Below are 89660 nucleotides of genomic sequence, written 5' to 3'. Positions count from 1 at the left end.
TCGACCGAGAACATCGTGCGCTTCGGCATCGCGCATGTGCCGCAGGGCCGCGGCACCTTCACCAACATGACGGTGGAGGAAAATCTTCAACTCGGAGCCATCACCCGCAAGGACAATGCNGGCATNGTCNCCGACATCGAGCGCATGTATGCGCATTTNCCGGTNCTNAAGCAGCGGCACACCCAGCAGGCCGGCACGCTCTCGGGNGGCGAGCAGCAGATGCTCGCGGTTGCCCGNGCNCTGATGCTGCGGCCGCGNCTGATGCTGCTGGACGAGCCGTCCTTCGGNCTNGCNCCGCTGGTCGTNCGCGACCTNTTCNNNATCCTCGGCAAGATCAACCGCGAAGACAAGGTCACGATCCTGGTGGTCGAGCAGAACGCCCAGCTCGCGCTCGAGCTCGCCGACCAGGCCTATGTGATCGAGACCGGCCGCATCGTGATGTCGGGTAACGCCAAGGACATCGCGAACAACGAGGACATCCGCAAATCCTATCTGGGTTACTGAGGGAGCCGGGACGATGGAGCTTTTCACCAACCAGGTCCTGGCCGGCATCGCCACGGGCGCGATCTATGCCTGCATGGCGCTCGCCGTGGTCATGATCTACCAGGCGATCGACCATCTCAACTTCGCGCAAGGCGAGATGGCGATGTTCTCGACCTTCATCTCCTGGCAGCTGATGCAATGGGGCGTGTCCTATTGGGCTGCCTTCGTGCTCACGCTGGCCTTTTCCTTCGTCGCCGGCATCGCGATCGAGCGCATCCTGTTCAAGCCGCTTGCCAAGGCGCCGGTGCTGACCAACGTCGCCGGCTTCATCGCCCTGTTCGCGATCATCAACTCCTCGGCCGGCCTGATCTGGGACTTCACCATCAAGCAGTACCCGACGCCGTTCGGCTCCTCGCCGTTCCTGGGCAGCCAGCTGATCTCGACCCACCAGGCCGGCATGATCGGCGTCACCGTGCTGCTGCTGCTCGGCCTCTACTTCTTCTTCCAATACACCCGCATCGGCCTTGCGATGCGGGCCGCGGCCTCGGTGCCTGAATCGGCCCGCCTCGTCGGCATCAACACCAGCTGGATGATCGCGCTCGGCTGGGGCATGGCGACCGCGATCGGCTCGATCGCCGGCATGCTGATCGCACCGGTCGTGTTCCTCGAGCCCAACATGATGGGCGGCGTGCTGATCTACGGGTTCGCCGCCGCCGTGCTCGGCGGGCTGACGAGCCCGTTCGGCGCCGTGGTCGGCGGCTTCCTGGTCGGCATCTTCGAGAACCTCGCCGGCACCTACATCCCCGGCGTCGGCAACGAGCTCAAACTCCCGATCGCGCTCGCGCTGATCATTTCCGTCCTGGTCGTCAAACCCGCTGGCCTGTTCGGCCGGCACATCGTCAAGCGAGTTTGATCATGAGCGCAGCAGAAGAAGTCGTTGCCGAAGGCCACGAGGCGGTCGAGGCCGTTCCGAAGCGGGCCATGACGCTGAGCACGACCACCTCGCTGGTGGTGCTCGCAGTGCTCCTGATCGTTCCGCTGTTCGCCAAGAACTTCATCATCTTCCAGTTGACGATGCTGCTGATCTACGGGCTCGCAGTGCTGGCGCTGAACATTCTCACCGGCGGGAGCGGCCAGTTCTCGCTCGGCCAGAGCGCGTTCTACGGCATCGGCGCCTACGTCACTGCTGTCATGATGGAGCAGTTCAACGTTCCTTACTTCCTCTGCCTGCCGGTTGCGGGCGTGCTGTGCTTCGGCGCGGGCTTCCTGTTCGGCCAGCCGGCGCTGCGGCTGTCCGGCGTGTACCTCGCGCTTGCGACCTTCGCGCTCGCCACCGCGATGCCGCAGCTGCTCAAGCTGAACTTCCTCGAGAAGTGGACCGGCGGCGTGCAGGGCCTGATCGTCACCAAGCCTGACGCGCCGTTCGGCCTGCCGATGTCCCAGGACATGTGGCTGTACTACTTCACGCTCGTCGTCGTGCTCGCGATCTACATCTTCTCGGTGAACCTGCTGCGCTCCCGCTCGGGCCGCGCCTTCATGGCGATCCGCGACAACGAGATCGCGGCGTCCGCCATGGGCGTCAACGTCGCGCTGTACAAGACGCTGGCTTTCGGCGTCTCCGCCGCCATCACCGGCGTCGCCGGGGGCTTAAGCGCCATCGCGGTGCAGTTCGTCGCGCCCGACAGCTTCACCATCACGCTCGCGATCCAGCTGTTCCTCGGCATGGTCGTCGGCGGGGTCGGCTGGCTGCCCGGCTCGATCGTCGGCGCGGCCTTCATCATCTTCGTGCCGAACATCGCGGAAGGCATCTCCAAGGGCCTCTCCGGCGCCGTGTTCGGCGTGCTCCTGTTCCTCGTCATCTACCTTGTGCCGCATGGCGCAAGGCAGGTCGCGATCCTAAGCCAAGGCCGGATCGCCAAACTAAAATAGAAGTGAAACTCAACAAGGAGAGACCATATGATTGCAAGGATTATAGGGACGACCGCTCTGGCGACAGCAGCAATCGCGCTCGCCTCGGGCACGGCGCTCGCCCAGAAAAAATATGATACCGGAGCCACCGACACCGAGATCAAAGTCGGTAATCTCATGCCGTACAGTGGTCCGGGATCTGCCTACGGCGTCATCGGCCAGGTGGAGGCCGCATATTTCAAGATGATCAACGACAAGGGCGGCATCAACGGACGCAAAGTCAACTTTATCAGCTATGACGATGCGTACTCGCCTCCCAAGGCCGTCGAGCAGACGCGCAAGCTGGTGGAGAGCGATGAAGTTCTGCTCATGTTCGATCCGCTTGGCACAGCCAACAACACGGCTATCCAGAAATACCTCAACTCCAAGAAGGTCCCGCAGCTGTTCGTGGCGGCGGGGGCGACCAAGTTCAACGACCCGAAGAACTTCCCTTGGACCACAGGCTGGCAACCCTCCTACCAGAGCGAGGCTCGCGCCTACGCGAAGTACATCCTCAAGGAAAAGCCAAACGCCAAAGTCGCCGTTTTCTATCAAAACGATGATCTCGGAAAGGATTACCTGAAGGGTCTCAAGGACAAGCTCGGTGCTCAGATCGTCGCTGAGGAAAGCTACGAGACGTCAGAGCCGACGATCGACAGTCACATCGTCAAGCTCAAGGCGACGGGTGCCGACACCCTGGTCGATATCAGCTCTCCTAAATTTGCGGCCCAAGCGATCAAGAAGATCGCTGAAGTCGACTGGAAGCCCCTGCATATCCTTAGCAACGTCTCGGCGTCGGTCGGCAGCGTGATCAAACCTGCCGGCTTCGAGAACGCGCAAGGCATCATCTCCGCCACCTACTTGAAGGATCCAGCGGATCCGCAGTGGGACAATGATCCCGGAATGAAGGAGTTTCAGGGCTTTCTGAGCAAGTATTATCCCGAAGGCAACAAGCGCGATATCTTGCTCATCACCGGCTACGCTCTTGCGGAGACGCTGGCCCAGACCTTGAAGCAATGTGCTGATGACCTCACGCGCGAGAACGTCATGAAGCAAGCTGCGAACCTGAAGGACTGGCGGACCGAGGCGCTCTTGCCGGGAATCTACGTGAACACCTCGCCGACCGACTTTGCTCCGATCAGCCAACTTCGGCTGATGCGCTTTAGCGGCGAAAAGTGGGAGCTCTTCGGAGACGTGATCAACGGGGACACGGAATAGATACCTCAAGCAGAGAACCGCCGCGCATGCCTTCGACAGACCATATGAATTTGAGGCTTTGTCGACAGTCCTGCGCGGCGCGTTCGATCGACTACGTTCGGATGAATAATGCGGAACCCAGCTAGAAGCGAAAGCGATTGTTGCTTTCGTAGCAACGACGAGTAAGGCGCATGATCAACTATCGACCCTCCTGGCTCGATTCCGACCTCGAGATGTATCGCGAAACGGTCACCCGCTTCGTCGACAGGGAAATGGCGCCGTTAGACGAAGAGGCCCGCGAGCGAGGAAATGTCGGCCACGAACTCTGGCTTAAGGCCGGCGCGCTCGGGCTTCTCTGTTCGGACATCCCAACCGAGTATGGCGGCGGCGGAGGCGATTTCCGACACGAAGCGATCTTTTACGACGCCATGGCGCGCCGCGGCCTGACGGGAATGAACCCGTCGGTTCACACGATTGTAGCCCACTATCTGCTGAATCACGGGACCGAGGAGCAAAAGCGCGAATATCTGCCGCGCCTAGCGAGCGGAGAGCTCGTCGGAGCCATTGCGATGACTGAGCCGGGGGCCGGCTCAGATCTCCAATCTATTCGGACACGGGCCGAAAAGCGCGGTGAAAGCTATGTGATCAACGGCTCAAAGACCTTCATTTCCAACGGTCTCCTTGCCGGCTTGGTGCTCGTCGTCGCGAAGACCAATCCGGCCGAGCGAGCGAGCGGAATGTCCATCATTCTGGTCGAGACGGCAAAAGCTCCCGGCTTTAGGGTCGGCCGCTTGCTCGATAAGCTCGGACTGAAGGCCCAGGACACTTCCGAACTGTTCTTCGACGAGGTCGTCGTGCCAGCCACAAATCTGCTCGGTGGAGTGGAAGGTCGCGGCTTCTATCAGTTGATGTCCGACCTGCCCTATGAGCGCACGATTATCGGCGTCATGGCAGTGGCGGCAATGGAGGGCGCTCTCGATGCCACGCTTGCCTTTGTCCGCGAGCGCAAGGCGTTCGGAAAGTCGATCGCCGAATTCCAAAACACAAAATACAGATTGGCCGAGTTGGCGACGATCACGAAGGTTACGCGCAGCTTTGTTGATGAGTGCGTCGAGGCGTTGGTTTCCGGCACGCTCGATGCTGCAACGGCCTCGATGGCCAAACTCTGGGCATCGGAGCAACAGGGTAAGGTCATCGACGAGTGTTTGCAGCTGCACGGCGGATACGGCTTCATGAACGAGTACCTTATTGCACGGATGTATGCCGACGCACGCGTGCAGCGCATCTACGGTGGAACCAGTGAAATGATGAAGGAAGTGATCTCTCGAGCCCTCTAGATTTGGAGATCTCTGAACTTAATCGCGCAAACACGACGGCCAATCCAGGTCGGCGCCCCGCTCAAGAGGATGTCATGAAAGCAGTCCTGGTCGAAAATTACGATCGCATCGAAAATATCGTCATCAAGGAAGTGGCCAAGCCTGAATTGGCACCGGGAATGGTCCGCGTTCGAATTCAAGCAGCCGCCGTCGGTTTCGTTGACGGCTTGAAAGTACAGGGCTTGTATCAGACCAAGGACCCCTTGCCGTTTACGCCGGGGTCGGAGTTTGCGGGCGTCGTCGAAGAGGCGGCGGAAGATGTTAAGGGCTTCGCGCCCGGCAAGCCGGTCATCGGGATGGTCAGAAATGGTGGCCTTGCCGAGTATATTTGCGTGCCAGCCGAGGACCTTTTCTTCACGCCGAAGGGCATAGAGCCGGAGGTCGGCGCCTCGTTCTTCGCCAATTACCTGACTGCGCTGTACGCGCTCAGCGCTCGGGGAAAGCTACAAAGAGGCGAGACTCTTCTGGTTTTGGGAGCCGCTGGTGGGGTTGGAATAGCTGCTGTCCAGGTTGGAAAGTTGCTGGGAGCCCGCGTCATTGCGGCGGCTTCGACTGAGGAGAAACGACAATTTGCGATCAGTCATGGCGCAGATGTGGGCTTAGACTACACGCGTGAAGGGTGGCGCGACGAACTTAAAGAACTCACCGGCGGTCACGGGGCGGACGTGATCTATGATCCCATCGGCGGAGATCTGAGCTTGCAGGCCTTCCGTTCGATCGCCTGGAACGGACGACACCTGGTGATCGGCTTTGCGTCCGGGACGATTCCGGCACTGCGGTTCAATCTACCGCTTCTGAAGGGGGGCGCGCTGCTGGGTGTTGACCTCGCGCAAATTGGTCGTCGTGAGCCGGATGTGCGAGATCTAGTCATCGCCCAATTGTTCACTTGGTTGAGCGAAAAGACACTTGCTCCTGTGGTGGGAAGGGTCTTTGCGTTCGAGGAATTCCACGAAGCGTTCAAAGCGATGACGACACGCTCAGCTTTAGGAAAGATGGTCGTCCGGATCGGATGACAGCGGTCTTCGGAGAAAATCTTTATGAAAGTTTCGGACGCATTGAATTCGCGGACCTCCGTGCGGGCATTCCTGGACTTCCCGGTCCCCGGTGAGATTGTCCAAGATATTTTGGTTGCGGCGAGTCGCTCACCTTCCGGGGGCAATCTACAGCCGTGGCACGTTTGGGCGCTAGGCGGCCAGGAACTCGCGCGGTTCAAGGCGCTGATGGCCGAGCGGATAAAGATCAATCCGGCAGGTGAGCAGCCGGAATACAATATCTATCCGCCGGAATTGAAGGAGCCATATAGAAGCCGGCGATTCAAGAACGGCGAGGATCTCTATCGCACGATCGGGATTCCGCGCGAAGACAAAGCTGCGCGTCTCAATCAGCTTGCAAAGAACTTCAGCTTCTTCGGTGCGCCCGTTGGTCTGTTTTTCGCCATCGATCGCCAGATGGAGCCTGGGCAATGGGCCGATCTCGGCATGTACATGCAATCCGTCATGTTGGTCGCATTGGAGAAGGGGTTGAGCACCTGCCCGCAAGAAGCCTGGGCGCTATGGCACAAGACCGTTGCGGAATTCATCGACCTGCCTCCCCATCTGATGCTCTTTTGCGGTATGGCTCTCGGTTACAAGGATCCAGCACATCCTATCAACAGTCTGCGCGCGGATCGTGCCGACTTGTCGGAATTCGCGACTACTAGGGGGTTTTGATCGCGAGTGCGCCGAGACACTCTGCGTTCACAGCCAATTTGCCGAACCTCGATTGTCTGCAAACCGATCGTCCTGGACATCAGCTGTCCATCTCCCGCTTGCCATCCAGCACACTCCACTTCGAAAGGCGAGGCCGTAATGACGTACCAACATGTCAACGTAGCTCGTGAGGGCCGGTGCACAATCGTCACGATCGATAGGCCCGAGGCGCATAACGCCTTGAACGCCGTTTGCCACGCCGAACTTGAAGACGTCTTCGACAAATTTGCCGCCGACGACGAGCAGTGGGTCGCAATCATCACGGGAGCCGGGCCGAAGGCCTTCTGCGCAGGGCATGATCTCAAACAGCAAGCCGCTGGCGGGGGACTTGCCACCCCACCCAAGGGTTTCGGTGGTCTGACGAAGCGCTTTGACCTGGCCAAGCCGGTGATCGCAGCGGTCAACGGAATCGCGATGGGGGGCGGATTTGAGATCGCGCTTGCCTGCGACATCGTGGTCGCCTCAGAGAACGCCGTGTTCGCCCTGCCGGAGCCGCGAGTCGGCCTGGCCGCGCTGGCCGGGGGAATTCAGCGGCTACCTCGTGAGATCGGCCTGACGCGAGCGATGGGCATGATGCTGACAGGGCGCCGGGTTAAGGCTGAGGAAGCGTTCTCGCTGGGTCTCGTCAATGAAGTGGTGAGCGGCGATGTTCTGGAGGCGGCAAGACGCTGGGCCAGCGAGATCCTGGCCTGTAGCCCAATGTCGGTGCGGGCCACCAAGGAAGCGGTTCTCCGAGGGCTGTCACGCTCCATTTCCGAGGGAATTTCGGAGGAATGGGAATACCCGGCCATGAAGGCGATGCTTGCGTCCGCCGATGCGGTAGAAGGTCCGCAGGCCTTCGCAGAGAAACGAAAGCCGAATTGGAAGGGGCGTTAGCATACCTCGCGAGAAGCCTAATTGCTTACGAAGATCTACGACGGTGGCAATCTGGCATCGCTCTCAGGGTTGGCGGATTGAAGAGCGGCACGACTGCCTACGAGAGCACTCAGTTCGCTCGGTAGTGCTTCGGGTGGACTTGAGAGGCACTGCGGCACGCGCCTGATACTAAGTCGGGGGGCAGGTAAGACTCGACGGCTTTCGATAGACGATTGTCAAGCTCTTTTGGAACAGTGAAAAAGTTCGGCAGCTTTCCGCCCCTTTTCACTACATTGTCTCCCAAACTTGCCGGGGCTTGTGCCCCGGTCCTTTTTTGGGGATTCAGAACGGCTGGCCATGCGATTGGGGCCTGTGGGGGGCATCCATCCCCGAACGCCTCGCCGTTCATTGAAATTTCGCTCGTTCCAGTCACTCATTTAGAGGCAAGATTGCAACCCAGACCCAAAAATTGAGCAAAATGACCAATGCATATGCAACATCATTCAATTCGAATAGTGGGGTCAACTAGATAGAGCTTGTCGAGATGTTCAATATCAATCGCCACGTCGACCATGGGGCGCAGCTTGACCACGCAGATGCCGAGATACTGGGCATCGAGGCTGCGCGCGAAGTGGAACGGTTTCTGAAGTATCGCGATGGCCACGCACCGACGCCACTCGTCGCTTTACCGGCACTTGCACATGAACTCGGCGTAGCAGCGATCCACATCAAGGATGAGGGGCACCGTCTCGGGCTTGGCAGCTTCAAAGCGCTAGGCGGTTCTTACGCAGTGATCAGGCTCGTCCTCGAAGAGGCGTCGCGGCAACTCGGTCGGCAGGTTGACGTCGGTGAACTGCAGACATCCGAAGTCAAGGCCGTGGCGAGCCGTATGACCGTCTCCTGTGCGACCGACGGGAACCACGGGCGATCGGTCGCACAGGGCGCTCAGCTAGTCGGCGCCAAGTGTGCGATATTTGTCCATGCCGGCGTCAGCGCCGAACGTATCGCGGCGATCGCGCGCTTTGGTGCGGAGATCATCCGGGTTAACGGAAACTACGACGAATCCGTCGCCTGTGCTTCCCGCGTCGCGAAAGAGAAGGGTTGGATAACGGTATCCGACACCTCTTGGCCTGGCTATGAGCGAATCCCCGGGTTCGTTATGCAGGGCTACACCGCACTTTTGAGCGAAGCCTTGCGGGAGCTGCCGGAGCTTCCTACACATGTTTTCGTTCAGGCTGGCGTGGGTGGTATCGCCGCAGCGATCGCTGGTCATCTCTCCATCCTTCTCGGAGACAAGCGGCCCTTCTTCGTCGTCGTCGATCCCTCACGAGCCGCGTGTCTGTTTGAGAGTGCCCGGGTCGGTCGCGCCATAAAGGTACCTGACAGTGAGTCGACCGTCATGGCAATGCTCGAATGCTACGAACCTTCGCTTGTTGCATGGCGAATTCTCTCGCGAACGGCCGACGCTTTCATGACGGTTGACGACGATGAGGCGATCGCCGTGATGAAGCGCCTTGCCTCTCCGCTTTCCGGCGACCCAGCCATCGTCTCCGGTGAGAGCGGCGGCGCCGGATTGGCCGGGTTGATTCAGGTCGCCTCCAGCAAGGAGCTGCGCGAACAGGCCGATCTTGGGTCAGACGCACGGGTCTTCCTCATCAACACGGAAGGTGCCACCGATCCGAAGCTTTATCATGCGCTCGTCGGCGTTTCCCCTGCAGAGGTCGCGGCGCGAAATTGCTGAGGAGGCGCGATGATGGTTGAGCTATCGGCGTTGCAGCGTGAGATGACAGCGTGGAGGCACGATCTTCACCAGCATCCGGAATTTGGTTTCGAAGAGCGACGCACGGCTGCATTCGTGGCCGCCAAGCTGCGTGAATTCGGGTTGGACGAGGTCGTCGAAGGCGTCGGTGGCACCGGCGTGGTCGGGACGCTGAAGCGGGGCACCGGTAACCGCTCCATCGCGCTGCGTGCCGATATGGACGCGTTGCGTATCCCGGAGCAAGGCGCTGCAACCTACAAGTCGACCAATCCTGGTGTCATGCATGCTTGTGGCCATGATGGCCATACCTCGATGCTTCTCGGCGCAGCCAAGCTTTTGGCCGAAGAAGGGGGATTTGACGGAACCGTGCGCTTTGTGTTTCAGCCTGCGGAGGAGTGGGGTCAAGGCGCGCTTGCCATGCTCCGTGACGGCCTGATGGAGCGCTTTCCATTCGAGGAAATTTACGGCCTCCACAACATGCCCGGCAATCCCGTTGGCGAATTCCGCACGCGCAGCGGCGCGATAATGTCGGCGGAAGACATATTCGCGATCACGCTGCGAGGCATCGGCGGTCATGCCTCTCGGCCGCACACAGGCAACGAGACCCTCGTCGCGGCTTGTGCGCTGGTGACAAATCTCCAGACCATTGTGTCCCGGCGGATTGATCCGACGGACGTGGCAGTGGTGTCGGTGACGGAGCTGATCAGCGATGGCACACGCAACGCTCTGCCGGGTCTTGCTCGCATTCTCGGAGATGCGCGCAGCTTCAGGCCCGAGGTTAGCGCCAGCATCGAGAAGCAGATGCGGATCATCGCTGAAGGTACGGCGCTCGCGCACAATGTCTCCGTGGAGGTCGACTACAGGCGAGAATTTGTGCCGCTGACCAATGATGAGCATTTGCCCATGAGTGTTTGATTGCTGCGGCCTCAGTGTTCGGTGAAGACGCGACCATTGCCGCCGACGCGCCAATCACGGCCTCTGAGGATTTCGCGCAATTCCTCAAGCATGTGCCGGGCTGCTTCGCTTTCGTAGGCAACGGTGAAGCCAGCGCACCATTGCACAACCCGACCTATGATTTCAACGATGGCGCCCTTTTGGGCGGAACAGGCTTTCATGCCGCGATCGTGCGGCGCCGATTGCCCTCCAGCTAGGGCGTGTACTCATAGAGACGCAGTTGTCTGATCATATGCCCACGGAGGCGCGCGCTATGTCCAGCAAGTCGATGCCGAGTCGGTCCATCGTGGCCGGCAAGGGCCGGTCGGTCCAACCAGAGCTTCAACATTTCGTCGCGGAGCACATGGACGCCGCTGTCTTCAAGACCGACAACGGCCGTGTCATCCGGTCCCAACCCGACTCCATACTCGATGCGATTGGCACGGCTGCAAACGGGGTCCAATCGGCGGAATCTGTGCGCACCTATAGTGCCATCGTTAATGTGCTCACTGCGACGGAGATGAATGCACAGGCCGGGTTAAACTGGCTGAGTGCTCAACCGCCAGATCTGGAACAAGTCCGGCAGGCTCTCGATGCCATCGTCAATGTCGGTAAGCGAACAGGCGAAATCGTCGTTCGACTTCGAGCGTCAATGAGAGGGGCCCCGGGAGCGGATGGTGCTCTTGATCCTTGAGCCGTATCTCCGAGGTGATCGGCGCGGTTTGGCCGACTTTGGACCTCCGGCGATACCCGCGTTGGCTGGGCTGTTTCAGGGCAAGCAGACATCAAACGCACCCTGATGAGTACACGCCCTAGAACTTGCGTCGCAAAGCATCCCGGAGAGCGACCGAGCGCGGCAATTCCTCAGTCGCTTTATGTGAACGTTCTAATCTCGTGGAGGTTGTGTGATCGTGCTCGGAAACCACTCGATAAATTCGGATCGTCTTATTGGCCGTATCCGAGAGCTTGGCCGAATTGGACGTGATGATACGAGCAGACTTGTCAGGCTCGCCGCGTCCGACTCCGAAAAGCAAGGGCGTGACCGTTTCGTATCCTGGCTGAAAGATGCTGACCTGGACGTCGTCGTTGACAGGATCGGCAATATCTTCGGTATCTGGGCGCCCGAGGGCGCGAAGGGGAAAGAGCCACTTCTCCTCGGATCGCACATCGACACCGTTATCGATGCCGGTATCTATGACGGGTGCTATGGTGTGCTGTCGGGGCTGGAAGTTATCGAAACGTTGAAATCGGAAGGTTTTATTCCGGCTCGGCCGATTGCCGTCGCGGCTTTCACCAACGAGGAGGGCGTCCGCTACGCACCGGACATGATGGGCTCTTTGGTCTATGCCGGCGGCCTGGGAACGGACGAGGCGCTCGCCACGATCGGGACCGATGGCACCGTGCTCGGTGACGAGCTCAAGCGTATTGGCTATGCGGGTTCCGAGGAACCGGGCTTCCTGAAGCCGCATGCTTATATCGAGCTCCACATCGAGCAAGGGCCGGTTCTTGAGCGCGAAAACACACCAGTTGGCGCAGTGGAGAATCTGCAGGGCATCTCCTGGCAGAAGGTGACAATCGAAGGGGATGCCAATCACGCGGGTACCACGCCGATCTCAATGCGCCGGGACGCTGGGTATGCAGCGGCCCGGGTGATAGCTTTCCTGCGCGATCGCGCGAAGGCGTCCAACACGCCAACCGTTGCCACAGTTGGTCGCATGAGTTTTGAGCCGAACGCGATCAACGTCATTCCGTCGCGGGCGGCCTTCACCATCGACCTGCGCGATCCTGACGAGGATCGCCTGAAGGCGGAGGAACTGGCGCTTGCCACTTTCCTCGACGCCATCGCGCAGGAAGAAAATGTGCGGGTTTCGGTCGAACGCCTCGCTCGCTTTGAGCCGGTGAAGTTTGACGCCGGAATCGTGGAGTTGATTGAAAAGGCGGCGAAAGATCGCGGGCTCGCCTCGAAGCGCATGACCTCGGGGGCCGGTCATGATGCCCAGATGATTGCAAGGATTGCTCCAGCTGCCATGATCTTTGTTCCCAGCATCGGCGGAATTAGCCACAATCCGAAAGAGTTCACCAACGACGTCGACCTTGTCGCCGGCGCCAACATCCTGCTCGATGCTGTTCGTGAAATCGCGTCGAGGACGGACTGAGATAGATCAATGAGCTAGGCAGCCCTGACCGTGCTCAGGAATCTTCCGACCTCGTCCCTGAGGCGGGCGCTATCGCCCGACAGTGACCGCGCGGCCGACAGGACTTGAGAGGAGGCGGAGCCGGTCTCGTTCGCTCCGCGCTGCACCTCGATGATATTGGACGAGACCTGCTGCGTACCGAGCGCTGCCTGCTGCACATTGCGCGAGATTTCCTGCGTCGCAGCACCTTGTTCCTCGACCGCGGCCGCGATGGTCGAGGATATTTCCGAGAGCCTTTCAATCGTGCCACTGATCTCCTTGATGGCCCTGACCGAATCCCCGGTCGCAGCCTGAATGCTGTTGATTTGGTGACTGATCTCACCGGTTGCCTTAGCGGTCTGCTCCGCGAGCGCCTTGACTTCGGAGGCCACGACGGCGAAGCCGCGGCCGGCCTCGCCCGCGCGGGCGGCCTCGATGGTCGCGTTCAGCGCCAGCAGGTTGGTCTGACCGGCAATCGTATTGATCAGGTCAACAACATCCCCAATGCGGGCCGCAGCCTTCGACAGCTCGCCTACCTGATCGGTTGTTGTACGAGCCTGACTGACGGCATCGCCTGCCATGCGCGCCGAGTCCTGCACCTGACGGCCGATTTCGTTGACCGAAGACGACAGCTCTTCCGTCGCGCTCGCGACCGACTGCACGTTTGCCGAGGCCTCCTCGGATGCCGCCGCAACCGTCGTCGCCATTTCCTGGGCGCGGCCCGCCGTCGATGTCAACGTTCCGGCGGACGCTTCGAGCTGGGTGGACGCTGTCGATACGGTGTTGACGATGCCGCCAACCGCTCGCTCGAATTCATCCGCCAGCTTCATCATATCGGCTTTCCTGCGTTCAGCGACAAGCCGGTCCTGCGTGGCCTTCGCTTCCGCTTCTTCGCGCGCCTTCTGCTCGGCCTTCACCTTGAAGTTCTCTACCGCCTGTGCGACGCCACCGATCTCGTCGCCGCGGCCGAGGCCAGGCAAAACCACATCGAAATTGCCGTCGGCGAGCTCTTTCATCGCGCCCGCCAACGCCACTATAGGCCGGGCAATTGTGAATACCGAGAATACGCATGCTCCGATCAAGGCGAGAGCCACGACAAGGCCGATCACCAGCGACGTCCGTTCGCTTGATGATATTGCCTCCTGGGCAGCGGCTTTCTCCTCGTCTACCCTACGCTTACTAAATTCGACGACCTTCTCGCTGGTGGTCAGCAATTCCGTAGCGATCGGCAGCATGGACTCCTTGACGATGCGCTTTGATTCGGCCGTGAGCTTGGCGACACGCGCGGCCGCATCGGGCGGCAGCTCGCCGCTTGCACTACGCGTCGCTTCGGTTGCGATGATGTCTTTTCTCAATGCCGTGATTTCATCGCTGAGCGTGACGAAGCCGCCAACCAGAACCTTCATTCGTTCGATTCGCGCCTGGTTTTCCGTTGACTTCGACAGCTCCAGGATCTCTTCGATAAATTTCCCGACCGATTTTTGCCTAACGGCGAGATCTCCCTGCGCTGCTCGAAGTTCCTCGGAGCTGCTTGCAAGCAAGATGTCGCGGACGGAGACTTGCATACTCCGGATCGCGGACCTCGCCGCAATGGCGCCGCGCTCGAGAGTCGACTGTTGATCGACAACGTCGCTGCTTCGGCGGACCGCGCCGTGGCCCTGCATCTGTGCGAAGATCATTCCCGCGATGAGCAGAATGCTGAGCGCGGAGGTCAGTGCAAGCTTGGTCCCAATGCGCAAGTTTGCGATCGTTCTAATTCATCGATCCTACCTCAATTCGTAGAGAAGACTGGTTCACAAGCCCTCCCAGAGGGCTCAGCACTACCCGCAACCATCGATATTCCGTCTCCGGGCGAGTTTGATTCCGAAGGGATGCGCCAAATAGAGCCGGCAAGACTAAATCAAAGCCTACCTATCGTGACCCGGTTGCGTGATCCGGACCATGGCTTCGGAATACGGACCTCGAAGGAGGTCTGCGGCTTCGGTATTGTCGATCCTGGCCCGAAACATCCAGCATAACTCCAGCATCAAGAAACGCTGCGGGCGGTAATTCCAAATAGCGCCAACTGAATGGTCTTTGGCAAATGGGCGGAAATCCTCGTGCCAGGGGCCAATGTCGGATGATTATTCTGTATAGTTATCGCGCGGATCAAGCCCTTTGAGGCACCCCATTGCCGGACAACACATTCTACGTAGCTCCCGCCCTATCGGGCTCCGACTTCGAGACTTTGCTCGCCTCCTTCGAGCCGATCTTGCCCATGGTCAGAGCCTCACCGCCAAAGGGAGCTGCCGAATTCCGTTGGCGCTCTGAGGTAGTCGTGGGACCAGACTTCAGCGTCATGAGGACTCGATTCTCTGGCGACTGGTCCTTCTCATGCGCGGCTATTCAAGAAGATCTTGCGATCGGCTTTCTCGGCACTGGCGCGGCTGACATGGTCGTTGGTGTCAAATCTGTGCAACGGACGACGTCAACCGTCGCTCTCGTCGCGCTTCCGACGCTACGGGATCACAAGGTCAGGACATCTGCTGACGGGAGCTATTCGAACGTAATGCTGAAGTTCGAGGCAAGATTGGTCGCCAAGGTGTTGAACGCAATGTTTGGCAAGGCTGCCTTGATGAACCTGGACCTCGCTCCGACTGTCGATCTTTCGACCGGCGCTGGACGGGCCCTGCATCAGTTTGCCCGCACGATCGTCCAAGGCACGAATGATCCACAGATCATGAAGCGTTCGCCAAAAGCTATGGCGCTGCTAACTGAAGCGACCCTACGGCTTGTCTTCGAACATGTACCCCACCGACTGAGCAGTCAGCTGGACCGGCGGGCGCCCGACCCGACACCACGGCACATCCAGCAGGCAATCGAGCACATGCACGATAATCTTCATTTGCCGCTGACGATGATCGACATAGCGGACGCCATCGGCGTGAGCGAGCGCTCCTTGCAGCTCGGATTCCGAAGGTTTTGCGATACAACGCCTGCTGCTTACTTACGGCGAATCCGGCTGGACGCTGTGCATGCGGAACTATCGAGCCCTGTGAACCAGCTGCCCGTGTACGAGGTCGCTTTGAAGTGGGGCTTTACGCATAGGGGCCGCTTCGCCTCACAATACCGTGCGGCGTTCGGTGCCTATCCGTCGGAAACCGTCAAGCGCACATCTACGGGCGGATCGTGAGCTTGTTAGCGCTATTGTCCAGTAGTTGAAGCAGAGAAGGCGAATTCAGACTGGACCTCCCCAAAACACAGGTCAATTTGACAGTCGACGAATAGCTCGGAGTCCGAAGCGTCGTCCGGCAACACGATGTGAACTATCCGCGTTTGGGGTAGCTCGCGATGGTGCTTTCGGCTATCTGGCGGCAACCCAGTTGCGTAGGCCGCTGATGGTGCGAAATCCGTCGGCGGCGTAGCAGCGGATGGACGGCTGAGATGCTCGCATCATCTCGGCCAGCGCATGGCCGGGGCCGAGGTCCAGCACTTCGGTGACGCCCAGTTCCGCGAGCGCCTCCAGCGTTGCCGCCCAGTCGATGGGATGGGCGACCTGGTTTGCCAGTTTCGCGGTGGCCGCGGCGACCTGGAAGATGCGTTCGCCGTCGCCGCCGGCAAGCAGGACGCGCTGGCCTGCGATGGCCGCGTGCCTGCTGGTATCGAGCGCCTGTTGCAGCGGTTTGCAGGCCTGCGCGAGCCTCGTCGTGTGTGACGCGATCTCGACGGCGAGCAGGCCGGTGCGCGCGCCGTCGTTGGCGGCCTCCTCGCAGAGCGCAATGACATCCCGTTCCGCGCCTCCGATCACGACAAGCAGGTCGGGATTTTTGATCGCGATTTCGCAGCGGTGCTTTGCAAGCAGCGGTTCAAGCGTAGCCGGCTCAAACCCGCGGACGTAACCCAGGCGGCCATCGGGGCCCGCGGTCTCTCGCATCAAGCGCGCTCGAATACCAGTGAGCCGCAACGCTTCGTCCGCGCTCCAGATTCCCGCGATGCTCCAGGCCGCCATCTCGCCGACACTATAGCCGGTGACCGCGGTCTCTTCGGTCAGCAGGTCGGCGATGCAGGCGTGGATCGCGAGTGTCGATGTCACGGTCAGGATCTGGCTGGAGCGATTGACGGACAGTTCGTCCGCGGCCCGCGTCCTGACGAAGTCCCGGGGATCCTCGCCGAGAAGAGTGGTCGCCGCGGCGAAAATCGAGTCCGCAGCGGGCTGGTCCGCAACAAGATCAAAGATCGTGTCCGAGAGCGTACCTTGTCCGCCGCAGAGCAGGGCCAGCATCAGACTTCCAGCCGATCGACGAACAGCGCCATCGCGAGCAGGTCCGCGGAGCCGCCGGGACTGAGATTGCGGGACACGAACGCCTGGTGAATGTCGGCCGCGCGTCGGTGCCAATCCCGCGATCCGATGCCGCCGGCGCCGAGAAATCCGGAAGCGCTCTCTTGCGCGAAGCGCAATCCTTCCGCTCCGCCCCGATGCAGGAGATTGGTGTCGGTGACCTCGGCGATCAGCCTCATGCAGGTCTGGACGCGCGCGGCGTCCTCGTCTTGGGGTGCGAGCTTGCGCGCTTCATGCAGCGCGGGCAGGGCGATGTCGTAGACTGACGGAAAACCGTCGGCGGCTTCCGCCCTGGCGCCGCCTGCGCTGTAGCGCCGCGAGGCGACCGCGCCATGGCTGCGCAGCGAGACCGGTCCCGACAGGATGTCGTCGCCCCAGCGCTCCGAAACCAGCCGTCCGAGCGACTTGCGAAAGCCGACGGCATTCCGGTATCCGGCCGCAGCGCAGAGCAGACCCAGCCCGAAGATCGCGCCGCGATGCGTGTTGACGCCATCTGTTGCAGCCAGCATCGCGCGCTCCGCGGCAACGCCGATCGCGCGCAGCCGCTTCATGCCGGCGCCCTCGGCGCCTGCAGCGGCGAGCTCGCCGAAGAACGGCATCAGAGTCTCGGCGCTCAGGCACAATAGCGCGGCGTCCATGTCGCGATGCGCGCCGTTGTCGACATGGCTGACGAGCCCCGGCTTCGGATAGGTCTCGACTTCGAGCTTCAGGCAGAGCGATGCGAGATGACCGAGCTGCTCCGCATGAAGCGCGCGGTCCGGCCGTGATTGCCACCTGAGCGCGATGGTCATGACACGAGACCCGCGAGAAAGGCCGCGCGCGTCGTCGTGGTGACGCCTCTCTCGCCCTTCACGAGGACTTCGTCCGCGTCAGCGCCGGTCAGCTCGCGCCATTGAACCCCGCCGGCGGGACCTGTGATCTCACCGTCCAGCCGCATTGGCGCCTGCTTTGCGATCCGCGCGAGGTCCGACAACAGAGTTCCAACTTGATCGGCTGACGACAGCGGCCAGAGCAGGTCGAGGTCCGAGCTGTCAGAAAGATAGGGCAGGCCAGTGAGATGCTGCCACGCCAGGCTGCCATAGGTACGGGTCTCGGGCAGAAGCTCAAGCAGCTTCTCGATCGTCGCGTGCCAGGCCGCGGGCGCCGCACTGGCGGCGTCGGCCAGCAAGGGAGGCGGCGCGGACGCGACAATATCGGTAGTCGCGAGCGAGACCGCAATGCGCCGCTTGCCATGGCTCGGCGGCAGCGGCAGGCCGACCGGAACGAGGCCTGCGGTATCGCTGCAGGCCGGCCGACGAACGACGAGTGGCCGTCCCGCATGCGCCCAGCCCGCGACGATCGGCTCGCTGGCAAGATCGGGATAGCGGTTCATCACCGCGGCCCATCCCGCCGCCGAGGCCTTCACCATGCTGTGGCGCGCGAGGGGCTCAGGCACGTCGTGCATCCTGGGGTGAGGCGGCGGCGCGCGCAACGCGCTCGGCGAGCTCGGCGGCCTTTTGCCGTCCGCCGCGCTCGGCGCCGAGCCGGCCGCGATCATCTTGTCCCTGGGGCCGCTGCAGCACGGCGGCAAGCTGCGGCGCCAGCGGCACAGCATCGTCCCAGACGACGTGGACGCCGCCCGTTCGCACCATGTTGTCGAGCCCGGGCGCGAACACCGGCGTCGCCTCCGCCTTGGCCTTGAGGACGTCGATCGGAAGCTTGGTCACCCGTGCCATCGACGGCAGATCCATCACCGCGGGATGCGCGCCGGGCAGCGCCACCAGCGTGCCGGTGGTAAGCGCGGTGGCGATGAATGCGCCGGCGGCGCTGCCGCCATAGAGCAGGCCGATGGTGCGGTGTCCTTCGGCTTCGGCCACCAGCAGCGCCTTGGCGAGATGCGACAGATATTCGCTGAGGCCAAGCAGCTCGTCGCGCTTGCTCATGCGCTGGCTGGCGGAATCGACCAGGAGCAGGATCGGTGTCCGATCTCTCGTCGCGATGATTTCAATCACGCGCTCAGCAAGCGCAATGGCTTCTTCGACGCCGAGCGGCTGTCCCTGGGTGATGCCGAGTACGTGGATTAGCCGTCCGTCGGGCAGAAGGGCCTTTCCCGCGATCATGGGGCCGACGGTCTCGACATCGCTGCCGTTTGGAAAGAGGCTGGCCAGGATGTCATCGAGCGTCATCGGCGTTCTCCCTTTTGTTAGCGGCGCGAAGGAAGGCGCCGGTCGGAAGCGCGGGGATCCCCGTCGGCTGGTCTATGCCGAGAACCTCCCAGATCTCGATGGCGTCCTCGACGTCACCGAAACGGTGCAGCCGGCGCTCGAGCCGCTTCTGCTCCGCTTGGAGGACGTTCGGATCGAACCTGCTCCTGATCGCCAGCGTAGCGATCGCCGCCTCGCGGAACGCCAGCGCCTGGTCGTCGACGAAAATGTCGGCGCCGCCGATGAGATAGCGGTGCTTGCCGCCCATGGTGCGCCAGACCAGGGCGCGGTCGCGCGAGTCGAATTCCTCGATGCCCTTGTTGGTCTCAATCACCTCGGGGCCGCTGACGCTGAGCCGTCCCTGCTCGGAGATGATGAGGCGCGAGCAGGTGCCGGCGATCAGGCTACCGCCGCCATAGCATCCGGCGCGCCCGCCGATCAGGCCGACGACGTTGATGCCGCTGTGCCGCGCCTCGATCACCGCGCGCATGATCTCCGCGATCGCGAGCTCGCCGGCATTGGCTTCCTGCAGCCGCACGCCGCCGGTGTCGAACAGGATCACCACGTCCTGCTTGAGCGCGCGGGCGGCGCGCAAGAGGCCGGTGAGCTTTGCGCCATGGACTTCGCCGAAGGCGCCACCCATGAAGCGGCCTTCCTGCGCGGCGACGAGGACCGGCGCGCCGTCGAGCCGGCCGCGGCCGATAACGATGCCGTCGTCGAACTGCTCCGGCAGGTTGAAGATCGCAAGATGCGGGCTGATCTCGCGCAGCTCCGGGCCGATGAACTCACAGAAGCTGCCGGCATCGACTAGCGCGTCGATGCGCTGCCGGGCGCTCGCCTCGTACCAGCTCAGCGGGACATCATTGGCGGTGGCGGCTGTCATCGTTCCGGCTCCTCGATCTTGCGGACGCCCTGGGCCAATCGCAGCGCGACCGTGTCGGGCCGGGCGCCGCCATCATTGATGGAGATGCGCAAGCCCCCCGCGGCGCGGCGCGCGACGAAATCGCGGACCACGGCGTCCCACACGGCGCCGAAGCCGTGGGCCGCGGTTGCGATGTCGATCGTGCAGGTACCGGCCGGGAGGCTGCGTTCCAGCAGCACTTCGAGATTGCCGGAGGCGACGACGCCGACGATCGTCTGCGCGCGGGTGCCGCCGGCGCGGTTCGGTGCAGTCAGTCTGAAGCTGAGCTTTTCCATGCAAAACTCCTCACCAGTTGCGGAAGCGGCTGGGCGGGCGGTAGAGACCGCCGGAGGCCAGCATGATGTCCTTGATCGAGCGGGCCGCGAGCAGGCGCCGGTCGGCGTCGAGCGGATCGATGCCGAGATCTTCGGGACGCCGGATCACGCCGCGTTGCCTGAGCTGGTCGACCAGCTTCGCATCGCGCGCGCGGCCGATGTCGGTGTAGCCGGCAACGCCGCGGATGGCCTGCTCGCGCTCGTCCTTGCTGCGACACATCAGGAGGTTGGCGATGCCTTCCTCGGTGACGATGTGGGTGACGTCGTCGGAGTAGACCATGACAGGCGCCAGATCGAGCTTGAGCTCCTGCGCCAGATCGAGCGCGTCGAGCCGCTCGACGAACAAAGGCGTGTTGCGCTCGCCAAAGGTCTCGCCGATCTGCACCACCAGCTTGCGGCCGCGGCGCAGCGCTGCGTTGGAGTCAGGATCAGCCTCGGCGCCGGCCTTGAGCCAGGGCTCGCTCGGATGGCGGCGGCCGCGCGGATCGGAGCCCATATTGGGCGCGCCGCCGAAGCCGGCGATGCGGCTGGTTGTTACTGTCGAGCTGTGGCCTTCCAGGTCGATCTGGAGCGTCGATCCGATGAACATGTCGCAGGCATAGAGGCCCGCGGTCTGGCAGAACGCCCGGTTCGAGCGCAGCGAGCCGTCGGGGCCGGTGAAGAACACGTCGGAGCGCGCGGCGACGTAATCCTCCATGCCGACTTCCGATCCGAAACAGTGGATCTGCTCGACCCAGCCGGCTTCGATCGCCGGGATGATGGTCGGATGCGGGTTGAGCGCAAAGTGCGTGCAGACCTTGCCCTTGAGGCCGAGCTTCTCGCCATAGGTCGGCAGCAGCAGCTCGATCGCGGCGGTGTTGAAGCCGATGCCGTGATTGAGCCGACGCACGCCGTAGGGCGCGTAGATGCCCTTGATGGCGAGCATCGCCGTCAGGATCTGGGTCTCGGTGATAGCGGCGGGGTCGCGGGTGAACAGCGGCTCGACGTAGAAGGGGCGACCCGCCTCGACCACGAAATGCACGAGGTCGCCCGGGATGTCGACACGCGGCACCTTGTCGACGATCTCGGTGACCTGCGCCACGACGAGGCCGTTCTTGTAGCTGGTTGCCTCGACGACGGTCGGCGTGTCCTCGGTGTTCGGCCCGGTATAGAGGTTGCCGTCCTTGTCGGCGCTGACTGCGGCGATCAGCGCGACGTTCGGCGTGAGGTCGATGAAGTAGCGCGCGAACAGCTCGAGATAGGTATGGACGGCGCCGAGCTCGATCTTGCCGCCGAACAGCATGCGCGCGATGCGCGCCGATTGCGGGCCCGAATAGGAGAAGTCGAGCCGCCGCGCGATGCCCTTCTCGAAGATGTCGAGATGCGAGGGCAGGACCACGCCTGATTGCACCATGTGCAGGTCGTGGACGTGGCGGGGATCGAGGTTCGCGAGGGCCGAGGCGAGGATGTCGGCCTGCTTCTGGTTGTCGCCCTCCAGGCACACCCGGTCGCCTGACCGGATCACGGCCTTCAGGAATGCGGGAAGGCTGGGGATCGGGACGACCTTCCCCCTGGCGTGCTGTTGGCCGGCCGCGAGGCGCTCCCCCAGGGCGGCCTTTTGTATACCCCAATCGCTCATTTCGGCTCCCAAGCGCTGCAAACGTTGTCAATTCGGTCGCTTTCGACGCGCAAGTCCGCCATCTGCGGCTCACCACAAGGAAGGTCTCGTCCTTCGCGACAGGCGTCTGTAGCGGCAACGCGGCGGAGGCGCGGTCTCGACCTGTTGCACCTGGTTCGTTGATACGCTCGAGCAGGTGCACTTGCGCCAATCGCACGAGTCATGGCGACCAAGAGGTCGACTCCAGACTGGCCACGTCAAGCAGCTGCGCCCCTCGTGTCATTAGATCTGGCCGAGTTGCCACGTCAGAAGGCTAGTGCTCTCTGAGAACTTGCCCCAAGAACAGCTTCAGGCGATCCGTCCTCGGCTGACCAAATACGGAATGCGGGCTGCCTGACTCGACGATTTGCCCGTGGTCCATGAACACGACGCGATCGGCGACTTCGCGCGCGAATCCCATCTCGTGCGTGACGCAGATCATCGTCATTCCGTCCTTGGCGAGCGACACCATCGTGTCGAGCACCTCCTTGACCATTTCAGGGTCGAGCGCAGAGGTCGGTTCGTCGAACAGCATGATCTTGGGTTTCATGCACAGAGCTCGGGCGATGGCGACGCGCTGTTGCTGTCCGCCCGAGAGTTGGCCGGGGAACTTATTGGCCTGATCCGGAATACGGACACGCTCCAGGTATGCCCTCGCCTGAGCTTCCGCGTCTGGGCGAGCGACGCCTCGCACGAGCATAGGTGCAAGCGTGCAGTTTTCGAGAACGGTCAGATGCGGGAATAAATTGAAGCTTTGGAACACCATCCCGACTTCCCGGCGAATGGCGTCCAGATGGGCGATGTTGTGGTCGACCTGTATGCCGTCGACGACGATCTTGCCCTGCTGATGTTCCTCAAGATTGTTGATACAGCGGATAAGCGTGGACTTCCCCGAGCCTGAAGGCCCGCAGATCACGACTCGTTCGCCGGCCGCCACATCGAGATCGACGTCACGAAGTACGTGCAGGCTGCCGTACCACTTGTTGACCTTCTGTATCGAAACGGCAGTTGCCTTCGTTGTCGGATCAGTCTCGGCGATCATTGGTTGGATCACTTGAAGTCCCTTTCCTCGTATCTGGCTCTTGCACGTGGATGACGATCAAGATGCCTTTTGGGTGATCAATGATCAGCGGTGTCTAAGCATGTTGAGGCCGAATTCCAGCCATTGGCTGTATCTCGACATTGCGAAGCAGAAGGCAAAGTAGATCAGGCCGGCAAAGATGTAAGTCTCCACGCCAAATCCCTGCCAGGCCGGCTCGGCGACGGCGACCTGTGCCGAGTGCAGAAGGTCGTATAGGCCGATGATCAGGACCAGAGAGGTGTCCTTGAAGAATCCAATGAAGTTGTTGACGAGCGGCGGAATGACGGTCCGCAAGGCTTGCGGAAGCACAATCCGTCTTGAAGTCTGCCAATAGGAAAGCCCCAATACATATGCGGCCTCGTACTGCCCCTTCGGAAGCGCTTGCAGGCCGCCGCGCACGACTTCCGCCAGATACGCAGCGAAGAAGAGGATGATGGCGATCTGGGCTCGCACAAGTTTGTCGAGATTGACGCCTTCGGGCATCAACAGCGGAAACATGACACTTGCCATGAAAAGAAGGGTGATCAGAGGGACGCCGCGAATGACTTCGACATAGGCCACGCAGAGCCATTTGATGAATGGAAGGTCCGAGCGTCGGCCAAGGGCCACCAAGACCGACAACGGAAACGCAATCGCCACCCCGATGGTCGCAATGATGAGCGTAAGTGCCAGGCCGCCCCAGTTCGCCTGGGAAACGAATGTGAGCCCGAATATGCCGCCCCACATGAGCAAGCCGATCAGGAGGAGCATGAGGCCCCACAGTGCTGCGAGTTCGATGCGCCAGAACCGCTTCATCGCAGACACGACAAACAATCCAACGAAAAGGGCAATGACGATCGCCGGCCGCCAATGCTGCTCGAAGGGGTATGTACCGAACAGGATGAAGCGGTACTTCTCTCTGATGACTGCCCAGCAAGCTCCACTTCCCAGCGCTCTACAACTATCGGTAATGGGGCCCTGTGGACCGGCTGGAACACTCCACACGGCGTCCAAAAAAGCCCATTGGAACAGCGAGATTCCGACCTTCGCCATGGCCGCCAGCAAGACCAATGTCGTGAGCGAGGAAAGCCACGAGTAGAAGAGTTTCTCTCGCGCCCAAGCGAAGAAACCGCCACCGATCAATTCCGGGCGTTCGCGCGCTTCAATGAGCGTCGGATTGACGATATGTTCAACCAAAGCGGTCATGGTCAGCGCTCCACCAGCGCCACGCGGGCGTTGTAGATGTTCATCAGAAGACTGATCGAAAGACTGATCGTCAGATAGACGCCCATGATGACGCCCACGAGCTCGATGGACTGGCCGGTCTGATTCATCGAGGTCGTTGCGACGGACACAATGTCCTGGTAGCCGATCGCGACGGCGAGGGAGGAGCCTTTGGTCACATTCAGATACTGGCTCGTCAACGGAGGAACAATGACGCGCAGGGCCTGCGGAAATACGATCCAAGTCAGAATGTTTTTCGGATGGAGCCCGAGGGCGCGAGCCGCTTCGTGCTGCCCTCGGCCCACCGATTCGAGCCCCGATCGGACGATTTCGGCGATGAACGCAGCATTGTAGATGACCAGACCTACGAGAAGCGCGAAGAATTCCGGAGAAACGGTGACGCCGCCGCGAATGTTGAAGCCCTTTGGCTGAGGCATATCAAGGTTAGTCGATGCGCCGAGCGAGAACCCGACGACGAGCGGGATGATGACCAAAAGGATGATGGCTACCGGCCAGAACGACTTTGCGCGCCCTTCCTCCAGTTGCTTGCGCGACGCTCGCTTCGCGTACAGCGTCGTTGCCAGGAGGCAGAGAACAAAGGCGAGCAGTGTCCAACCATGCGCGGCTTGCCAATCCACAACGGGAAAGCTCAATCCGCGATTTGACAGAAAAACACCGGCGACGGGATTTAGAGCTTGCCGCACGGGCGGAAGTTTCTGAAGGATGGTGTACCAGAGAAAGAGCTGGAGCAGGAGCGGGACGTCCCGGAATAGATCGACGTAAATGGAAGAAAGCTTGGCGAGCAGCCAATTCTTCGAAGTGCGCGCGACGCCGATTGCGGTGCCGAGAATGGTCGCAAGGATGATGCTCCAGAACGCGACCGAAAGCGTATTCAGGGTCCCTACGAGAAGTGCGCGGAAATAGCTATCTGCCGGCGTGTAAGCGATCAAGTGTTCGGCTATAGGCAAACCCGCTTCGCGAGTAAGGAAGCCGAAACCTGATGCGATGTTGCGCGCTGCAAGATTGTGGTGGAGATTGGCAGCGAGCCAGAAGACGCTTCCAAACAGGGCAAGCGCGGCGAGCGCTTGCCAGATGAATCTACGAACGGCGACGTTTGAAACAAACGAGCCCAGCATTGTTGCCCGACGATTGTGCGCTTGTATGTCGTTGTTGAGTGCCGTCATGTCGCTCTGCCACGAACTGCAATGAGTGAGTCAAATTGAGGGTGCTTCTCCCGAGGGGAAGACGAGAGGATCGCCGGAAGGCCTTCCTCTCGCTGCCGCTCGCGAGCGGTATCACCGCATCGGGGGAGCGTATTGAAGACCACCATCCTTCGCGAGGCGGTTTACGCCGCGCTGAATGCCCAGGCCGGCGATGGTGCGGTCCCACAGCTCGGCGGTATTGCCGACGGCCTTGATTACGTTGACGGCCCATTGCGCATCCAGCCCAAGGGCGGCGCCTAGATCGCCAGTCTCTCCCATGAAACGCTGATTCTGTGGATCGCGTGTCTTCCGGAAGGTGTCGATATTGGTCTTGGTGATGCCGTTCTCCTCGGCGGTCAGCATGGCGATGTAGGTCCAGCGAACTATGTCGAAGAACCGTTGGTCGCCCTTGCGGACGAAGGTTCCGAGGGGCTCCTTTGATATGACGTCGGGAAGAAGAATGTATTCGTCGCCGGCCGGGCCCATCGAAAGTTTCAGGGAGCCGAGTAGCGTGGAATCGTTCGTATAGGCGTCACATCGGTTGTTTGCCAACGCATCGCGGACCTGTTCGATCTTTTCGATGACGATAGGCTTCAGTGCGAGATTGTGGGCGCGGAAGAAGTCGACCATGTTGGCTTCGCTTGTCGAGCCCTGCGTCACGCAGACGGTAGCACCATCGAGCTCCAGCGCGCTCTTTACGCCAAGGCTTTTCTTCGCCATGAAACCCTGGCCATCGTAGAAATAGACAGAGGCGACGTCGAGACCCAGGCTGGCTTCGCGAGTGAGCGTCCACGTGGTGAAGCGAGCCAGCATGTCGACTTCGCCGGATTGGAGTGCAGGAAAGCGCGTCAAGCTGGTGAGGGAGGTGAAGCGAATCTTTTCCGGATCACCGAAGATCGCGGCTGCGACTGAGCGGCAGATGTCCGCATCCAGCCCTTGCATCACGCCTTTGCCGTCCGGGAAGCTGAAGCCTGGCCGATCGCCTGCCACGCCGCAGATGAAGTATCCGCGAGCCTTGATGGCTCCGAGGGTGTCGACCTTGTCTGACGCAGAGCCACCCTGGCCGCTCTGGGTTTGCGCCTGGGCGCTAAACGGAGCGATTGCCATCGCAGCTACCAGGACTGCGGCACCAAGTGTGACCGCCAGCTTTGAATGCGGCCTGCCAGCGCGCGTGTGAGAGTTTCCGAACGTCTCCATAGTCGATCCTTCCTGTTTGGATGATGCTTTGTTTTTGTTGTCTTGGGCGACGCCTTGCGGCATCACCGATTAGGTCTGGCTGGGACCAGCTGGCTTCAGGCCGCCGCCGATGCGACTGGTTGCCCGTCTTGGATCGCAGCCTCTCCGAGATCCCAGAACAGGCCCGTCATGATTTGCATTCCTTCCTCCGCCACGCTGACGAGCATGTGCTCGTCCGGTGCGTGCTGGGAGCAGGAAGGATAGGAGTGCGGGATCCAAAGGGTCGGCATGCCGATGATCTCGGCAAATACCTCGTTTGGCAGCGATCCGCCAAAGTTAGGCAACAAAGATGCTTCGCGACCGAGCGTCGTTTTCATCGACGAGAGAGCGAACTGAACCCAGCGGTTGTCGAGGCTGGTCCGGGTCGCAAGATAGAAGTCTTCCTTGATTTCCTCGAATTTCACGTCGGAGAACCCTCGCGCATCCAGATGAGCGCGCAATGCGGGAAGCACCTTCTCAGGATCGACGCCAACGACGTAGCGCAGTTGACATGTTGCTTGAGCGGTCCCTGGCACGGCATTGACGGGCGCATCAGGCCGGCCGCAAAGGAAGGCCAGGACCTCGAAATTGCACCAGCCATAGACCTGTTCCGCGCCTGCCAAGCCCGGCTCACCCCAGTTGTCGTCAATCGCCGGGTCATCGGGGCCTGTTTCGAGGACGATTTTTTTCAGGGCTGCGCCGACCTCGGGCGGCATGCGCTTCGGAGTCCATTCTGGGATCGCGATGCGGCCGGTCGGATCGGTAATAGTGGCGATCGCATGGGCAAGCCTGATGCCGGGATTGACGAGCAGGCCACCCCAGTTTCCGGAATGATATGCTCCTTCACGGATCTCGCAGGTCAGACGAAAACCAACGCTGCCTCGACCGCCGAGAAACAAGGTCGGAGCACCTGCTGCCAAACGGGGGCCGTCGGAAGCGATAAGACAGTCTGACTTGAGCAGATCGCGGTAGTTTCTTGCGAGTTCGGCCAGCCCGAGCGAGCCGGTCTCTTCGCCCATCTCGATGAGCACTTTGGTGTTGAACCCAAGCTGACCGCGTTTGTCCAGCACGATGCGCAAGGCAGCCAGGTTGATTGAGTGCTGACCCTTGTTGTCCGCAGTGCCTCGGCCGTAGATGCGTCCTCCGGCTTCATCCAGTATCCAGGGATCGCGGCCGTCCTTCCAGTCGCCACTCATGCCCCACAGAACGTCGCCGTGGCCGTAGATCAGAATGGTGGGGCGTCTCGGATCTTCGATCCGCTCGGCATACATAGCCGGTAGACGCGGTGCGATCGGGTTCTCGAGGACTTGGCATGAAAAACCCATCCGCTCCAGGAGCGGACGCATTTCCTTGTTCAAGTAGTGAAGGTTGTCGTCGCGGCAGTCTTCTCGCGGGCTTTCGCTGCGGATAGCAATGCGAGGGGCCATCTCGGCCGTAAAGCCGCCGTCCACGACATAGTTTCGCGCGGCGGCGACCGCAGCTTCCCTCATGGTCGGTTGGGCAACGTTAGACATCAGAACTCCGGAAAGGAAGAATCGCCGACTTCGACCTCAGGCCGCCGCTCCCTGCGTCGCGGTTCTTGTGCCTCAAGAATGTGCATATTCAGACGTGATCAGTATTGCGGCGCCGCCGAGTTGTGCGCTCGGATTCAAGCTGCCGAATGCAATCTTCCCTCGTTTTCTCGGCATCGGCCGAACGAAATGTGGTGGTTCACTCGAAACCGCTCGGAGCGCCATTTCGGGGGCGTGCCGCAGCTCAGGTCGGGGTTATCAAACGAAAGGGGAGCGGCGAGAGGACCGAGATGAGGGGATTCTCGTCGAAAACATATTGCGCGCGGGCTCAAAAAAGCTTTTAGCTTGAGAGGCTTACTGGACGATGGAGGCGTTGATGCCGAAGAAGCTCGGGGTGGATGACCTCGATCAATATGATCTAGCAATCCTCGAAATTCTTCAGCGCGACAACACGACTCCGCAACGCACTGTCGGAGACATGGTCAATCTCTCCGCTGCCGCTGTTCAACGCCGGATCAGCAGGCTTCAGAAGGGTGGCGTCATCCAAAGCAACGTCGCCATCCTTGATCCAGAAACTGTGGGACTACCGATCACACTTCTCGTGGAAGTCCACATAGAAAACGAGCGTCTTGATCTGCTCGAGGCTGCCAAGAAGGCATTCAAAGCAACTCCCGAAGTCCAGCAATGCTACTACATTACTGGCGACATGGATTTCATGTTGGTGATCAGCATTGCTTCGATGAGAGATTACGAAGAACTTACCAAGCGGTTGTTCTTCGAAAATCACAACGTCAAGCATTTCAAGACCATGGTGGTCATGGATCGCGTCAAGGCGTCGATGGGCTTAAAGTTGCCCACCGACAAGACGACGACGTAGATCGCCCACTTCGATCAATCGTCGAGCGCCATTGCCAGCACGCGCGCGACGTGAACGGCTTCTCGGGCGGCTCCGTCCCAGATCTGATGGCGACAACTTGTGCCGTCCGCGACGACGAGATCTTCAGGGGCTGCCTGGCGGACGGCGGGGAAAAGGGACAACTCGCCCATCGCCATCGAGATGTCGATCGTGGCTGCTCCGTAACCGAATGCGCCGGACATGCCACAACAACTGGACTCGATAGGCTTGACGTCGAGTCCTGGGACAGCCCGCAACGTCTTTTCCACCGCTCCCATCGCGTCGAACGCCTTTTGATGACAATGACCGTGCAGATGCACGGTCCGCCCTCCTTGGTCCCGGAAAGACAAGGTTGTAGCACCTGCGACGAGATCGTCGGCCAGCAATTCCTCGAGCAGCCTTGCCGCTCTCGCCAATGGCGCAACTTCTGCCTTCGGCAGGAGGGCGGCAAACTCGTCACGGAACGTCATCAGACACGAGGGTTCGAGCCCGACGATCTTCGCTCCCCTGGATACGAATGGCACAAGGGCTTCCGCAGTCCGCCTAGCTTCCAGGCGGGCCTCCTCTACAAGGCCTGCCGAAAGGAAGGTTCGTCCGCAGCACAACGGCCGCCCGCCATCCTTTGCCGCGACATGATGCATCCGGTATCCGCCGGCCTGTAGTACCTTCTCAGCCGCTTCCAGGTTTTCGCGTTCGAAGTACCGGTTGAAGGTGTCGCCGAAGAGCACCACGTCGCGTCCGTCTCCCACGACATCCGATGGCGAAGCTTGACGACGCTTGTCGCGCCAGGGGGAACGCCACACAGGCAACGTACGTCGCGCCGAAAACCCGAGCCAGCGTTCAGTTACCCACGCCAGGCCGGGTATACGGTCACGCAAATTCATGAGAGGGGCGAGCTTTGCAGCAAGTGGTGCATAGCGCGGCAAATATGCGATCAGTCGCTCCTTAAGCGGCAGGCCGTGTCGACCATGGTAGTGGTGTAGGAATTCGATTTTCATCCGCGCCATATCGACGCCCGTGGGGCAGTCACGCTTGCAACCCTTGCAGGAGACGCAAAGGTCGAGCGTTTCCTTCATCTCTGGAGAGGTTAGGGCATCCTGACCGAGTTGTCCGGAGATCGCGAGCCGCAACGTATTTGCCCGGCCTCGGGTGAGGTGTTGCTCTTGCCGCGTGACGCGCCAGGACGGACACATCGTGCCTCCCGCCATCTTCCGGCATGTACCGTTGTTGTTGCACATTTCGACGGCGCCGCCGAAGCCGCCCCATTCGGACCAGTCGAGTGCCGTCTTCGCGGGAACGGAGGCGCGATACTCCGGCGGAAAGCGCATCAAGCTGCGATCGTCCATGTGATAGGGTCGGATGATCTTGCCCGGATTGAGCCGGTTTCCGGGGTCGAACGCGTCCTTGACCTCCTCGAAGGCGCGTGTGAGCGATCCGCCAAACATCGGCTCGATGAAATCTGAGCGGGAGATGCCATCTCCGTGTTCGCCTGAGAACGACCCTTTGAATCGTCTCACAAGGTCGCACGCTTCTTCGGCGATGGCTCGCATCGCCTTGACGCCCTCTTCGGTCTTTATGTTCAGGATGGGACGCACATGGAGGCAGCCGACGGACGCGTGGGCATACCAGGTTCCGCGCGTTCCGTGCTTCTCGAACAGGGCCGTCACCGCATCCGTGTAATCGGCCAGGTGCTCCAGAGGAACGGCACAATCTTCGATGAACGAGACGGGTTTTCCGTCCCCCTTCATCGACATCATGATGTTCAGACAGGCTTCTCGAACTTCCCAGACTCGCTTCTGTCGGTCTGGTTCGACGACCTCGACCACAGCGTCCGCAAAGCCATGGTCGGCCATGCATTGATCCAGGCGTTTCAGGTAGCTTTTCAGTTGGGAAAGATCATCCCCAGCAAACTCGACCAGGAGCAGGCAGTTCGGCTTTCCTCTCGTGATATCGTTGAGAGTGCGGATGAAGAGCGGGATGTCCGCGCCGAGAACCAGAACATTGTTGTCGACCAGCTCGACCGCCACGGGATTGAGCGCGACGAGATGTTGGGTTGTCTCCATGGCAGCACGAAAGTTCGGAAAATGGCAGACGCCCATTACGCGATGCCGGGGCAGCGGCGAGAGAAGCAGTGTCGCTTCCGTCGTGATTGCAAGGGTGCCTTCCGAGCCGACAAGCAGGTGCGAGAGGTTGGGCCGCACCGCCAGCAATTCATCGAGACTATAGCCGCCGACGCGACGCTGGACCTTCGGAAAGATAGTCTCGATCTCGGATCTATGGCGCTCTGCCAGCGCAAGCATCCGGTTCATCAAATCGCGGGTGCGCGAAGATGAGTTATCGCCGATCGGTCGATCACTTAGCGTGAAGGATTCGCCATCATTGAACATGGCCTTGAGTGCGATGACATTGTCGACGGTCTTGCCGTATCTGAGCGAGCGGGCACCGGAAGAATTGTTGCCTGTCATCCCGCCGATCGTGCAGCGGCTCGCCGTCGATGGCTCGACTGGGAAGAACAGGCCGTCTTTCTTGACGAAGGTGTTGAGTGCCTCGAGAACGATCCCGGGAGCGACTGAGATCGAGCGGCCCGCGGGATCGTATTCGCGGATCGCATTGAAGTAGCGGCTCAGGTCGAGCACGAGGCCATTACCGATCGGTTGGCCATTCTGAGAAGTGCCGCCGCCACGTGCGATCACGGGGACGCCGTGTTCGGCAGCAATTGTCAGTGCCGCGGCGATGTCTGTCTCGGTTTTTGGAAAAGCGACGCCTTGGGGGATGATCTGATAGATCGAGGCGTCTGTCGCATACCGTCCGCGGGTGAATGCATCGAAGCGGACCTCGCCCTCCATCGCTCGAACCAGCCGCCTTTCAAAGTCGACGTCGTAGCGGTAGCGGCCTGCGAATGCGGTCTGATTCATGGCGTGCCTTCAATCCTGGAGCGCCCCGGAGACGGAAGAATGGGGTGGATCGCCGACAGGAGTGCCCACCGTCGGGCTTCGGTCCCCACCTGCGCTCCTCGCTCGGTTTCTATGCAAGGCGCCAGCTTCCGATCAGCCGGCGTGTTCGCGGGACACTAGAGCGAAAGAATTTTGAATGCAATATTGAAGTATAAGTTCGAAAAGATGCCGACATAGTACTCGGCAGCCGCAGTAGCGGTGGTGAGCGGGTGGAAGAGGAGGGCGTCCTAGGTCTGGCCTTGCGCGGCCTTTCGCTTGTTTCTGAGGTGAGCGAACAGAATGTTGGCCAATTCGCCCCCGGACCGGCGGCGGAGCGCGTCCAGAACGGCCTCATGTTCACGCATGGCTTCGCCCCAGCGATCGCGATCTCTAGCCAGATTGGCCGTGTAGCGTACCCGCCGGATCCGGCCAGACAGGTTGGCGTAGGTCGCCGTTAGGCTGGGATTTCGAGCGGCCGCCAGGATCTTTTGGTGGATGGCCTGATTGCTCCGGAAGTATTCGTGCATGTCGCGCCGAAGGTAATGGCGGTACATATCGTGGTGAATCTGCTCGATTTCGGCGATTTCTTCGTCCGTTATGCGCTCGCAGGCCAGTCGCCCTGCGAGCGCCTCGAGCCCTCCCATGAGGTCGAAGAGGTCCCGGATGTCGTCGGGGCTCAAGGCGCGGATGCGTGCGCCGCGATTGGGAAGCAGTTCGATCAGGCCTTCGGCGGCCAGCACCTTCAGGGCCTCGCGCAGGGGAGTCCGCGAAATGTTGAACAGCTCGCATAGGGCTCGTTCGGGAACGCGTGCTCCGTCGGCAAGATTGCCCTCGACGATGAAATCCCGAAGCTTGCCAAGCAGCTCGTCGTGCAATGAGCCGGGGCCTTTGTCATCCCCGTGGGCTGCTGAGGTTGCCTGATCTTCGGGCGGTTCAAGTGCGGTGTCTGTCATCTCGTATCGGTAGGCCCGCCGGGAGAAGTTGTCGAGGTCGCATAGTCAATTTTTGAATTCTTAATATAGATTGACTTCCCAATAAATGAATGCAAAAAGTGGGTGACATACCGCTAGTCAGCGCTCTAGCCCCGTTTGGAGGAAATCATCATGCAGGGTCGCCACTTTTTGCAGATTCCCGGACCTAGCCCGATACCCGACCGCATCCTGCGCGCGATCGCGATGCCCATCATCGATCATCGGAGCGCCGAATTCGCCGAGTTGGGGAATCGCGTGCTCGAGGGCTGCAAGGACGTGTTCAAGACGAAGCAGCCCGTCATTATTTTCCCCTCATCCGGCACCGGCGCCTGGGAAGCTGCCATCGTCAATACCTTGTCGCCGGGCGACAAGGTTCTCATGGTCGAGACGGGGCATTTCGCAACGCTTTGGAAGCAGATCGCTACGCGTTTCGGTGTTGAGGTCGACTTCGTTCCCGGCGACTGGCGCCATGGCGCCGAGCCAGCAGCAATCGAAGCAAAACTGCTGGAGGACAAATCGCACAGCATCAAAGCCGTGATGGTCGTGCATAACGAGACCTCCACGGGAGCGACCAGCCGAATCGCCGAGATACGCAAGTCCATCGATGCAGCGAAGCATCCCGCCTTGTTCATGGTCGATACCATCTCCTCGCTGGCGTCGGTCGACTACCGCCACGATGAATGGAAGGTCGACGTGACGGTCTCCGGATCTCAGAAGGGATTGATGCTTCCTCCTGGATTGGGCTTCAACGCGATTTCTGAAAAGGCGTTGACTGCGTCGAAGGACAACAAGATGCCCCGGTCCTTTTGGGACTGGCAGGAGATGCTGAAGCACAACAATGCCGGGTTCTTTCCGTACACTCCCGCCACCAACTTGCTTTACGGGCTGAAAGAAGCGCTCGAGATGCTGAAAGAGGAGGGGTTCGACAACGTCTTCGCTCGACACAAGCGTCTCGCGACGGCGTGTCGCGCCGCGGTCGAAGCGTGGGGCCTTGAAGTGCTCTGTCAAAATCCGGCCGAGCAGTCGCCCGTTCTGACCGGGGTGTTGATGCCCCCGGGCCATGACGCCGATCGCTTCCGCAAGATCACGCTCGAGAAGTACAACGTCTCGCTTGGTTCTGGCTTGGGCAAGGTCGTCGGCAAGGTCTTCCGCATCGGTCATCTCGGCGAGTGCAACGAGCTCAGCCTGCTCGGCGCGCTGTCCGGAGTGGAGATGGGCCTTACCGCTGCCGGCGCGCCTCATCGCGGCGGAGGTGTCGATGCTGCCATGGCCGTTTTCGAGGACAAGCAGCGGATCAATCAAACAGCGCAATAGCGCTCGACGAACCAGGCCTTGGTCCGCGGATCGACGACGCGATTTCCGCGACCAGCCTGGTCCGCTCGATCGACAAGCGGCTTCACGCTACGAGGCCAAATAGACCCGCACCCGTTTGATGATCCGACAACATCTCACAAGGCGGCTGTGTGACGTGCTGCCCCATTCTGCGGCATTGCTACAGGATGGGGTCGCATGCGGGTGCAATTTGCTGCTTTCGGACCGAAAGCGGCCAAAAACACCATTTCCAACAAGAAAGCCCATCATGAAACGCGTCGACGCCCATGGATTGAAGATCGCCCCCGTCCTGTTCGACTTCATCGAAAAGAAGGCCGCCCCGCAGACGGGGATCGCGCCGGACGCGTTCTGGGCCGGGCTCGCCGCCATCGTCAGAGATTTGGGACCGAAGAACCGCGCCCTGCTACGTGTGCGCGACGCGCTGCAAGCCAAGATCGACGACTGGCACCGCGCCAACAAGGGCAAACCGTTCGACCTCAATGCCTATACCGCCTTCCTGAAAGAGGTCGGCTATCTCGTCCCCGAGCCGGCGACGCAGAAGGTCGAGACTGCCAATGTCGATGACGAAATCGGCAAGATCTGCGGCCCGCAGCTTGTCGTGCCCCTGACCAACGCCCGCTATGCGCTCAATGCCGCGAACGCGCGCTGGGGCTCGCTCTACGACGCGTTCTACGGCACCGACGCGATCCCGCATGATCCGTCCGAGGGCGGCAAGGGTTACAACAAGGCGCGCGGCGACAAGGTGATCGCCAAGGCAAAGGCCTTCCTCGATGCGGCCGCGCCGCTCGCCACCGGAAGCCACACCGACGTCACCGCCTACAGCGTGGTCGCCGGCCAGCTCGCGGTGAAGCTGAAGAGCGGCAATGCGACGGCGCTGAAGAACGCCGCGCAGTTCGCCGGCTTCGAGGGCGATGCGTCCGCTCCGTCCGCAGTGCTGCTCGTCAACAACGGCCTGCATGTCGAGGTGACGATCAACCGCAACAGCGCGATCGGCAAGGACGATCCGGCCGGCGTCGCCGACATGATCATGGAAGCCGCCGTCTCGACCATTCTCGACATGGAAGACTCGGTCGCCGCGGTCGATGCCGAGGACAAGGTTCAGGTCTACCGCAACACGCTCGGCCTGATGAACGGCACGCTGTCGGCGGACTTCGAAAAAGGTGGCAAGACGCTGACGCGCGCGCTCAACGCCGACCGCAGCTACAAGACGCCGGACGGCAAGGGCGACGTCAAGCTGCACGGCCGCAGCCTGCTGCTGATGCGCAATTGCGGTCACCACATGTTCACCGATGCGGTGCTGGACGAGGCCGGCGAGGAAGTCCCCGAAGGCCTGCTCGACGCCGCCGTCTCGGGCTTGCTCGCAATCCACGACCTCAAGGGCAATTCCAAGGTCAGGAACAGCCGCACCGGATCGGCCTATATCGTCAAGCCGAAGATGCACGGCCCGGACGAGGTGTCGTTCACCTGCGAGATCTTCGATCGCGTCGAGAAGATGCTCTCGCTGCCCGAGAACACGCTCAAGGTCGGCATCATGGAAGAGGAGCGGCGCACCACCGTCAACCTCAAGGCCTGCATCCAGCGCGCCTCCAAGCGCATCATGTTCATCAACACCGGCTTCCTCGACCGCACCGGCGACGAGATCCACACCTCGATGGAAGCGGGTCCCATGATCCGCAAGAACGAGATGAAGGCGCAGGCCTGGATCAAGGCCTATGAGGACTGGAACGTCGACACGGGCCTGATCGACGGCCTGCCCGGCCATGCCCAGATCGGCAAGGGCATGTGGGCGGCGCCCGACAAGATGGCGGACATGCTGGTCCAGAAGCTCGCCCATCCGCAGGCCGGCGCCACCACGGCCTGGGTGCCCTCGCCGACCGCGGCGACGCTGCACGCGCTGCACTACCACCAGGTCAACGTCATCGCCCGCCAGCAGGAGCTCACCAAGGGCGGCCCGCGCGGAAAGCTGTCCGACATCCTCACCATTCCGGTGTCGAAGTCGAACTGGGCGCCTGACGACGTCAAGCAGGAGATCGACAACAACTGCCAGGGCATTTTGGGCTACGTCGTGCGCTGGATCGACCAGGGCGTCGGCTGCTCCAAGGTGCCCGACATCCACGATGTCGGCATGATGGAAGACCGCGCCACCTTGCGTATCTCCAGCCAGCATCTCGCCAACTGGCTGCACCAGGGCGTGATCACCGAGGCGCAGGTGATGGAGTCGCTGAAGCGCATGGCCGTCGTCGTCGACAAGCAGAATGCCGGGGACGCGATCTACAAGCCGATGGCACCCGCGTTCGACGGCGTCGCCTTCAAGGCCGCCTGCGACCTGATCTTCAAGGGCCGCGAGCAGCCGAACGGCTACACCGAGTACATTCTCACCGCACGCCGCCGCGAGGCGAAGGCCGCGGGTTGATTGCTGCAGCAAGCAATGCAAAAGCCCCGGCTCACATCGGGGCTTTTTTGTGTGTGTGCCGAGCACGAATGACGCTTGGAGCCGGAAGTCTATCCAGCCTGATGACGGCGAAGGATTAGCGAAGCGCAAGGGCGTGACCGCGAGGAAGCGTCTGGAGAAAGCGTGGAGCAAAGCCGCGGCCTGATGGACAAGAACCGGATAACGAGGCCTACCCGGCCGGATGAGCGAGCACGTGATCGGGGCGGTTCTCGGGGCCCTATTAGCCTCAAAACGGGGGCCGTGAGAAGGTGCCCCAAGGCGACGCGGCCGATCGTTGACTTCTTGCTCATCCGTCCCTCCATTAGGAAGGCGAGATTGCGCCTCCCGTCCCGCAGCAGAGCGAGTCGCCTACGCGAATTGCATTATTGCGGCGCCTTCATGATCGGCTCCGTCGGATGAAGCAATATGCTCGTCATCAGCCAACCTGCAACCTGGTAAGCGGTTGGACGGCGCGGACGCCAAGAGCCTTGGCATCACGGAGATTATGAGCAGCGAGACAATGCCCCTTGAATAGCAAGCAATTGCGCAGGCCGATCAGACAAATCACCTGGGCGGGCCTAGACAAGATAAAGTTGCATTTTAGGTGGCATCTTTTAGCGCATTTCTCGCCTCCTTTGCCATAAGGTTTGCCGCTGGGAGAGAGGAAGTCCCGATGGCTGACCCCTACCTGCCGAATACCCTGCCCATGCATGGCCAGCCGCGGGACGCCGAGACGCTTGGTCGCGCCGCTGCCGACCGGGCTGCGCGTGTGCTTACTCTGCGTGAGATTAGCGCCACGCCGATGCGAACCCTGACCAACCTCTCAAGTTCGACGAGCGTATCGTGAAGCTGATCGAGCAGTCCGCCAAAGACCGTGGGCTGGCCAGGCGCCGCATGACCTCCGGGCGCGGGGCACGATGCTCAGATGATCGCGCGCATTGCGCCGACGGCAATGATCTTTGTGCCAAACATCGCCGGTATCGGCCACAACCCGAAGGAGTTCACGCCTGAGAGCGACCTCGTGGCGGGCGCCAATATCCTCTTGGATGTGGCGCCCCAACTGGCCGGCGAGTAATGCGTTCGACACCGTCGCCGTTCAATGGAGCCCAACGAACAGGCTGACGGGAAAATATGCCCACCCGCCTAGATTGCGAAGTTGCTAACAGCTGGCAGCTTGATCTGGGATCGAAATCCTGAAGCTGAAACAATACGACCAGAATGGGGAAGGATGTTATGGCCGACCAGCAAGACGAGGACGTCCTCGAAACCCGGGAGTGGCTGGATGCACTGTCGGCGATCCGTGGTCACCGCGGCAGCGAGCGCGCCGAATTCGTCGTCAACGCCGTCATTGCCGCCGCGCGCAGCGGTGGGCTCGGCATTCAGCAGACGCTGACGACGCCCTACTGCAACACGATCCCGCTGAGCCAGCAGCCGCCACTGCCGGGCGACCGTGCCATCGAGCACAAGCTGCGCTCGATCATCCGCTGGAATGCGCTCGCGATCGTGCTGCGTGCCAACAACGAGAGCTCGGAGCTCGGCGGCCATATCGCGAGCTTCCAATCGGCCGCAACGCTCTACGACATCGGCTTCGGCCATTTCTGGCATGCGCCGACCGAGGGTCACGGCGGCGACCTGATCCTTGTGCAGGGACACAGCTCGCCCGGCATCTATGCGCGCGCCTTTCTCGAAGGACGGCTGAGCGAGGAGCAGCTCCTCAGCTTCCGGCAGGAGACCGGCGGCACGGGCCTGTCGAGCTATCCGCATCCCTGGCTGATGCCGGACTTCTGGCAGTTCCCCACGGTGTCGATGGGCCTCGGGCCGTTGATGGCGATCTATCAGGCGCGGTTCCTGAAATATCTCCAGAATCGCAACCTGGCCGAGACGGCGAACCGCAAGGTCTGGGCCTTCATGGGCGACGGCGAAACCGACGAGCCGGAATCGCTCGGCGCGATCTCGCTCGCCGGCCGCGAGAAGCTCGACAATTTGATCTTCGTCATCAACTGCAACCTCCAGCGTCTCGATGGGCCCGTTCGCGGCAACGGCAAGATCGTCCAGGAGCTCGAAAGCGTCTTCCGCGGCGCCGGGTGGAACGTCATCAAGGTGCTGTGGGGCTCGGGTTGGGATCGCCTGCTGGAAAAGGACAAGAGCGGGCGGCTGCTCCAGCTCATGGACGAATGCGTCGACGGCGAATACCAGGACTTCAAGAGCAAGAGCGGCGCCTACATTCGCGAGCACTTCTTCGGCAAGTACGAGGAAACCAAGCAGCTCGTCGCCGATATGAGTGACGACGAGATCTGGCAGCTCGCGCGCGGCGGCCACGATCCGGAGAAGGTCTTTGCGGCCTACACCGCCGCCGTGAATCACAAGGGACAGCCCACGGTCATCCTGCCGAAGACCGTCAAGGGTTTTGGCATGGGCGAATCTGGCGAAGGCCAGATGATCGCCCACCAGGCCAAGAAGATGACGCAGGATGCGCTGCGCGGCTTTCGCGATCGCTTCCAGGTGCCGGTTGCCGACGAGGACCTCGCCAAGGTCCCCTTCATTCGCCTGCCGGACGACAGCCCCGAGATGAAATATTTCCGGGCGCAGCGCGAGAAGCTCGGCGGCAGCCTGCCGCAGCGTCGGTGCAAGTCCGAGTCCCTGCAAATTCCGCCGCTCTCGACCTTCCAGCGCCTGCTCGAGAGCACTGGCGAGCGCGAGATCTCGACCACGATGGCCTTCGTGCAGATGCTCGGCTCGCTCGTGCGCGACAAGGTCATCGGCAAGCACATCGTGCCGATCGTGCCGGACGAATCCCGCACCTTCGGCATGGAGGGCATGTTCCGCCAGCTCGGTATCTATTCGTCGGTGGGCCAGCTCTACCGTCCCCAGGATGCCGATCAGCTGATGTATTACCGCGAGGACAGAAGCGGACAGGTCTTCCAGGAGGGCATCAACGAAGGCGGCGCGATGTCGAGCTGGATCGTCGCGGCGACCTCGTACAGCACGAACAACGTGCCGATGATCCCGTTCTACATCTACTATTCGATGTTCGGGCTTCAGCGCGTCGGCGATCTCGCCTGGCTTGCCGGCGACATGCGCGCGCGTGGCTTCCTGCTCGGCGGCACGGCCGGCCGCACCACGCTCAACGGCGAAGGCTTGCAGCACGAGGACGGCCACAGCCACGTCCTCGCGGCGACCATTCCGAACTGCGTGTCCTACGATCCGACCTTCGCCTATGAGGTCGTGACGATCGTGCGCGAAGGCATGCGCCGCATGTACGAGGCGCAAGAGGACGTCTACTACTACATCACCCTGATGAACGAGAATTATCCGCATCCTGCGCTGGCCGATGCCGGCAAGGGCGCCGAGGAGGGAATTCTCAAGGGGCTTTACCTGCTCAAGGACGGCGGCGAGGCGGCGAAGAAGGAACTGCGCGTCCAGATCGTCGGCTCCGGCACGATCCTGCGCGAGGTGATCGCAGCGGCTGGCCTGCTCAAGGCCGATTTCGGCGTCACCGCCGACGTCTGGAGCGCGACGAGCTTCAACGAGCTACGTCGGGACGGCATGGCGGCGGAACGATGGAATCTGCTGCATCCGACCGAGCCGCGACGCAAGAGCTGGGTCGAAGCGCAGCTCGAAGGTCATGCAGGGCCGGTTATCGCTTCCACCGACTACATGCGCAACTACGCCGACCAGATCCGCGAGCATGTCCAGGCGGCCGGACGCCGCTATGTGGTGCTCGGCACGGACGGGTTCGGGCGCAGCGACTATCGCGTGAAGCTCCGCAAGTTCTTCGAGGTCGACCGGCACTACGTCGCCGTCGCTGCACTCAAGGCGCTCGCCGATGAGGGCGCCATCAAGCCGGCGGTCGTGGCCGAGGCCATCGCCAAATATCAGATCGACACCGGGCGCGCCGCGCCCTGGACCGTTTAATCAGCGGAGCCGAGGGCAGAGTGATGAGTGGTGTGATTGACATCAAGGTTCCCGATATCGGTGACTTCAAGGAAGTCCCGGTGATCGAGATATTCGTCAAGCCGGGCGACAAGGTGAAGGCGGAGGATCCGCTCCTCGCGCTGGAATCCGACAAGGCGACCATGGAAGTGCCCTCGCCGCGGGAGGGCGTGGTGAAGGCGGTCGTCGTCAAGGTCGGCGACAAGGTCAGCGAAGGCGCTGTCATCGTGCAGTTCGAGGGCGCCGGTGCGGAGCAATCCGACAAGCGCCCCGTCGTCAGCGCGCCGCCATCGCCGGTCAGCGCTCCCGCTGGCCTTGCCGAGGTGCGCGTTCCCGATATCGGCGACTTCAAGGACGTTCCGGTCATCGAGATCTTCGTCAAGCCGGGCGACAGCGTGAAGGCCGAGGATCCGCTGATTGCGCTCGAGTCCGACAAGGCGACGATGGAAGTGCCGGCGCCGCTGTCGGGCACGGTCCGCGAGGTGAAGGTCAAGACCGGCGACAAGGTCAGCGAAGGCTCGATCATCCTCGTGCTTGCGACCAGCGAGGGTGCCGTGGCCACGAGCGCTCCTGCGCCGGCATCGGCGCCTGCGCCCGCCGCTGCTCTCGCCGCCGCGCCTGCCGGCTCAGTCGACGAGAGGGCATTCGCACTCGCCTATGCAGGTCCGGCTGTGCGCAAGCTCGCGCGCGAACTGGGAGTCGATCTCCGCAAGGTGAAGGGCTCGGGCAATCACGATCGCATCCTGCGCGAGGACGTCGAGGCCTTCGGCAAAGGCGGAGCCGCGCCGGCGAAGCCGCAAGCCGCAGCCGCAAGCGGCGGCGGCGTCGGTGGCATCGACCTTCTGCCCTGGCCCAAGGTCGACTTTGCCAAATACGGTCCGGTCGAACGCAAAGAGCTCGGCCGCATCAAGAAGATTTCGGCGGCGAACCTGCACCGCAACTGGGTGGTCATTCCGCACGTCACGACCCATGACGAGGCCGATATCACTGAACTCGAACAGTTCCGCGTCAAGATGAACAAGGAGCTGGAGAAGAGCGGCGTGAAGCTCTCGCTCCTGCCGTTCATGGTGAAGGCGGCCGTCGCGACGCTGAAGAAATTTCCGGAGTTCAACGCCAGTCTCGACGGCGACACGCTCGTCTACAAGAACTACTGGCACATCGGGTTTGCCGCGGACACGCCGAACGGGTTGATGGTGCCGGTGATCCGCGATGCCGACAAGAAGTCGATTCCGGAGATCGCCAAGGAGATGAACGAGCTCGCCAAGCTCGCGCGCGAGGGCAAGATCAAGCCCGACCAGATGCAAGGTGGGACCTTCTCGATCTCCTCGCTCGGCGGCATCGGCGGCATCTACTTCACGCCGATCATCAACGCGCCGGAAGTCGCGATCATTGGCGTGTGCAAGGGCTACTGGAAGCAGCATTCGGCTGACGGCAAGACCTGGACCTCGCGTCTGACCCTGCCGCTGTCGCTGTCCTGGGATCATCGCGTCATCGACGGTGCGGCGGCCGCACGCTTCAACGTCTACTTCGCCAACGTGCTCGCCGATTTGCGGCGCGTGCTGTTCTGAAATCGGGAGGGGCAGCATGGCTCAGCAGATCGAAGTGAAGGTCCCTGATATCGGCGACTTCAAGGATGTTGCCGTGATCGAGGTGTTGGTGAAGGCGGGCGAGACCGTCGCGGTCGACACCAGCCTGATCATGGTCGAGTCCGACAAGGCGTCGATGGAGATTCCGTCCTCGCACGCCGGCGTGGTCAAGGACGTGAAGGTCAAGGTGGGCGATAAAGTCAGCGAGGGAACGGCAATCCTCGTGCTGGAAGCCGCGGGAGAGGTGGCTGCACCCAAGCCCGCTCCCGCAGCGCCGGCTCGCGCCGCTCCACCGCCCGTTGCCGCGCCCTCTGCATCATCCTACTCCGGCAAGGCGGATATCGAATGCGACATGCTGGTGCTGGGCGCTGGCCCGGGCGGCTATTCGGCGGCCTTCCGCGCCGCCGATCTCGGCATGAAGACCGTGCTGGTCGAGCGTTACGACACGCTCGGCGGCGTCTGTCTCAATGTCGGCTGCATCCCGAGCAAGGCGCTGTTGCATACGGCGTCGGTAATCGACGAGGTCAAGCATCTGCCTGATCATGGCATTTGCTTCGGTCCGCCGCAGGTCGACCTCGGCAAGCTGCGCGGCTTCAAGGACGGCGTGGTCAAGAAGCTGACGGGTGGCCTTGCCGGCATGGCGAAGGCGCGCAAGGTGGAGGTGGTGACCGGCGTCGGCACGTTCCTCGATCCGCATCACCTCGAGGTCGCAGCCGCAGGCGGCAAGAAAACGATCAAGTTCGCCAAGGCGATCATCGCCGCCGGCAGTCAGGCCGTGAAGCTGCCGTTCCTGCCTGAAGATCCTCGCATCGTCGATTCGACCGGTGCACTCCAGCTCAAGTCGATCCCCAAGCGCATGTTGGTGATCGGCGGCGGCATCATCGGGCTCGAGATGGCGACGGTTTATTCGACGCTCGGCACCCGCATCGACGTCGTCGAAATGCTCGACGGACTGATGCAGGGCGCCGACCGGGACCTCGTCAAGGTCTGGGAGAAGATGAACGCAAAGCGCTTCGACAAGGTCATGTTGAAGACCAAGACGGTGGGCGCCAAGGCGACCGAAGCCGGCATCGAAGTGACCTTCGAGGGCGAGCAGGCGCCTTCAGGGCCGCAAGTCTATGATCTCGTTCTCGTGGCCGTCGGCCGCAGTCCGAACGGCAAGAAGATCGGCGCCGACAAGGCCGACGTTGCCGTGACCGATCGCGGCTTCATCGACGTCGACAAGCGGATGCGCACGAACGTGCCGCATATCTTCGCGATCGGCGATATCGTGGGGCAGCCGATGCTCGCGCACAAGGCCGTGCACGAAGCCCATGTCGCGGCGGAAGTCGCCCACGGCGAAAAATCCTATTTCGACGCGCGGCAGATTCCGTCGGTCGCCTATACCGATCCCGAGGTCGCCTGGGCCGGCAAGACCGAGGACCAGTGCAAGGCCGAGGGCATCAAGTTCGGCAAGTCGGTCTTCCCGTGGGCCGCTTCCGGCCGTGCCATCGCCAACGGCCGTGACGAGGGCTTCACCAAGCTCTTGTTCGACACGGCCACGCACCGCGTGATCGGCGGCGGGATCGTCGGAACGCATGCGGGCGATCTCATCAGCGAGATCTGCCTCGCGGTCGAGATGGGTTGCGAGCCGTCCGATATCGGCAAGACCATTCATCCGCATCCGACGCTCGGCGAATCCATCGGCATGGCGGCCGAGGTCTTCGAGGGCCATTGCACCGACCTGCCGCCGCAAAAGAAGAAATAGCGCAGCGGCGTCGATATTCGGGAGGAATTCTCATGATAGATGATAGGGACATCGCGATCGTCGGCGCCGTACGCTCAGCGGTTGGAGCCTTCAACGGCGCCTTCGCCAATTCCATCGCGCTTTAGGTCACGATCGCTATGCGTGGATATGTTGCTATAGCGATAAGATAGTCCTTGGGAACATGCGATCGAGCGGGTCGGGCAGGCTTTCGTGCGGAAGATGCACGCTCGATCCCTGCATCTTCATGATCGAACGGCATCTCACAAGGTGGCGGCTTTGCGAAATCCGACCCTATTCTGCAACATTCTTGCAGAATAGGAGCGCATTTCGACGCGTTTCTGACCATCAAACGCACTACGGGTAGGCTCTGTTGGCAGTGCGCTAGCCTATTGAAAGATCAAATGCAGCCGATCCTCCGTGAAAACATTCTCGCGGCGAAGCTGGAGCTATCCGCTGTTTGGCGAGCGCGGTTTTAGGCATTGAATTGAGACCAAGCTCAGTTTCCTGAGACTGCGTTCGACTTCTTACCTCCCAAACTTGCCGGGGCTCGTGCCCCGGCCCTTTTTTGGACGTGAAGGGTTGGGAGCCAACCGGCGTCCCATCCTCCCGAAGGTCTGACTAACATGAGAGATTTCCAATCGCCGGGACGTTCCGAAGCATTCGGCGTCAACGGAATGGCCGCGACCCCGCACCCGCTGGCCACGCTGGCCGCAATCGACGTGCTGCGCGAAGGCGGCAACGCCATAGATGCAGCCGTGGCGGCCGGAGCTATGCTTGCTGTCATTGAGCCAACCCAGACCGGCGTGGGTGGGGATTGCTTTGTTCTGCTGAAGCGGGAAGGGCAACCGATCATCGCGCTGAACGGATCCGGAGCGGCGCCGTCGGCCGCGAGTGTCGAACGGCTCGCAGAAGCCGGCGTAACGACACTCGACCCCGAGAGTGCGCACGCGGTTACTGTTCCAGGTGCCTTGCGAACGTGGGCCCGATTGGCCGAGGATCACGGAACGCTTGATCTCGCGCGTCTCCTTTCACCTGCCATCGCCGCTGCGGAAAACGGTTATCCTGTCGCTGAGCGGTTGGCGAGGGACTGGGCGGGGCAGATGCCGAAGCTCTCTCGTCTGGCTGCTACGACTGCGGTCTTTCTCCCCCACGGTGAAACGCCGGCCCCGGGCGATTTGCACACGCAGCCTATGCTGGCCCGCACCCTTAGGGATGTCGCCGCAAAGGGGGCCGACGTGTTTTACGAGGGATGGATTGCGGAGAGCATCGTAAAGGCTCTGCGCTCGCTCGGTGGTTTTCATACCGTCGAGGATTTTGCTGCCTTCCGGCCGCGCTACGAGCGGCCAATATCCGCGTCCTACCGTGGTTTGGAGCTGTGGGAATGTCCGCCGAATGGCTCAGGCGTTGCTGCTCTAGCCATGGCAAGTCTGCTCGACCGTCATAACGTCGCGGGCTTCGCTCCCGTATCGGTGGAGCGCTACCATCTCTTGGCCGAGATCGCGCGCATTGGCTATGCGGAGCGCGACGCCTTCGTCGCCGATCCCGACAGCGGGCATGTGCCAGTCGAGCGCATGACCTCATCAGCCCGTGCCGACATCCTTTCTCGCCGGATATCATTGAGCGGTCGGCTGACTGACATCACGCCGATCACAATGCCGGAACACAAAGATACCGTGTTCCTCTCCGTCGTAGATAGAGATCGCACCGCGGTTTCATTTATCAACTCTGTCTTCGACGATTTCGGCAGCGGCATCGTGGCACCCGAATGCGGCGTCCTGCTGCACAACCGCGGCTTCGGCTTTGTGCTCGACCCCGGCCATCCCAACGTCCTCGCGGGTGGCAAGCGACCAATGCACACCATACTGCCTGCCATGCTGACGCGAGGCGGCGAATGCGTCTTGTCGTTCGGCGTGACAGGAGGGCATTTCCAGCCCATTGGACAGATCCAGGTCCTGTCGAACCTACTCGATCACAAAATGTCGGTGCAGGAAGCGATCGACCAACCGCGTATCTTCGCACGCGGCGACGTACTGGAGGTCGAAGCGACCGTTCCGGCTAAGATCGTCGAGGGGCTTCGTGCGTTGGGGCACCTTCCTACGCGAGCGTCAAATCCACTCGGAACAGCCCAGGCGATATGGATCGACCGCAAACGCGGACTTCTCAGAGGTGGGGCTGACTCCCGTCGGGATGGCATCGCCCTTGGTTATTGAGATCAGAAGTTTTCCACCGCGGGTCAAGCGGGGGGCAACCCCCGTGCAACGTTTGAGCTGCTGCCCCGACAGGGAGACTGCGCCGGAGTTTAGTATGGCGCCGACCATACGCCACCTTCTTGAGCTTGCGTGAAATTCGGTCGCGTTCGTTTGACACGAACTTCCAAGCACGCGGCCGCATTCGACACGACGCGTAGAACAGGGGGACCTCAATCGGCTCCGTTCACCCTGACCAGATGACCTTCCGACACCTCCCGGTACTGCCTTGCGGGTGGTTCATATCCGATCGGTCGGACCGGGCTCCTTAGTTCGTCACCGGCGATGCCCCGTCGGATCCTGCGCCGCGCAGGGTCCGGCACTGGTACCGCCGACATGAGCCTTTTCGTGTAGGCATGTTGCGGATCTTCGAACACAGCCGCGCGCGGTCCGATTTCAACGATCTCGCCGAGATACATGACCGCAACACGGTGGCTCACCCGCTCAACAACGGCCATGTCGTGGGAGATGAAGAGGAAGGCCAAATTGAGGCTTTGCTGCAAATCGAGCAACAGATTGCAGACCTGCGCCTTGATCGACACATCGAGCGCCGACACCGCTTCATCGGCAACGATGACTTTCGGGTCCAGCATGAGCGCTCGGGCGATCGCGATCCGCTGACGTTGCCCGCCGGAGAATTCATGAGGATAACGCCGCATCATGTCTGGCGACAACCCGACCTTTTCCATCAAGACTGCCGCCTTGTCGCGAGCTTGTACGCCCGCGCCAAGCCGATGTTGAATAAACGGCTCGACCAGCGCCGATCCGATGCTCAGACGCGGGTTGAGCGAGGCATACGGATCCTGAAACACCATCTGGATCGAGCGTCGCATCTTGCGAAGTGCGGAATGGTCAAGCTTCATCACGTCCTGACCATCAACCACGACACTTCCGCCGGTTGGCTTCACCAGTCGCGTAATTGATCTGCCGGCGGTGGATTTGCCGCATCCCGACTCCCCTACCAGCGACAGCGTCTCGCCCTCGAACAGGTTGAAAGACACGTTTTCAACGGCATGTACCGCCCCAACTCTGCGGCTGAACAGCCCGGAGCGGATATTGAAGCGCATCGTCAGGTCTTTGACGTCGAGGATCGGCGCCCTGCCTCTGGCGACTGTATCGGCGACGTCGGGAAGCGCCTGTTGTTCGCCAGTCTTCGTGTCCAGTATCGGGAAGCGCAGCGGCAGCTTCCGATCGCCCATCGAACCGAGGCGCGGTACGGCCGAAAGCAGCGCGCGAGTGTATGGATGCTTCCCACGGTGGAAGATGTCGGCCGTCGCGCCGGTTTCGACCGCATCTCCACGAAACATGACGATGGTTCTGTCAGCCAATTCCGCCACGACACCCATATCGTGGGTAATGAAGAGGACCGACGTTCCTTCCTCTTCCTGTAGGGTCTTGATCAGGTCGAGAATCTGGCCTTGGATGGTCACATCCAGCGCTGTCGTCGGTTCGTCGGCGATCAAGAGTTTCGGCTTCGACGCGAGCGCCATCGCGATCATCACGCGCTGGCGCATGCCTCCGGAAAACTGATGCGGATATTCGTCGTATCGACCCTTGGCGTTCGGAATCCGAACCTTTTCAAGCAGCCTGAGGACTTCGGCTCTGGCGTCAGCTTTGGAAATATCCTTATGGACAGTGAGTGCTTCAGCGATCTGCTTGCCGATGGGAATGATCGGGTTGAGCGAGGTCATCGGCTCCTGGAAGATCATCGAAATCTCGTTGCCGCGGATCTGGCGCATATCCTCTTCCGGAAGAGACAACAAATTTCTTCCGGACAGTAGAACTTTGCCGTCCACGCGGCTCGATCGGGGCGCCAGCAAGCGCATGATCGAGAGGGACGTAACCGATTTACCCGAACCTGATTCACCGACGATCGCCATCGTCTCTCGTGGCGCGATGTCGAACGAAATATTGCGGATGACGGTTTTCCAGCCATCATCGACCTTGAACGAGGTCGTGAGATCGCGAACGGAAAGGACAGGGGCCGCGGATACCGCAATTTGCCCGGCGGCGGCCTCTTGAATGGGCGACGTCATTGCGCGCTCCTTGTTTTCGGGTCGATCGCATCGCGCAGCGCGTCACCAAGAATGTTCAGGGCGAGCACGGTCAGGAGGATGGCCAGCGAGGGAAAGACAACCAGCCACCAGGCACTCAGGATGTTCTCGAAACCCTCACGGATCATGCCACCCCATGTCGCGGTAGGCGGTCGAACGCCGAGCCCGATGAACGCCAATGACGCTTCGGTGCGAATGGCGGACGCCATCCACAGCGAAGCGACAACGACAATGTCGGACAGGATGTTCGGAAGGATATGAACCCCCATGATCAGGGACGGCGAAAAGCCAAGCGAGCGACCCGCCTCGACGAATTCGCGCCGCTTCACGGCGATCGTCGGAGCTCGCGCCACACGGGCAAATGGAGCGGTTTCCGTGATGGCAATCGCAATGATCAGATTTTCGAAGCTGGCGCCGAGCATTGCCGCGACCATCAGACCCAACAGCAGCGTCGGAAACGACAGCATCACGTCGACGATACCCATCACGATCTGATCGAACACACCGCCGATATAGCCCGCCAGGATCCCGAATGCTGACCCGACCACCATTGCGACCAGTACGGAAAAGAAACCGATCGATAGCGATATGCGTGCTCCGTAGAGCAGCCGCGAGAGCACATCGCGTCCGTAGCTGTCCGTTCCCAGCCAGAACTGGGCGGACGGCGGGCTTAGTCGATGAAGAATATTCTGCTTCAACGGATCGAAGGGTGAGACGAGCGGCGCGAAAACGGCGAGCAGAATGATCAGCGTCAGAAGGCCGATGCCGACCCACGAAAAGCGGTTGCGACGGAATGCCGTCAGGACCGGGTTCGGCTGCCGCTTCGGTGCGGCCTGAGAAACAGTAGCGTCGGTCATTGGGCAAGACCCACTCTGGGATCGACAAGGGCGTAGATGAGATCGGTGACCGTGTTCACGATGATGACGAAGGTTGCAAAGACCACCATCAGTCCTTGAAGCATCGTGTAATCACGGGATTGCAGAGCACCCAGGATGAGCTTGCCGAGCCCCGGACGAGTGAAAACGATCTCGGTGAGCACAGAATTGCCGATGAGGGTCCCGAAATAGAGGCCCACCACCGTCACGATGGGAATGAGAGCGTTGCCAAGAGCATGCCGCAAAATGAGGCTTCGTGGGCGAACACCTTTTGCACGGGCCGTCCGAATATAGTCTTCGCCCATGACGTCGAGCATCGAGGAGCGTGTTACGCGCGCGATATAAGCGGTCATGATCAGCCCCAGGTTCAGGGCGGGGAGCAATAGATTCCGAAGATGATCGATGGGGTCGTTGGTGGCGCGGCTCATGACGGGTAGCCAATGCAGCCAGACCGCAAACGCCAAAAGCATCAGGATCGCCGAGACGAAGCCGGGGAAGGAAAGGCCTACAAGAGATAGAATGCGGCTGACATAATCGGGCCATTGGTCTCGACGGACGGCGGCTATCACGCCTAATGGAATGCCGAGTAGCGTGCCGATCAGCATCGCTGCTGCGGTGAGTTCAAGCGTATAAGGAAGAACGAGGGCGACCTCTTCGAGCACTGTGCGACCGCTCACCATCGAGCGACCGAAATTTCCGGTCAGCATGTCCGTCAGAAAATGCAGGTATTGGACCCCGATTGGTTGGTCGAGGCCTAGCTGCGTCCTCAGCGCCTGAAGCGCCGCATTGCTTGCTCGGTCACCGAGCATGGCAACGGCGGCGTCGCCGGGAACCAGGCGCACCAGAACAAAGACCATGGTGAGCATGGCGATCAATGTGGGGATCGCGAGCGCAAGTCTTCGGATCGCATAACCTATCATGCGGCAACCCTTTCAATGGAGACGCGGCTTACGCAGAAAGCGTCGAGATCGTGATTGGTGTGACCCTGACAGATCAGGTCAGCGACGACCCGTCCGACGGATGGAACGAGCTGAAATCCATGTCCGGAAAAGCCGAAGACATGTATTAAGCCCTCGACCTGCTGCGAAAAGCCGATGACTGGACGGTGGTCGGAAGTCATCGCTTCCATGCCCACCCATGTTCTGACGATCCGCACGCCTTCCAGTTCGGGAAATACGCGGACCGCCGCTTGCATTGATGCTGCCAGCGCGACGACGTCGACGGTGGCCGATTGCCGATCCGCTGCCAGTTTTCCTTGAGAGCCACCTCCAATGAGAAAAGTCCCCTGAGAGGTCTGTTTCAACGACAGCTTCTTGCCGAATGATCCAACGACGGGCTTGATTCTGGAGGCGGAACGTTCCGTTACCACCATCATAGAGGTGCGGATCTCATGCTGTAGCGGATCACCTGCAAGGTGAGAAACATGATCCGCCCAGGCACCCGCCGCGTTGACGACTATCTCAGCCTCGAAGACGCCACGTGACGTCTCGGCTCGCCAACCGGTTGCGGATCGGGTCAAGGCCGTCACGAGGCATTCTTCTATGATATCTACGCCGGCCCGGATGGCTGCGTCTCGAAAAGCCCTGATGGTTCGATGCGGATCGGCCGAGCCATCGCTGGACACCCATGCACCACCCAGGCAATGGGCTGATATACCTGGCAGAAGGCTTCGTATCTCATCGGGGCCGACCATCTGCTCATGGAAATGGCCCATGGCTTGGAGCCGCTTGATACGCATCTCAATCTTCGTCAGCGACAGCTCGTCTTCGGCAACTTGCAATTGGCCGCAGGCGACGAAGCCACAGTCGTCGCCGACGAGACCCTCCATGTCATGCCAGTCCCTGGCAGCCTCGAGGCTCAGAGGCAATTCGGCACCGTCGCGACCGAGGGTGCGCACACCGGCGGCTGTTGCGCCCGAAGCGTGCCGTCCGAGAAAATGTCTCTCGACGAGTTGCACAGCCGCACCTCGACGTGCGGCCTGAAGCGCCGCAGAAAGGCCGTGCAGGCCGCCTCCGATGATCAGGACGTCGGCGCTCATGTCGCGCGATCCGCTTTTTCCAACGATGCGATCTCTCCAAGAGTGACCGGTTTCAACGGCGGTCTGATGTGGAAGAAACGGACCTCGCTGACCGGAAGACCATGGACCTCTGCGAGCAGCGCCTGAACCGTATAGCCGCACTGGCGCCCTTGGCACGGACCCATTCCGCAACGTGTCGCAGCCTTCACCGCGCTGGGATCGGCGGGGCTGTTGCGTGCGGCGGCACGAATAGCGCCGGCTGTGACTTCCTCACAGCGACACGCGATGACATCGTCGGGGAGCCGGTTCCGCGGAGGGGGATACATGGCATCGAGGAACGGCCGCAAGGCGAGCGCTCGCTTACGGCGCCGATCGAGATGCGCCCTCTTTCGAAGCCTGTCTGTTTCGGAGGAAATCCCGAGCCGGCCTGCGATGCCGAGTGCTGCGATCTCTCCGGAAATGGTTGCGGCCAGCCAGCCGCCGATTCCGCTCGCATCACCGGCCACGAAAAGACTCTTGCGACTACTTTCTCCCCACCGGTCGACCTTCGCCGCCAGATATCCCTGTTCGTCATTCCAGTGATGGGCACAGCCCAGCGCCAGCGTTTCGTGGATGCGCGGCACGACACCCTCGTGAACCAACAGCACGTCCGCTTCGACACGATGGCGTTTTCCCTCCATCTCCCAGGTCAGATGCTCGAGGTGCTCGTTGCCTTCGGCTCGCAAGTCTGAGAATCCCCGCACTATTATGCCGCTGCGCTTGATCCCGCGAAGCCACCGTAGGCCTTTGAGCAAGCCGCCAAAGTCACGCCAGGCCCCGGGGAGACGGCGCAAGGCGGACAGGCGGGGAGGTGTCGAGGTGTCGAGAAAACCGGCAATGCGACCACCGAGGTTGAGGAGCTGGGTTGCATAGAGAAGCGGCAAGGGGCCTGCTCCGGCAATCCAGACCTTGCCCTCAGGCAACATCCCTCCAGACTTGAGAAGGATTTGCGCCGCCCCTACGGTCATCACGCCCGGTAGGGTCCAGCCTGCGAACGGCACTGGTCGTTCCTGGGCGCCGTTGGCAAGCAATACTGCGCGAGCTGCGATACGCTGGGCTTTGCCCTCGGCAGTCAGATAAAGATTCCAACCGTCTTCGATTTGCCAGACCTGTGTCGACGGCAGGTATTCCGCGCCGGACACCCGAAAGGCAGCCGCAAGTGCCTGTCCCTTCTGATAGTCTTTGCCGAGCGCCGGGAAAACGGGACTGCTGGCATTCCGCTCGATCCCCCTGAATATCTGTCCGCCCGGCGAAGGTTGTTCGTCGATAACAACCACGGAAGCGCCAAACTCGCGCAGGCGAATAGCAGCGCTCATACCGGCGGGACCCGCGCCGACGATCGCGACATCGTAACTCATCGTGAGATCTCTCGCGGACCGCGCTGGCTTTCAATTCGCATCCCAGGTCGGACCGGAACGAGACATCCTTGAGTGGAAGCAATTCCGTCCACGATCGCCAGACACTCGAAGCAAACGCCCATTTGACAGTAAGGCAGCCTTGGCGTCCCGCTGACCGGCGACCTACGGCCCGCACCGGGAACGCGTAGAAGCACGCTGGCAACCGTCTCGCCGTCCCAGGCGGGCGTCTCCACACCATTCACGAGCACGATCATGTCGGACCGTTTGCCGAGCTGTTCACGCACACTTTTGAACATCGAATCTTCCATTTGAAAAAGCGGCCAGGTCGGTCGACAGCCTTCCTTCAAGCATTGCTGGAGCGACGATCGCAGCGTGAACCGCCGCAAGCGTCACTCCTGAGTGGCAGGCGGCAGCAAAGAGACCGGGATGGGCTGCGGATTCGGCGTAGATCGGACAACCGTCGGGAGGCATGACGCGAAAGCCGCTCCATTGACGGACCAGCTGCGCCGACGCCAGTGCCGGAATAATTCGTGTCGCCCGAAGGGCGAGCGTCGTCGCTGATGCAACGGTTACGCCCCGATCGGTGGCGTCTTCCTTTGTCGCGCCGATCATGACGGTACCGTCGGCCGTCTGCCGCAAGCCACTGCCGGGATAAGGCAGGAATGGCTGAAGCCGTTCGGTGACGAGAAGCTGACCGCGCTCGGAGCGCAGCGGGATTTTAAAGCCGATAGGGTCGGTCAGGGCAGGCGTCGCGAGACCTGCGGCAACCACAACGCGCGGCGCGGCATAGGTGCCAAGGGCCGCTTTCACGGTAAATCCTCTCGGTCCGGGCTCGATCGATTCCACGGTGTTGCGAAAAAGCATCTTTCCACCTGCGGCGACTATGCCGCGCTGCAGGGCTGCCAGAAGCTGCAATGGGTTTACGTGACCATCGGCCTCACAATAACTGGCGCCGACAACCTCCGGACCGAAGCCGACAGCCGGCATCATTCGTTCGAGCTCGCGGCGATCGACCATTCGCGTGTCGTTCCGCGGCACATAGTTGTGCGTCCGCTTGTTGAGCGCCTCGCGAGTTTCGTATTCAGCCTCGCTCAAGCAATAAATCATGCCGCCAGGTCGGGAATAGTCGACCTGCATCCCGATCGTTTCGGTCAACTCGCGAAGAAAGCCCGGCCAAAGGTCCGCACTCTGACGGCTCAGCTGATGGTATGCGGGGGCGTTCGATCCCTTTCCCTGAACCCAAACAAGACCAAAATTAGCGCGTGCCGCGCGCATGTCCTGATCGTGTCCATCAAGGACGATGACTTCTTGTCCCTGCTTGGCGCATCCATAGGCGAGGGCGGCTCCAACAACGGCTCCCCCAACAACGATAACGTCCGCGTCCACCCTCATCTCCATTGGTTATTGTCGAGCCTAGGAAGCGAGTGTAGAAAGTCAAAGTCGTTTAGTTCGATGGCGTATTCGCCGGGGTTATAACCAATGAGGGATCCGAGCCTGAGGCAACTCGAGGCACTCATGGCTGTCGTCGAAAGTGGCACCGTCAGCCGCGCTGCTGAACTCCTGAGAATCTCGCAGCCGGCAGCAAGTAAGCTCATCCAGGATCTGGAAGCTGATACGGGGCTGCAGCTGTTCGAGCGTGAGAGTGGCCGTCTGGTGCCGACCGGGCGGGGAATGCGTCTGTACGAAGAGGTCGAGCGCATCTTCGGCGGCGTGCGCCAATTGGCTCGCGCCGTGGACGCAATCCGGCGCGAGGAGCACGGTCACCTGCTGATCGGCGCCATGCCGGCATTGTCGGGCCCATTCATCACCCGCGTGGTCGCAGGATTCAAGGAGCGGCATCGGGATGTTTTTGTTTCCATCGAAGCTCGCAGCTCCCAGTTTCTCACGGAAGCCGTCCTGCTTCGTCGTGTCGATCTGGCTCTCGTAATCAGCGGCCTCGAACATTCGTCCGTTCAGGTCGAACGCGTAAAATGTCCGCCGGCCGTAGTGGCGCTGCCCCAGGGACACAGGCTTTCCGATCTGTCAGAGCTGTCTCCGATCGATCTCAAGGATGAACCCTTCATCGCATTCGCGCCGACGGGAACGATGCGCAGCAAGGTCGATGCCGCCTTTGAAAGGTTCGGCCTGAGGCCAAACATCGCCATCGAGGCAACGACCGCCCCGAATGTCGCCGAGCTCGTCGCGGCCGGATTGGGCGTGACCGTGGCCGACCCTTTGGCCCTGGAGCACGTTGCCGGTCGGATTATATCAAGGCCGTTTACGCCGGTCATCGACTTCGAGTACGTGCTTATCTGTCCGATCCGTGCGAGAAACAGCGATCTGGTCGCTGACTTCGCTGCAGAAGTACATGCCGCAGCAAAGACGCCAAAACTCACAGCATAGAGAAAGCCCGCCGACCTTGAACAATAATCGGAACTGCCTCCGGTAAGGTCAGGCGGGGAAAACCGTTCAGCGGTTGATCGTTGTTTGCTCGGTAATCGGGGGCGCCAGGTTCAAGGAGCCCTTGAGTTCGTAACCGTAGTTCAGGGCTTTGCTATGGACCCAGACCTGCATCAGGCTGAACAGGGGCACGCCGCACACCTGGTCGTAGATTTTCTTCTGAGCCGCGGACCAAAGTTTCAATCGCTCCTCGTCCGTCGTGGCTTTTCGCGCGGCCGCGATATCGGCATCGCCGGCGTCGCAATGTGCGAAGTTCGTCATCGCGGTGGGTTTTCCGATCGACGCACCCGAGTGGTAAAATTGGCTCAGATAGCTGTCTGCGACGGGAAATCGGGCAGCGCCATAAAAGACCACATCGCTCAGATCCTTGCGAATTTGTTCGTGATAGGTCGGATGATCGACGATCTGCATTTGCAGGTTGATCCCCGCTTCTGCCAACTGGGCCTGAATAACCTCCATGATGGGTTGCTGAGCGGAGTTGGATGAGACGACCGCCGACAAGGTGAAGCCGTTCTTGAAGCCGGCCTCCGCCAGCAGCTTTTTCGAAGCTTCAGGGTCGTATTTGTAGCTCCAGGTGCAGTCTTCGCCGAGATAGTCGTTCGGCACGACCGAGCAGCCCTTCACGGCTACCCCTGCGCCAACGAACTGGACGATCTGGTCGACATTGATCGCGTGAGCGATCGCTTCACGGACCTTGACGTTATCCAAAGGCTTGCGGGCCATGTTTATGAAGACGGTGCGATATTCGCCCGGGACGAAAATATCGACCGCGACATTATCCCAGGCTTTCGCCTGATCGACCCAGCGCTGCTCGCGCTTACCGAAAATCAGGTCGAGCTCGCCTGATCTGAAGGCAAGTTCACGGCTTGAATCCGAAGGAATAAGATCGATTCTGATGTCGTTGATTTTTGGGGCACCCCGGAAATAGCCAGGGAATGCTTTGAGATAGACTGACTGCTGCGTAACAGCCTTGTCGAACATGAACGGGCCCGTCCCGATCGGGTTTGCCTTGAATTTGGCGCCGAGCGCTTCGACGGCTTTTTTGCTGACAATGTTTCCGCCATGGTAGTTGGCCACGAGGCCCAAGAAGCCAGCAACGGGCTCGCTCAGCATGATACGCACGGTCAAGGGATCAATCGCCTCGATCGACTTGAAGGCGGCATAGTCGCTCGAGTAGGACGAGGTTTCGGGGTTCTTCGCACGCTGCAAGGAGAAGACGACATCGTCAGCTGTCAACGTCCCATACTCGCCGTGGAATTTGACATCCTTGCGAAGCTTGAACGTCCAGACTAGGCCGTCATCAGAGCTTGTCCAGCTCTCCGCCAGATCGGGTTCGATCTTGGTCGGGTCGGCGCCGCCGGGAACGAAGCGGACAAGGCCATTGAAAACCCAGGATACGATCGTCATGTCCTGGGTGTTGCTCGCCCTCGCAGGATCGAGCGTTGCGATATCAGCGGCGCTTACCCCAACCCGGAGCGATGCCGCGTTAACTCTCTCTGGTAATGCGAGCCAAAACGCCGAAGCTGCCAATACAGCAAGCATGCTTTTCCCAATCTTGTTGGCCAAGTTCCTCTCCATTCTTAATTTTCTGATCGAGTTATTGGAGTCTCCTATGCGTATCAAAGTCGATATTTTTGTAGGTGTATTCTCATGGATTATAGTTCGCCCTTGACCAGCATTCGGACTGCGCCTCTTGGATACAGCGCTCGGGGCCTCGCAGGGGGCGCGCTTCCAGTCCGGATGGGACTGGAACGGCTCGCTGCCCGGTCCGAGGATATCGGTGAACTCGCAGCTGGCTCGGGACCGACAAGGCGAAAATGCTGAAGCAAAAAGAGCTCGCCCCCTAGCCGCCCATTCTCGCGACCAAGACCCCTCCACGATGAAAGCGTCGGACCATTGGGTCTTTCGTCGGCTCGATCATCTCCAGCGCGAAGTATCTTGAAGGTTGCGCAACAGGGGCCGCCGGCGAGCGCCGATGCGACTCCGGACGCGAGGGCGCTCGCGCATGAGGCCTAAAAAACGCTTCCGGCATTTGCAAAGAGGATCTCGACGCGGCCATGCTTTCGCGCGACATGATCGCGGAGCGAAAGCGAGCCAGATTGCGCGAAAGGTGGTATTTTTGAGGGGTGAAAATGGAGCGGACGAGATCGTTTGCGTATCAGGACACATCAGCTTGTTCATGGCTTCCAAGTCATCTCTGTCGCGAGGTAGGCCACCGTTGCCACGGCTTCTCGGAAAGCGATCGCTGTCGGTGAAGCGCTAACTATTTGATCGTGAGCTACGGACGTAGGACCAATGCTGCCCGGCCACGCAGAATTGCTGCGCGTTCACAAGAGAACATGCCGAATTCTGGCGCCGATCTGCGATTCGATGTCACACGCTCGGCCTCGATCACTTCGCAACCTTTAGAACGAGCAAAAGCTGCTGCTCGCGCCGGTTCGACCAGATCGGGTTGGTCCACGCCATCCATTTCTGTATGCCGACATAGGAAATTAGGCGAGTGCTATTCTGTCTGTCCAAGGCAAAAGGAGCGCCAGAAATGTAGGAAAACAAATCAAGCTCCATAAATGGTGCAGTTCACATCGGGCACGCCAAAGGACGAAATAGGAGACGAAATATGGGAAAACTAGGCGGTAAGGTCGCTGTCATCACCGGCGGCAGCGATGGAATGGGACTGGCGACAGCCAAGCTGTTCGCACGCGAGGGCGCGAAGGTCATCATCACCGGGCGCGATCAGGCGAGGCTCGATGCCGCGGCGCAGGGCATCGGAAACGGCGCCGACGCGATCGGCTGCGATATTTCGAAGATGGCGGACATTGAAGCACTGCGTGCGTTTGTCGAGAGAAAGCACGGCCGTGTCGACATCATCTTCGCGAACGCCGGTGCGGCGCGACCGAACATGTTTGAACATATGTCGGAGGAAGAATTCGATTTCACGATCGCCTGTACCTTCAAGGGAACGTACTTCACGGTCCAGAAGCTCCTGCCGCTCATGACGTCCGGCGGCTCGATCGTCCTCAACACCACGACCCTGAGCACGAAGGGCATGCCCTATGTCAGCGTCTATTCGGCGGGCAAAGCTGCCGTTCGCTCGCTGGCACGCTCGCTCACGGCGGAACTCATCGATAAGGGCATACGAGTGAACGCCATGGCGCCCGGCTACATCGACACTGACCAAGCGCGCAAATCGGGTGTGAGTGAGGAGATGATCCAGCAGACCAAGACCCAAGTGCATGCCCAAATTCCGATGCACCGCAGCGGCACCGTCGATGAGATCGCAAAGGCCGTCCTGTTCCTGGCCTCCGATGACTCATCCTATCTGACAGGCAGCGAACTCTGCGTCGACGGCGGCTGGAACCAAGTCTGATAGTTCCTGCGACCAAGCACGACAAGGTCATCCGCTCTAGGCTGATGACCTTGCGGAATGGATTTGACCATCGCTCATTAGAATAGGCGTGTGATCGTATGTCTGAAGACTCTGTGCTGAAACCCGGGAAAACCAGTCTTTGGGTTCTGCGTGGCCTCATGGCCTTTGTTTTCATTGCTACCGGTGCGATGAAACTGGTGGCAACGCCCATGATGATTGAAGATTTCAACCATCTGGGCCTCTGGTTTATGTATTTCACTGGGGCTTTGGAGGTTATCGGTGGGGTTGGTGTTCTAGTGCCGCGTTTCTCTCCGTGGGCCGCCCTACTGCTGCTGGTGCCGATCGATATCGCAGCCTTCGTCCTGCAGTTGACGGTCTTTCATCACGACTGGATTCATCCAATCGTCTTCGGCCTGATCCTTTTTGGGATCATATATCTACAAAGGAGCGCTCTCCGCTCGAAGGCGAGCTGATCGGAGAGAACGATCCCTGACCGTCGATGACTCGTCCTGTCTAACAGGCACCGAACTCTGCGTTGACGGCGGCTGAAACCAAGTCTGACAAGCCGCGTGAAAACACAGAATGTCATTCGCCTGCAATATTGCAGGCGAATGACACTCCTTTGCGCCAACGACCGCCTAGGTCGTTTCTAGCTCTGGATTCGGCGACGGCCGTGTCAGCCCCGTGCACCGGTTTCTCGAAGCCCGATATGAAGAGGCCTCCTACCGCCAATCCATTCGCTCTCGCCAGGCTGATATTGGCGCGGCGTCAGCCCGAGGTACGGACCGACTTTGGTCGACGAAGTGAAGCGCTTCGGATTGTCGATGGCCGCCTTGAATGCGCGGGCCGTCATCGTGCCAATGCCAGACATGCGGCGCAGTGAAAGATCGATCGAGGCGACGCTGTCCGCCACTCGCGATAGCCATTTTTGTCGATCCGCACGTGATTGCCCAAACCATCACAGCAGTGATTTACGGAACGGTGCCGGCTTTCTGCGAACGGGTCATGTCCGCTGCCGCGCGCGCCGAGGCCGAAAGACAGCTCATGATTATGTTTCGTTCTTACCTTATCGCGAGCCGCAATGCAGAATAACGGAAGTTGCTGTAGAGAGCCGGGATACAGGCAGGGTTCGGTCGGTTCGATGCGCATATTGTACCCACTGGATACCCGCCAAGAGCCGCAGCGCTCTCAGGCACCGATGGATGCCGCCGATTCCTTGAGACATTCTCTGAATAAGCGTGCTGCAGGTGTCAGCAAAGACGAATCGCGCATCACGATTGATACGCGGGCCTTCGGTAGCTGCTGGGTATTCCCGAGCGGAGTTAACCCCCGTGCCGCCGCTCGGTTGCGAAACAACCAACCCGACACGATTCCTACCGCGTCTGCCTGCCGTACCAGTGGCAACAGCACAGCCAGTGTTTGGCAAACCATGATGTCCCGAGGCGGCGTTCCCTTGCTAGCCTCAAAGACACGTCTCAGCACCTCGGGCCCATAAGTGGGTACGACCCACATGCTGTCCGCGAGGCGGAGGATCGAGCGTGCTCGAACGAGTGGATGCTTGGCGCGCACGATAATGGCGAGCGGCATCTGAAACAAAAGCTCGCGCTCCCACTCGTCGGCTGCATCGCCTACCTCGCTGACCACCGCAAAATCAAAGAAGCCGCTCCTCCAGCGCTCATCCGTCGCAACCCAGGTCAATTCGTGAAGCTCGATCGCGACGCCCGGTCGCAACTTCCTGAACGCACTCACCGTCGGCGCCAATGCGTAGGTTGCCGCTGACGAGCTGACCGAAACGCATAGCTGCCCTCCTGTGCCGTCACGCAGCTGAGTGATCTCATCGTGCGTGCGCTGCACTTCGGCGAGAACCAGGTGAGCGCGACGGAGTAGTGCCGCACCTATCTCGGTCAAGCGCACGCCCGTGCTGCTGCGTAAGAATAGCGTTGTACTAATGCCGCGCTCAAGCTCGCGCACCGCATGCGTGATGGCCGGCTGTGTCAGCTGGAGTATGCGCGCAGCCTCGCGGACGCTACCGGCTTCTGCCACAGTTTTGAAGGCCCGCAGCTGGCGGAGGCTCATCTGCATAGAGGGTTCTTTTATGCGCATCTCCCCAAAGGTGTAAACGAGGTGATAGAGGAAATTCATACCGGTGCCTCGAAGTTTGTCTTTTCTTATATTCGGCTCCCCTTAGAGTATCGATGGAGATTGAACGTCCTTATCCCTCGGGCATCCATGAAACCTCGACATCGACTTTTCGCACTCGCTGCGGCCTAGCCTTCTGAGTAGCAGTGCTGCGAGCCAGCATGCGTCCGCGGCCTCTTCTGCACTGGCGCAGCAGGCACTGGCCTTCGCCGATGCATCCGAGGCCCAGGTGATCCAATGGCGACGCCATATTCATCAGCACGCCGAGCTTTCGTACCAGGAGGTGCACCCTGCGGCATACATTGCGGAGGCCCTCGCGAAGATGCCGGGCATCGAGATGCAGACTGGTATCGCGAAGACCGGCATCAAAGCAGTGTTGCGCGGTGGCAAGCCAGGCCCGGTGGTTGCGTTGCGCGCTGACATGGATGCGCTGCCAGTCGAGGAGCGTAGCGATGTGCCCTTCAAGTCCACCGCCCGGGGCGACTACCTCGGCAAGCCGACGCCGGTCGCTCATGCCTGCAGCCGGCTGAAGAACTGGGGCCCGGGCCAACGCCTAGCGGGGCATCTGCCATGGTCGAGGCCGGCGCACTCGACGACCCCAAGGTCGATGTCGTGATGGGGCAGCATATTAGTGCCGCTGCGCCATCGGGAACGATCGGCTACCGACAGGGTAGCCTCATGGCCAGCATCGACATCTTCAGGATTTCCCTCAAAGGCAAAGGTGGGCACGGCGCAATGCCTTGGCTCTCTAAGGATCCGACCCTAGCTAGTGGCTCTGCACAGTGATTTTGACGGGTTGCGTCCAGGGCAGTCAGATTGGCTCCAGGAGGCTTTTGGAATCAATGAGGGCCTCGATGCTGCGAGCTGTCCTCGGCTGCCTTCTGATGACGCCAGTTCGTTCCAGCATCAGCACCATTTGGTGAACCAAGGGGGCTGACTTGGTGAACCAAGGGGGCTGACGCGAAAATAGTATAGTCCTGCATCTCGCTTTCGGCCCGGGGGTCTCACGGGCAAGGAAGAAGCGCTGCTGGTGACAAACGCCTGCTCGAATCCTCCAAGCCGGCCGCTCCCGTTGGAACTGCTGGCAGGCAAATGGTCAAACTGACCGCGCATGAGATCCTGTCGTGCGAGACGGTGAGCCCCTGCCCAGCCGAGAATGAGTTCTCCAGCGCAGACCTATCGAGAGTAATTCCCCGCGGCCTATGTTGGGCTATCGGGCAGCATCCCGTCCAACGCGGTGCGGATTTTTGTTGCTCTCGACGTCTCTATAGATGCGCTATACCGGTGGGAGTCCCGTCTAACGGCAAAGGCTTCGAGGCGTTCGCTCAATGGCTCCGTTTTTGGGGCTCGCCTGCTAGTGCTCAAGTCTATTTCTTTAATGCGGGGTTGATGAGCTGCGACGTCTTCAATTGCTCCGCTGGAGTGCGAGTGCTTATAAAACAATGCCGGAAGAAACCTCTCCCCGTGGAATAGGTTGATTTGGGCATACTCCAGCATGGCGTCGGGCGAAGGCATGTAGGCGCTGCGATCGCCACTATTGTCCGCTATCGTTCCATGCCGATAAAGGTTGTCATGCCACTGGTCGAAGGTTTGCGCATGCCTGTATGCGGCTAGCGCAAACTGCATACTAAACATTACGCAGTCTGCAGCAGACTTCTGGGCACCGACATCGATAAAGGCCCACTTCGGCTCCGTTCCAAGCTGTTGTATCGATTGCTGCCGCAGTCCAAAATAGAAAGTTATGAACGTATAAAGGTTGGCTGGCTCCATCACGATGATGGTCGGAGCTGCACCCGCGCGCATCCGAACATCGGCGGAAACGTGGTGCATTTCACCGTCCTTCAGTCGCACGACAGCGCGCCAGGCGCAATCTGAGGACTGGTGGACCAGCGCAGCGAGAAACTGGGCGGGCGAATCTATGTGCCTAAGGTTAAGGTCCGAGGAGCGCTGGTTATAGCTGGCCGCCAATTGATGAAAATTGTCAATGTCCAACGACAGGAGTTGGTCGTCAGGCTGTTTGTTGGCAGACAAATAGGAAGCGACCTGCTGACCGTATTCCATCAGGCCAGATGAAAGTTGCGCTTGCCTCGCACGCTGCAGCGTTTGGGAGAGCAATTGGAGCTTCTCGCCAATGCGTGGGGCCTCGTCAGCGCTCGATGTAGTCCCGTCGTCGGTGGGGCGAGATGACCCTGGCGACTGGCGTTGAATGGATCGAGACTGGCTTGGCCGTAAGGACCGGACGTGAGCGGCAAATTCGGTCTCCTGAACGTATTGATCGTGCTGAGAGGTGTCATGACTTCCGCTCAGCCGAGAGATGCAGCCGCCCATTTCTATCCTCATCTGACCCGCGAGAAACAAACTATTCCGAGCTGTTTGACGTAGCTCGGATGAATATCCGTTCGAGCTGTTGCATGATGCTCAAGGCAGAATCGCCACCGAGAGATCCAACATTCTCAAACTACGATGGTTAGCTTTCGAGAAGCTGACGGGGGCAGAAAGTAGCGGTTATTGCAGAAGTGACGCTCCCCTCGATTGGAGTTCATGCTTACTGATCGGCAAAGTGCGCCTGCCGATCAGACCCAAATCGGGGCAGATCGAGCACTACGACTGTGAGTACCGGCACAAGGGCACCGCGAGCGTGTTCGTGATCTTGGATGTGTACAGCCTTTGGCACAGGGTGAAGGTCTCGTTCCACTACGGCCCCAAGCGCGCCAGCTGGATCTCATCGTGGAGAATGAGATCAGCGTTTCTGGTCCGCAAATACCCTCGATCAACGCATTGTGGACGGCGACGATCAAGGTGACACGCTCTCATCCTGAGAGTTGCGCCATAGCGGAACGCGCCCCGGACAAAATAGATGTTCACAACCGAGAAAGCCCGCGAACAAAATGGGCCGTACCTACCCAAAACCTATCGCCAAATCAGGCCGAGCTCAAAGTGTCAAAACCTCTGTGACGCGGTACTAGCCGCTGCTGAGATCACCTTGGCCTGCAAAATATCGTCAGCAATCAGACCAACCCGTTGGATGGACCGATTGTGGTGACGGTAGGCCAACTACAGGGCGGGAATCGCTTCAATATCCTGCCGGAGACTGCGGAGATCGCGGGTACCATCCGCTCGCTTTCGATAGGAAATCGAAAGATTGCTCAGGAGAGCGTTCGTCTTAAGGCCCAAAGGATTGCCGAGAGCTATGGAGTCACTGCCGAGGTGACCATCGAGAGTAGCTCTGGCTACGAGGTTCTGGTGAGCGATCCTGCCGCAACCAAGGCTGTGATCCCGGCGCTCGAAGCGGCAACAGGTCTCGGCAAGACCAGCGAGATTCGTCCTACCATGGGCTCCGAAGATTTCGGCTCGTTTGGATGGAACATTCCGGTGGTGTTCTGGATATTGAACGCCTCGCCCTTTTCAGATCGTGCTGGAGCTCCCTATCATGCACCGGAGTTCGCCATCGATGAAACCGCCTTGCGGGTTGGCGTGCGCGCACTGGTGGGAAGCGCCATGGCATACATGCTTCGGCCCGCGAGCGCGCCGACGTCGGAACGCCTCCAGAGATAGTGCGGTGGCGAGGACATCCACGTCGTAGGCCTCGATCAAGATCGTAACGATGCGCTGCCCACTATTGGTCGAAATGTCCGAGATCGCATTGATACGTCTGCAACGGCGGGGTGTAACTGGCGGCCTGGAGAGGCGGTTCTGGAGTAAAGGGATAGTTAGGAGCGGATACCGCGTTGTCCTGCCGACTGTCAGCTTGTCGAAGATTTTATTGCTCTTGAAGTGAATTCCGGCGCGGGGCGACCGCGTACGAGTCCCTCATAGAACACTGAATCAGTCGCGCCCTCGGTATTGATCAGGAGGACCGATACATCTCAGCCAAGCCCGATCTTCGCACGGTGATAGCTTGGGCGCTGATGTCGGCCAGGGTCTGCCAAACTTCGAAATAACCTCAAAAAGTGCAGGCCGACACCGCGAATAGCTCAATGGTAGCGCTTGAGCTGCTCCAGCTGGACTGCGCTCCGGAGCCAGTCTGAACCTCAGCTTCTCAAATGAGCGATTGAAGGCCGCGCAAGTAGGATATCTGACGCTACCTCCATTGCTTCTCCTCCAGAGTCCACATTGAAGCAGGCAATGGACCATCTTTTGCAAACGCGTCGACGACGTTCGACAACAGCCGCGAGATGTTGTTGTCGAAGTTGGCGTAGGGCAGGGCTTGGCCGAAGGCGATCGACCCGGTTGAGAACACGGCACCTCCGTTTGTCGATGTGAAGAAAACCATGTCGGCGCGGATGCGATAGTCGTAGGTGCCCATGAGCCCCGGGTAGGGATAGAGAACCTCCTCCACGACCGTTTGGTAATTGTCTGTGTGGCCGCCCGAAGACGCCACGATGAGAGAGTGTGGCGGCGTCCCCAAAGAGAGATCGTAGCGATCGATCTCGATGCCGCCGGCCGCACCGTGCGCAAGCCCGAAATCGCCAAGGATTTCGCCTTCAATGCCTTCGAACATCCAATCGACGCGACGATGCCAGCTATCCGGCATCCGTCGAAATGGGCGGCAGGAATCAAAACCTTCCGATATGATACCGACGCCGACAACCTTTTGTGGCGGTCGCCCGAGATCCTTCCAGAGTCCGCTCTTCTGGCCGGAAGTCGCAAGATGATATTCGCCAGGGCGGGCCTGCCATGCCCGCATTCCGGAATTGAGTTTGCGCACTTCCAGGCACCACGGCTCATCCTTGCGGTAAGCGACGTTCCAATAATAGCCGTTGCCGCCCATATAAATCAGCCGTCCGCCCCAGGCGACGAAATCCTCGGTTGCGTCCAGGATCTGTTCGGAGATGTATTCCGGGTGGGTCCCGGTAAGCACGAGGCGATACGGCGTGAGGGCGCCGAGCCCTTCACGATGAACGTCTTCCTCGGTCAGAATGTCGTAGTCGTAACCCTTGTGCTCCAGCCAGGCGATGATCGAAAGATCGGCGGGAAACTGCCACGTGATTCCCATGCCCGCTATTCGCGTTTTCGGGCGCATGTTGAGGATCGGACGACGGTAGGAGCTGTAGCAGACGCCCGCGCCATCATCATGCGAGTCGTAACACGACAGACCGAATTCGCGGGTCTGGTAGAGTTCGATGTCGATCTCTGAAACGATCGGCGATTGTCCGGCCAGCGGCTGCATGATTTGTGCGTCGAAGCTCAAATGTTCGTTGGCGTAGGCAAGGTAGCTGCCCGTCGGAGCCAGGAACGCAATCGGAGCTTTCGGCTGCCTTGGCCGCACAAAGAAGACGATGTATTCCTCGCGCAGCCCCTTCCCGTCACCAAGGCGGAGCCGGATCGCGTATGCGCCACTCTTCAAATCCGAAACGACAAACTCCTTTGTCTTTTCCCAATTGCAATCGATCATGGCATCGGCGTGGAACTCGATGCCACCGAACTCGGACGGCGCGAGGCGGAAGCAGTCATTGTGGCCGTTCCAATTGAATCCGGTCTGTCCGCGAACAGGGCGATTGTATCCGCGTGCCGTCAATCCGTGCGGACCGATGTCAACGACGTCGTCGCCAATGCCCTTGTCGGTGTACCCCTTCGACGTATCCCAGAGCGCGACGACTGCATCGCTCGGATATTCAAGCCTCGTGCGATAGGCGTCGAGCTCGGCCTGCGTCAACACGCGATTGAAGACGGCGGGGCGGTCGATCTTGCCGTTAAAGCACTGGGTGACGAAATGGCCGCGCAATTCGTGAAAGTCCCGGGCGCCCCCGACGATGAAGGGTACGTCCGGCGGATTGTCGGGCCGAAACCGCAGGCTCTCGCGGACGCGAGAGCGAAAATCGAGGCCCGCTACCTTGCCGAGCAGGCTGTTGTATCGATTGGCTGAGCTCTCCTGATGGATCGTTGCCCGTCCGGTTTTCGGATCATATGAGGCTGCAATGAAATACCAGTTGTTCTTGAGCAGCGGGACTTCGGTCACCAGGTAGTCGACCTCCTTCCCGTCGCCGTACCCGAATTCGATGACGCCGTCGCCGTTGATCCAGATACCGTATCCCTTGTTGTTAAAGGCATCCCATCGACCCAGCAGGCAATTGCGCGTCGAATGTCCGGGCTTGTTCGGATACACGAACGCACAGAGCGTGAAAGGGCCGTCCAGCGCGAGCCGGCGCTGCGGATCGTCGACAGTTAAGAAAGAGCCGACCTGAGTGAATTGCTTTCGCACCCTCCAGGTGCCGTTGATCGGCGAGGATACCTCCTCTTCGATATAGCCCGGGCCGGAAGGGTGGGCGTCGCCATGAATCAGCCGAACCAGTTGCGCTTGCGCCGCATTCGTGCCGTCCGCATGAACGAAGAACGAGATGGTGTCTCCCGGTTTTACGGATATCTTGTCTGCGTAACCAAATATTTTCAGTTCAGCCATGGATCGGGATCTCGCCTTCAGTAACTTTAGGATTCCATCAAATCCTGAACGCGACGCAGGAAGAGCGCGTGATACGCTTCGTTGGCGTTCGGATAGGTGCGATCTTCGACAACGCGCGGCGGCGTGCCGCGGCGCCCCGAGAGACCGACGATCCGGTAGGCCTTGAAATCCTCCAGCACCATGATCGCGTATTTGTCGACCTGGGTTTGACCGCGGAAATAGATGAGCAGCCGCTCGAGGGCTTCGCTGTGCTGACCAAGCGGACGCGTTCGATGTTCTTCGATCACCGTGTCGGTGACCAGACACTTCAGGAAATCTCGCTGGGCCTTGTCGAAACGGCGCCGGTAGATTTCGTCCTTGTTATCGGTCTCGGTTGCTTCTTCCGGCAACATCTCTCCACCTTTTTCTGCCCTCGACGAACGGTTTTCGCTTTGCTTCTTGGCGCGCCAGATCCGGAATTGGGTTTTGATTCCGAAAATCCCGCCACGAAGGAACAGGACGACGCCAAGCATGATCGCGCCAATCAGGACGTAGCGCAGCGGACCGATGCCGATCATCACGCGATCGATGAACACCACGATGACTGTGCCCAGCACCGCGCCTTCGGATCGACCAATACCGCCAATGACCAGCATCGAAAGAGAAAGCAGCACGGTGTCGAACGAAAAAAGATTGGGCGATGCGCCACCAAAATGAATTGCGTAGAAGCCGCCGGTAAAGCCTAGGAAGGTCGAGGAGATCAGAAACACGTTGATGCGGGCGCGATAGAAGTCGATGCCGCAAGCTTCGGCGAACGCCTCCTTCTTCTCGGGCGCCATTTTCAAGAGCCGCCCCAGTCTTTTGCCGTCGACGAAACGGTAGACGAACAACGCGATGATCATCAGGGCGAAGGATGCGTAGTAGAGCGTCATCTGCCGCAGCGGCGGCGATAGCCAATCCGGCACATAGCTCGGCGCGCCGAACAGGCCTCCGGTGGCCGAACCCAATTCACCAGACTGAATCACGTAGACGCGGCACAATTCGACGATGCCGAGGGTCAGCAGCGCATAATAAAGCCCGTCGAGTTTAAGCGCCGGAAGTGCGATAACCACGCCGAACACCAGGCCGATCACGCTGCCGAGCAGCGGCAACGACCACCACGGCAATCCGAGTTGAATGGCGGCATAGGTCGTTGCGTAGGCGGCCGCGCCGACGACGGCGTAACTGGCAAGGGAAAATATGCCCGCTGTGCCGATGATCAGCATCCAGGCGAGGTTGATCGAGCCGTAGATGCACATCAGTGCTGCCGCCGTGAGCACCGTGTTCCATGTATCCTGCGGAAGGATGAAGGGAAGGACCGCAAACAGCGCGAACGCCATCGCCCACCAGATCGGCCGCTTGTCGACGATCGTCTTTTCCCGCCGGCTGGTCTTGCGATTGTATTCACCGCGAATGTCAAGCACGCGCCTGCGCGTCGGCCAGTACCGTGTGCGCCACCACAGCCTCGAGCCATGTCCCGGCCATTTGTAGTAGTATCTGAGCCGACCGATCCGATGCAGCTTTGCCTTGAACGAGGTGGTCTCGTCCCACGGCACTTGCGGCGGAAGAAACGCGTTGGTGGGCGCCGAGCGCGCGTCAACCTTGGTCTCGTAGTCGCCGAGCGGGTCGATCCAGATCGGAGCGGTCTCTGACACGTCTTAAGCCTCGCGCGCTCTGTCCAGGATGCCGGCGATGCCGCGCGGGCGCAGGATCAGGATGAGAATGATCAAGAGGAACTGGGTGATGAGAACGTATTGGCCACCGAGCAAAGCGGCGGTGAGAGCCTCGTTGACGCCGAGCAGCAAAGCGCCGGCGACCGCTCCGGGCACGCTTCCTAGCCCGCCGACAAGGGCAATGCTGAGGCCCTTGATCATGGGCGTGATGCCGCTAAAGGGCGAAATCCAGTAGGTTTGCGCAAGCACCACGGCGGCAAGCCCGGCAAGTCCGCCCGTCATGATCATCACATAGATGCTGGTGCTGCGGACGCCGATTCCCACGATGGACGCCGCGTGCGGGTTCATCATCATGGCGCGGATCTCCAATCCTCGACGGCTGGAGCGCATCCACAGCAGGACCAGTGTCAGAAGAAACAGCGCCGAGACGACGGTGCCGGCTTTGTCGGACGTGACGACCACGCCGAATATGTTGACTTTCCAGAAGCCGAACAGCTGCGGCAGTGATTTCGCGCGGGGGCCGAATATCCACATCAATAGTTCGTTGCCGGCGAGACTGATCGCAAGCGCCGCGGTGAGGCCGCGAATGGGAAAACTCGGTTTGTCGTGGATCGGAATGAAGGCGCACAGACAAACGACGATGCCGCCCAACGCGCCGGTCAGGATGCCGGCGGCGAAGATTACTGGCGCCGACGATGAAATGTAGAGGCTGGCAAGCCATGCTCCGTAGCCGGAAAGCGCGAAGATGAAGCCATAGGCCATGTTGACAAGCCCAAGACTTGACCAGGTGATGGAAAGTCCGATTGCGAGAGTGCCGTAGATACACGCGAGCGTGATTGCGTTTGTTATGACCAAACCGAAATCCATCGTGAGATCCTATGCGTGGGGTAGCAGGACGGAAGCTTCGCCCTTTAGTTTGCCTGCGTGCATGCCGATGATGCGATCGACCCGTCCTTCCAGCAGGCCGACGTTTTGCTCGGCGATCACCATCGCCGAATCGCCGAGTTCAACCGCCAATAGCGCTTCGATCACCGCCTTGCCGATCTTGGGAGCAAGGCCGAGCGATGGCTCGTCGACGAGGAACAGGCTTGCGTCTGCCATCAACCCGCGTCCGATCGCGACCATTCGCCGTTCGCCGCCCGATAACCGCCCGACCGGCACCTTCATGAGTTTCTGGAGCGGCTGAAAGATCGCGAGCACTTTCTTTTTCCGCTCGGAGCGTTCCGACCACGCGCGGCGCGTAAATGCGCCACTGTCCAGATGTTCCTCAACCGTGAGGCCATGGAAGATCTCGTCGCCCTGCGGAATCAGCGCGAGGCCACGCCTGACCACAAGGTGGGTATAGCGGCCCGGACCCTGACTGCGTGTGCGCCCCACTTGATGTCCTTCAAGGAGGATCGATCCTCGCTGCCAGCCAGTCAGCCCGGCGATGGCTTGAAAAAGCGTCGACTTACCATGTCCGTTCAGGCCGACAATGCCGACGCGTTCGCCGGAGGAAACCTTCAGGTCGAGATCGTGAATGACGCGCACCGGGCCCCAGCCCGCCGACAGACCATTGACGTCGAGGACTATTCGGCGCTGCACAGCATGCTCCGGCTTGTTCATGCGTCGATCTCCTCGGCGCTGCGCTCGAAATACGCCGCGCGCACCTTGGGGTCGGCAAGAACATCGGTCAGTGTTCCCTGCGAGACGATCTCTCCCGCATCCATCACGATGATGCGGTCGGCGATCGTTTCAAGCAGCTCCATTCGATGTTCGACAACCAGGATCGCGATGTTCAGCTCCTTGGCAAGGACCCGCAAAACCTCATCCAGTTCGTCGATTTCGGAATTGATCAGGCCGGCCGCCGGCTCGTCCATCAGCAGCAGTTTCGGACGCCTCATCAAGAGACAGGACAACAGCAGCTTTCGACGATCCAGCGTATCGAGCTGCTCGGCGATCATGGTGCCGGCGACATGAAATTCCGCCAGATTGGCTCCCCATTCGGCCTGATCCGGCACGAGGAAGGGGTGATAGGCTTGCCGTGCCGCCTTGAATACCTGCGCGACCGTCAGCGCTTCGGGGACGACTGGTGTCTGATAGCTTCGCCCGATGCCGAGCCGCGCCCGCTGATGTAACGCAAGTTTCGTGATGTCCTTGCCGTTGAAGAAAACCTGACCTGACTTGGGCGCCAGGCGGCCGGACAGCACCTCGAACAGACTGGTCTTGCCGGCGCCGTTCGGCCCTATGATCCCGAGCACCTCGCCACGCTGAACCGATAGCGAGATGCCCAGCAAGATCTGTCTGCCCCCCAGGTCGAGGTCGATTTCCCGGCAGGCAAAGAGAGCATCGTCAGGCTCCTGCAGCATCGCAGTCCTCACCACCAGGGCGCGGGGCGCAGCTTCGATTCGGCAAGCTCGTTCGGGTAGATGATCTTGTGCTCCTGGTCCTGCACCTGGAAGTAGAGCTGCGCTATGCCGTCCTCCAGCTTGGTTGCGGTAACCGGATGACCATCGTCCGGGAAGTGAGAGCATTCCTGGAACGGGTTGTTCATGTTCATCATGCCGCACACGCCGCGATAAGGATGGGTGCGGATCCAGTCGGCCACCTCCTTGAATTTGTTCGGATCGCCGACGGCTTCCCAGGCAAGCTTAAAATAGTAGGTGCTGTCGTAGCTGATGCCGGTGTAGGCTACGCCCATGATGCCGGGAAATTTCTTCTTGTACTTGTTGCGGAACTCCATTCCTTGCTTGTCGGCATAGACGCCTTGCACCGTACTCCAGACGAAACCTTCGCATGCAGGTCCGCCAAGCTCGAGGAATTCCGGCTGCGAGGGACCGTACTGAAGGTACACCAGCGCACCTTTGAGGGGATTGGCTTGGAATTGTTTGACGAACGCCGCGTACTCGACGGCGACCCAGTGATCGATCATCACGGCACCGGCGCCGATCCTCTTGATCTCTTCGATGACCGGTCCCCAATCCTGCACCGGATACTGAATGTTGGTGATGCCCGCGAGCTTGAATTCGCTCTTCGGCAATGCCTCCTGCAGGCACTTCGAGATCGTCTGGTTGTATGCGATCTGCTCTTGCACAATGTGGACGCCGTTATTCAGTGGTTTCCAGCCGCCTGAATCCTTCATCGTCTTCAGGAAGATCGGAAACGTCCAGCCATAGTGCGCTTCAGACGGATCCGACTGGAACACGTGGCTGTATTTTTCTGGGTTCTTCGCCACAAGCTCCGTCAGGTTGCGTTGCGTCGTGCCCCACAGAATCGGCGCCTTGTAGGCGACCGACGCTTCCATGGCCGGCACGGCAGTCAGCGTGAACGCGCACGATATGGCGTGTACCTTGGCATCGATCAGCCGGTTGATCGCGACCTGCCCGCTTTCGGGTGAGAGTGGATCGATGTCGACCACCACCGCCTTGATCATGCGACCGTGCACGCCGCCCGCAGCGTTGATTTCCTCGATCGCGAGATTAGTACCGTTGAGATAGTCGAGGTGATCGGCGACCCCGGCCTTCGACGTCTGTGCTGTCGGAACGCCGAGCAGGATCGGATCGGACGTCGCCGCCTTGGTCGGCGTTGAGACGTAGGGAGCAGCGATGACGGAAGCCGCAACGCCGCTCGGAATTGCCTGAAGTACCCTTCTGCGAGTCAGATCGCTACTCATCGAAAGTCCCCTGTCGGTGAGGTCCAGCGCAACATGCCGCCTGTGCATGTTCGCTGGATCGGAAGACTAGAGACGGTCTGACCCCGCTGTCTTTTTCGGGGACGCACAGTTGTGTTTCCCAAAGCGTACTTTCTTATTGGTAGCGGATCAGTTCGACCTCGCTGCGATGCAGCATTTCATGGCCCCTTGGCATATTTCGTGCCTTCGCTAAGCTGACCAGTAGTGGACGGTCCTAAGGAAACTCAGGGTGGTCTAGATGGGGCAAATCCAAACGTTCTCGACAGCCGGTTTGACTGCTCCAAAGACCTTGGAGTCGTGGCGGCAGGCGATGGCCGAGGTCTACTTTCGGCTCGACATCAAGCGTTCCGGCGACGCGCCCTTGAACGGCAGTCTGGTCAATTGGCAGTTTGAATCGTTGGGGATTTCGAACTTTCGTGCCGATGCGCAGCGGGTGATCCGGCGCAAGCACGCCGCCAAGATCGACCGGTCCGAGGATTTCGCATTTCTGTTTCCGGTTCGCCAGCAGATGCAATTCGAACAGCGGGGCCGGACGGGCCTTGTCGGACCCGGCGACGTATTTCTGGTCAACTCGGCCGACGACTACGTTATCGACGTTCCCGACGGGTCCGAGAACATCACTGTCAAGATTCAACGCGATGCCTTGAAATATCGCGTCAAGAATATCGATGCGCGGTGCGCGCGTCTGAACATCGCCAATCCGCATCTGGTCCCAATCGTCAGCCAGCTCGGATTTCAGCTCCTGAAGGTCCAGAACTGCGAGGATACGGTTCGGCTGCAGGATGCGGTCATCGAAATGATCTGCCTTATGCTCGAATTGGGCGATGAGCGCGGCAATCTCGACCTGGTTCGGCAACCACTGGCGAGCGTGCTTTTCGATCGCATTCGCGGCTTCATGAAGCGCCATATTCACGATCCGGATCTGTCAGCCGACCTGGTGGCCAAGACTCACAAGATCTCGCTGCGATACCTGCAGAAGATATTCCAACTCAATGATACGACATTCCGGCGGGAGCTTATGGAAATGCGGCTACTGGAGGCGCACCGGCTGCTGGTGGTTGGCAACCGGGATGGCGTCGGCCGGGTCAATATCGGCCAGGTCGCCTTCATGTGTGGCTTCAGCAATCAGGCGCATTTTTCGACCCGCTATCGCGAGCGGTTCGGAAGCACGCCAAGCGGGTGCATCCCTCCCAAGTAGCGCCGGGGACGAAGCTCTGGCGAAAACGTTGGATGATCCGATGACGCAGCAACGACTTGCTGACCTCGGTGCCGACGCCCCCGCTCCAAACGATAAGGGACCAGCAGCCTTCAGAGACCTGGTTAGGCGGGAGATTGACCGTTGGACTCCCATTATCAAGGGAGCGGGTGTTCAAGTCGAATAGCCACTACGCCGCTCTGGCTATCGCTTACGTTTGCGGGGCGTGGAGCGGGGCGCCGTTATGAATGACTTGAATGCGTCAGCGACTGCGCGAACGGTAGGAGCATCAATCGTCCCACGGCGAGCCAGAATCCCGATTCGTCTATGAACGGGCGGATCGAAAGAAATCGACTTGAGGGCGTTGAGGTCAGGAGAAAACAAGCCGACGGGAATAATGGTCACGCCGAGCTTGAGCTTCACAATGCTGATCATTGTCTCGATGGAGTCGAACTCCATAAAATCGTTCACCAGAATTCGACGTGCGCGCAACGTCGAATCGATTACCCGTCCAACTCCCATGGCAGGATTGAAGCGAACGAACGGATATGTTCGCAGCAGTTCCCCGATCGAGCCGCGGGCCAAATCCTTGTGAATGACAACCTTAAGTTCTTCTTCCGATATCTGCTCAAAGGCGATTGATGGATCCAGACGTTCTAGCTCCGTAACGATCGCAACATCCAAGCGCTTTTCCTCAACCTTAAAGGCAAGTTCGGGAGACAGACCGCTTTGAATTTGAATTCTCAAGCTCGCGTGCTCGTTCCGCAATTTTGATAGCGTTTGAGGAAGAAGGTGCGTCGCAACGGAGGGAATAACGCCAAGCCGCAACGAACCCGTAAGGCCCGTCGAAGGAGTCGATGCAAGTAGCCGAAGAGCATCGTAGCGTTCGATAATCTGTCTAGCTTCGTCGACAAGGCGCCAGCCGTTGCTATTGAGAACCGGCGGTCTGATGGTCCGATCGAAAAGCTTGGCTCTCATGTCGACTTCCAAGGCTTTCATCTGCATGCTGACCGCCGACTGGGTCATATAGAGCCGCTGGGCTGCCGCGTTAAAGCTGCCGCCGTCTGCAATGGCCACGAGTGTGCGAAGCTGTCTGATGCTCATGACGGCCAACTTAACATATTTTGAAGTCCGGCTCGCAAAATATTCGTTTGCCTTTCGATAGTTCGCGGAGTGAAAACGGCTGACCGTCCCGCACCCGAAGAGGATTCACCCCTATGGATATGAAGCTCTCGCCTGAGCAACAGAAGCTGAAAGCCGCTGCGCGCGAGCTTGCAGAGTCCAAATTCGCCGAAAAGGCTGCGGAGGTAGACCGAACGGAGGCCTATCCCTACGACAACGTGAAGGCGCTGACCGAAGCTGGGTTCATGGGGTACACGGTGCCTAAGGAGTATGGCGGTCGCGGCGGTAGCTTCTTTGAGGCCGCCCTCATCATCGAGGAAATGGCCCGCGTCTGCGGTGCTACCGGGCGTATTACGGTCGAAGCCAACATGGGCGCGATCTCGGCCGTTATGCAGTACGGTACCGAAAAGCAGAAGCGGATGGCGGCGGAGTTGGTGCTCGCCGGCGACAAGCCCGCGATCTGCATTACCGAACCGAATGCCGGTTCGGCCGCTACCGAGATGACAACGCGTGCAGACAAGCGTGGCGGCACCTATGTCATCAATGGCAAGAAGCACTGGATTACTGGCGGTGGTGTGTCCAAGCTGCACTTGATCTTTGCCCGTATTTTCGACGAACGGGGAGCGGAGCAGGGGATCGGAGGGTTCTTGGCCGTCGCTGGGACCCCGGGTTTGAAGGTCGGCAAGCGCGAGCCGGCGATGGGCCTTCGCGGAATTCCGGAAACAGAGATCATTTTCGAAGATCTGGAGGTCAAGGACGATATGCTCGTCCTGCCGCCGCGGGGGCTTCGTCGTGGCTTCGCTGATCTCATTGACGCCTATAACAGCCAGCGCGTTGGCGCAGGCACCGTGGCGCTCGGCATCGCGCAAGGCGCATTCGAAAAGTCTCTTGCTTTCGTGAAGGAGCGTGAGCAGTTTGGTCGTCCGATAGCGGAATTTCAAGGATTGCAATGGATGGTGGCCGACATGGCCGTAGCCGTGAATGCAGCGCGCCTGTCGTTGCATCAAGCTGCTTTGAGTGCGAATCCATTTCCGGACCCTCTCTTGGCCGCCCAAGCGAAGATCATCGCTTCCGAGACCGCCAACAACGTCACCAACCAGGCATTGCAGCTCTTCGGCGCTCGGGGATACTCGCGCAATTATCCCATGGAACGCGCGGTGAGAGATGCTCGCATGTTCACCATAGCCGGCGGGACCGCTCAAGTGCTCAGAACTTTGGTGGCCTCGCGCGTGCTTGGCATGAAGATACCGCAGACACGTGACGGTTATGCCCACGTCGAGCGAAGCCAAGGCCGCGATGCTGCTGAATAGGATGCCCGTCAGCGGGCTGGGCGCCGTCCGATCGACCATCTCGCCGGATGAGGCTTACGAGCCTCGTCCGCCTAGGATGAGGGCTCATGACGGTGCGCGCCGCTCGTTCGAAAGCGGAGATACGTTTTTCGGCCGTCCTCCCGGTCGGATCAGGGGCTCGCAGGCCCCGCTACTCGAGCCCGGCGTGTGCAAATGTACATGCCGGGCTCTTTTTCGAAAGCGTCGTGTAATCGACGTACTATTGTAAGTGGGGCACTTCCATCATGACGACTTCCTTCGCAAAGCCGCTCGCCGGGACGCGTGTGATTGAGCTAGGAGAGCTCATAGCTGGACCTTTCGTGGGTACGTTGCTTGCTGACAACGGAGCAGAAGTAATCAAGATCGAGCGACCAGGACGAGGCGACGTACTTCGGCAGTTTGGCCCCATGGTCAATGGAATCAGCGCATTTTGGCAGGTAAACAGCCGGAGCAAGAAGTCCGTCGTGCTGGACATCACCCGCGACGGTGGCCTTGCTATCTTGCGGGATCTCCTGAAGACCGGCGACGTGCTCATCGATAGCCTGCGGCCAGGCGTACTAGACAAAATTGGACTCAACGACGAAGCGCTCCAGTCGTTGAATCCGAGATTGATCGTCGTGCATGTCTCTGCGTTCGGCCGAGTTGGGCCAAATTCGAAGCGGGGCGGGTACGATCCGGTCGCGCAGGGGTTTTGCGGGCTAAGCAACTTGACAGGTGAGCGCGATGGACCGCCCATGAGGGCAGGTGGTGCCGTACCGGTCTGCGACTTCATGACGGGAGTACTTGGCGCGTTCGGCGCGGTGTTGGCGCTCTATCAACGAAATGGCGGAATGAAGCCGATGTCGCCGGTCGATGTCGCGCTCTATGACGTGGCGTTCCGAATGATTGCGCCACTCATTTCCTACTATGAGGCTACTGGAGAGGCTTGGCAGCGAGACGGCAATCACAGTCTTGGAGGGGCACCAACGGGGCATTTCAGGACTGCGGACGACAAATGGATATGTCTTTCCGTTCAGAATGACGAACAATTCGCGCGCTGCGCAGCATTGGTCGGCCGTCCTGACTGGGCTTCCGACGCTAGATTCGCTACCCTCTCGCAACGCACCGCTCATCGCGACGAGATTGAGACCCAGGTCGCGACCTGGATCGGGGAAAGAGATCGGACGACCGTTATCGCAGCTTTCGAATCGAAATCGCTTGGCGTCGGGCCGATCCAATCTATTGAGGATATGGCCAGCAACGAACATCTGAGCGCCAGAGATTTGAACGCTGTCGACGACCCGATCTTGGGCTCAGTAAGAATGCCACGAACTCTCCCAATCAATGTGAACGCTGGGAAGCAGTCCCCCGCTCCGGCGCTGGGTGAACACACTCGCCAAGTCTTGTCTGAGGTTCTTGGATATTCGAGCGAGGCGATCGCACAAATGATTGGCCATGGCCACGCTGCCTCCGTGTAGGCTTCCGGTTGGAGTACACCGAATGAGCTCTCAGGCTGCTCGTTTCAATGGCGAATGCTGTCGGACGAGAGAGCAGCGATGCCGCCGAGCGGCCTTACCTCTGCACGGTGGCCGGCCGCGACCTTGACTTCACTATTTTTGAACTGTCGCGTGAATTTATCTCGTTTGCTTAAGTTGCCAAATGGCGCGAAATAGGGGCGCTCCAAGCGCAACCGAGTGGGCGTCGCAAATGCAATCCCAAGAACAGGCAGCGAAGTGCAGATTTGCGCGCTACGTGCGGGCGATTGTGCACACAAGCAATAGCTTCGTAGGGCCGTCTCCGGGCTAATTCGGAAGCGCGCAACCGCTTGATTGTGAGAATCTCTTCCGCTTCGCGCCTGTCGCGCCCGAGACGGGAAGGGCCTCAAACGTTGGCAGCGACTATCTTCAACAGAAACGACTGAGTTAGAGGTCCTATGTTCGACGATCGAGGTTTGGAACTTAGCAGCCAGAACGAGGCCGCCGTGACTTCCTACAATCGGGCGGTCAAGAGCTTTCTCGAGTACCGGACAACAGCAATGCCCCTGACAAAGGAAGCGTTGGATGCCGATCCGCAGTTCTGCCTGGCGCATTGCTTGCGTGGCTATTTCTTCATGGTCTTCGGCACGTTCTTGGTCATGGACAAGGCGCGTGCTGCTTTCAAGGATGCTCAATCGACCCTAGGCAATGCAAACAGCCGCGAGCGACGCCATGTCGAAGCGTTGGGCCTCTGGATTGCTGGCGACCTTATGGCCGCAAATACCTGCTGGGAGCAAATTCTTTTCGAGCACCCCCACGACCTTCTCGCCTTGCGGCTTCATCACTTCAACTGCTTCTGGATGGGACAAACCCGCGCACTGCGCGCGGTTCCCGCATCCGTGCTGGCGAGTTGGAGCAAAGACATGCCCGGCTACGGTAACGTTCTGGGCATGCTTGCGTTTGGCTTTGAGGAGAACGGTGAATACGCGAACGCCGAACGTTGTGGACGCGAGGCCGTCGAGATCTGCCCAGACGACTTATGGGCATTGCATGCCGTCGCGCACGTGCTGGAGATGCAAAGTCGTCATGGCGAGGGGCTGAAATGGCTCAATCATCCTCTCGACCAGTGGAACGATAGAAATCCGTTTCGGCGTCACCTGTGGTGGCACAAGGCGTTGTTCAATATCGACGCGGGACGCCTCGATGGCGCGCTGCAGCTCTATGATGAGGCCATCAAAGGCGACAAATCCGACTTCTATCTCGATATTCAGAACGCCGCGTCTCTTCTAGCTCGGCTCGAATTCTGTGGTGTCGATGTCGGGAACCGCTGGGGGGCTCTCGCCGATCACGCCGAGACGCACATCGATGATCACGCGCTAATCTTTACCGATGTTCATTGTGTGATGTCTTTGGCGCATGAGCGTCGCTTCGAGCTGGCCCACGAGGTAATCGAGTCGATGAAGAAATATGCCGGCGACGAGGCTCGCTACGCAAGCGGCGTTATCCGTAAGCTCGGCGTTCCGCTCTGCGAGAGTATCATTGCATTCGAGCAAGGTCGATATGACGATGTCGTGGACAGAATTCTGCCGCTGCGTCACGTCACCGGCCCGATCGGTGCAAGTCACGCCCAGCGCGACATCTTCGATCAATATCTTCTTGAGGCGGCTCTTCGCGCGAACAAGCTTCCACTCGCCCAGAGCCTACTTCAGGAGCGGAGCCTTTTGAAGCCAGGCAGCCACGAGAGCGAATACAAGCTGGCCAGACTGCAAGGGTCGATGGCGTCGCGCGCGTAGAAGCTCGAGCTATTTCGAAAGTCTGCGCAGATCATTGCGGGTGCTCGCCGTTCAACGCAGTGATCAGCGCCGCCTCGCTCGGCGCTGATTGCAATCAGTGCGCTGCATTGGGGTGACCTTGGGTGACCCCGGCCGACGATTGGTCGCTCGCCGACAAAGTCCCGTACGAACGTTCCCTACTGTGAAGCAAGCGGAGGCATCTTTGGCGAGCTCTCTTGGTGCATTGGCGAAGTGCATCGAGCGCGGAATGACCATCGCGCTGCCAGTAGACTACGCCGGCGTATCGATGGCCATGACGCGCGAAATGATCAGGCGTGGTGCGAGTGACCTTCATCTTGTCTGTGTGCCGACTGGAGGCCTGCAAGTTGATCAACTCATCGGAGCTGGTTTGGTCGGGACGGTCGAGACGAGCGCGGTCTCGTTGGGGGAGGCGGGCGGCGCGCCTCGATTCAATGCCGCCGTAAGGGACGGCTCGATTCGCCTAAAGGACGCGACCTGTCCTGCAATTCATGCCGGCCTGATGGCCGCGCAGAAAGGCATTCCATTCTTGCCAATGCGAGGGTTGATCGGAACGGACCTCCTTCGGCACCGGAAAGACTGGCGCGTCCTCGACAATCCGCTTGCTGATGCCGGAGATCCCATCGTCCTGATCCCAGCCATCAAGCCAGACGTAGCTATCTTTCACGCTCCGATGGCTGACCGTTTCGGGAACGTCTGGATCGGTCGTCGTCGCGAGCTCGCGGCCATGGCCTATGCGTCAACTATTACATTAGTCACAGTTGAGCGCATCGTGGAGGAGAATCTACTGGCGGATGAGCTGACGGCGGCAGGCGTGTTGCCAGCCCTCTACATTGGGGCTGTCGGACAAGCTCCACGGGGCGCTTGGCCATACGGCTTATGGGGCGAATATCCCCCGGACGTGGCCGAGCTCAATCGCTATGCGCAGGCAGCGCGGACAGCCGAGGGATTTTTCAGATACATGGCCGAGGTCGGCGTGGAGGCAGTATCGTGACTGCCATCCTTTCCCGCGAGATCTTGATCTACGCCATCGCGCAGCTATTGGACGGCGTCAAGCATGTAGCCGTAGGCGCCTCGTCGCCGATCCCTGCCGCTGGGGCCATGCTCCTGCGCGCAATGAAGGCTGCCAAGGGAGAGCCTGTCCCCCGCATTTCGGTACTGGGATCCGTTGAACACAACTTCTTCACCAATGGCTCGGCCGAGTTGTTCGATTGCGCAGCGCAGGGACGCATTGATGCGTTTTTCCTTGGCGGTGGCCAAATCGATGGGGTCGGTAACGTCAATCTCGTGGGCGCGGGCGGCTATCCGCAGTCGGACGTGCGCTGGCCCGGATCTTTCGGGTCGGCATATCCGTATTCTGTCGTTCCTCGGGTCATACTCTTCCGCGAGGAACATTCGCCGCGCGTTCTCGTCGACAAAGTTGATTTTGTGAGCGCGCCCGGCGTGAGCGAAAGGGGGGTCTCTAGAAGTGGGGGGCCGATCGCACTGCTAACAGGCAAGGGCCTCTTTCGCTTCGACAAGTCGCATCCGGGGTTCATTCTCGACAGCATTCACCCCGGATACGATCTCGATGAAATCAAGGCTTCGACTGGCTTCAAATTCCAGCATGCGGATCGACCTGGTCGAACGGCATCGCCCGACGGATCAACATTAAGCTTGCTGCGCGGTAAAGTACTCGACGAGCCTGCCGGGACATATGGCGAGTTTGCCGCGAAGATGCGCGCTGAGCTTCCCTGAGGTTTGTGTAGAGAGAATCCCTCACCACTCGCCCGAAAGGCGAAGGCGAAGACCGATGCGATCTTCGCCTGCTGTTAGATCAACTCATCGTCGGCATAACGAATTCGGCACCCGATCGAATGCCGGTCGGCCACCGCGTGGTGATCGTCTTGAGCTTGGTATAGAAGCGCACCCCCTCGGGACCATGCATGTGATGATCGCCGAAGAGAGATGCCTTCCAGCCACCGAAGGAATGAAATGCCATTGGCACAGGGATTGGCACGTTAATGCCGACCATGCCCACCTGAATCTGATGCGCGAATTCTCGGGCCGCATCGCCGTCTCGCGTGAAGATGGCAGTGCCGTTGCCGAACTCGTGCTCGTTGATCATCTCGGCTGCTTCGTCATATGATTTGGCGCGCGCGATGGCGAGCACAGGTCCAAAGATCTCCTCTTTGTAGATTTTCATGCTGGTCGTGACGTTATCGAAGAGTGATCCGCCGATGAAGTATCCCTTTTCATACCCCTGACGCCGAAAATCCCGGCCATCGACGACAAGCTTTGCACCTTCACCGACGCCTGCATCAATGTATCCGCGGACCTTGTCGAGGTGCTGCTTAGTCACCAGAGGTCCCATCTCGGCGTCGGGATCCGTTCCCGGTCCGATATTCAGCGCGCGGACCTTTGGCGCCAGCTTTTCAATCAATCTGTCGGCGGTGGTGTCGCCGATGGGCACTGCCACCGAGATTGCCATGCAGCGCTCACCGGCGGAGCCATAAGCCGCCCCCATCAGCGCGTCGACGGCCTGATCTATGTCGGCATCTGGCATGACGATCATGTGGTTCTTTGCGCCGCCAAGTGCCTGGCATCGCTTTCCGTGCTGGGTCGCCGTCTCGTAGATGTAGCGCGCGATTGGGGTCGAGCCGACGAAGCTGACGGCAACGATATCGGGATCAGACAAGAGCGCGTCCACGGCTTCCTTGTCACCTTGGACGACATTGAAGACGCCGTCGGGAAGTCCAGCTTCCTTCAGCCACTGCGCGAGGACTAGGGACGCGGAAGGATCGCGCTCGGAGGGTTTGAGGATGAAGGTGTTGCCGCAGGCGAGGGCGACCGGGAACATCCACATCGGAACCATGGCCGGGAAATTGAACGGCGTGATCCCGGCGACCACACCGAGTGGCTGACGGAGCGAGTGGCTGTCAACGCGCGTTCCGACGTTCTCTGTGACCTCGCCCTTGAGAAGCTGCGGTGCACCGGTTGCGAACTCCACCACCTCCATGCCGCGCTGAATCTCGCCCTTGGCGTCTGAAAGGACTTTGCCGTGCTCCGCGGTAATGATCTGCGCGAGCTCGTCGATGCGGTCCTCTAGAATCCGAAGGAAGCGGTTGAGGATGCGAGCGCGTCGTAGAGGAGGTGTATTCGCCCAAACCGGGAATGCCTTCCCAGCAGCGATCACCGCGGATCGAACATCTTGTGCTGATGCTAGCCCCAGAATTCCCGATTGTTCGCCGGTGGCCGGATTGTAAACGGCCGTGGTGCGGGGGCCCTGGCTTGGCACGAACTCACCATTGATAAAATTCGCAATAGTCGTCTGCATGGTCTTATTTCTCCAAACGAAGCTTGATCGTGCGGGTATGGAGCGCATAAAATCGCACCTCAACAGCCGAATTCGCGGCTCCGTTGTGCGGAAGTTGTAGTCGATGGATTGGGAACGGGTTCGGATATTTCTGGAAGTCGCAAGAGCGGGACAGATCCTGAAAGCGTCGAAAAGCCTACGGCTCAATCATGCGACCGTTGCGCGACAGCTTACGGCGCTCGAGCGAAGCCTGAACGCCAGGCTGATCGAACGACACACAACCGGCTGCACTCTGACCTCAGCAGGGGAAGCGCTGGTCGCTGCCGCCGAGCGCGCCGAGAGCGAGTTCCTCAGAGTTGGCTCCAGCATTGGAGGAGCCACGGAGGCGATCACTGGCACCGTGCGCGTCGGCGCCCCTGACGGCCTGGGAAACTACTTTCTCGCGGATCGTCTCGGAGCGCTCGCCGCGAGTCATTCAAAGCTGGTGCTTCAGCTCGTTCCGTTGCCCCGAACATTTTCGCTGTCCCGGCGCGAGGCGGACATCGCGATTACGTTGGATCGTCCCAAGCAGGGGCGACTTATCCTGTCGAAGCTGACGGACTACACGCTGAGCGTCTACGCCGCAGAGAGCTACCTCGAACGCGAGGGACCCATCGCCAGCCAGGCCGAATTGGCCGGCCGCTTGTTCGTAACGCATGTCGAGGATTTTGCTTACAGTCGCGCTCTGGACTACGCCTCTGTTCTCGGTCGGCTGATGTCGCGTCGATACGAATGCGGAAGCGTGGTCGCACAAATGGAGGCCGTCCGGGCTGGGCACGGCGTTGGCATTCTTCACGACTATGCGGCGCAGCGATATCCCGAGTTGAGACGCTTGCTACCAGAGGTTCGTTTCGTTCGAAACTATTGGATAACGTCTCATCCCGACACGCACGAGACGCGGCGCATCCAGGAGGTACACAGGTTTATCTCCGGATCCGTAAAGGAAGCCAGATCGGCATTTGTCTCCACCTGACGGGCGCGATCACCGGTCATCGTAGATACAGATCAATCCAACCTGCGTTAGCACTACTTTGGGTGCGCCGGGAGACCGGCAAGGAGTAGATGGTGAAAGTCCATTGCGATGAAGTTGTAGCGAACCACATCGGCCCCGAGCCGTGCGCAGGCCTCCGCGAGGGTGTCGGCGAAGCGTCGGTAGACTACACGATCCGTGCCTGGATCATGCGAAAATACAGGCGGCTGAGTGGCCACAAAGTGCGGGCAAGCATGCTTATGCAAAGAATTGCAAAGCAGAACCCGTCTTTGTTCGCACACTGGCGCTTTGGAGGTATCGGCGCGTTTGTCTGATGGGAGCGGTGTGAGTCGAGAGGCTCACGCACCGTTCTGCGAGAGGCCGAAGGTGCAATTCCTTCGGCCTACTCTCCACGCTCTCGACCTGTGGGCCAAGCGCTGGCGACAGCGCGAGGCCTCCGGCGACATGATCATCGTGCGCCACGCGGACGATGTAGTGGCCGGCTTTGAGCGCGAGGATGACGCACGTCGTTTCCTCGATGCGATGCGCGCGAGACTGGAGGAGTTCGAGCTAACGCTCCATACGGCCAAGACCCGCCTGATTGAGTTTGGTCGCCATGCGGCGGCTCAACGTAAGCAGCGCGGACTCGGGACCGGCTGGGTCATATCCACCTGTCAACACGACAACGAAGTTGCCAATTGCGGATTTCCTCTCGGATCGCCTTGGTCGCCGCATTGCTTACCGCGGGACAGTGGCGGACGACGCGCCGGTGGCCGTCCTCAGTCTTGAAATCGGCACGCTTGCCGAGAAAGTCTGCGACCCCGGCCTCGACCGCCTGCGCCAACAGGGCACGCGCCCCGTTGCGCAAGATTTAGGTGAGCTGGTCGTCGACGTTTCCTGGCTGAACCAGCTGGATGATGTTATCTTTGGACACGGCATATCGCTCCTTTCGGTGGAGAAGTTGGAGGCGTCAAGCACCCCCATGATGTGCCGCCTTCCCGATTCCCACCGTCACCAACTTTCGGCGATAGCTCTTATGCCGCCCCTGGAGGCTCCGCCATGGCCAGCACGACGTCGATAAAGGATCAGAATAGCTAATTCTTGATCAAGCGCCACTTATGCCGAAAATGTCTGTGCTCGAACATTCAAAGGATAGGCTCACCGAGGCCCGCAGTTGGCATGCGTTTTGAACGAGAGACCCCATCTAGAACAGCGCACGGGAGTCCAGATGTTATCACATCAGGCGATTGCCGATCTACGGCCTCAACGTGCGAGGCTTGCTAACTGCCCGGCGACAAAATCGGGAACACGATTCAGGCGCAGCTGTCCTACCGAGCGTAGACCCGCGATTTCCTCTCATCGCAAACTAGAAAAAGTCCCTGTGTCGCTCGCTACGAGCGGCGGTTGCAGGCTGCCGACGCTCGACGCGGACAAGCCAGCCTGCCTTAGGAAGGGTGTGATGACGCTCCTAGACCCAGGAAGCACCTAAGCTCGGCAAGAAGATGCAGAAGGTTAACCCGCTGACGAGCTTGGTCCCCAAGGATCGTTAACGCGACCGTCTGAGAAAAAAGAAGAGCTTGAAACAGAAACTAGATGCAGTCGACGAAACCTCCATTGGTGCGCTCTTCTGCGCACGTTCAAAGGGACTCGTCGTCCGTTCTAGCTTTGCAACTCTGACGCCCAGATTGAGACTTGGAACAGACATCATGACAGCGGAGACGGACATCAAATCTGCGCACGCAAAAATGCAGGCGACCACCGTCTGGACACTGGTGCTCGGCTTTGCCGCAGATCCGTTGGCTCGATGGAGCTGGCCTGCTCCAGACCAATATCTTACGAGCATGCCTCAGTTCGTTGAGGCCTGCGGCGGACGAGCATTCGAACATGGCACGGCATACGTGACGGGAGGGGGGCACGCCGCGGCGCTCTGGCTGCCGCCCGGCGTGCAGCAAAATGAGGTGGCACTCGACGCAATTATGGCTCACTCCCTACGTCCGGAGATCAGCGAAGATATGGCGCAGCTTCGGCTTGGAATGACCGAACATCATCCACCCGAGCCACATTGGTATCTGCCTCTCATTGCTACCGATCCGAACTGGGTCGGACAGGGGCTTGGCACATTGCTGATGAAACACGCTCTCAGGCGATGTGATTCGGAGGGCACTGCCGCCTATCTCGAAAGCTCAAACCCGGAAAATATTCCCTTTTACCAGCGCCACGGCTTCAAGGTCATTGGTGAGATACAGCATGGTAATTCGCCGCGGCTAACGCCAATGTTGCGAACAGCCCATTGAGTGGAATCCGGCGAAGAGAAGTTTCGCATGCTCCAGTCCACTTTATGTCGGAGTGGCCTTTTTACTGGCCGCCGAGATCCGCATGCTGCGCAACATCATGCTTTGTCGATCGGCGATTCCAGGCCCACGTCGAACATTCGGTGGCGACGCTGGTGGGGCAACGGATATTCGCCATCGCTCTCGGCTACGAGGACCTCAACGACCATGAGACGCTGCGCCACGATCCATTGATGGAGAAAACTCAGGAGCCCGCCGACCACGTTGAGGCAACGCCGCGTGTCAGACAGAGAACCTCCCCCTTCAGGCTCCACAGTTGGTCGCAACCCATTAAACAGCAGGTAGCTCGACCGCACCATCACGCCTTGTGAGACTGATCCCCGCAACGGCTAGCGCACGCGTAAACTCCTCGTGAGGATAGTAATAATGTTGGAATTGCTCAAAACTATCGAGGCGCTTCACCAGAGCATTTGCACTGATCTTTTCGTTGCCGAATTCACCGTGCATATTGTCGATTATAGTTTGGCGTACTTTGGGCTCTACATTCCGCAATGCGTTAACCAAATATCCTCCCGGCCCTGTTCTTACTTCTGTGGAAGTATAAGCGCCTGCGACTTTTACCGCCTCGATATGAGACGCCATCGAAACACGACAGGTGGGGAATACCCAGACGTTTAGATCCGATAAGGCCAGGAGGTAAAGTGCAGCGAAGAATGAGAAACATTCCTCTATGTCTAAGAGTTGCTCGGGACGATTATCTGTCTCAGGCGTTGTTATTTTATTCCAAGTGGGCATGCCGATAATCAACGGCCTCACGGGGGCATACGTCGTGCAAAGATACCTTGCGTGGTGCACGGTCGCCAACACGTCAAACGCAACGTCTTTGTTTAGACCGAGCATTGCTCCTACTGAAAGATTTAGACCAGCTCTGGCTGCTCGATCCTGACTCTGCAGCCTGAATAAGAAACCATTACCATTCTTCACAATACGGAAATCATCGTCGATTCCGTACGCTTTTGGCCCGCGCGAAATATTTTGATTATACACAGCCTCATCGTATGTCTCTTGCCACATTATCATTCCGTCAGCGCCGCAGGCAGCCAGCGTCTGATATTGCGTTTCCGTAAGTGCCATTGTGCAAAACAACAGCTGACGAGCACTAGTTGGAGGGGCAAGCGATCTCAGCCTCCGCAGGAGAACTGGAAGAGCATCACGGACAAATCGAATGTCGTCGCCACCAACTAGTTCGATATCCTCTATGCCCTTCTCAAGCAAATATCGAGCTTGAATATCAACGATTTCCTCATCAATAGTTAGACGGCCCATTTGCGTATTGTCGGCGCGCCAGCCGCAAAAATCGCAGTTGGATGCACATCGATTGGTGACCTCCACGGGAGACAGTGTGGTAACAGAGCGACCATACTTCCGCGTCCTGATACTGGCAGAACAGTCAAGAACCACCGCCTTAATCTTCTCAAAATCGGGCGTGTTGATCGCACCAATGAACTCACTAAGCTCCGTAGGTAACAAAGGACGATGTTGCGCTTGGTCTAATATGTAAGCGGCCTCCTTGAGGGTTATTCCGACAGCTGCACTGGACGTCGTGCGCAATTCATCAACTGGTACTTGGTACATCTCGTCATCTTATTCTTCGGTGTTGTTATCCTTCGGTGTTGCCCTTTATTTTTATGGTATTTGACCTGAGTCCCCACAGTCTCCTGCCAAAAGTGATAGGCCCCCTCCTTGGGAGCGGCGGAGACCGAAAGCGGAAGGCCGGCAAAACATGTTTGTGCGAGCGCGTTTGACGAGCTCGCTGCACGCGGTGAAACCTTGCTTGAAGAACGAGGGCTGGTCTTCGACGTGCTGCAACACTCGGTGATGGTAGTAGCGATGGTGATGAGGCGGGTTGTCACGGCGAAGGTCCAGCGGGCAGAGCAGCGCAGATTGCTCTCTTGACTCGATTCTCCTGATTTTCTGCTTGGGATGCGATTGATTGGATAGCGGTACGACGACTCCACCTGGTTTAGGGGGACGGGATGAGCGAGACTCGCGCTTGGATTAGACAACGCGAGGGACACTCATTCCATGCATCAAGACAGACATCAAGACAGGCATGATGCCGACTCCTATCAGCGGATCGATGTGATCACGGGGGAGAGGTGACGGCGCAGTTGGAGCGATGCGGAGAAGGCGCGGATCGTGGTCGAGCGCGCCGATCCGGAGACGAGCATTTCCGAGGTCGCGCGGTGCAACGGGGTCAACTGTCAATCGGCGTTCAAATTTGGCTCTGACTCACTTTTGATGCAGTTTGAGAGATGTCTGGCGCTTTGGTTGGGGGAGAATCAGCGCCATGCAGCAAGCACTCCACCGCTCCAGTCTGGTGCCGCGTGGGTTTGTTGTAGAGAGTGCGTACTACGAAGGTGATAAGGCCGTTATTGCGGTCCGGGCGTCCGGAAGCGTTGGTCTGTGTCCATCGTGCGGTATAGTTCTCGACGTGTTCATAGCCGGTATCGGCGACGCGTGACCGATCTGCCGCTCGCAGGGCGGGTCGTAGAGCTCTTGGTGATCGCCCGCCGCTTCCGCTGCGACGCAGTCTTGTGCGGGCGCCAAATCTTCACTGAGCGTTTCGCCGAGGAGGTTCTGGCGCCGTCGGCGCGAAGGACGGCGAGGTTGGACTCTATCGTCCATCATCTCGGTCTGGCGCTTGGTGGCCGACCGGCAGCCGGCTTCGCAAAACGGCTAATGCTGCCGGTGAGCAAAGACACGCTCCTGCGCGTAGTGCGACGCCGTAGCCGTCCCCCAGCTGACCCGCTCAGGGTCATCGGCATTGACGATTGGGCCTGGCGGCGCAATCACCGGTACGCCAGCATCATCTGCAACCTGGAGAGGCGCCGGATCGTCACGCTGCTGCCGGACCGGGCGCCCGCGACCGCCCAAGCCTGGCTCGCTGCGCATCCCACGATCGCGATCGTCGCCCGTGACCGTGGTGGAGGATATGGCGAAGCGGCAGCAAAGGCCCTGCCGCACGCTGTTCAGGTCGCAGATCGTTGGCATCTAATGGAGAGCGCCAGTCGGGCTTTCTCGATGCCGTCCGCAAATCGATGCGCCAGATACGCGCCGTCATCGGTGCGACCACGATCGATCCCAAGCTGCTCACAGCCGCCGAGCGCCTCCAGTATGAGGGCTATTTGCGCCGCGAGGAGACCAATGCAGCCATCCTGGCTCTGTCGAAGCACGGCCTCCCGGTGCGGGCCGGGGCGGCCGAACCGTCCCCCGGTCAGCCTCGAGAGCTCCCGGTTTCCGCGCAAGGAACGTCCATACATGCCAGGGTCTGCGACCACGCCGGGACGTCCAGGTGCTCGCGTTATCGCACCCGTCCGCGTCGCCTTCCGCTCTGAGTACAGCGTCGGCTCCCGGAATAATCTTCTTTCGCGGCTCAATGGCTGGCCTGCATGCTCCCCTGCCGACGCTTCGCCAGCGCCCTCACGGACGCTGCCGCACGGCTCGGGGCCGATGTGGGACGCTACTCCTTCATCGTAGTGGACTCTCACCATCTACTCCTTGCCGGCCTCCCGGCGCACACGCAGTAAGACTAAGGACGACCGAAGCCTGGTGGCAGGCGCATGTAGAGATTCTTGAGCGAAAAGGCGAGCCGATCCGCAGCCTCATTCGCGACCGAGGACCGCCTTGTCCCCGCCCCATGCCCGGCCTTCATCTGCACCTCGAGCAACACCGGCTTATCGGTGGCGGCCAACGCTTGCAGGCGCGCGGCGAACTTCAAGCTGTGCATGGGCGCGACGCGATCGTCAGTTTCTGCCGTCCCGATCAGTATGGCCGGGTATCGGCGGCCTGGCTGGATGTTATGGTAGGGTGAATAGCTGCGCAGGATCGGGAACATCTTGGAATCTTCCGGATCGCCGTATTCCCGAGCCCAGAGCCGCCCGTTGTTGAATTGAGGGAAGCGCAATAGGTCTA

At 60.0% G+C, this 89660-nt stretch carries 69 protein-coding genes and 8 pseudogenes; 40 read left to right on the top strand and 37 right to left on the bottom strand.

Going from position 1 to position 89660, the window contains the following annotated elements:
• From YUU_RS0131530 to YUU_RS0131475, 12 genes and pseudogenes are all read left to right on the top strand, one after another.
• Positions 1 to 504 (top strand): ABC transporter ATP-binding protein (locus YUU_RS0131530; protein WP_027521300.1); only part of this gene is annotated, 504 nt, incomplete at its 5' end.
• Positions 505 to 517: 13 nt separating this feature from the next.
• Entirely contained in the window at positions 518 to 1396 is an 879-nt protein-coding gene (locus YUU_RS0131525; RefSeq protein ID WP_027525937.1) for a branched-chain amino acid ABC transporter permease, read from the top strand.
• Positions 1397 to 1398: 2 nt separating this feature from the next.
• On the top strand, positions 1399 to 2412 hold the full coding sequence (locus YUU_RS0131520) for a branched-chain amino acid ABC transporter permease (RefSeq protein ID WP_027525936.1): 1014 nt from the start codon (positions 1399 to 1401) through the stop codon (positions 2410 to 2412).
• A gap of 27 nt (positions 2413 to 2439) precedes the next feature.
• Positions 2440 to 3648 (top strand): ABC transporter substrate-binding protein, encoded by a 1209-nt coding sequence (locus YUU_RS0131515; protein ID WP_027525935.1) that lies wholly within the window; start codon positions 2440 to 2442, stop codon positions 3646 to 3648.
• Between the two features lie 170 nt (positions 3649 to 3818).
• Positions 3819 to 4964, top strand: a complete 1146-nt coding sequence (locus YUU_RS0131510; protein WP_027525934.1) for an acyl-CoA dehydrogenase family protein — start codon at positions 3819 to 3821, stop codon at positions 4962 to 4964.
• A gap of 74 nt (positions 4965 to 5038) precedes the next feature.
• Positions 5039 to 6016 carry an NADPH:quinone oxidoreductase family protein gene (locus YUU_RS0131505; protein WP_027525933.1) on the top strand — a complete coding sequence of 326 codons (978 nt, stop codon included), beginning with the start codon at positions 5039 to 5041 and terminating at the stop codon, positions 6014 to 6016.
• A 24-nt stretch (positions 6017 to 6040) separates the two neighbouring features.
• Positions 6041 to 6712, top strand: a complete 672-nt coding sequence (locus tag YUU_RS0131500; protein WP_027525932.1) for a nitroreductase — start codon at positions 6041 to 6043, stop codon at positions 6710 to 6712.
• Between the two features lie 138 nt (positions 6713 to 6850).
• The gene (locus tag YUU_RS0131495; RefSeq protein ID WP_027525931.1) at positions 6851 to 7627 is read left to right on the top strand and encodes an enoyl-CoA hydratase-related protein; all 777 of its coding nucleotides are present in this window, start codon (positions 6851 to 6853) and stop codon (positions 7625 to 7627) included.
• 523 nt (positions 7628 to 8150) lie between these two features.
• Entirely contained in the window at positions 8151 to 9347 is a 1197-nt protein-coding gene (locus YUU_RS0131490; protein WP_027525930.1) for a diaminopropionate ammonia-lyase, read from the top strand.
• 9 nt (positions 9348 to 9356) lie between these two features.
• Positions 9357 to 10516, top strand: a pseudogene (locus YUU_RS52385) (M20 aminoacylase family protein).
• Between the two features lie 56 nt (positions 10517 to 10572).
• Positions 10573 to 10992 (top strand): hypothetical protein, encoded by a 420-nt coding sequence (locus YUU_RS0131480; RefSeq protein WP_156944601.1) that lies wholly within the window; start codon positions 10573 to 10575, stop codon positions 10990 to 10992.
• 211 nt (positions 10993 to 11203) lie between these two features.
• On the top strand, positions 11204 to 12454 hold the full coding sequence (locus YUU_RS0131475; RefSeq protein ID WP_027525928.1) for a Zn-dependent hydrolase: 1251 nt from the start codon (positions 11204 to 11206) through the stop codon (positions 12452 to 12454).
• 14 nt (positions 12455 to 12468) lie between these two features.
• Here YUU_RS0131475 and YUU_RS0131470 read toward each other — a convergent pair whose 3' ends face one another.
• Positions 12469 to 14151 carry a methyl-accepting chemotaxis protein gene (locus tag YUU_RS0131470; protein ID WP_084801632.1) on the bottom strand — a complete coding sequence of 561 codons (1683 nt, stop codon included), beginning with the start codon at positions 14149 to 14151 and terminating at the stop codon, positions 12469 to 12471.
• On the opposite strand from YUU_RS0131470, the gene YUU_RS60430 reads away from it, so the two are divergent.
• Positions 14089 to 14490: a hypothetical protein gene (locus YUU_RS60430; protein WP_198031864.1), complete on the top strand. Its 402-nt coding sequence runs from the start codon at positions 14089 to 14091 to the stop codon at positions 14488 to 14490. The genes YUU_RS0131470 and YUU_RS60430 overlap by 63 nt on opposite strands.
• Before the next feature lie 299 nt (positions 14491 to 14789).
• Positions 14790 to 15644, top strand: coding sequence for an AraC family transcriptional regulator (locus YUU_RS0131465; protein WP_245288152.1), 855 nt, complete (start codon positions 14790 to 14792; stop codon positions 15642 to 15644).
• Positions 15645 to 15815: 171 nt separating this feature from the next.
• On the opposite strand, the gene YUU_RS0131460 is transcribed toward YUU_RS0131465, so the two are convergent.
• The 12 genes from YUU_RS0131460 to YUU_RS52380 all read right to left on the bottom strand — a co-directional run bounded on the left by YUU_RS0131460 (position 15816) and on the right by YUU_RS52380 (position 28060).
• On the bottom strand, positions 15816 to 16733 hold the full coding sequence (locus YUU_RS0131460; protein ID WP_051389989.1) for an acyltransferase domain-containing protein: 918 nt from the start codon (positions 16731 to 16733) through the stop codon (positions 15816 to 15818).
• Positions 16733 to 17581 carry a triphosphoribosyl-dephospho-CoA synthase MdcB gene (mdcB, locus tag YUU_RS0131455; RefSeq protein WP_027525924.1) on the bottom strand — a complete coding sequence of 283 codons (849 nt, stop codon included), beginning with the start codon at positions 17579 to 17581 and terminating at the stop codon, positions 16733 to 16735. Before mdcB ends, YUU_RS0131460 begins: the two co-directional genes overlap by 1 nt.
• Positions 17578 to 18234: a malonate decarboxylase holo-[acyl-carrier-protein] synthase gene (gene mdcG, locus YUU_RS0131450; protein ID WP_051389988.1), complete on the bottom strand. Its 657-nt coding sequence runs from the start codon at positions 18232 to 18234 to the stop codon at positions 17578 to 17580. The genes mdcB and mdcG overlap by 4 nt, the downstream gene beginning before the upstream one ends.
• Complete coding sequence (gene mdcE / locus YUU_RS0131445) at positions 18218 to 18955, bottom strand: biotin-independent malonate decarboxylase subunit gamma (protein ID WP_027525922.1); 738 nt, start codon at positions 18953 to 18955, stop codon at positions 18218 to 18220. The genes mdcG and mdcE overlap by 17 nt, the downstream gene beginning before the upstream one ends.
• Complete coding sequence (locus YUU_RS0131440; protein WP_027525921.1) at positions 18942 to 19856, bottom strand: biotin-independent malonate decarboxylase subunit beta; 915 nt, start codon at positions 19854 to 19856, stop codon at positions 18942 to 18944. The genes mdcE and YUU_RS0131440 overlap by 14 nt, the downstream gene beginning before the upstream one ends.
• The gene (mdcC, locus tag YUU_RS0131435) at positions 19853 to 20170 is read right to left on the bottom strand and encodes a malonate decarboxylase acyl carrier protein (RefSeq protein ID WP_027525920.1); all 318 of its coding nucleotides are present in this window, start codon (positions 20168 to 20170) and stop codon (positions 19853 to 19855) included. The genes YUU_RS0131440 and mdcC overlap by 4 nt, the downstream gene beginning before the upstream one ends.
• 10 nt (positions 20171 to 20180) lie before the next feature.
• On the bottom strand, positions 20181 to 21827 hold the full coding sequence (gene mdcA / locus YUU_RS0131430; protein ID WP_027525919.1) for a malonate decarboxylase subunit alpha: 1647 nt from the start codon (positions 21825 to 21827) through the stop codon (positions 20181 to 20183).
• Between the two features lie 292 nt (positions 21828 to 22119).
• A complete protein-coding gene (locus YUU_RS0131425; RefSeq protein ID WP_051389987.1) occupies positions 22120 to 22887 on the bottom strand; it encodes an amino acid ABC transporter ATP-binding protein in 768 nt (255 codons plus the stop codon).
• Between the two features lie 84 nt (positions 22888 to 22971).
• Entirely contained in the window at positions 22972 to 24111 is a 1140-nt protein-coding gene (locus YUU_RS0131420) for an amino acid ABC transporter permease (protein WP_027525917.1), read from the bottom strand.
• Between the two features lie 2 nt (positions 24112 to 24113).
• The gene (locus YUU_RS0131415) at positions 24114 to 25313 is read right to left on the bottom strand and encodes an amino acid ABC transporter permease (RefSeq protein WP_084801631.1); all 1200 of its coding nucleotides are present in this window, start codon (positions 25311 to 25313) and stop codon (positions 24114 to 24116) included.
• 111 nt (positions 25314 to 25424) lie between these two features.
• Positions 25425 to 26438 (bottom strand): amino acid ABC transporter substrate-binding protein, encoded by a 1014-nt coding sequence (locus YUU_RS0131410; RefSeq protein ID WP_051389991.1) that lies wholly within the window; start codon positions 26436 to 26438, stop codon positions 25425 to 25427.
• A 185-nt stretch (positions 26439 to 26623) separates the two neighbouring features.
• Positions 26624 to 28060: a M20 family metallopeptidase gene (locus YUU_RS52380; protein ID WP_245288151.1), complete on the bottom strand. Its 1437-nt coding sequence runs from the start codon at positions 28058 to 28060 to the stop codon at positions 26624 to 26626.
• A 373-nt stretch (positions 28061 to 28433) separates the two neighbouring features.
• Here YUU_RS52380 and YUU_RS0131400 point away from each other — a divergent pair, with 373 nt between their 5' ends.
• Entirely contained in the window at positions 28434 to 28934 is a 501-nt protein-coding gene (locus YUU_RS0131400) for an Lrp/AsnC family transcriptional regulator (protein WP_027525914.1), read from the top strand.
• 14 nt (positions 28935 to 28948) lie between these two features.
• Here the strand turns inward: YUU_RS0131400 and YUU_RS0131395 are convergent, their stop codons facing one another.
• The gene (locus tag YUU_RS0131395) at positions 28949 to 31867 is read right to left on the bottom strand and encodes an FAD-binding and (Fe-S)-binding domain-containing protein (protein WP_027525913.1); all 2919 of its coding nucleotides are present in this window, start codon (positions 31865 to 31867) and stop codon (positions 28949 to 28951) included.
• Between the two features lie 266 nt (positions 31868 to 32133).
• On the bottom strand, positions 32134 to 32838 hold the full coding sequence (locus YUU_RS0131390) for a GntR family transcriptional regulator (RefSeq protein ID WP_027525912.1): 705 nt from the start codon (positions 32836 to 32838) through the stop codon (positions 32134 to 32136).
• Between the two features lie 150 nt (positions 32839 to 32988).
• On the opposite strand from YUU_RS0131390, the gene YUU_RS0131385 reads away from it, so the two are divergent.
• The 7 genes and pseudogenes from YUU_RS0131385 (at position 32989) to ggt (ending at position 46095) form a co-directional block, all read left to right on the top strand.
• Positions 32989 to 34170, top strand: a complete 1182-nt coding sequence (locus YUU_RS0131385; protein WP_035663872.1) for an alanine--glyoxylate aminotransferase family protein — start codon at positions 32989 to 32991, stop codon at positions 34168 to 34170.
• Between the two features lie 265 nt (positions 34171 to 34435).
• Positions 34436 to 36601 carry a malate synthase G gene (locus YUU_RS0131380; protein WP_027525910.1) on the top strand — a complete coding sequence of 722 codons (2166 nt, stop codon included), beginning with the start codon at positions 34436 to 34438 and terminating at the stop codon, positions 36599 to 36601.
• 834 nt (positions 36602 to 37435) lie between these two features.
• Positions 37436 to 37694, top strand: a pseudogene (locus YUU_RS56885) (M20/M25/M40 family metallo-hydrolase); the annotation flags it as partial.
• A gap of 158 nt (positions 37695 to 37852) precedes the next feature.
• A complete protein-coding gene (gene aceE, locus YUU_RS0131370) occupies positions 37853 to 40534 on the top strand; it encodes a pyruvate dehydrogenase (acetyl-transferring), homodimeric type (RefSeq protein WP_027525909.1) in 2682 nt (893 codons plus the stop codon).
• Between the two features lie 23 nt (positions 40535 to 40557).
• A complete protein-coding gene (locus YUU_RS0131365) occupies positions 40558 to 42120 on the top strand; it encodes a dihydrolipoyllysine-residue acetyltransferase (protein WP_027525908.1) in 1563 nt (520 codons plus the stop codon).
• A 16-nt stretch (positions 42121 to 42136) separates the two neighbouring features.
• Entirely contained in the window at positions 42137 to 43885 is a 1749-nt protein-coding gene (lpdA, locus tag YUU_RS0131360; protein ID WP_027525907.1) for a dihydrolipoyl dehydrogenase, read from the top strand.
• A 674-nt stretch (positions 43886 to 44559) separates the two neighbouring features.
• Positions 44560 to 46095 (top strand): gamma-glutamyltransferase, encoded by a 1536-nt coding sequence (gene ggt / locus YUU_RS0131350; RefSeq protein WP_245288150.1) that lies wholly within the window; start codon positions 44560 to 44562, stop codon positions 46093 to 46095.
• 209 nt (positions 46096 to 46304) lie between these two features.
• Here ggt and YUU_RS0131345 read toward each other — a convergent pair whose 3' ends face one another.
• From YUU_RS0131345 to YUU_RS0131320, 7 genes are read right to left on the bottom strand one after another with little or no spacing between them, the layout of a single operon-like run.
• Entirely contained in the window at positions 46305 to 48167 is a 1863-nt protein-coding gene (locus YUU_RS0131345) for an ABC transporter ATP-binding protein (protein ID WP_051389985.1), read from the bottom strand.
• A complete protein-coding gene (locus YUU_RS0131340; RefSeq protein WP_027525904.1) occupies positions 48164 to 49042 on the bottom strand; it encodes an ABC transporter permease in 879 nt (292 codons plus the stop codon). The genes YUU_RS0131345 and YUU_RS0131340 overlap by 4 nt, the downstream gene beginning before the upstream one ends.
• Positions 49039 to 49980: an ABC transporter permease gene (locus YUU_RS0131335; protein ID WP_027525903.1), complete on the bottom strand. Its 942-nt coding sequence runs from the start codon at positions 49978 to 49980 to the stop codon at positions 49039 to 49041. Before YUU_RS0131335 ends, YUU_RS0131340 begins: the two co-directional genes overlap by 4 nt.
• On the bottom strand, positions 49977 to 51098 hold the full coding sequence (locus tag YUU_RS0131330; RefSeq protein ID WP_027525902.1) for an FAD-binding oxidoreductase: 1122 nt from the start codon (positions 51096 to 51098) through the stop codon (positions 49977 to 49979). Before YUU_RS0131330 ends, YUU_RS0131335 begins: the two co-directional genes overlap by 4 nt.
• On the bottom strand, positions 51095 to 52474 hold the full coding sequence (locus YUU_RS0131325) for an NAD(P)/FAD-dependent oxidoreductase (protein ID WP_027525901.1): 1380 nt from the start codon (positions 52472 to 52474) through the stop codon (positions 51095 to 51097). The genes YUU_RS0131330 and YUU_RS0131325 overlap by 4 nt, the downstream gene beginning before the upstream one ends.
• Positions 52471 to 52728, bottom strand: a complete 258-nt coding sequence (locus YUU_RS56880; RefSeq protein ID WP_245288153.1) for a (2Fe-2S)-binding protein — start codon at positions 52726 to 52728, stop codon at positions 52471 to 52473. The genes YUU_RS0131325 and YUU_RS56880 overlap by 4 nt, the downstream gene beginning before the upstream one ends.
• 22 nt (positions 52729 to 52750) lie before the next feature.
• The gene (locus YUU_RS0131320; RefSeq protein ID WP_027525900.1) at positions 52751 to 53866 is read right to left on the bottom strand and encodes an FAD-binding oxidoreductase; all 1116 of its coding nucleotides are present in this window, start codon (positions 53864 to 53866) and stop codon (positions 52751 to 52753) included.
• A 123-nt stretch (positions 53867 to 53989) separates the two neighbouring features.
• Here YUU_RS0131320 and YUU_RS0131315 point away from each other — a divergent pair, with 123 nt between their 5' ends.
• Positions 53990 to 54856 (top strand): LysR substrate-binding domain-containing protein, encoded by an 867-nt coding sequence (locus YUU_RS0131315; RefSeq protein ID WP_245288149.1) that lies wholly within the window; start codon positions 53990 to 53992, stop codon positions 54854 to 54856.
• Between the two features lie 66 nt (positions 54857 to 54922).
• Here the strand turns inward: YUU_RS0131315 and YUU_RS0131310 are convergent, their stop codons facing one another.
• The gene (locus YUU_RS0131310) at positions 54923 to 56479 is read right to left on the bottom strand and encodes an ABC transporter substrate-binding protein (protein ID WP_245288148.1); all 1557 of its coding nucleotides are present in this window, start codon (positions 56477 to 56479) and stop codon (positions 54923 to 54925) included.
• Positions 56480 to 57530: 1051 nt separating this feature from the next.
• On the opposite strand from YUU_RS0131310, the gene YUU_RS0131300 reads away from it, so the two are divergent.
• Positions 57531 to 58280, top strand: a complete 750-nt coding sequence (locus YUU_RS0131300) for an SDR family oxidoreductase (protein ID WP_027525897.1) — start codon at positions 57531 to 57533, stop codon at positions 58278 to 58280.
• Positions 58281 to 58378: 98 nt separating this feature from the next.
• Complete coding sequence (locus YUU_RS0131295; protein ID WP_051389982.1) at positions 58379 to 58753, top strand: DoxX family protein; 375 nt, start codon at positions 58379 to 58381, stop codon at positions 58751 to 58753.
• A gap of 203 nt (positions 58754 to 58956) precedes the next feature.
• Here the strand turns inward: YUU_RS0131295 and YUU_RS62810 are convergent, their stop codons facing one another.
• A complete protein-coding gene (locus YUU_RS62810; RefSeq protein ID WP_027525895.1) occupies positions 58957 to 59193 on the bottom strand; it encodes an IS110 family transposase in 237 nt (78 codons plus the stop codon).
• Between the two features lie 275 nt (positions 59194 to 59468).
• Positions 59469 to 60422: a LysR substrate-binding domain-containing protein gene (locus YUU_RS0131280; protein WP_051389981.1), complete on the bottom strand. Its 954-nt coding sequence runs from the start codon at positions 60420 to 60422 to the stop codon at positions 59469 to 59471.
• Between the two features lie 226 nt (positions 60423 to 60648).
• Here YUU_RS0131280 and YUU_RS60425 point away from each other — a divergent pair, with 226 nt between their 5' ends.
• Positions 60649 to 61035, top strand: coding sequence for a hypothetical protein (locus YUU_RS60425; protein WP_027525893.1), 387 nt, complete (start codon positions 60649 to 60651; stop codon positions 61033 to 61035).
• Between the two features lie 375 nt (positions 61036 to 61410).
• A pseudogene (locus tag YUU_RS61500) lies at positions 61411 to 61580 on the top strand (IS630 family transposase); the annotation flags it as partial.
• A 39-nt stretch (positions 61581 to 61619) separates the two neighbouring features.
• Here the strand turns inward: YUU_RS61500 and YUU_RS0131270 are convergent.
• Positions 61620 to 62534 carry a YopJ family acetyltransferase gene (locus YUU_RS0131270; protein ID WP_305728043.1) on the bottom strand — a complete coding sequence of 305 codons (915 nt, stop codon included), beginning with the start codon at positions 62532 to 62534 and terminating at the stop codon, positions 61620 to 61622.
• 906 nt (positions 62535 to 63440) lie between these two features.
• Here YUU_RS0131270 and YUU_RS52365 point away from each other — a divergent pair.
• Entirely contained in the window at positions 63441 to 63974 is a 534-nt protein-coding gene (locus YUU_RS52365; RefSeq protein WP_371260522.1) for a M20/M25/M40 family metallo-hydrolase, read from the top strand.
• 526 nt (positions 63975 to 64500) lie between these two features.
• On the opposite strand, the gene YUU_RS0131260 is transcribed toward YUU_RS52365, so the two are convergent.
• From YUU_RS0131260 to YUU_RS0131235, 6 genes are all read right to left on the bottom strand, one after another.
• Positions 64501 to 66819: a N,N-dimethylformamidase beta subunit family domain-containing protein gene (locus tag YUU_RS0131260; RefSeq protein WP_027525891.1), complete on the bottom strand. Its 2319-nt coding sequence runs from the start codon at positions 66817 to 66819 to the stop codon at positions 64501 to 64503.
• Positions 66820 to 66845: 26 nt separating this feature from the next.
• Positions 66846 to 68177 (bottom strand): branched-chain amino acid ABC transporter permease, encoded by a 1332-nt coding sequence (locus YUU_RS0131255; protein WP_371260524.1) that lies wholly within the window; start codon positions 68175 to 68177, stop codon positions 66846 to 66848.
• 318 nt (positions 68178 to 68495) lie between these two features.
• The gene (locus YUU_RS0131250) at positions 68496 to 69377 is read right to left on the bottom strand and encodes a branched-chain amino acid ABC transporter permease (protein WP_027525889.1); all 882 of its coding nucleotides are present in this window, start codon (positions 69375 to 69377) and stop codon (positions 68496 to 68498) included.
• A gap of 9 nt (positions 69378 to 69386) precedes the next feature.
• Positions 69387 to 70115 (bottom strand): ABC transporter ATP-binding protein, encoded by a 729-nt coding sequence (locus YUU_RS0131245; RefSeq protein WP_027525888.1) that lies wholly within the window; start codon positions 70113 to 70115, stop codon positions 69387 to 69389.
• A complete protein-coding gene (locus tag YUU_RS0131240) occupies positions 70112 to 70858 on the bottom strand; it encodes an ABC transporter ATP-binding protein (RefSeq protein ID WP_027525887.1) in 747 nt (248 codons plus the stop codon). Before YUU_RS0131240 ends, YUU_RS0131245 begins: the two co-directional genes overlap by 4 nt.
• Positions 70859 to 70866: 8 nt before the next feature.
• Positions 70867 to 72162 (bottom strand): ABC transporter substrate-binding protein, encoded by a 1296-nt coding sequence (locus YUU_RS0131235; RefSeq protein ID WP_027525886.1) that lies wholly within the window; start codon positions 72160 to 72162, stop codon positions 70867 to 70869.
• Between the two features lie 256 nt (positions 72163 to 72418).
• Here YUU_RS0131235 and YUU_RS62805 point away from each other — a divergent pair.
• A pseudogene (locus tag YUU_RS62805) lies at positions 72419 to 72907 on the top strand (hypothetical protein); the annotation flags it as partial.
• Positions 72908 to 73075: 168 nt separating this feature from the next.
• A complete protein-coding gene (locus tag YUU_RS61490; protein WP_245288145.1) occupies positions 73076 to 73378 on the top strand; it encodes a helix-turn-helix transcriptional regulator in 303 nt (100 codons plus the stop codon).
• A 201-nt stretch (positions 73379 to 73579) separates the two neighbouring features.
• Here YUU_RS61490 and YUU_RS0131225 read toward each other — a convergent pair whose 3' ends face one another.
• The gene (locus tag YUU_RS0131225) at positions 73580 to 74479 is read right to left on the bottom strand and encodes a LysR family transcriptional regulator (RefSeq protein ID WP_156944599.1); all 900 of its coding nucleotides are present in this window, start codon (positions 74477 to 74479) and stop codon (positions 73580 to 73582) included.
• A 113-nt stretch (positions 74480 to 74592) separates the two neighbouring features.
• Here YUU_RS0131225 and acdA point away from each other — a divergent pair, with 113 nt between their 5' ends.
• From acdA to YUU_RS0131200, 5 genes are all read left to right on the top strand, one after another.
• The gene (gene acdA, locus YUU_RS0131220) at positions 74593 to 75807 is read left to right on the top strand and encodes a 3-sulfinopropanoyl-CoA desulfinase (protein WP_035663856.1); all 1215 of its coding nucleotides are present in this window, start codon (positions 74593 to 74595) and stop codon (positions 75805 to 75807) included.
• A gap of 263 nt (positions 75808 to 76070) precedes the next feature.
• Positions 76071 to 77282 (top strand): CaiB/BaiF CoA-transferase family protein, encoded by a 1212-nt coding sequence (locus YUU_RS0131215; protein WP_035663853.1) that lies wholly within the window; start codon positions 76071 to 76073, stop codon positions 77280 to 77282.
• A gap of 455 nt (positions 77283 to 77737) precedes the next feature.
• The gene (locus YUU_RS52360) at positions 77738 to 79072 is read left to right on the top strand and encodes a tetratricopeptide repeat protein (RefSeq protein WP_051389979.1); all 1335 of its coding nucleotides are present in this window, start codon (positions 77738 to 77740) and stop codon (positions 79070 to 79072) included.
• Positions 79073 to 79274: 202 nt separating this feature from the next.
• Positions 79275 to 80084, top strand: coding sequence for a CoA transferase subunit A (locus YUU_RS0131205; protein WP_027525881.1), 810 nt, complete (start codon positions 79275 to 79277; stop codon positions 80082 to 80084).
• Positions 80081 to 80827: a CoA transferase gene (locus tag YUU_RS0131200; RefSeq protein ID WP_027525880.1), complete on the top strand. Its 747-nt coding sequence runs from the start codon at positions 80081 to 80083 to the stop codon at positions 80825 to 80827. The genes YUU_RS0131205 and YUU_RS0131200 overlap by 4 nt, the downstream gene beginning before the upstream one ends.
• Positions 80828 to 80906: 79 nt before the next feature.
• Here YUU_RS0131200 and YUU_RS0131195 read toward each other — a convergent pair whose 3' ends face one another.
• Positions 80907 to 82406 (bottom strand): CoA-acylating methylmalonate-semialdehyde dehydrogenase, encoded by a 1500-nt coding sequence (locus YUU_RS0131195; RefSeq protein WP_027525879.1) that lies wholly within the window; start codon positions 82404 to 82406, stop codon positions 80907 to 80909.
• A 103-nt stretch (positions 82407 to 82509) separates the two neighbouring features.
• Between YUU_RS0131195 and YUU_RS0131190 the strand changes: the two genes are divergently transcribed.
• Positions 82510 to 83397 (top strand): LysR family transcriptional regulator, encoded by an 888-nt coding sequence (locus YUU_RS0131190; protein WP_027525878.1) that lies wholly within the window; start codon positions 82510 to 82512, stop codon positions 83395 to 83397.
• 748 nt (positions 83398 to 84145) lie between these two features.
• Here YUU_RS0131190 and YUU_RS56860 read toward each other — a convergent pair.
• A pseudogene (locus YUU_RS56860) lies at positions 84146 to 84328 on the bottom strand (IS256 family transposase); the annotation flags it as partial.
• Positions 84329 to 84971: 643 nt separating this feature from the next.
• Here YUU_RS56860 and YUU_RS52350 point away from each other — a divergent pair.
• Together YUU_RS52350 and YUU_RS62435 are read left to right on the top strand one after the other, a co-directional pair.
• Positions 84972 to 85688, top strand: coding sequence for a GNAT family N-acetyltransferase (locus YUU_RS52350; protein WP_371260521.1), 717 nt, complete (start codon positions 84972 to 84974; stop codon positions 85686 to 85688).
• Positions 85689 to 85783: 95 nt separating this feature from the next.
• Positions 85784 to 86056, top strand: a pseudogene (locus YUU_RS62435) (transposase); the annotation flags it as partial.
• Here YUU_RS62435 and YUU_RS0131165 read toward each other — a convergent pair.
• Complete coding sequence (locus YUU_RS0131165) at positions 86016 to 87320, bottom strand: hypothetical protein (RefSeq protein WP_156944598.1); 1305 nt, start codon at positions 87318 to 87320, stop codon at positions 86016 to 86018. The pseudogene YUU_RS62435 and the gene YUU_RS0131165 sit on opposite strands and share 41 nt — an antisense overlap.
• A 540-nt stretch (positions 87321 to 87860) precedes the next feature.
• Here YUU_RS0131165 and YUU_RS62430 point away from each other — a divergent pair.
• Positions 87861 to 88109: pseudogene (locus tag YUU_RS62430) on the top strand (hypothetical protein); the annotation flags it as partial.
• A pseudogene (locus YUU_RS56845) lies at positions 88036 to 88936 on the top strand (ISL3 family transposase); the annotation flags it as partial. The pseudogenes YUU_RS62430 and YUU_RS56845, both read left to right, overlap by 74 nt.
• A gap of 341 nt (positions 88937 to 89277) precedes the next feature.
• Here the strand turns inward: YUU_RS56845 and YUU_RS52340 are convergent.
• A partial coding sequence (locus tag YUU_RS52340; protein ID WP_035663846.1) for a prolyl oligopeptidase family serine peptidase occupies positions 89278 to 89660 on the bottom strand: 383 nt, incomplete at its 5' end.

The sequence above is a fragment of the Bradyrhizobium sp. Ec3.3 genome (assembly GCF_000472925.1).
GTDB lineage: Bacteria > Pseudomonadota > Alphaproteobacteria > Rhizobiales > Xanthobacteraceae > Bradyrhizobium.
The sequence above is the reverse complement of the archived record's forward strand: the minus strand, read 5'-3'. Positions and strand labels throughout refer to the sequence as shown.

Excerpts from the sequence above, each read along its gene's own strand:
- YUU_RS0131525 (WP_027525937.1), top strand. The coding sequence starts at position 518 with ATGGAGCTTTTCACCAACCAGGTCCTGGCCGGCATCGCCACGGGCGCG.
- YUU_RS0131520 (WP_027525936.1), top strand. The coding sequence starts at position 1,399 with ATGAGCGCAGCAGAAGAAGTCGTTGCCGAAGGCCACGAGGCGGTCGAG.
- YUU_RS0131515 (WP_027525935.1), top strand. The coding sequence starts at position 2,440 with ATGATTGCAAGGATTATAGGGACGACCGCTCTGGCGACAGCAGCAATC.
- YUU_RS0131510 (WP_027525934.1), top strand. The coding sequence starts at position 3,819 with ATGATCAACTATCGACCCTCCTGGCTCGATTCCGACCTCGAGATGTAT.
- YUU_RS0131505 (WP_027525933.1), top strand. The coding sequence starts at position 5,039 with ATGAAAGCAGTCCTGGTCGAAAATTACGATCGCATCGAAAATATCGTC.
- YUU_RS0131500 (WP_027525932.1), top strand. The coding sequence starts at position 6,041 with ATGAAAGTTTCGGACGCATTGAATTCGCGGACCTCCGTGCGGGCATTC.
- YUU_RS0131495 (WP_027525931.1), top strand. The coding sequence starts at position 6,851 with ATGACGTACCAACATGTCAACGTAGCTCGTGAGGGCCGGTGCACAATC.
- YUU_RS0131490 (WP_027525930.1), top strand. The coding sequence starts at position 8,151 with ATGTTCAATATCAATCGCCACGTCGACCATGGGGCGCAGCTTGACCAC.
- YUU_RS0131480 (WP_156944601.1), top strand. The coding sequence starts at position 10,573 with ATGTCCAGCAAGTCGATGCCGAGTCGGTCCATCGTGGCCGGCAAGGGC.
- YUU_RS0131470 (WP_084801632.1), bottom strand. The coding sequence starts at position 14,151 with ATGATCTTCGCACAGATGCAGGGCCACGGCGCGGTCCGCCGAAGCAGC.
- YUU_RS0131460 (WP_051389989.1), bottom strand. The coding sequence starts at position 16,733 with ATGCTGGCCCTGCTCTGCGGCGGACAAGGTACGCTCTCGGACACGATC.
- mdcB (WP_027525924.1), bottom strand. The coding sequence starts at position 17,581 with ATGACCATCGCGCTCAGGTGGCAATCACGGCCGGACCGCGCGCTTCAT.
- mdcG (WP_051389988.1), bottom strand. The coding sequence starts at position 18,234 with ATGCACGACGTGCCTGAGCCCCTCGCGCGCCACAGCATGGTGAAGGCC.
- mdcE (WP_027525922.1), bottom strand. The coding sequence starts at position 18,955 with ATGACGCTCGATGACATCCTGGCCAGCCTCTTTCCAAACGGCAGCGAT.
- YUU_RS0131440 (WP_027525921.1), bottom strand. The coding sequence starts at position 19,856 with ATGACAGCCGCCACCGCCAATGATGTCCCGCTGAGCTGGTACGAGGCG.
- mdcC (WP_027525920.1), bottom strand. The coding sequence starts at position 20,170 with ATGGAAAAGCTCAGCTTCAGACTGACTGCACCGAACCGCGCCGGCGGC.
- mdcA (WP_027525919.1), bottom strand. The coding sequence starts at position 21,827 with ATGAGCGATTGGGGTATACAAAAGGCCGCCCTGGGGGAGCGCCTCGCG.
- YUU_RS0131425 (WP_051389987.1), bottom strand. The coding sequence starts at position 22,887 with ATGATCGCCGAGACTGATCCGACAACGAAGGCAACTGCCGTTTCGATA.
- YUU_RS0131420 (WP_027525917.1), bottom strand. The coding sequence starts at position 24,111 with ATGACCGCTTTGGTTGAACATATCGTCAATCCGACGCTCATTGAAGCG.
- YUU_RS0131415 (WP_084801631.1), bottom strand. The coding sequence starts at position 25,313 with ATGACGGCACTCAACAACGACATACAAGCGCACAATCGTCGGGCAACA.
- YUU_RS0131410 (WP_051389991.1), bottom strand. The coding sequence starts at position 26,438 with ATGGCAATCGCTCCGTTTAGCGCCCAGGCGCAAACCCAGAGCGGCCAG.
- YUU_RS52380 (WP_245288151.1), bottom strand. The coding sequence starts at position 28,060 with ATGTCTAACGTTGCCCAACCGACCATGAGGGAAGCTGCGGTCGCCGCC.
- YUU_RS0131400 (WP_027525914.1), top strand. The coding sequence starts at position 28,434 with ATGCCGAAGAAGCTCGGGGTGGATGACCTCGATCAATATGATCTAGCA.
- YUU_RS0131395 (WP_027525913.1), bottom strand. The coding sequence starts at position 31,867 with ATGAATCAGACCGCATTCGCAGGCCGCTACCGCTACGACGTCGACTTT.
- YUU_RS0131390 (WP_027525912.1), bottom strand. The coding sequence starts at position 32,838 with ATGACAGACACCGCACTTGAACCGCCCGAAGATCAGGCAACCTCAGCA.
- YUU_RS0131385 (WP_035663872.1), top strand. The coding sequence starts at position 32,989 with ATGCAGGGTCGCCACTTTTTGCAGATTCCCGGACCTAGCCCGATACCC.
- YUU_RS0131380 (WP_027525910.1), top strand. The coding sequence starts at position 34,436 with ATGAAACGCGTCGACGCCCATGGATTGAAGATCGCCCCCGTCCTGTTC.
- aceE (WP_027525909.1), top strand. The coding sequence starts at position 37,853 with ATGGCCGACCAGCAAGACGAGGACGTCCTCGAAACCCGGGAGTGGCTG.
- YUU_RS0131365 (WP_027525908.1), top strand. The coding sequence starts at position 40,558 with ATGAGTGGTGTGATTGACATCAAGGTTCCCGATATCGGTGACTTCAAG.
- lpdA (WP_027525907.1), top strand. The coding sequence starts at position 42,137 with ATGGCTCAGCAGATCGAAGTGAAGGTCCCTGATATCGGCGACTTCAAG.
- ggt (WP_245288150.1), top strand. The coding sequence starts at position 44,560 with ATGGCCGCGACCCCGCACCCGCTGGCCACGCTGGCCGCAATCGACGTG.
- YUU_RS0131345 (WP_051389985.1), bottom strand. The coding sequence starts at position 48,167 with ATGACGTCGCCCATTCAAGAGGCCGCCGCCGGGCAAATTGCGGTATCC.
- YUU_RS0131340 (WP_027525904.1), bottom strand. The coding sequence starts at position 49,042 with ATGACCGACGCTACTGTTTCTCAGGCCGCACCGAAGCGGCAGCCGAAC.
- YUU_RS0131335 (WP_027525903.1), bottom strand. The coding sequence starts at position 49,980 with ATGATAGGTTATGCGATCCGAAGACTTGCGCTCGCGATCCCCACATTG.
- YUU_RS0131330 (WP_027525902.1), bottom strand. The coding sequence starts at position 51,098 with ATGAGCGCCGACGTCCTGATCATCGGAGGCGGCCTGCACGGCCTTTCT.
- YUU_RS0131325 (WP_027525901.1), bottom strand. The coding sequence starts at position 52,474 with ATGAGTTACGATGTCGCGATCGTCGGCGCGGGTCCCGCCGGTATGAGC.
- YUU_RS56880 (WP_245288153.1), bottom strand. The coding sequence starts at position 52,728 with ATGATCGTGCTCGTGAATGGTGTGGAGACGCCCGCCTGGGACGGCGAG.
- YUU_RS0131320 (WP_027525900.1), bottom strand. The coding sequence starts at position 53,866 with ATGAGGGTGGACGCGGACGTTATCGTTGTTGGGGGAGCCGTTGTTGGA.
- YUU_RS0131315 (WP_245288149.1), top strand. The coding sequence starts at position 53,990 with ATGGCTGTCGTCGAAAGTGGCACCGTCAGCCGCGCTGCTGAACTCCTG.
- YUU_RS0131300 (WP_027525897.1), top strand. The coding sequence starts at position 57,531 with ATGGGAAAACTAGGCGGTAAGGTCGCTGTCATCACCGGCGGCAGCGAT.
- YUU_RS0131295 (WP_051389982.1), top strand. The coding sequence starts at position 58,379 with ATGTCTGAAGACTCTGTGCTGAAACCCGGGAAAACCAGTCTTTGGGTT.
- YUU_RS0131280 (WP_051389981.1), bottom strand. The coding sequence starts at position 60,422 with ATGAATTTCCTCTATCACCTCGTTTACACCTTTGGGGAGATGCGCATA.
- YUU_RS0131260 (WP_027525891.1), bottom strand. The coding sequence starts at position 66,819 with ATGGCTGAACTGAAAATATTTGGTTACGCAGACAAGATATCCGTAAAA.
- YUU_RS0131255 (WP_371260524.1), bottom strand. The coding sequence starts at position 68,177 with ATGGCGTTCGCGCTGTTTGCGGTCCTTCCCTTCATCCTTCCGCAGGAT.
- YUU_RS0131250 (WP_027525889.1), bottom strand. The coding sequence starts at position 69,377 with ATGGATTTCGGTTTGGTCATAACAAACGCAATCACGCTCGCGTGTATC.
- YUU_RS0131245 (WP_027525888.1), bottom strand. The coding sequence starts at position 70,115 with ATGAACAAGCCGGAGCATGCTGTGCAGCGCCGAATAGTCCTCGACGTC.
- YUU_RS0131240 (WP_027525887.1), bottom strand. The coding sequence starts at position 70,858 with ATGCTGCAGGAGCCTGACGATGCTCTCTTTGCCTGCCGGGAAATCGAC.
- YUU_RS0131235 (WP_027525886.1), bottom strand. The coding sequence starts at position 72,162 with ATGAGTAGCGATCTGACTCGCAGAAGGGTACTTCAGGCAATTCCGAGC.
- YUU_RS61490 (WP_245288145.1), top strand. The coding sequence starts at position 73,076 with ATGAAGCGCCATATTCACGATCCGGATCTGTCAGCCGACCTGGTGGCC.
- YUU_RS0131225 (WP_156944599.1), bottom strand. The coding sequence starts at position 74,479 with ATGAGCATCAGACAGCTTCGCACACTCGTGGCCATTGCAGACGGCGGC.
- acdA (WP_035663856.1), top strand. The coding sequence starts at position 74,593 with ATGGATATGAAGCTCTCGCCTGAGCAACAGAAGCTGAAAGCCGCTGCG.
- YUU_RS0131215 (WP_035663853.1), top strand. The coding sequence starts at position 76,071 with ATGACGACTTCCTTCGCAAAGCCGCTCGCCGGGACGCGTGTGATTGAG.
- YUU_RS52360 (WP_051389979.1), top strand. The coding sequence starts at position 77,738 with ATGTTCGACGATCGAGGTTTGGAACTTAGCAGCCAGAACGAGGCCGCC.
- YUU_RS0131195 (WP_027525879.1), bottom strand. The coding sequence starts at position 82,406 with ATGCAGACGACTATTGCGAATTTTATCAATGGTGAGTTCGTGCCAAGC.
- YUU_RS0131190 (WP_027525878.1), top strand. The coding sequence starts at position 82,510 with ATGGATTGGGAACGGGTTCGGATATTTCTGGAAGTCGCAAGAGCGGGA.
- YUU_RS0131165 (WP_156944598.1), bottom strand. The coding sequence starts at position 87,320 with ATGTACCAAGTACCAGTTGATGAATTGCGCACGACGTCCAGTGCAGCT.